Source organism: Streptomyces sp. V3I7 (assembly GCF_030817495.1).
GTDB lineage: Bacteria > Actinomycetota > Actinomycetes > Streptomycetales > Streptomycetaceae > Streptomyces.
The window spans coordinates 5,392,916-5,506,680 of the sequence record NZ_JAUSZK010000001.1; the positions used below are offsets into that span (position 1 = coordinate 5,392,916).

Here is a 113,765-nt window from a genome sequence, read left to right on the forward strand (position 1 = left end):
CCGCGCTCGGTGTAGAGGCACCGCTCCGTGAGCAGAGTGGCTCGCTGCAGCGCGGTGGCCGGGGTGTCCGGGCGGAGGAGGGTGGCCGCGTCGACCCAGCAGGCCCGCGAGCGCAACCGCCATACCGCGGTCTGGAGTGGATCGTCACTTGCGGTCGTTCCGTTTCCAGACATGGCGGAATGCGCCACGTTGCCCTCCCCGAGCGCGCCGTCGAGCTGTTGAGTGGTGGCGGCATTCCAGCACCAATCGCGGCGCCCGGCCAAGGGGGTGGGTGAAGGATTTCACAAAGTCCTGGGCCGCGGAGGCCGTTCGGGCACCCGCGTACCTCAGCTCATGCGCAGGGCCAGGAAGAAGTCGAGCTTGTCCTCCAGGCGCGAGAGATCACGGCCCGTCAACTGCTCGATCCTGCCCACCCGGTAGCGCAGCGTGTTGACGTGCAGGTGGAGACGGGTGGCGCAGCGGGTCCAGGAGCCGTCGCAGTCCAGGAACGCCTCCAGCGTCGGGATCAGCTCGGCGCGGTGACGGCGGTCGTACTCCCGCAGCGGGTCCAGCAGACGGGCCGTGAAGGCCCGGCGGACATCGTCCGGCACGAACGGTAGCAGCAGGACGTGCGAGGCCAGCTCCTGGTGGCCCGCGGCGCTCACCCGGCCCGGACGCGCCGCCGCGACCCGGCGGGCGTGCCGCGCCTCCTCCAGCGCGCCGCGCAGCCCCTCCGCCGAGTGCACGGCCGCGCTGACGCCGATCGTCAGCCGGCCGTCCTCGCCCAGACCGGCTGACAGCGGGTCCCGTACGGTCGCCAGGAGCGCGTCGGCGAGGATCTCGGCCTCGGCGCCGCCGTGCTCTGCGGCGACGGCGGCGAGCGGGACCAGGGCCACCGCCTCGTCGCCGATGTGGGCCACGGCGATGCGGTCGGAGGGCTCGGGCCCGGTCGCGAGCGGGTCGACCAGGATCTCCTCCAGCAGCGACCGGGCGACCGGGGCGCCGTCCCCGTCCTTGGCGGACAGGCCGGTGTCCGGCCGGGCGCCCGACTCGACGCGGGCGACGACCACCTGCCAGTGCGGGGCGGTCCCGAGCCCGGGCAGCAGCACCGGCGCGGCGACCCGCAGCCGGGCCGCGATCTCGGCGGGCGGCGCGGCCGCCTGCACCAGCTCCAGCACCTCCTGCGCGAGCCGGCGCCGTACCGTGCGCGCCGCGTCCCGCCGGTCCCGCTCCACCGCGATCAGCTGGGTGACGCCCTGGAGCAGGTCGAGGCGCTCCTCCGGCCACTCGCCCGCGTCCGCCTCGACTGCCAGCAGCCAGTCCGACAGCGCCGCCGTGCCCGTGGCCTCGGCCTCCGCCGGGCCGCGGCGTATCGGGAACAGCGAGTACGCCGTCCCGTCCAGCACCACGCGGTACGGCCCGCGCCGGCCCGTGCGGGCGGCCGCGAGGTGCTCGGCGGCCAGCCGGGCGCACGTCTCGGCGGACAGCGCCGGGGCCGCGGCCTTGGGGCCCGCGATCAGCCGGCCGGTGGGGGCGAGCACCCAGGCGCGCAGGTCCAGGTCGGTGCCGAGCAGGTCCAGGACCACGTCCGGACCGCCGCCCGCCGGTCCCGCGGTCATCATCCGCCGGTGCCGGTCGACCACGGCCGCGAGGTCCCCGGCCCGCTCGCCGGACACCTGACGTACGACGTGCTCGGTGATCGACGCGAACGCGACCGACTCGTCCACGGCGAACAGCGGCAGCCGGTGCCGGGCGCAGGCCACGACCAGGTCGTCCGGCACGCCCGCGAGCTCGGCCTCACCGGCGGCGAGCGCGGCCACCCCGTTCTGCACCAGGATCTGCACGAACCGCTCGGAGTCGGTGGCGCCCTGCCGCCACGCCAGCCCCGTGAGCACCAGCTCACCGCCCGAGAGGTAGCGGCTGGGATCGCGCAGGTCGGTCGTCATCACGCCCCGCACGGTCCGGTCCAGCTCGTCCTCGCCGCCGAGCAGCCGCAGGCCCAGCGCGTCGGTGTCCAGCAGTGCGCGCAGCCGCATTCTCGTCGCCGCCGTTCTTTGTCTCGAAATCTACGATGGATCGTGGTGGTCGTGGTGAGAGCCACGAGAGGAGCGCGGCGACCGGTGCGCGAGGCGCACGCGTCGATGGCCAGGCTGTTTCCTGTGTTTCCACGGGAGAACGATGAGGCTTCCGATAACCTCCGTTCATACGAATCTACAAGATGCCCGCCCTGGCCAGCCAACTCCTTCATGGTTTCGGTGACTGACCCCGTCGGAGCACGTGGCGGTGTACTGAGGCCACTCCGCGTCAACAGCACATGAGCGAGCCGCGCCCGTCCCCACGGATCGGCTCGATCCGGACGACCTCGAACATCAAGAAGAGAGCCGGTCATGGACTTCCTACGCCCCGCCAGCTGGGAGGACGCGCTCGCCGCGAAGGCCGAGCACCCCACCGCCGTGCCGATCGCGGGCGGTACCGACGTGATGGTCGAGATCAACTTCGACCACCGCCGTCCCGAGTACCTCCTCGACCTCAACCGCGTCGGCGACCTGTATGAGTGGGACACCGACGTGGAGACGGTCCGGCTCGGCGCCTCCGTCCCGTACACCCGGATCATGGAGCACCTGCGCACCGAGCTGCCGGGCCTCGCCCTCGCCTCGCACACCGTCGCCTCCCCGCAGATCCGCAACCGCGGCAGCGTCGGGGGCAACCTCGGCACCGCCTCCCCGGCCGGCGACGCCCACCCCGCCCTGCTCGCGGCCGGCGCCGAGGTCGAGGCCGCGTCGGTGCGCGGCACCCGGCTGATCCCGATCGACGACTTCTTCACGGGGGTGAAGCGCAACGCGCTCGCCCCCGACGAGCTGATCCGCGCCGTCCGCATCAAGAAGGCCGACGGGCCGCAGCAGTTCTCCAAGGTGGGCACCCGCAACGCCATGGTCATCGCCGTCTGCGCCTTCGGCCTCGCCCTGCACCCCGCCACCCGCAGCGTCCGTACCGGCATCGGCTCGGCCGCCCCGACCCCCGTCCGGGCCAGGGCCGCCGAGGACTTCCTGGCGGCGGCGCTCGACGAGGGCGGCTGCTGGAACAACGGCAAGCCTCTCGCCCTGTCGGCCGTCAAGCAGTTCGCCGAGCTGTGCTCCGGCGCCTGCAACCCCATTGACGACGTCCGCGGAACCGCGGACTACCGTCGCCACGCGATCGGCGTCCTGGCCCGTCGGACGCTCACCTGGACCTGGGAGTCGTACCGCGACGCCCGCCGCACCTCGGAGGGAGTCGCCTGATGCGTGTGCACTTCACCGTCAACGGACGGCCGCAGGAGGCCGACGACGTCTGGGAGGGCGAGAGCCTGCTCTACGTCCTGCGCGAGCGCCTCGGCCTGCCCGGCTCCAAGAACGCCTGCGAACAGGGCGAGTGCGGCTCCTGCACCGTCCGCCTGGACGGCGTCCCGGTGTGCGCCTGCCTGGTCGCCGCCGGCCAGGTCGAGGGCCGCGAGGTCGTCACCGTCGAGGGCCTCGCGGAGTACGCGCGGCAGCGGTCCTGCGATACGAGCGCACGCGGTACGTCGCTGGAGGACGCCCAGCGATGGCAGCCCACCGGCGACGGTGCCGAACTCGCCCCGGTCCAGCAGGCGTTCATCGACGCCGGCGCCGTCCAGTGCGGCTTCTGCACCCCCGGGCTGCTGGTCGCCGCCGACGAGCTGCTGGAGCACCACCCGAACCCGACGGACGCTGACATCCGCGAGGCCCTGTCGGGCAACCTGTGCCGCTGCACCGGCTACGAGAAGATCATGGACGCGGTCCGGCTGGCGGCCGCCCGGCAGTCCGAGGGGGTGTGAGCATGCCCAACGGCGCTCCCACGAAGCTGACACAGGGCTCGCGGACCGCAGGTGGCATCGGCGAGTCCACGCACCGTCCCGACGGCACCCTCAAGGTCACCGGCGAGTTCGCGTACGCGTCCGACATGTGGCACGAGGACATGCTCTGGGGCCACATCCTGCGCTCCCCCCTCGCCCACGCCGAGATCGTCTCCCTCGACACGGGCGAGGCCCTCGCGATGCCCGGCGTGTACGCCGTGCTGACGTACGACGACCTGCCGACCGACGTGAGGCACTACGGACTGGAGATCCAGGACACCCCCGTCCTGGCCCGCGGCAAGGTGCGCCACCACGGCGAGCCGGTCGCGATCGTCGCCGCCGACCACCCCGAGACCGCCCGGCGCGCAGCCGCCAAGATCCGGGTGGAGTACCGCGAACTGCCCGTCGTCACCGACGAGTTCTCCGCGACCTCCCCGGACGCCCCTCTGATCCACGAGCACCGCACCGATCACCACGCCGCCCACGTCCCGCACCCCAACATCGTCCACCGCCAGCCGATCATCCGCGGCGACGTGACGGAGGCCGCGAGGCGGGCCGACGTGATCGTGCGCGGCGAGTACCACTTCGGCATGCAGGACCAGGCCTTCCTCGGACCGGAGTCCGGCCTCGCCGTGCCCGAGGAGGACGGCGGCGTCCACCTCTACATCGCCACCCAGTGGCTGCACGCCGACCTGCGCCAGATCGCCCCCGTGCTCGGTCTGCCCGAGGACAAGGTCCGTATGACCCTCTCCGGGGTCGGCGGCGCGTTCGGCGGGCGCGAGGACCTGTCGATGCAGATCCACGCCTGCCTGCTGGCCCTGCGCACCGGCAAACCCGTCAAGATCGTCTACAACCGCTTCGAGTCCTTCTTCGGTCACGTCCACCGCCACCCGGCCAAGCTGGTCTACGAGCACGGCGCGACCAGCGACGGCAGGCTCACCCACGTCAAGGCCCGCATCGTCCTGGACGGCGGCGCGTACGCCTCCTCCAGCCCGGCCGTCGTCGGCAACGCCGCCTCCCTCGGCGTCGGCCCGTACGTCGTCGACGACGTCGACATCGAGGCCCTCGCCCTCTACACCAACAACCCGCCCTGCGGCGCCATGCGCGGCTTCGGCGCGGTCCAGGCGTGCTTCGCCTACGAGGCACAGATGGACAAGGTCGCCCGCGAACTCGGCATGGACCCCGTGGAGTTCCGCCGGCGCAACGCCATGGAGCAGGGCTCCCTCATGCCGACCGGCCAGCGCGTCGACTCACCCGCGCCGGTCGCCGAACTCCTGCGCCGCGTCAAGGCGTTGCCGATGCCGCCCGAGCGTCAGTGGGAGAGCAGCGAGGGCGCGGACGTACGCCAGCTGCCCGGCGGACTGTCCAACACCACGCACGGGGAAGGCGTCGTGCGGGGCGTGGGCTACGCGGTCGGCATCAAGAACGTCGGCTTCTCCGAGGGCTTCGACGACTACTCCACCGCCCGCGTCCGCATCGAGGTCATCGCGGGCGAGCCCGTCGCCGCCGTGCACACGGCGATGGCCGAGGTCGGCCAGGGCGGCGTCACCGTCCACGCCCAGATCGCCCGCACCGAGCTCGGCGTCGCCCAGGTGACCATTCACCCCGCCAACACCCGGGTGGGCAGCGCCGGTTCGACCTCCGCCTCCCGGCAGACGTACGTCACCGGCGGCGCCGTGAAGCACGCCTGCGAGCTGGTGCGCGAGCAGGTGCTGGAGATGGGGCGGCGCAAGTTCGGTACGTACCACCCGGCTTGGGCCACCGCCGAGCTGCTGCTGGAGGGCGGCAAGGTCGTCACCGACGGCGGCGAGGTGCTCGCCGAGCTGGTGGACGTCCTTGGCGGAGACGCGGTCGAGGCCGAACAGGAGTGGCGGCACCGGCCCACCGAGGCCTTCGACCGCCACACCGGACAGGGCAACGGTCACGTCCAGTACAGCTTCGCCGCACACCGCGCCGTCGTCGAGGTCGACACCGAACTCGGCCTGGTCAAGGTCGTCGAGCTGGCCTGCGCCCAGGACGTCGGCAAGGCGCTCAACCCGCTGTCCGTCATCGGCCAGATCCAGGGCGGCACGACCCAGGGCCTGGGCATCGCCGTCATGGAGGAGATCCTCGTCGACCCGACGACGGCGAAGGTGCGCAACCCCTCCTTCACCGACTACCTCATCCCCACCATCCTCGACACCCCCTCCATCCCCGTCGACCTGCTCGAACTCGCCGACCACCACGCCCCGTACGGACTGCGCGGAGTCGGCGAGGCCCCCACCCTGTCGTCCACCCCGGCCGTCCTCGCGGCGATCCGTGACGCGACCGGGCTCGACATCGACAGGACCCCGGTGCGCCCCGAGCACCTGACGGGCACGGCCTGATGCTGGACATCGCCGAGGAGTTGCACCACTGGACCGAGCAGGGCCGTGACTTCGCCGTGGCCACCGTGGTGGCCGTCGACGGCAGCGCGCCGCGTGGCGCGGGCGCCGCCCTCGCGGTGGACGCCGACGGCACGGCGATCGGCTCCGTCTCCGGCGGATGCGTCGAGGGCGCCGTCTACGACCTGTGCCGCCAGGCGCTGGCCGATGGCGGATGCGTCCTGGAGCGCTTCGGCTACAGCGACGACGACGCCTTCGCCGTCGGTCTGACCTGCGGCGGCACCATCGACGTCCTCGTCGTGCCGGTACGGTCCGCCGACCGCGAACGCCCGGTGCTCGCCGCCGCGCTGGCCGCCGCCGCGCACGGGGAGGCAGCGGCCCTGGCCCGGATCGTCTCCGGACCCGCGGACCTGCGGGGCCGCGCCATGCTGGTCCGCCCCGGCGGCGCGTACGAGGGCGGCCTCGGCGCCCACCCGGAACTGGACCGCACCGTCGCCGCCGAGGCGGCCGCCTTCCTGGACGCCGGCCGCACCGGCACCCTGGAGATCGGCGAACAGGGCTCACGCTGCGGCGCCCCCCTCACCCTCCTCGTCGAGTCGTCCGTGCCGCCGCCCCGGATGATCGTCTTCGGCGCCGTCGACTTCGCGTCGGCACTCGTCCGGATCGGCGCCTTCCTCGGCTACCGCGTCACGGTGTGCGACGCGCGCCCGGTGTTCGCCACGCGGGCCCGCTTCCCGGAGGCCGCCGAGGTCGTCGTCGACTGGCCGCACCGGTACCTGGAGGGGACCGACGTCGACGCCCGCACCGCCTTGTGCGTCCTCACCCACGACGCCAAGTTCGACGTCCCCCTGCTACGCCTCGCGCTGCGCCTGCCGGTCGCGTACGTCGGCGCGCTCGGCTCCCGCCGCACGCACCTGGACCGTCTGCGGCGCCTGCGCGAAGCGGGCGTGACGGAAGGGGAGTTGGCGCGGCTGAGGTCACCCATCGGCCTGGATCTGGGCGCCCGCACCCCCGAGGAGACGGCCCTGTCCATCGCCTCGGAGATCGTCGCCGAGCGGCGCGGCGGCAGCGGGGTGTCCCTCGCCGGGGCGCACACGCCGATCCATCACGACACCGCGGTGGTCCGGCCGTCGGTGGCGTCGCCGCTCTGAGCGGCCGGGCGGCACACCGGGGGCTGGTCGGGCCAGGGGAACGCGTAGTCCGGGGCACCGTCCCGGCTCACCCGGACGAAGCGCAGCAGCTCGCGCGCGATGCCCGCGTTGCCCATCGCCCACCCGGTCTCCGGTTCGAGGCCGCTCGGGGTGGCCCGGTGCTCGACGTTGGACCAGCGTGCGCCGTCGGCGTCCCGGGTGGCGCGGGCGGCGAGGTCCGCGACGAGCAGCCGGGCGAACTCCGGGTCGTCGCCCTGCTCGGCCAGCCGGTCGCAGGCCAGCGCCAGGACGCCCGCCGTACCGCAGCAGCGGCCGTTGTTGTCCCAGAAGCCGGGGCGCAGCCGGCGCGGCACGCCGGAGCCGGTCACGGTGTGCCAGCAGCGGTCGGCGAGGACCGCCCAGACGGGGTCGCCGAGGAGGTCCCGGAACTGCCGGAACACCTGGGCGTCCCCCGCCGGGCCGTGGCACCAGCCGTAGTTGTGGCGGGCGACGACGTCGGGCCGGTGCGCCGGGTCGGAGTGCGCGACCAGGAAGCCGTCGGGACCGGCCTCGTCGCGCGCGACGACGTCCGCGACGGCGGACCGCGCCAGGTCGACCAGGTCCGCCCGCCCGGCCGCCGCGCCGACCGTGGCCAGCGCGTACGCGACCCCGAGCGTGCCGTGCGAGACGTGGTGCATGCGCCCGGTAACCCCGGGCCGGTACTCCCACTGGACCCCGTGCGCCGTCGCCTCGGCCGTGCGCGCGTAGGGCTCCAGCGCACGGACGGCGAGGCCGGCGTCGCCGAGGGCCAGCGCGCCGAGGCCGATCCCGGCGTTGCCGCCCATCAGCTCGAACAGCTCGCCCCACCGCGTCCCGTCGAACCCCGCCCGTACTCCCGCCAGCGCGCGGTCCGCCGCCGTACCGGCCGCCGCGTCGCCCAGCTTCTCGTGCACGGACCGCAGTACGAGGGCCATGCCGGTACGGCCGAAGTACAGCGAGTCGTCCTCGCAGCCGTCGACCGCCGCCGCAAGACCCCGCGCCGCCCGCACGGCGAGGTCCGCGTACGCGTCGTCGCCGAAGTGCCGCCACGCCTCCAGGAGGACCGGTACGACACCCGCCGTACCGTTGTAGAGCATGGGTTCGAGTTCCTCGTCGGAGGGCCTGACGGCCCAGCCGATCCCGCCGTCCCCGTCCTCCCGCGCGACCGTCACCAGCCACTGCAGCGCCTCGGCCGCCAGCGCCTCGCCCTCGTCCACGGTCCGCTCATCCGCTGTCGTCATGCGCCCACTCTGGCACGGCGCGAACTCAAGTGCGGCTGATCAAAGCCTAGTTCGAGGACGGGCGGGCGGCCGTCGTCACGGCGTGCGCAGCAGCCTGTTCAGTTCCCGCCCGAACACCGAGCGCGCCGCGGCCCCCACCAGCGGATCGAAGAGGCCCGGCAGCATGCGGACACGCAGATCCTCGCGCCACACCACGCGCGCCCGGCCGCCCGGCCCCGTTCCCACCTCCAGCTCGGCCGAACCCAGCACGATCCGGCCACGCTTGACCAGCCGGACCAGGCCCGGCTCGCCGCCCTTGGGCGGCCGCCACACGGTGACCTCCATCGGGTCGTCGAAGCCGAGCGGCCCGAGACCGGTGCGGGCCACGAAGACGGTGCCCACCCGGGTCGGCGGGTCCGTGACCACAAAGGCCCGGGTCAGCGGGACGGACTCGGCGTGCCGCTCCCACCGCGTGAGGCGGCGCCACGCCTCGTCGACCGGGAGCGGGACCGTCCGTTCGAGTTGGAAGTTCACCACAGGGGGATCTTAGGGAAACGGATGGCGGAACCGGCCACGTCACAGGCAGGGAACTTCTGGGATTTCCTCGGCTACGCCTTGTGAGCGGAGCAGGACGGCGCGGGTTCGGCACGTCGGCGTATCACCATGGAAGGACCGGCGTATCACCATGGAAGGGAGAGGACCGACCTCCGCCGGGAAGTGAGGACCCATGCGCTTCCGCAACCGGACAGAAGCCGGACGGGAACTGGCCGCCCTGCTGCGCGGCGAGCAGGACAAGGGCGGTCTGCCCGACCCCCTCGTCCTCGCGCTGCCCCGCGGCGGCGTCGCCGTCGCCGCCGAGGTCGCACGGGAGCTGGCGGCACCGCTCGACGTGCTGCTCGTCCGCAAGATCGGCGCCCCGCACCACCAGGAGTTCGGCGTCGGCGCGATCGCCGGGGACGACCCTCCGCTGTACGACCTGGAGTCGCTGGCCCTGCTCGGCCTCAGCGAGGAGTCCCTCGCCCCCGCGGTCGAACGCGAGCGCAAGGAGCTGCACCGCCGCGAGCAGCGCTACCGCCGGGACCGTCCGCCGCCCGCCCTCGAGGGCCGCACCGTGATCGTCGTCGACGACGGGCTCGCCACCGGCGCCACCGCCCGCGCCGCCCTGCGCCACGTACGCCGCAGGGCCCCCGCCCGTCTCGTCCTGGCCGTCCCCGTCGGCGCACCGGAGTCGCTCGCCGTGCTGAGCGGCGAGGCCGACGACGTGGTCTGCCTGTACGCGCCGCACTCCTTCAGCGCGGTCGGCCAGTGGTACGACGACTTCGGGCAGCTCACGGACGACGAGGTGCTGGCGGCGCTCCACGGGCCCTGACCTCCGCGAGGGCGCGGGAGGTCCGAGGGCATTGGAAAGGGAGGCGTTGCGGGCTGCTCGTGGTGGCTCGCAACGCCCCCCTGGTCTGTGGCCTGAAGGGTGCTCAGGAGTGGTGCGTCGTGCTCGTCGCCGTACGTCGTTACGACTTGACCTGGGTGGTGACGAGGTCCGAGAAGCGGGTCAGCCGGGTGTACACACCCGGGTGACCCGCTTCCGCGCACCCTTCCCCCCAGGAAGTGATCCCTGCCAGGACGCCCCCGATGAGCAGGGGACCGCCGCTGTCGCCCTGGCAGGTGTCCACGCCGCCGGACGGAAATCCGGCGCACACCATGTCGGTCCGGACGAAGTCCGAACCGTAAGAGTCGCTGCAGCTGGAGTCGGACACGAGCGGCACGGTCGCGGTCCGCAGCTGGTTGGAGGAGCCGCCGTTCTCCGAGGTGGTGCCCCAGCCGAGGATGCGGGCCGTGGTGCCGGCCGGGTACACACCCGACTGCGCGGAGGAGACGTACGACGCCGGGCTGTACGGCATCGACGTCGACAGGGTCAGCACGGCCACGTCGTCGCCCTGGGCGGCGTCCTGGTAGTCCGGGTCGACCCAGATCCTGCTGACCTTGCTGACGGTGCCGTTGGTGCCGTTGAGGTAGGTCCGGCCACCGACCACCCGGACGCTGCCGGTGGACTCGCCGGCCATGCAGTGCGCGGCCGTGACGACCTTGCGGGCCGCCACCAGGGTGCCGCCGCAGAACTGGCCGCCGGCGGCGTCCGTGATCTGCATCATGAACGGGTACGCGGTGGTCGTGGTCTTCGTGCCGCCGACGATGGGCAGGGGAGCGGCGACCGCCGAGGGGGCGGCGATCAGCGCGGTCGTGGCCGCGGCAGCGGCCGCCACGAGCGTGGCGGCAACCTGTCTGGCACGGGTGAGCCCGAACATGAGTCTCCTCAGTGGGGTGGCCGGTGGGGGTCGCACGGGTGGGGGGTGGTGCGGGGAGGCACCGGCCCCATGTGCCCGGGCGAGCGGCACGCCCTCAAGCTAGGACTCGGCGCCCCCTCCTCCCAATGAGGGAACCCCCTAGGGGGAGCAGGGCAGGGAAAACCCTCGGTCCGGGTCAGTAAAGCGGCCGTGCTCTCACTTCGTGCGGCGCCCCGCCGCCAATCGGACGATATCCACCCGCGAGCGGATGCCCAGCTTCCGGTAGACCCGGGTCAGCGTCGCCTCGACCGTCTTGACGCTGATGAACAGGCGGGCGGCTATCTCGCGGTTGGTCGCGCCCTCCATGATGAGCGCGGCGACCTGACGCTCCATCGAGGCGAGCCCCTCCAGGCCGTCGACGCCGTCGAGCCCGTCCGAACCCTCGTGCCCGCCGCGCGCCGCCGGTCCGCCCTGCCCGGCACGCCCGCCGTGCCCCTCCGGTGTCGCGGCGGTGGTGTGCGGCTCCGGCGCGGGTGCCGCGGCGGCCTCCTCCACCTGGCGCAGCCAGGTCAGCGCGCGGCACCGGCGGAACAGCCGGGTGGCCTCGTCGTACGCCGACCTGCCCTCGCGCTGCGACTCCGAGCCGCCCGCGTCCGGGAGCCCCGCCCCCGGGTGCCCCGAGCGCAGCGACGCCAGGGCGAAGGCCGCCCGCGCCTCCTCCAGGCCGTAGCCAAGACCGGCGAGGCGGTCCCGGGCCGACACCAACTGGGCGACGGCCGCCTCGTGTTCGCCCCGGGCCGCGCGCACCAGGGCCTCGGCCCGGTCCAGGACGGCGAGCACGCTCTGCCGGCCGAGCCGCAGCGCCTGCTCGCGGGCGCCGTCGATGACGTCCTGCGCCTCGTCCGCCTCGCCGATCCGCACCAGCGCCTCGGCGAGGTCGCCGTGCCAGCGGCCGCGTGCCGGGTCGGTGATGCCGAGCCCCTGCTCCAGGTCGCGCACCCGGCGCAGCGCGCGCGCCGCTCCCGCCGGGTCCCCGGCCACCAACTGGGCGTACCCCAGGGCGGCCAGAGCGCGCGACAGATACATCTGGTCGCCGTCCTCCTCGGCGTGCTCCACCGCCTCCCGGGCCAGCGACAGGGCCCGGTCGACGCTGCCGCCGGAGGCCTCGGCGAGCGAGGCGAACACCGCGGAGGCCGTCTCGCCTATGCCGGAGTCGCGGGCCAGCCGCAGGCTCTCCCGCGACACCTCCAGCGCCCGGCCGCAGTGCCCGGCCTGGAGCTCGGTCTCGGTGAGCCCGCGCAGGAAATGCATCTCGCTCTCCACCGAACCGCGCCGCCGTACCTCGCGCAGCAGCGCGGTGACCGTCGCCCGCGCCTCGGCCAGCCGGTCGTCCATGACCAGCCAGCGGAACCGGGCACTGCCCCCGCCGTTGTGATGGCAGGCCACCCGCGCGTCCTGAGGCTCCTTCAGCGCGCGCTTGATGGTCTCGGGGGCGTCCGGATGACCCATCAGGGTCTCCGCCTGGGCCTGGAAGGACAGCGACATGAGCTCGGTGTGCCGGTCGCCGCCGCGCGCCGCCAGCTCCGCCGCGTGCGCGGCCGCCTCGCGGGCCTCGGCGAAGTCGCCCGCCATGAGCAGCGCCCGCCAGGCCAGCTGGTAGTGGACCAGCGCGAGCAGCCCGGGGTCGTCGCCCGCGTCGGCCAGGGCCTGCGGGAAGACGGCGTCGACCTCCGAGAGGGTGTGACCCGCCGCGTCGATCACGATCATCCAGGCCCGGACCCGGTCCGCGGGCGCGGTGGCCCGGGTCAGCACCTCGCGGGCGATGTCCCGGGCGAGGTCCATCTCACCGGCGGTGGCCGCGTCCTCCGCCGCCTGCAGGCGGCGCACGTCGGCGTCGGGCAGCGTGCCGGTGGGGGTGTGCCGGGCCGCGAGCAGGCCGAGCTGCGCGGCCACGGACGGGGCCCCGCGGTCCCGGGCCTGCGCGGCCGCCTCGGCCAGCTTGGCGGCGACGTCCGGGTCGGTGCCGGTCGCGGCGAGGGCGAGATGGCGGGCCCGCTCGATCGGGTCGGAGGCCGCGGTGGACAGCGCGGCGTGCGCGGCGCGCCGCTCGTGTGCGGGCGCCTCCGCGTACAGCGCGGCCGAGATGAGCGGGTGCGCGAACCGTACGGCGGGACCGGCGACGGTGTCGAGATCGGTGGCCAGCAGCCCCAGTTCGGCCGCCTGGGCGCACTCGGCCTCGGCGTTCTCCCGGCCGGCCGCGAGCAGCAGCGCGGGCGTCGGCCGGGCACCGGCACTGGCCACCAGCAGGGTGCGGCGGGCCTGCACCGACAGCATGTCCAGCCGGCTCAGGACCAGGGCGCGCAGCGAGGTCGGCACCGGAAGCGGATCGCCCGGGCTCGGCGGGGCCGGGTTCTCGGACAGGGCGCGGCCCAGCTCCAGGGCGAAGAGCGGGTTCCCGCCACTGGTGCGGTGGATCTCGCGGACCGTGGAGCGCGGCAGGTCGGTGTGGCCGCGTTGGTCCAGCAGCGCGGCGGTCTGGGCACGGGAGAGGGGGCCGAGCCGGACGGCGCGGGTGTCCGGCGGCGACGCGCGCAGATGGCGGTCGTCGTACTCCTGCCCCTCGGTCCGTACGGCGCACAGCAGCTGCACCGGGGTGCCGCCCAGCCGGCGCGCGGCGAAGCCGAGCAGCTCCGCGCTGGCCGGATCCAGCCACTGGAGGTCGTCGGCGACGACCAGCACGGTGCCGTGGGAGGCGAGCGCGCGCAGCGCGGACAGCACCGCGAGGCGCAGGGCCAGGCCGTCGCGCTGGAGGGTCGACTCGCCACGGCCGGTGAGCGCCGACTCCAGGGCGGTGCGCTGGGCCGCGGGCAGCCGCGCGGAGACCTGGTCGAGGACCAGGCCGAGCAGGTCGGCGAGTGCGAGGAACGGCAGGTGCGATTCGGACTCGGTGGCCGAGCAGCGCAACACGGTGCGGGCGGCTCCGGCATATTCCGCCGCCAGCGCCCGCAGGACCGTCGATTTCCCTATTCCGGCGGGACCGTGGAGCAGCACGCTGCCGCCCGAGGCGAGCTGCTCACGCGCGGCCGCGAGGGGCTCCTGCTGGCCGATGACCAGGTCGGGACGGCATCTCGCAGGCTCCTGGAAGTCCCGTCGCACGGTCACCGCTCCCCTCCTGTGTCGTGTTCGGGCCAAATTCTAGGCAACGATGCCGGGAATTCGGACGCGCGAAGTGGTGAGGGAAATAACAGCCGCCGTAAAGGGGCATTTTCGGGCCATTCCCAGGTCGGCCAGCCGGCCCTCGCCGCCGACGTCCTCAAGGTGTCAAGATCAGGGGGCATTGCTTTTCGCGCGCGGATCGTGGCCTGATAGTGACGGCACCTCGCATGTACAGGACCTGTCACGCACGGCACCTCATGTATGGGAGTAGGGGAGAGCGATGCGCGTCCCGATGACGATCACGGACTTCCTGGACCGGGCCGAGCTCGGGTTCAGGGACGGCCCCGGCGTGATCGACGAGCCGAACCAGCCCGCACCCCCGGTCCCGGACTCGACGTACGGAAGACTCGGCGAGCGCGTGCGGGCCTGGCAGGCCGGTCTCGACGCGCTGGGCGTCGGGGAGGGCGAGCGGGTGGCGGTGGTCAGCCACAACTCGGCCCGTCTGCTGGAGCTGCTGTTCGCGGTGCCGATGAGCGGCCGGATCGCCGTTCCGGTCAACTTCCGCCTCAGGGCGGAGGAGATCGAGTACGTCGTGCGGCAGAGCGGCGCGTCGGTGCTGCTCTTCGACCCCGAACTGCGGGACGTGGTCGCGAACGTCAGGACCCGGCACCGGTTCATGCTCGGCGAGGAGACCGAGACCCAGCTCATGCGCTTCGGGGTGGAACCCCGCCCCTGGTCGAACCCCGACGAGGACGCCACCGCGACCATCAACTACACCTCCGGAACCACCGCCCGCCCCAAGGGAGTTCAGCTCACCCACCGCAACATCTGGGTGAACGGCCTGACCTTCGGCCTGCACACGCGGGCCTGGGAGCAGGACGTCTACATGCACACCCTGCCCATGTTCCACTGCAACGGCTGGGGTATGCCCTTCGTGATGGCCGGACTCGGCGTCAAGCAGGTCGTGCTGCGCAAGGTGGACGGCGCGGAGATCCTGCGCCGGGTGGACGAGCACGGGGTCACGCTGATGTGCGGCGCGCCCGCGGTGTGGAACGCGGTGCTCGACGCGGCGGCGGGCTGGGACGGCGCGATCCCCGGCCGGGACCGGGTACGGATCGTGTGCGCGGGCGCGCCGCCGCCGAGCCGGATGATCCAGCGCGTCGAGGAGGAACTGGGCTGGGAGTTCACCCAGATCTACGGCCTCACCGAGACCTCCCCGGTGCTCACCTTCAACCGCGCCCGCCCCCAGGACGCGAAGCTTCCGGCCGAGGAGCGGGCGCGCAAGCTGTCCCGCGCGGGCCTCCCGGCGCTGGGTGTGAAGCTCCAGGTGGCCGACTCGGGCGAGGTCCTGGCCCGCTCGAACGTGGTCCTCGACGGCTACTGGGAGAAGCCGGAGGAGACGGCGGCCGCCCTGGAGAACGGCTGGTTCCACACCGGCGACGGCGGACTTCTCGACGAGACCGACGGGCACCTGACGATCTCGGACCGCAAGAAGGACGTCATCATCACCGGCGGCGAGAACGTCTCGTCGATCGAGGTGGAGGACACCGTCTTCAGCCACCCCGCGGTCGCGGAGGTCGCGGTCATCGGCGTGCCCGACACCAAGTGGGGCGAGACCATCAAGGCGCTGGTGGTCCGCGCCCCCGGCGGCGAGGTGACCGAGGCCGAGATCATCGCCTACTGCAAGCAGCGGATGGCCGGCTACAAGGCGCCCACGAGCGTGGAGTTCCGCGACGCCATCCCGCGCACGGCCACCGGCAAGATCCAGAAGTTCAAGCTCCGCGAACCGTACTGGACGGACCGGGACCGCAAGGTCAACTGACCGCCGCCGAAGGGTCGACGGAGGCGGGACGCGCAGGTCACACTGATCGCCGTCCTTCACACGGCCCGTGGGAGTTGGTGTCATGGAAGCTTTGGTGCCGGAACCGTCCCGGTCGGCCTCGCGGTCCTACACGCACGGGACAAGCGAGACGGTCCTGCTCGGTGACACCATCGGGGTCAACCTGGACCGGGCGGTGGCGAGTTGGCCGGATCGCGAGGCCCTGGTCGACGTCCCGTCCGGTCGCCGCTGGACCTACGCCCGGTTCGCGGCGGACGTCGACGAGCTGGCCGGTGCGCTGCTGGCGAGCGGCGTGGCCAAGGGCGACCGGGTCGGTATCTGGGCGGTCAACTGCGCCGAGTGGGTGCTGGTCCAGTACGCCACCGCCCGCATCGGCGCGATCATGGTGAACATCAACCCGGCGTACCGCACGCACGAGGTCGAGTACGTCCTCAACCAGGCAGGGATCTCCCTGCTGTTCGCCTCCGTCAGCCACAAGACCAGCGACTACCGGGCGATGGTCGAGCAGGTGCGCGGCGCCTGCCCGCAGTTGCGCGAGACCGTCCACATCGGCGACCCGGGCTGGGAGGACTTCGTCCGGCGCGCCGGGAGCGTCAACGGTCTGCGGGAGCAACTGGACGCGCGCGCGGCCGAGTTGTCCTGCGACGACCCCATCAACATCCAGTACACCTCGGGGACGACCGGCTTCCCGAAGGGGGCCACCCTCTCCCACCACAACATCCTCAACAACGGCTATTTCGTGGGCGAGTCGATCGCCTACACCGAGCAGGACCGGGTCTGCATCCCGGTGCCGTTCTACCACTGCTTCGGCATGGTGATGGGAAACCTGGCGGCCACCTCGCACGGCGCGTGCATGGTCATCCCGGCGCCGTCCTTCGACCCGAGGGCGACCCTGGAGGCCGTACGCCAGGAGCGCTGCACCTCGCTGTACGGCGTCCCGACCATGTTCATCGCGGAGTTGAACCTCCCGGACTTCGCGACGTACGACCTCTCCACCCTGCGCACCGGCATCATGGCGGGCTCGCCCTGTCCGGTCGAGGTGATGAAGCGGGTGGTCGCCGAGATGAACATGGCCGAGGTCTCCATCTGCTACGGCATGACCGAGACCTCGCCGGTGTCCCTCCAGACGCGGATCGAGGACGACCTGGAGCACCGCACGGCCACCGTCGGCCGTGTGCTCCCGCACCTCGAGGTCAAGATCGTCGACCCGGTCAGCGGCGTCACCCAACCCCGGGGCGAAGCGGGCGAGTTGTGCACCCGCGGCTACAGCGTGATGCTCGGCTACTGGAACGAGCCGGAGAAGACCGCCGAGGCCATCGACCCCGGCCGCTGGATGCACACCGGCGACCTGGCGGTGATGCGCGAGGACGGGTACGTCGAGATCGTCGGCCGCATCAAGGACATGATCATCCGAGGCGGCGAGAACATCTACCCGCGCGAGGTCGAGGAGTTCCTCTACACCCACCCGAAGATCCGGGACGTCCAGGTCGTCGGGGTGCCGCACGAGGTGTACGGCGAGGAGGTCCTGGCCTGTGTGATCCCCTGCGACCCGGCCGAACCGCTGACGCTGGGGGAGCTGCGCGAGTACTGCCAGGGCCGCCTCGCGCACTACAAGGTGCCGAGCCGCCTGCGGATCCTCGACTCCTTCCCGATGACCGTCTCCGGAAAGGTCCGCAAGGTCGAACTCCGGGAGAAGTACGCCGAGTAGACCCGACGACGCCCCGCCCGCGCCCCGCCCGCACCCCGCCTCAGGCTCCCGTCGCGGCCAGGTCGTGGGCGAGGGCGTTCACCGGCTGCGGGGTGCCCGTGAGGTCCAGCACGAACAGCGGGACGCCGAGGGCGTCGGCCCGGACGCGGGCCTCCTCGGCGTACCCGGCGAGGGAGAAGTAGACGCAGCCCGCCGACTCCGACATGGCCGTCAGCCACAGACACTCCACGTCCCGCGGCGAGGCCGGCCGGACCGACGGGTCGACCTGCGCCAGCAGCCCGCGCGCGGCGAGGCCGATCCCGGACGGCTGCGGCTGGTCGGCCCGGCGTATGTCCCGGTAGCCGAGCCACCGCAGATACAGCGCGGCGGCGGTGACGGCGTCGCGGGCGGTGCGGATGGTGATGGGCCGGAAGGGGGGCCGAGGACCGGTGCCGGAGACCGCGGGCGAGGCGGGACGGCTGACCGCGTCCGGGGCGTCGGACGGGGGCTGGGGGGTGGCAGAGGGGCGGTCGGCGGGGTCGGAACCGCCGGACGGGTCCGAGGCCGAGGCCGGGTGGTCACCGGTCGCCGGGGGTGCGGGGGAGGCGGTCTGTGCGGACGGGGTGGCGTCCGTACACGGTTCGCGTGACGAATCCGCCCCCGCGTCCGGATCCGCCGGCGTCGCCGGTCCGGTGACCGGGATGCGCAGGACCGTTCCGCACGGGCAGCCCAGCTCCGGGTGCGGCCACTGGGTCCGGCGTCCGCAGGACGTACAGCGGACGGTGACCCACTCCTCCTCCCAGGCCCGCTGGACCACTCGCGCCGGTGCGGACGACCGGTCAAGCGCCGGGGCGACCGGGGCGCCGCACGCACACGGGTACTCCGGCGCGGTGTAGACGTGCTCGCGACGGCAGGCCGGACAGCGCACGGGCACGCTCTCGTGCATGGCCCTCTCCATCGCGTTGTGTCGGGGCACGGTTCCCATCCTTCTCCCGCGCCGTACCGTGTGTCCGCCTCTTGAACACTGCGGCCGCGGCGGAGGCGGCGGTCACAGCTCAAGGTCCTCCGACAGCCCCGGCCACTCGTCCGGGCCCCCGCCCTGCCACTCGATCAGGTCGCTCTCCTCGACCTCGACCCGGTCCAGGTCGGCCATGCGCAGGATCTCGACCACGTCGTCGAGGTGCGAGGCCAGCCCGAGCGTCACGTTGCCCCTGGTGACCCGGCGGGAGCCGTCCAGAGCGGGGGGATGCACCACGATGTGCGGGAACTCCGTCGGTGGATATGTCATGCCTTCAGGCTCCTGCGCGGTGCATGCGCCCGCACCTCGGCGGCCGACGGCCGTCACAGGGCGTCCAGCTTGCTCACCTTCCAGCCGCCCGGGGTGCGCGTCAGCGTCATCCGTACCCGGTTCAGATCCAGGCGGGGCCCCGACACCTGGGTGCTCCTCGTGGTCTGGTTGACGAACAGCAGGACGACGACCTTCTCCGGTGCGGCCGACACGACCGACACGGCCGGGGCTCCGCCGTCCGCCGGCGCCGCCACCGTCGCCTTCACCACCCCGTGGTACTTCTTCGCGGTCGGCTCGACGACCGTCCTCGTCGTCTTCCCGTACTCGTCGCGGAAGGACCCGGTCAGCAGAGCCCGTGCACGGGGGAAGTCCCGGTCCAGATGCCGGTAGTCGTACGACAGCACGACCGGCGCCGCCTTCCGGGCGGCGGTCAGTGCCTCCTCCCGCGCCTGGTCCGTGCGCCGGCTCTGCTCGTAGCGCCACCCGAGCACGGCGACCGCGGCCAGGCCGGCCAGGAGCAGCACGCCCAGCACCGCGGTACCGAGGTACCGTCCCGGCCATCGTGCGGGGCCGCTCTCCGCCGCACCGGACTCCACTGCGGGGGCGTCGGACGTCAGCACGGGCTCCGGCGGGTCGTCCCGGCCGGCCAGGGGTTCGCTCATCACGGTGGGACCGGATCCGTCCGCTCGCCGGTCCTTCGGCTCGTCCTCGGGCCGGTCCACGGTCGGGTTCGGGTTCGGGCGCTCCGGTCGCCCGGCGCGCTTGGCCGCGGCGCGGGCGGCCGCCGGGATCGTCCGGCGGGCAGGGGAACCGGCGCCGCGTATGCGGGGGGTCGGGTTGGGCACGGTCGTTCTCCTCACTGGTGGGTCAGCCCACGAACTCGACGTCGGACGTGAGCCAGCGGCCGTCCACGCGCACCAGACCGAGCTGGAGCCGGTACGTGCGCGCCTGCCCCTGCGGCGCCGCGGTGTTGGTCACCTTGCTGTCGGCGACGACCAGAACGCGGGCCGTGCGCTCGTCGGAGCGCACGATGCCCGCCTCGAGGACCTGCCCCTCGGACACCGACTTGTTCTTCGCGACCAGCTTGGTCAACTCCGCGGTCTGCGCGGCGAACTGCTTCTTGAAGGTGCCGGTGGCCCCCTTCAGCACGTTGCCGCTGTCCCGGCCGTAGTGCCGGTAGTCGAGCGAGGTGAAGTTCAGCGCGGACTGCCGGGCCGCCGCCAGGATGTCCTGGCGGCGCTGCTCCGCCGCACGCTGGTCGGACACGCGCAGGCCGAGCCAGACGGCCGGCACGGTCACCAGGACGGTCGCGAGGACCAGCCCCGCCGTCAGCATCCGTATGCGCCGTTCGTTCATGCCATCGGTCCAACGAGCAGCCATTGCCACGACTCCTTTCCGAACACGGTCTGTTCGCCGCCCGTCGAGCCGATCGCGACGGGCGTGCCGTCCGGGCCCGCCGCCGTTCCGGTCTCCGGGTCGTACGGCGTGACGTACGCGGCCCGGTCGGCGCCGGACGAACCGGTCCGCGCGCCCGGGGCGTTCTGCGCACCGCGGACCGACGAGGCGCTGCCCCGCGGCAACGTGCAGCGCGCGTCGGTGTTCGCCGGGCGGCTGCTGGTGTCGGCGGGGTCACGGCGCCGCGTCCCGTAGCCCTGGGTGCAGGGCGGCGGATCGGCGACGTTCACGGCCAGCCCGAAGTGGGCCGTGCCGTCGGGGGAGACGGTGTCGGTGCCCGCCACGATGAGCGGCAGGGTGACCAGGGACTGCCGTACGCCGGGCAGCCTCGCCACGGTGATCTGGCCGCCGCTGATCAGATTGCCCAGCAGGACCGGCAGGTCCGGCCGGGTGGACCTCAGCAGGGAGTCGAGCTGCTGGCCGGCGGGCGTGGCGTTGTCGATCAGCCGCCGCAGGTCCGGGTCGCTCGACTTCATCTGCGCGGAGAGGTCGGCCAGGTCGTGCGAGAACGACTTGATGGCCGAGCCCTTGTCGGACTGTGTCTTGAGCACCGTCCGCGAGTCCTCGATCAACGAGACCGTCTCGGGCAGGGACTGGGACGCCGACTCGACCAGCGTGTTGCCGGAGTCCACCAGACGGCCCAGGTTCGGCCCGGTGCCCGCGAAGGCGTCGCCCAACTCGTCGACGGTGGTCCGCAGATCGTCCTTCTTGACCGACTTCACCAGCCGGTCGAGGCTGAGGACCAGGTCGGTGACCGGCACCGGTGTCCGCGTACGGCTGCGCGGGATCGGGCTGCCGTTCATCAGATACGGCCCGCCGGAGCGCCGCGGCTGCAGATCGACGTACTGCTCACCCACCGCCGACCGGTTGGCGACCACCGCCAGCGTGTCGGCCGGGATCCGCGGCGCGTCGTCGTCGATCTCCAGGGGGATCGACACCCCGGTACCGGACAGCCGCAGTTCGCCGACGCGGCCCACCGGGACCCCGCGGTAGGTGACCTCGGCGCCGGGGAAGACGCCCCCGGAGTCGGCGAAGTCCGCGCGCACGGTGTAGCCGCCGCCCAGGACGTCGTCCGCCAGCCCCGTGTACGCGACGCCCACGTACGACACCCCGATGGCGGTGACGGCCGCGAAGGCGAGCAACTGGGCCTTGACCATGCGTGAGATCACGGCAGCATCCCCTTCAGCATGAGCTCGGCGAGGCCGGCGTCGACTCCTCGCGGCAGGCGCCGGGAGCCGTCCCCCGTGCCGTAGGCCGCCGTGCACACCGGTGGGCACAGCGGGCCGCCGCTGTGGCCGGGCGCGGGGGGCTTGTCGGGCACGCTCGGGATGTCCGGAAGGGGCGGGGTGGATGGCAGCGGCACGGGGGTGGGCACCTTCGGCAGCCCGGGAAGATCCGGCACGTCCGGGGTCCCGGGCTTGTCGGAGCCTCCCCCGCTCGGCTTGTCGGCGAGGTTGCCGTAGATGCCCGCCAGATCGAGGTCGGCCGTGATCTTCAGGTTGACGTAGTCACCCTTGACGGCGTCGGTGACGTTCCGCGGGAACGGGTAAGTCGTCAGGATCTCCAGAGAGTTGGGCAGGTCGGCGCCCGCCTTGTTCAGCTGCCGCAGGATGGGCCTCAGCTTCTCGAGGTCGGCGACCGTGTCGTCCCGCGAGGCGTTCACGACGCGGGTGCCGGTCCTGCCGAGCTTCGACAGGGAGGTGAGCATCTTCGTCAGGTCGCGGCGCTGGTCGGCGAGCGTCTTCAGGGCGGGCGGCATGGTGTCGACGGCCTGGGCGATCGTCGTCTTCTCGTCCTTGAGCCGCCTGGACAGCCGGTCGATGCCCTTCAGCGCGCGGACGATGTCCGCGCGCTGCTGGTCGAGGCCGCCGAGGAACGTGTCGAGCTGCTTCAGCAGGGACCTGACCCGGTCCTCGCGTCCGTCGAGGGCCTTGTTCAGCTCGACGGTGATCGTCTTGAGCTGGGCGACCCCGCCGCCGTTGAGCAGCGCGGACAGGGCGGCGAGCACCTCCTCGACGTCCGGGTTGCGGCCGCTGCGGGACAGCGGGATGCGGTCGCCGTCACGCAGCCGCCCCACGGGCGCCACTGAGGTCGGCGCGGACAGCGCGACGTACTTCTCGCCGAGCATGCTGGTCTGCCGCAGCCCGGCGGTCGCGTTGCCGGGCAGCTTCACCGAGTCGGCGATCCGCAGCCGCACGCGCGCGTGCCAGCCGACCAGCTCCACCTTCTCGACCGCTCCCACGGTGACGTTGTCGACCTTGACCGCGGACTGCGGGACCAGGTCCATGACGTCCCGGAAGTCGACCGTGACGTGGTAGGCACGGCCGTCCGAAGCGGCGCCCCCGGGGAGCGGAACGTCGTACCAGCCGTTGAACTCGCAGCCGGTCAGCAGCAGCGAACCGACCGCCGTCCAGGCGGCCATCCGGGCCGTGCGCGGCACGCTCATACCCCGGCCCCCAGAATTCCGCCGAGGGTCTTGTCGACCGTGCCCGTCGCCGCCGGGGCCGTCGGCACCTTCGGCAGGGAGGCGAAGAGTTTCCTCAGCTCGGCGCAGTCGGGGTTCTTGCCGCCCTCGTCGCCGGTCGTCCTCAGCAGCGAGCACAGCAGGGACGCCGGATCCTGCGGCAGCTGCGCGTTGTTGCGGGTGTCGAGCGTGCCGGAGGAGGGGTTGTAGGTGTTGTACAGGTTCGACAGGCCGGTGGGCGCGACGTCCAACAGCTCCTCCAGTGCGGCCCGTTGGGTGACGAGGACCTTGGTGACCTTGCTGAGGCCGTGGACGTCCGAGGCCAGCGCCTTCTTGTTGTGCTTCACGAAGTCGGCGACGTCGCCGAGCGCCTGGGCGAGGTACTTGAGCGCCGCCGCGAGGTCCTTGCGCTCCCCGGCGAGCTGGTCCGCCACGTCGGCGAGGTTGCCGTTGAACGAGCGCACGCTCTTGTCGTCCGCCGCCAGCGCGGCCGTGAACACCTGCAGGTTGCGCACGGTGCCGAACAGGTCGCGCCGGCCGTCGGAGAGCGTGGTGACCGCCTGAGAGAGGTCCGCCACCGACTGGTTGAGGTTCTTGCCCTGGCCCTGGAGGTTGTCCGCGCTCACCCCGAGCAGCCGAGCCAGCGCGCCGTCCTTGTTCGCGCCGCTCGGACCGAGCGCCTCGGACGTGGTGTGCAGGCTGTCGAAGACCCGGTCCAGCTCGACGGGGACGGCCGTACGCGACTCCGGGATGACGGCGCCGTCCCGCAGCACCGGTCCCTTGCGGTACACCGGCAGCAGTTGCAGGTAACGGTCGCTGACCACCGAGGAGTTGACAATGGCGGCCTGCGCGTCCGCGGGGACCTCGCGCCCGTGGTCGTACTCCAGCTCCACCCGCACCCGGCGCCCCTGAGGCGTGATCTTCTTGACCTCGCCGATGCGCACACCGAGCACGCGGACGTCCGAGCCGGGGTAGAGGCCGACGGAGCGCGGGAAGTACGCCGTGACGCGGACGGGCTCGGGGTGCGGCCACAGCACGACGGCGAGCGTGGCGACGACCGCGAGCGCGGTGAGCAGCGCGAGGGCCTTGACGCGCCGGACGGTCGCTGTTCTGCGTGCAGTCATCGTGAGCCTCCCGTGCGCGGTACGGCCGGGGCGGGGACGACGAGGTTCTGCACGTAGGTGTCGAACCAGCGGCCGTTGCCCAGGGTGTTGCTGAAGAGCCGCACGTAGGGCGCGAGCATTCGGACGCTGCGGTCGAGGCTCGCCTGGTTGCGTTCCAGCATCTTTACGAAGGCGTTCAGGTTCTTGAGGGCCGGTCCGATCTGCGCCCGGTTGTCCTCGACGAGACCGGAGAGCTGGATGCCCAGGAGGGCGGAGCTCTTGAGGAGTTGGTGGATCGCTTCGCGCCGCCTGCTGATCTCCCTCAGCAGGGCGTCGCCGTCCTTCACCAGCGCGGAGAAGTCCTTGGTGTGCCCGGCCAGCGTGCCAGTGACGCCGTTGGCGTGGTCGAGCAGCTCCTGCAGCGCCTTGTCGCGGGAGGCGACGGTCCTGGAGATGCGCGACAGCCCCTTGATCGACGCCCGCACCTCCGCGGGGGAGTCCTGGAAGGTGACGGAGATCGTGTCCAGCGCCTTCGCGAGCCGGTCCGTGTCGACCTTCTCGCTGGTGGTCGTCAGGTCACTGAAGGCCTGCACGACGTCGTACGCCGACACCGTCCGCCGCAGCGGGATCTGGCTGCCCGCCTTCAACTGGCCGGGGCCCTTGGGGTACAGCGCGAGGTACTTCTGACCGAGGATGGTCTTGACCCGGATCGCCGCGCCGGTCTCGGTGCCGAAGGCCGGGTCGTCCTTCACCTTGAAGCTCACCTTGACGTGGTCGCCGTCCAGGTCGACGTCCTCCACCTTGCCGACCTTGACCCCGGCGATCCGCACCTCGTCGCCCGCCTTGAGGCCGCCCGCCTCCGAGAAGGCAGCGCTGTACCTGTCGCCACCGCCGATCACCGGGAGGCTGTCGGCGTTGAACGCGGCCAGGGCCAGCAGCGCGAGCACGGTGAGACCGACGATGCCGACCACGACGGGATTGCGCTCGCGGAACGGCTTGAGCCGGGGGCGGCGCAACGGGATCCTCGGCAGCTTCGGCGGCAGGATCCGTACCTTCACCAGCGGATCGGGTCGGCGAGGCCTGCGCTTGGGCAGTTTCGGCAGCTTGGACAGCTTCGGCACCCCGGGCAGCTTCGGCGGCAGGATCCGTACCTTCACCAACGGCTCGGGGCCGTGGCGTCGCCGTACGACGCGCAGGCTCATCCGCCGCACCTCGCCCGTGCCACGTGCATCTCCGGAGAGATCACCTGTTTCGTCCTCGGCAGCACGATCCGGCCGTCGAAGTCGCAGAGGTAGAAGTTGAACCAGGAGCCGTAGGACGCCGTCCCGGTCAACTTGTCGAGCTTGTTCGGCAGCCGCTTCAGGACGCCCTCCACGGTCGTCTGGTGGTTGTTCAGCGTTCCGGTCAGTTCGGTCAGGCCGGCGATGTCGTCCTTCAGCGGTGGACGCGCGTCCCGCAGCAGCCCCGAGGTGGCCCCGCTGAGGTCGGCGATGTTCACCAGGGACTCGCCGATGGGCTTGCGGTCGGCGGACAGCCCGGAGATCACCCGCCGCAGCTGTTCGATCAACTCCGAGAAACGGGCGCCGCGTTGGTCGAGCGTCTGCAGCACGGTGTTGAGGTTGTCGATCACCGAGCCGATCAGCTTGTCGCGGTCGGCGAGGGTCGTGGTGAGCGACGCCGTGTGCGCGAGCAGGCTGTTCACCGTTCCGCCCTCGCCCTGAAGGGTCCTGATGATCTCGGTGGCGAGCTGGTTGACGTCGCTCGGGCTCAACGCGGCGAACAGCGGCTTGAAGCCGTTCAGCAGCGCGTTGAGGTCCAGCGCCGGCCGGGTCCGCGCCAGCGGGATGGTGCCGCCCGGCCGCAGCCGGGTGCCGTCGCCCACGCCCTCGGTCAGCGCGACGTACCGCTGGCCGACCAGGTTGCGGTAGCGCACGACCGCGTTCGTGCTCCTGCGCAGCGGACGGTCCGCGGTGACCGTGAAGGTGACCTCGGCCAGCGTCCGGTGCCGGATGCGGATGTCCTCGACCTCGCCGACCCGCACCCCGGCCACCCGGATGTCGTCGCCCTGCTCCAGCCCCGTCACGTCGCTGAACACCGCGTGGTACGTGTCCTTCGGCGCGAAGGAGATGTTGACGATGGTCGCGGCGAGCAGCGTCGTCGCCGCGATCGTCACCAGCGCGAAGAGGCTGAACTTGACCAGCGGCGCGGCGGCCTGCCGGGCTCCTGTGGTCCTCATGCGACGCTCACCGCCGTTCCCCGGGCGAGCGGCCCGAACAGCAGGGTCGCCACCGGCGGCACCCGGTCCGCCAAGACGCCCATCGCGGGGGCCACGAGCGAGCCGACGGCCCGCTGCTCGGCCTTGGTGGCGGACACCTGGTCACCTGCGGGGAGCGTGCCGCCCGCACCACTGCCGGACGTACCGTCGTCGAGCTTGGGCTTCGGTACGGGCACCGGCGGATGGCGGAGGCAGAACGGCCCCGAGTGCTCCCCGTACCGAGGCTCCTCCCCGGGGTGGTAGGCCCGCTGAGTCCGTACGGCCTCGAGCGTGATGTGCATCTCGCCGCCCTGGAACACCTTCTCCCCCGCCTGCTCCTGGTGCACCAGGCCCGCGAACAGGCACGGGTACTCGGGGGAGTAGCGGGCGAACAGCTCCAGCGTCGGGCGGGAGACCCGGCCGAGGGTGATCAGCCGGTCGCCGTTGTCGTCGAGGAAGTCGCGCCCCGTGTCCGCGGCCGTCGCGGTCGTGCGCAGCGCCGAGGCCAGCTGCTCCCGCTTCTCGACGAGCGTGCGGCTGGTGGTGACGGTGTTGCGCAGGATACGCATGAGATCGGGCGCGGCGTCGCCGTACACCTCGGCGACGTCCGCGAAGCGTGCGATGTCCTCCTTCAGGGACGGCAGATGCGGGTTGAGCCGGCGCAGATAGGCGTCGACCCGGGCGAGGTTGTCGCCGATCCGGTCGCCGCGGCCCTCCAGCGCGGTGGCGAACGCCGAGAGGGTGGCGTTGAGTTCACCCGGTTTCACGGTACGGAGCAGTGGCAGCAGGTCGTTCATCAGCTGCTGCACCTCGATGCCGACCTTCGTACGGTCCTGGGTGATGACGTCTCCCGCGCGGATGGCCCGGTCGGTGGAGTGGGCAGGCGCCACGAGGTCGACGTACTTCTCCCCGAACAGCGTCTTGGGCAGCAGCCGGGCGTGCACGTCCGCCGGGATGAAGCGGACCTGGTCCGGGTCGAGCGCGAGGTCGAGCGTGGCCTTGCGGCCGTCGGCGCGCACCGCGCGCACCTCGCCCACCAGCAGCCCGCGCAGCTTGACGTCGGCACGCGGATCGAGCTGGTTGCCGAGGCTGCCGGCCTCCAGGGTGATGCGTACGACCGAGGTGAACGTCTGCTGGTAGACGGCCACGGCGAGGGACAGCAGCAGCGCCAGCACGACGAGGAAGACGACGCCGTACAGTCGCAGTCGGAGCACTCTCACCGGCATCAACCCGCTATCCGTACGGTCGTGTTGGCGCCCCAGATCGCGAGGCTCAGGAAGAAGTCGAGGACGTTGACGGCGACGATCGAGGTCCGCACGGCGCGCCCCACCGCCACCCCGACGCCCGCCGGACCGCCGCTCGCGTAGTAGCCGTAGTGGCAGTGCACGAGGATGATCAGGACGGCGAAGACGATCACCTTGCCGAAGGACCAGAACACGTCGACCGGCGGCAGGTACTGGTGGAAGTAGTGGTCGTAGGTGCCCGCCGACTGGCCGTAGTACTGGGTGGTGATGGTGCGGGCGGCGAGGTACGAGGACAGCAGCCCGATGACGTACAGCGGGATCACGGCGACGAAGCCCGCGATCATCCGGGTCGTCACCAGAAAGGGCAGCGAGGGGACGCCCATCACCTCCAGCGCGTCGGTCTCCTCACTGATCCGCATCGCGCCGAGCTGCGCGGTGAAGCCGGCGCCGACCGTCGCGGACAGGGCGAGCCCGGCCACCAGGGGCGCGATCTCCCGGGTGTTGAAGTACGCCGACAGGAACGCCACGAAGTTGGAGGTGCCGAGCTGGTTGAGGGCCGCGTAGCCCTGGAGGCCCACCTCGGTGCCGGTGAAGAACGACAGGAAGGCGATCACGCCGACCGTGCCGCCCACGACGGCGAGCGCGCCGCGGCCGAAGCTCACCTCGGCGAGCAGCCGCAGGACCTCCTTCTTGTAGCGGCGCAGGGTACGCCCCGTCCACGCCAGGGAGCGTCCGTAGAAGGCGAGTTGGGCGCCGAGATCTTCGAGAGAGCGCAGCGGGCGTTCGAAGAGTCGTCGAGGTCGCATCGGCTAACCCCTCTGCGGGACGACCTGGAAGTACACCGCGGTCATCACGAAGTTGGTCACGAACAGCAGCATGAAGGTGATCACCACTGACTGGTTGACGGCATCGCCCACGCCCTTCGGGCCGCCACTCGCGTTCAGCCCCTTGTACGAGGCCACGATCGCGGCGATCGCCCCGAACACCAGCGCCTTCAGCTCGGCGGCCCACAGGTCGGGCAGCTGGGCGAGGGTGGTGAAGGAGGCGAGGTAGGCGCCGGGTGTGCCGTTCTGGAGAATGACGTTGAAGAAGTAGCCGCCCGCCACGCCGACCACCGACACCAGGCCGTTGAGCAGGACGGCGACGACCATGGAGGCCAGCACGCGGGGCACGACGAGCCGGTGGATCGGGTCGATGCCGAGCACCTGCATCGCATCGATCTCGTCCCTGATCTTGCGTGCGCCGAGGTCCGCGCAGATCGCCGTGCCGCCCGCGCCCGCGATCAGCAGCGCGGTGACGATCGGCGACGCCTCCCGCAGCACCGCGAGGACCGAGGCCGCACCGGAGAAGGACTGGGCGCCCAACTGCCGAGTCAGGCTGCCGATCTGCAGCGCGATGACGGCCCCGAAGGGGATCGACACCAGGGCGGTGGGCAGGATGGTCACACTGGCGACGAACCAGGCCTGCTGGATGAACTCCCGAGCCTGGAAAGGCCGTCGGGGAAGGGTCCGCACGACGTCCAGTGCCATCGCGAACAGACGGCCCGAGTGCCTCAGCGCCCCGGTCGGCGACAGACTCATGCGTCCGCCACCTCCTTCCGGTGCAGCTCCGCCTCCCGTCTCGCGATCGCCTCCCAGCGGGGCGGGCGGGTGATGCCGGGGCCCGGGAGCAGGCGCGGTGTCATGTCGTTGCCGACGTGGCGGGCCTTGCGGTCCACGTCGCCGAGCCGCGCCAGCTCCTCTTCGACCTGGGCGGCGTCCTTCTCCTCGGCCATCCCGATCGGCCCCTGCATCCGGCCGTTCAGGAACTGCCGTACGACGGGCTCCTCGCTGCTCAGCAGCTTCTCGCGCGGGCCGAACATGACCAGCTCGCGGCGGAACAACAGTCCGATGTTGTCCGGCACTTGACGGGCCGAGGAGATGTCGTGCGTGACGATCAGGAAGGTCGCGTCGATCTGCGCGTTGAGGTCGACGATGAGCTGGTTGAGGTAGGCCACGCGCACCGGATCCAGGCCCGAGTCGGGCTCGTCGAAGAGGATGATCTCGGGGTCCAGCACCAGGGCCCGGGCGAGCCCCGCCCGCTTGCGCATGCCGCCGGATATCTCGCCGGGCAGCTTGTCCTCGGCGCCGATCAGTCCGACCATGTCCATCTTCTCCAGCACGATCCGCCGGATCTCGCTCTCGGACTTGCGGGTGTGCTCGCGCAGCGGGAAGGCGATGTTGTCGTACAGGTTCATCGAGCCGAACAGCGCGCCGTCCTGGAACAGCACGCCGAACAACTTCCGTACCTCGTACAGCTCGTGCTCACGCAGCTTCGTGATGTCCTGGCCCGCGATCTCGACCGAGCCGCGCTCCGGCTTCAGCAGTCCGACGAGCGTCTTGAGGAACACCGACTTGCCGGTACCCGAGGGGCCGAGCATGACCGAGACCTCACCGGCGGGCAGCGTCAGGGAGACGTCCTGCCAGATGACCTGGTGACCGAAGGACTTGGTCAGCCCTTCCACACAGATCTCGACACCCATCCGCTCCACCCTTCGCCCGTGCCGCCCGCGTCGCCCGTGCCGCTCGTGTCGCTCGTGGCGACCGTAGAGCAGCTTCGACATCTGCTCTACGGGGCGGGGCAGGGCGTCCGTCGCGACGATGGCCGGATTTTTTCTGAACGGGTTTACCCGGAGCCACGACGGCTTCGTCCCGTTCGGTTCAGGCCGACGCCGCCTCAGGGCAGGCGCGTCGACGGCGTGTCCGGCACCGGAGGGAGGGAGACGGACGGGACGGCGGGCGCGTTCGGGACGGACGGGACCGTCGGGAGCGGCGGATGGACCGGGAGGTCGGGCGCCCGGGGAACCGCGGGCGCCGTCGGCAGCTTCGGCAGCGGGGCCGACGGGAGGCCCGGGACGTCCGGGACGGGTGGCACCGACACGTCCGGCAGGGGCGGGACGGACAGCGGTACGAGGGATCCGTCCGGCGTCTTTGTCGTCGCCGCTGGCCCGGGGGCCGTCGACGCGGAGGGAGGGGGGCGGCCGGATTCCGGGGTTCTCAGCCGATCGGTGCCGTCGGTGCGGAGCGCCCGCGCGCTGTCGGACACGGCCGGCCGGGGCGGCGGGGTGTCCGTGGCACGGCCCTCGCCGAGCGCGTAGGGGAGCACGAATCCGGCCACCGTCAGGCTCACCGCCGTGGAGGCGACCGCCACCGCCTTCCCGGTGCCGCGCAGCCTGCCGCGTCCGATCAGGAACAGCGCGAGTCCGAGGGTCCCGGCCAGCGAGTCGCGCAGCGTCCGCCGGGCCCGCGCGAGGAGCGACTCGACGGTCCGGTAGCTCAGGCCCATCCGCACCGCGACCTGTCCGACGTCCAGATCCTCGGACTTCAGCCGCAGGGCCTCGGCCTGCCGGGCGGGCAGCTCCCCGCTCCGGACCGCCAGCCACCGGGCCTCCGCCCGGTCGCACACCGCCTCCTCCACGGGCACCGGGCCCGGTGAGTGGAGCGGGGGTCTGGCGCGTACCGCCGTCTCCCGATTGACCTGCCGGTACCGGTCGACGCACAGCCGCACGGTCACCGTCGTCAGCCAGGCGCCGAGGCGCTCCTCGTCGAGATCCGGGCGCTCCGCGGCGCGCAGCATCGCCTCGTGTACGGCGTCCTCGGCGTCCTCCAGGCTCATCGACCGGCGCCGGGCCACCTTGAGCAACTGCTCGCGGTGGCTCCACATGCGCTGCCAACGGTCGTCAGCGGCCGGTATGCCGGCGGGCCTTTCCCTCGCCATGTGGACCCCCTCGCGCTCACCTGCCGGTTCCATGCTTCGGCGGATGGCGAGATTACCGCCGGGTATCCACGGTTGTGGAGAGGGGGACACGCATCGTGTTCTACCCGTTGCCGGGCAGCGGCTCCGGGTCCGACAGCAGGTCACCCGTGGGAAGCGTGAGGCTCGGCTCGGGCACTGGGATCAGCGGCGCCTCCGTCTTCTCCGCGCCCGCCGGACGGGACGGGGCGGGGGCGCGTGAGGTGGGTGAGGCGGAAGAGGAGGGCCGGGAGGACGGCGTACGGGACGGTGCGGCGCCCGCTCCCCGGCCCGACGGCTTCGGCGAGGGCTTGGGGGTGCTCGGGCGCGACGGCTCCGGCCGGTCCGGGGCCCCGGCGGAACGGTCCGGCACCACGCGGTGCCCGGTCAGGTAGTACGCGTACCACGCCTTGACCGTCCGCAGATAGGCCACCGAGTGGTTGTAGCCGAGGATCGCCCGGTCCAGGTCGGCGGGGTCGGCGAGGTTCCTCGTCCCGCCCGGGCCCGTGCACAGGTAGCGGCCCGCGGCGAGCGACGCGTCGTAGACGTTGTTCGGGTCCGCGTACCCGTCGCCGTTGCCGTCCGCGCCCCAGCGGGCCCAGGTCGACGGGATGAACTGCATCGGGCCGACCGCGCGGTCGTACATCGCGTCCCCGTCGTACGCGCCGCCATCGGTGTCCCGGACGACGGCGAAGGCACCGCCGGTCAGCCGGGGCCCGAGGATCGGCCGCACGGTCGTACCGTCCCGGCTCACCCGGCCGCCCCACGCCTGCCCGGACTCCACCTGGCCGATCGCGGCCGTCAGTTGCCAGCGCAGCCCGCAGCCGGGCGCGGTACGGGCGAGTGCCGCCTCGGCGCGCCGGTAGGCCGCGAACACGGTCGCGGGCAGGGCGCCCCTCGTCACCGCCGGCACCGAGTCACGCTCCGGCGCGTGGCCGGTCCGCAGCGGCGGAAGCGCGGTGCGGTAGGGGGTGTCGCCGGACACGGTGGGACCGTGTTCGGCGAATGACGCCTTCCGCGGGGGCTCCGACGCCTGTGCCGGGACCACGCCCGGCGCCTGCGAGGCGGTCAGCGCGGCCATGGCCACCGCGGCGACCGCCGAGCCTCTGGCACCCCCGAGTGTCTGTCTGAGTACGCGACCTCTCACCTTGCGGCCCTCTCCCCGAACGGATCCCGTCCTCTGCTCTACGCGGACGGGCCGCGGGTCCGTCGCCGCGAGCGGGTGGAAGTTCCGGGAGTCGGGGGCGCACGTATGTCCGCTAGGGTCTCGCTAAGGTCTCAGCGAGTGGTCAAGGCGGTCCGGTGCCGACGACCCCGGCCCATGGGGGCACAGTGCGATTGAGAGTCGAGTTCACCACCGAGCCCTTCGACCTCGACCAGGCGCCCGCGCACGCGCTGGCCGCCCGCGAGGTCATCGAGGCGGCCGGCCTGGACGCCGTGGACATCGGTCCCTTCGGCAACACCGCGGACGGCGACGCCGACGCCGTCCTCACCGCCGTCGACGCCGTGCTGCGCCGGTCCCTGGAGGCGGGCGCCACCCGGATCTCGCTCCAGGTCAACGTCATCGGCGCGGACGGGGAGGAGCAGTGAGCGACGACACCGGCGACGAGCCGTTCATCGCCGCCGTCACACCGCTGGTCGACGCGATGGGCGGCGTGCTGCTCCCGCCGGGGGAGGCCGGCCCCGACGACGTCGTGCTCTCCTGGCAGGGCGCCGACGTCGTCGCCGTACGCCTGCCGCAGCTCGCGGAGTCCCTCGACCACCTGCTCGCCGCCATGGAGCGCACACAGGGCAGGCCGCTCGCCGAACTCGACCGCAAGGCCAAGCAGGAGGTCGTACGGACCCTGGAGTCGCGCGGCGCCTTCTCCGTACGGCACGGCGTGGAGACGGTGGCCCGCGCCCTCGGCGTCAGCCGGTTCACCATCTACAACTACCTCAACTACGCGAGCGAGCAACGGGCAAGGGCGGGCGGGGGAGACGAGCGCCGGCCTCGGTAAGGCCGTGGGATGTCCTCCTCGGATGTCCTCGTCAGATCTCCTCCTCCAAGCGGATGGCGGCCTTGAGGTCGTCATGAGCCTTGCCCGGCGCGCCCTCCTGGACTTCGAGCATGGCGGCGGCGATGGCGTCCAGCTTGCGCTGGATCGCGCGCTCGGCCCGCAACTCCGAGTTCTTCAGCAGCGCGAGCAGCAGCAGCGTCACCGCCGTCATGCAGTCCCCGGCCAGCACCTGCCAGCCCGGATCCAGCTCGAGAGCGTGCACGACCACCACGCCCGCGACCATCGCCAGGCAGAGCAGGAAGAAGACCGGCGAACTGGTGAACGTCGACGCCCCTTCCGCGAACCGCTCGAACGCGGATCGTTGCTCGCCGCCGCGGTCCGCGGGATGCCGGATCATCATCGGGCGGCCACGCCTGACCGTCCCCGCCCGTCGCCGTCCCCGAGGACGTCCGCGACGACCCGCAGGTCGGCGACGAGACCGTCGTACACCGCCTCGCGGTCGTCGGCGCGCAGGACGGCGGAGGGATGGATGGTCGCCACCAGCCCGCCGATCCCCTCGTCGCCGCCGTCGAGGCCGGGCCAGGGCAGGAGAGTGCCGCGCTGCTCTGCGACCCGGAACCGCGGGCCGAGCAGGGCCTTGCCCGCCGTGGCGCCCAGGGCGACGACCACCTCCGGTGACACCACGCTCAGTTCGGCCACCAGCCACGGCCTGCACGCCGTCATCTCCCGCAGGTTCGGGGCCTTGTGCATACGGCGCTTGCGGCCCTCGGGGATCGTGAACTTGAAGTGCTTGACCGCGTTGGTGACATACGCGCGGCCCGGATCGATGCCGGCGTCGGAGAGGGCGCGGTCCAGCACCCTCCCCGCCGGGCCCACGAACGGCCTGCCCTGCCGGTCCTCCTGGTCGCCGGGCTGCTCTCCGAGGAGCAGCACCCGGGCGTCCGCGTCCCCCTCGCCGAACACCGTCTGGGTCGCGTCCTGGTAGAGGGGACACCCGTGGCACTCCGCGGCCGCCTTCCGCAGGCCGGGCAGCCGCGCCCGGCGCCCGGGGAGGAAGGGCGTGGCGTCGTAACCCTGTCCGTCGTGCACAACGCGTCCTTTCCGTACTCCCGCCAGGTGAAGTCGCCTCACGGGGGTACTCGCAGAGGTGAGGGAGGACCTGAATTCGGAGGAACTCCCGGAAACGACGTGATGGGGAGACGCGATGACCACCACTGAAACGCTTGTCGCCATTATCGTCCCCATCGTGGTTCTTCTGCTGCTGATCGCGGCGGGAATATGGCTCTTCACGCGCCGTCGCCGCCATCTGCAGCAGCGTTTCGGGCCCGAGTACGAGCGGGCCGTGAAATCCGGGGAAGGCAAGCGCTCGGCCGAGCGTGAGTTGCACTCCCGGGAGAAGCGGCACCGGGATCTCGACATCAGGGAGCTGCCCGAGGAGGACCGCGAGCGGTACGCCGCGGAGTGGCGGACGACTCAGGAACGCTTCGTGGACCAGCCGGGGCAGAGCGTCGACGACGCGGACCGTCTGGTCACCCGGGTCATGAAGGACCGCGGATATCCCACGGAGGATTTCGACCAGCAGCTCAAGGACCTTTCCGTCGAACACGCACGCACGCTGGAGCATTACCGCGACGCCCACGACATCAGTGTCCGCAGCGAACACGGCGAGGCGACCACCGAGGAGTTGCGTGGCGCGATGGTGCATTACCGCTCCCTTTTCAAGGAGCTGCTCGGCGCCTGAGAAAAGACAGGCGGGAAAAGGACATGGGGACGATCGGTCATGGCAGAGAACGACACCAACCGCACCGCACCGAACACCGACCCGAGGGAGAAGGGCGACCTGACGACCGAGGACCTGGCCCGCCCGGAGCACCGCCCGGAGCAGCGCTCGGACCACCGCCCGGACCGTCCGGACCAGCATCCGGACCGCCGCCCGGACGAGGGCGTCGAGCCGGAGCGGTCCCGCGCCGCCTACCCCGGCGAGGCCGTGTCCGTGCCGAAGAAGGGCACGGAGGAACCCGACGCCGACGAGGCCGAGGAGACCGAGGTGACCGAGACCGTCGAGACGAGCGGGGAACCGCTCATCGCCGGTGAGGAGGCCGAGTCGTTCCGCACGCGCTGGGAATCGGTCCAGGGCACCTTCGTCGACGACCCGAAGGACGCCGTCCGTGAGGCGGACGCCCTGGTCGCCGAGGTGATCCAGTCCCTCGCCGCGACGTTCGCCGACCACAAGAAGGAGCTCGAGGCCCAGTGGAGCCGCGGTGAGCCCGTCGAGACCGAGGGGCTGCGCATGGCGCTCCAGCAGTACCGGACCTTCTTCAACCAACTGCTCCACGCCTGACGTCCGTGGGGCGTGCCTGTAATACGTACCTCACCCTGGTAGGACCCCGGGCAGGACCAGCGCGGCGAGAAGCGTCGTGCCCAGCGCCAGCCAGGCCACGTAGTCGCCGATGTGCCCGGAGTGGACACGGCGCAGCGGCTTCGTCCAGGCGCCCGGCCGCGCCGGCACGGGCCGCAGGACGGACCAGGCCGCCAGGGCGGCGGCGAGCGCGGTCGACAGCAGGCCGAGCAGCACGCCGTGCACGGACCAGTGGGGCGGCGCGGTGGACGGGGTGTCCAGCGCCTCGTCCACCGCGTGCCCGACGGCCACCGCCACACCCGGCACCACACCGACGGCGAGCGAAGCGGCGAGCAGGGCCGCGGGCACGGCCAGCATGGAGTCGGGGACGCGTCCCAGCAGGCCCTGCGTCTCAGGCTCCTCCTCCTCGCCCTTCGTCTCGTACGACGGCTCCTCGGTGGGCCGTGCCCCGAGACCGCCGAACACCCGCGCCGCCACCCGTAGTACGGCCCCGCCGGTCACCGCCGACACGGCGACGAACAGGACGGTGAGCGCCGTACCGCCGGCCTCCTCGGTGACCGCCTTGCCGAGCCCCGAGCCGAACGGGGGCAGCCCGGTGAGGGCCAGGCCGCCGGTCACGAAGAGCGCGGCGACGAGCGGGAGTCGGCGGGCGCGGCCGTGCAGTTCGTGCTCGTCGATGCTGCCGTAGCGGTCGAGCAGGATGCCCCCGCAGGCGAACAGCGCCGCCTTCACGCCCGCGTGCCCGAGGACGTACAGGGCCGCGCCCGTCGTCGATTCCGGGGTCAGCAGGCCGACGCCGGTCAGGAACAGCCCGGTGTGCGCGACCGTCGAGTAGGCGAGCAGCCGTTTCACATGGCGCTGGAGCCAGCACATGACGGCGCCGGCGAGCGCGGTGAGCACGCCCAGGGCCACCAGGGCGCGGCGGGCGTCGGGGGCCGGGATACCGCCGGAGCCGGAGAAGACGAACCAGTAGACGCGGCCGACGCCGTACACGCCCAGTTCCACCATCACGCCCGACAGCAGCATGCACACCGGCGTGGGCGCGACCGCGTGCGCGTCGGGCAGCCAGAAGTGGAAGGGCACGGCGGCCGCCTTGACCAGGAGCCCGGTGAGGACCAGCACGAAGGCGGCGAGGACCAGCGCGTCGGGGCCGCCCTGCTCGTCGAGACGCCGCCCGATGGCCCGCATACCCAGCTCGCCGGTGCGGGCGTACAGCAGGGTGATGCCGGTCAGGAGGAAGTAGGCGCCGAGGGAGTTGACGACGCCGAAGGTGAGCGCGCCCTGGACGGCCTTGGGGTCCTCGACGCGGTAGCCGGTGAGGGCGTAGGCGACGACGCTCATCAGCTCGAAGAAGACGAAGGCGTTGAAGAGGTCGCCGGTGAGGACGAAGCCGGTCATGCCCGCCTGGAACAGCAGCACCAGGGCCGGGAACGCGCCCGCCTGCCGCTCGGGCGGCTCCGCGAAGTACCGCCAGGAGTACACGAGTACGGCCACGACGAGCAGCGACACCAGCGCCGCGAGCCCGAGCGCGAGGGGGCCCGCGCGCAGGACGATGCCGACGCTCGGGCCGCCGTCCACCGGCGTCCAGCCGCCGACCCACTCGACGTCGGGCACCGGACGGCTCAGCAGCAGCCACACGACGAGCCCCGTCGTGGCCGCGGCGACCGCACCGCCCACGGCCTCGGCGACCGGCCGGGGCACCCGGCGACCGACGGCGACGAGCAGGGCCGCCCCCATCAGCGGGACGGCCACGACCAGCGGCAGCAGACGGTTCATCCCGTTCATCCCCGCAGCCCGGAGAGTTCGTCCGGGACCACGGTGCCGTGCCGTTTGGACACCTGGATCACCAGCGCCAGCAGCAGCGCGGTGACCGTGGCGCCGACCACGACATCGGTGAGGCAGAGCGCCTGCACGACCGGATCGACCAACGGGCGCGAGCCGGGCCGCAGATCGGAGTGCACCGGCGCCGTGCCGCCCCGGCGGTAGCCGACGGCGAGCAGCAGTACGTAGGTGGAGGCCTGGCAGACCGCCAGGCAGCCGACGGCGTGGATCAGGTTGCGGCTGGTGGCGAGGCCGAGGCAACCGACGAGCAGGAGCCAGGCGGCCACCAGGTAGGGCAGGACGGACATCGGGTGTCGTTCACCTCCGTGCGGACGCGTGCGGCGCGTACGTCCGTGTCGCTCGTGCCTTCTTGTCGCTCATACCTTCGTGTTCCCGGAGCCGTTCCCGGAGTTGTTGGTGGAGCCGCCGTCGATGCCGTCCTTCCCGGACTCCATCTCGACGGCCTGGTCGAGGAAGCGGGCGAGCAGCACGATCACCGCACCGGCCACCTCCATGCCGATCGCCGCGTTCAGCAGCGGCACCGTGCCGCCCGAGGCCAGCGTGTTGAAGGTGCCGTACGGAAGGAATTCGGCGAGGAACGCGGCGCCGGCGAGCAGTCCCGCGACCCCGATCACCAGGTACGCGGCCTCACCCACGGCGTCCACGACCTCGTAGATCCCCACCGGGCGGATGCGTTCCAGTGCGCGGTAGTCGACGGCGATGTACAGCAGGTGCAGGGCCGTCGCCGCGACGACGCCGCCCTGGAAGCCGCCGCCCGGGCTGAGCTGGCCGTGCGCGATCACGTAGAGGCCGATCACGAGCGTCACGGGCAGCGCGAGGAGCGCGTAGCGGCACACCGACCGGCTGACCCGCACCGCAGCGGGCTCGACCTCCCGTTCGTCGCGGGTCTGGCGCAGCAGTACGACGGTGCCGAGCACCGCCCCGAACAGGATGCTCTCCTCGCCGAGCGTGTCGAAGGCGCGCTGGTCGAAGTTGACCGAGGCGACGACGTTCGCGGTATGCCGGGCGAGCGAGGCGTGCACGGCGCGGTCGCCGTACGGGTGCACGAGGCCGCCGAAGCCGGGCAGCCGGGCGGCCGCGGCGGCCAGCAGGGCGGCGAGGCCGAGCAGGCCCACGGCCAGGACGCACGCACGCAGCCGGTGGCTCACCCGTCCCGCCTCCCGTCCTTCTCGCGGTCTTCGGCGCGGTCCTCGTCGCGGCCGCGTCTGCGCACCTTGCGTGCCGTGAGCAGGATCAGCAGCGGGGTCAGCGCGGAGCCGACGGCCAGCTGCGACAGGGCCACGTCGGGGGCCTGGAGCACGGTGAACAGCACGGCGAGGGTGAGTCCGAGCAGGGACAGCATCAGCGCCTGGCGCACGGGGTCGTCCGTCGCGACGGCGGCCGTGGCCGCGGCGGCGACGAGCAGCAGGCTCACCGCGACGAGGACGTCATCCATGCTCGGGCTCCTCCGGCTCCTTCTGTTTCTCCGGCTCCTTCGGCTGCCGGCCGCCGAGCGCGCGCGAGGCGACCACATTGCCCGTGATCAACAGCGCCCCGACGACCAGGAGTTTGGCCATCGCCCGGCCCGGCCCGGTCACCACGCACAGGGGGATGACGACCAGCACGGTGAGGGCGACGGCCGCGAGGACGCCACCGCGTGTGCGGGGCGGGTCGCGTTCCAGGTCGGCGGCCAGCAGGCGTGCGTACACGAGCGTCCCGGCGGGGCCGAGCACGGCGAGGACCAGCGCCAGGTCGACGTACGACGTGCGGCCGTACCCCTGGGCCAGCAGCAGGAAGACCAGGCACACGACGAGGGTGGCCGTGTTCTGGGCGACGACCCGGCGGCGCAGCGGACCGGTCGCGACGCCGCGGACCGCGGGCCCGAGGCCCACCACCAGCAGGAAGAGCGCCGCCACCGACCACGGCCAGGAGGTCACCGGTCGACCACCGCCCGCCGGGCGGCCCCGGCCGCGAGCGCCCCGAGGGCGGCCACCGAGCCGCCGACCAGCAGTTCCAGCCCGTCGACGCGGCTGATCAGCACCAGCCACAGCGCCCAGAGCGCGGCCCACCAGGCGAGGAACTCGGCGACCGCGCCGGCCTTCGCCCTCACCCCGGCCTCCTCCACCGCACGACGGTCCGACCCGACGGTCCAATACGTCCGACATGAAACCACCCGGCGCCGCCGCCCCACCAGCGCCACGCGAGGCCCGCGGGCCGGGGCACGAGGGCATCCACCGCACCCCAAATCTTCAACAAACTGTTGACGCTGTGGCGCGGAGGGCGTTAGCTGGCGGCAGCCCGTCGGCACGACGGCGGGTCCGCCCACGCAGCAGCCGAGACCACCGCACAGCACAGGCAACGCCGTTCACGACACGGCCGTTCGCGGCCACGGAGGCGTCCGTGACGTCGACTTCACCGCCGCCGGGCCTGGCCCGGTTCAACGCCCTCGAGGAGCCCGCGGCCCTGGCCGTGCTCCTCCAGACGTGCGCCTCGGCCGCCTGGGCCCGGCGCCTGCTCGCCGCCCGCCCCTACGCCACCACCGGCGCCCTCTGCGCCGCCGGTGACGCCGCCATGGCCGAGCTGACCGCCGAGGACCTGGCCGAGGCGATGGCCGGGCACCCGCCGATCGGCCGCCCCACGCCGGGCGATCCGGCGTCGGCGCGCGAGCAGCGGGGCATGGCCGGTGCGTCCGAGGAGCTCAAGGCGGAGATGCTGGAACTGAACCTGGCCTACCAGGAGAAGTTCGGCCACGTCTTCCTGATCTGCGCCACCGGCCGCACCGCCGAGCAGATGCGCGACGCGGCCCGGGAGCGGCTCGGCAACGCGCCGGAGCGGGAACGCGAGGTCGTGCGCACCGAGCTGGGCAGGATCAACCGCATCCGCCTCGCCCGACTCGCCGAAGAGGACGCCCCCGCCATGACCGACCCGACCGGTACCACCGCCTCGGTCTCCACCCACATCCTGGACACCTCGGTCGGCCGTCCCGCCGAGGGCGTCGGCGTACGGCTGTCCGCACGGAGCGGCCGGAGCGCGGACTGGCGGCCGGCCGGCGGCTCCGCGACCGACGCCGACGGACGGTGCAAGGACCTTCCGGCTCTGCCCGCCGGGACCACGCACGCCCGGCTCGACTTCGCCGTCGAGCCGTACCTGGAGCAGCGGGAACCCGGTCCGGACAGCACCGCGGGGGCGTTCTTCCCCGAGGTGGCGGTCACCTTCGCCGTCGAGGCCGGGGAGCACTACCACGTACCGCTGCTGCTGAACCCGTTCGGCTACTCCGTATACCGAGGGAGCTAGCGCATATGCCCACCCTGGGACAGAACCAGTACGGCAAGGCCGAGTGCCGCGTCGTCAGGATCACGCGGAACGGCGCCACCCACCGCATCAAGGATCTCAACGTCTCCGTGTCGCTGAGCGGCGCCATGGACGAGGTCCACTACTCCGGCGCCAACGCCACCGTCCTGCCGACCGACACCACCAAGAACACGGTGTACGCGTTCGCCAAGGAGCACGGCATCGACTCCGCCGAGCAGTTCGGCATCCACCTCGCCCGCCACTTCGTCGCCTCGCAGGAGCCGATACACCGGGCGCGGGTCCGCATCGAGGAGTACGCCTGGGAGCGGATCGCGACCTGCGAGGGCGAGCCGGCCCCGCACTCCTTCGTCCGCAAGGGCCAGGAGACCCGGCTCGCGCAGGTCACCTACGACGGCTCCGCCTGGGAGGTCGTGTCGGGGCTGGCCGACCTGGTGGTCCTGAACTCGACCGACTCCGAGTTCCGGGGCTACGTCAAGGACAAGTACACGACGCTCCCGGAGGCGTACGACCGCGTCCTCGCCACCGAGGTCACCGCCCGCTGGCGGCTGAACTGGACCGACGACGCGCAGCCGGCGCCCGACTGGGACGCCTCCTACGCGCGGGCCCGCGCGGACCTGCTCCAGGCCTTCGCCGAGACGTACTCCCTCTCCCTCCAGCAGACGCTGTACCGGATGGGCTCCCGGATCATCGAGCGGCAGGACGACATCGACGAGGTCCGCCTCTCCCTGCCGAACAAGCACCACTTCCTCGTCGACCTCGAACCCTTCGGGCTGAAGAACGACAACGAGGTGTACGTCGCCGCCGACCGGCCCTACGGCCTGATCGAGGCCACCGTCCTGCGCGACGGCTGCGAGGCGCGCATCCCGGTGGACCTCACCAACCTCTGACCACCCCAGGGACGACCAAGGACGGACCATGGCAGCCACGGCCACGGCAGCAGCCCAGCGCATCGTCATCGAGCACTGCGCGATCGCGACGGTCGACGCGGACGACACGGAGTACGCGAGCGGGTACGTCGTCATCGCGGGCAACCGCATCGAGGCGCTCGGCGAGGGCAGGGCCCCCGAGGGCCTGGAGAACGTCGTACGCCGCATCGACGCGACCGGGCACCTGGTGACTCCCGGCCTGATCAACACCCACCACCACTTCTACCAGTGGCTCACCCGGGGCCTGGCCACCGACCACAACCTGTTCGACTGGCTGGTCGCGCTCTACCCGACGTGGGCGCGCATCGACGAGCCGATGGTGCACACGGCCGCGCGGGGCTCCCTGGCGATGATGGCCCGCGGCGGCGTCACCACCGCCATGGACCACCACTACGTCTACCCGCGGGGCACCGGCGACCTCTCCGGCGCCGTCATCCGCGCCGCCCGCGAGCTGGGCGTCCGCTTCACCCTCGCCCGCGGCTCGATGGACCGCGGCGAGAAGGACGGCGGCCTCCCGCCGGACTTCGCCGTCGAGTCCCTGGAGGACGCGCTCGCCGCGACCGAGGAGACCGTACGGCGGCACCACGACCCCTCGTTCGACGCGATGACCCAGGTCGCCGTCGCCCCCTGCTCGCCGTTCTCGGTCTCGACCGAACTGATGCGGCAGAGCGCTGAGTTGGCGCGCCGACTCGGCGTACGGCTGCACACGCACGGCTCGGAGACGGTCGAGGAGGAAGAGTTCTGCCACGAGCTGTTCGGCATGGGCCCGACCGACTACTTCGCCTCGACGGGCTGGCTCGGCGAGGACGTGTGGATGGCGCACTGCGTCCACATGAACGACTCCGACATCGCCGCCTTCGCCCGGACCGGGACCGGCGTCGCCCACTGCCCCTCCTCCAACGCCCGCCTGGCCGCCGGGATCGCCCGCGTCCCCGACATGCTGGCGGCGGGCGTCCCGGTGGGCCTCGGCGTGGACGGAACGGCGTCCAACGAGTCCGGCGAACTCCACACCGAACTGCGCAACGCCCTGCTCATCAACCGCCTGGGCACCCACCGCGAGGCCGCCCTGAACGCCCGCCAGGCGCTGCGCCTGGGGACGTACGGCGGCGCCCAAGTCCTGGGCCGGGCCGGGGAGACCGGCTCGCTGGAGCCGGGCAAGCTCGCCGACCTCGTTCTGTGGAACCTCGACACGCTCGCCCACGCCTCGATCGCCGACCCGGTGGCCGCCCTCGTCCTCGGCGCGGCGGCACCGGTCACGGCCTCCTTCGTCAACGGCCGCCAGATCGTGGAGAACGGGCGTCTGCTGCACGCCGACGAGGATGAGATCGCCCGCGCCACGCGGGAGGAGGCGCGGCGGCTGGCGCGGGTCGCCGCGGGTGAGGGGTGAGGGGTGAGCGGGGCGGCGGCAGGCGGGCGGGGCTAGGAGCCGGAACCGGGCTCGGGCTTCTCCGGTTCGGGCTCGGGGTGGGGCTCGGGGTCCTCCGGGTTGCCCTGGTGAGCCTTGTGAGGGCCGCTGTCCGGGGCCGGTCCGATACGGATCCGGAACTTGCCGGCGAACCTGCGGTGTCCCGCGATGACCGCGTGCTCGATGGCCTCCGCGCCCTTGTCCTCGCGCACGATCAGCGGGTCCCGCCGCAGGTCGCGCATCAGGGCCCAGCACAGGCCCACCATCACCAGGGTGAACGGGGCGGCGACGAGGATCGTCAGATTCTGCAGGCCGGTGAGCGCGTCACCCGCACCGCCGCCGATCAGCAGCATGATGGCCGCCACCGCGCCGGTGAGCACGCCCCAGAAGATGACGGCGGGCTTGGTCGGCTCGATCGAGCCACGCTGCGAGAGGGTGCCCATCACGATCGAAGCGGCGTCGGCGCCGGAGACGAAGAAGATCGCGACGAGGATCATCACCAGCAGGCTCGTCGCGGTGGCGACCGGGTACTGCTGGAGCACGCCGAACAGCTGCCCCTCCTGGGTGGTCACGCCCGCCAGCCGCCCCTCCTCGTCCAGGCGCATCGCCGTACCGCCGAAGATGGCGAACCAGACCAGGCTGACCGCGCTCGGCACCAGGATCACGCCGCCCACGAACTGCCGGATGGTGCGGCCGCGGCTGATCCGGGCGATGAACATGCCGACGAACGGCGTCCACGAGATCCACCACGCCCAGTAGAAGACCGTCCAGTTGGACAGCCAGTCGGCGACGCCCTTGCCGCTCGACGCCTCAGTACGCCCGGCCAGCTGCGGCAGGTCGTTGAGGAACGCGGCGACCGAGGTCGGGATCAGGTCGAGGATGAGGATCGTCGGGCCCGCCACGAACACGAAGACGGCGAGAATCAGCGCCAGCACCATGTTGATGTTGGACAGCCACTGGATGCCCTTCTCCACGCCGGACACGGCGGACAGCACGAACGCCGCGGTCAGCACGGCGATGACGACGACGAGCAGGCCCGTACCGACGGTGCCCAGCCAGCCCAGCACCCGGATGCCGCTGCTGATCTGCAGCGTGCCGAGGCCGAGGGACGCGGCGGAGCCGAACAGCGTGGCGAAGATGGCCAGGATGTCGATGACCCGGCCGCCCCATCCCTCGGTGCGCCGCCTGCCCAGCAGCGGCTCGAACACCGAACTGATCAGCTGGCGTCTGCCGCGCCGGAAGGTGCTGTACGCGATGGCGAGGCCCACGACGGCGTAGATGGCCCAGGGGTGCAGCGTCCAGTGGAAGAGGGTGGTGGCCATGGCGGTCTCCATGGCCTGGGCCGCGTCGGCCGGGTCGGTGCCGGGCGGGGGATTCCTGAAGTGGGCCAGCGGCTCGCTGACCCCGAAGAACATCAGCCCGATGCCCATGCCGGCGCTGAACATCATGGCGATCCAGGACACGGTCCGGAACTCCGGCGCCTCGCCCTCGGCCCCGAGCGTGATCTTGCCGTAGCGGCTGATCGCGAGCCACAGGGCGAAGACCACGAAGGCGGACGCGGCCAGGACGAAGGCCCAGCCGGCGTTGTGCATCAGCCCGCGCAGGAGCGCGTTGGACACGTCCTTCAGAGACTGGGTGGCCAGTGCGCCCCAGATGATGAAGGCGAGCGTCGCCGCGGCCGTGACGCCGAAGACGACGACGTCGGTCTCCGGGCGCCGCGTCTCGTGCGGGCTGCCCGGCAGGTGCCTGACCACGACGTCGTCGGCGCCACCGCCCTCGTCCTTCCCTTTGTCCGGCACGTGTCGCCCCTTTCGCGCAGGGAAGCCTGATCTATCCGATCTTGCTACGCCTTACCGGGGCTCTTGCAGAAGGCCCCGGCGTTCACGCCGGGATGAATGCATCTCAAGGCTGCTCTGACGTGCACCTTAGAGCCGGCGTTTTTGCTGCTCAATGTACTGGCGGACGATCGTCAACGGTGCTCCGCCGCATGATGCGGTGAAGTACGAGGGCGACCACAGGTGTCCGTGCGTGATGGCGCGGTTGACCTGGCCGGTGAACTCCTGCCGTATCCGGCGGGCGGAGACGCCTTTGAGGCTGTTGACCAGCTTGGAGACGGCGACCTTGGGCGGGTAGTGGACCAGGAGGTGTACGTGGTCGCGTTCGCCGTTGAACTCCTTCAGCTCCGCCTCGAAGTCCTCGCAGACCTTGCGCATGATCTCTTCGCAGCGTGTCAGCATCTCGTCGTTGAACACCCCGCGCCGGTACTTCGTCACGAAGACCAAGTGCACATGCATCGCCGAAACGACGTGTCTGCCCCGCCTGTAGTCGTTCTGCCCCTCCATGAGACCAATCGTATTAGGATCTTGGCTGTGCAGCTCCGCTACAACTACCGGGCCTATCCGGACGGCACCCAGCGCCGTGCGCTGGCGCAGGCGTTCGGGTGCGCCCGCGTGGTGTGGAACGACTGCCTGCGCGACCGCAAGGAGGCGCACGCGGCGGGGCTGCCGTACGTGAAGTCGGCCGAACTGTCCCGGCTTCGCATCACCCAGGCCAAGCGCACGGAGGAACGGGCCTGGCTCGCGGATGTGTCGGCGGTCGTCCTGCAGCAGTCTCTGCGGGACCTGGACACCGCCTACAAGAACTTCTTCGACTCGGTCAAGGGCAAGCGGCAGGGCCGCAAGGTCGGCCCTCCCCGCTACAAGTCGAAGAAGGACACCCGGCAGTCGCTCCGCCTCAACACCAACGCCTTCTCCCTGAAGGACGACGGCACGGTGTACGTGGCCAAGGTCGGTGATCTCAAGGTCAAGTGGTCCCGCCGGCTTCCGGCCGCGCCCACGTCTCTGACCGTCACCAAGGACAGCTCGGGCCGGTACTTCCTCAGCTTCGTCGTGGACACCGAGCTGGACATCCTGCCTGAGCTGGAGACCGACGCCGGTATCGACCTCGGTCTGTCCGCCTTCGCCGTCCTGTCCGACGGCAGGAAGATCGACAGCCCGCGCTTCCTGCGCCGGGCGGAGAAGAAACTCAAGCGCCTTCAGCGGGAGCTGTCCCGCAAGGCCAAGGGATCGAAGAACCGGGCCAAGGCCCGCATCAAGGTCGCACGCCAGCACGCCAGGGTGGCCAGCCGGCGCCGGGACTGGCACCACAAGGCATCCACACAGATCATTCGCGACAACCAAGCGGTGTACGTGGAGGACCTCGCGGTGTCCGGCCTGGCCCGTACTCGGCTCGCCAAGTCCGTGCACGACGCGGGATGGTCCGCGTTCGTCGGCATGCTGGAGTACAAGGCGACTCTGCACGGCCGCACCTTCGCCAAGGTGGGCCGGGCCTTCCCGTCCTCTCAGGTCTGCTCGGCCTGCGGATTCCGCGACGGACCCAAGCCCCTGTACGTCCGGAAGTGGACGTGCAGGGCATGTGGCACCGTGCACGACCGCGACCACAACGCAGCCCGCAATGTCCTCTTCGAGGGACGTCGTATCGTCGCCGCCGGACGGGCGGAGACGCTAAACGCCTGTGGAGCGCCGGTAAGACGGGCACCCGTGCCCGCACAGCGCGGTGAAGCAGGAAGCCCCCGGAAGGGTCAGACGACCCAGGCCGGAATCCCCGGCCGTTAGGCCAGGGAGCACGTCAACACGCGCCCGTTCCGTACCCTCGCCGCCTCGCGCGGCAGGGGCTCGCCGGGAGGGACGTTCGACCGGTCCCGGCGATGTCGGCACTGAGCGCGGCGGCCACCAGAGAGACCACCAGGATCAGCGACCACGTGAGGACATGAACCGAACGCGGGTAGCTCGCAAGCGAGTAGCCGTCCCCGGTCAGAAGGCCGACGGCCAGCGCCGCGAGGGGCACCCCCGTGACGGCCCCCGCGAGAAGCCCCCGAAGCACCGGCCGCGCGATCACCCGACAGGGCGCGACGGCCAGCACGACCCCGATGAGGACCCCCAGCACGACACCCCCGGCCATGCTCCCGGCAACGCCCCACGTCCCCAAGGAGATCAGCGCCCACACGGTTCCCCACCGCCCACCGCGCATGAAGACGAGCGCCCCCACGAGGCACAAACCCCCACCGACCCCCGCCGGCCACACCCCGATCCGCACCCCCACACCGACGCCCCGACGAACGACCGCCCGCACTGTCATACGCGCCCTCTCCTGCGAGTAGATGTCGGGACCTTACTGCGCAGCGCCACCGCGGCGAGCGCCCCTGCTCCCACCGCGAGCCCAGTGCCCACCAGGAATGCCAGCCGGTACCCCGCCGCCGTGGCAGTGACCAGTCCCGCGCCCTGGCGGAGCAGGCCATGGGTGCGGGTCGCCGCGAGCGTCGACAGCACCGCCAGCCCCAGGGAACCGCCCACCACCTGAGTGGTGTTGAACAGGCCGGAGGCCAGTCCCGCGTCCTCGTCCCGCGCCCCCGACATGGCGAGCCCGGTCAGCGCGGGCATCGCTGCCGCGAAACCGGCGGAGAGCAGGAGAAGCGGCGGAAGGACGTCCTCGACGTACGAACCGTCTGCGGGGGCCCGGCTCAGCAGGGCCATGCCCGCGATGATCAGTGCCAGCCCGGCCAGCAGCACCCGATAGGCGCCGAACCAGCCGATGGTTCGCGCCGAAAGCCCCAGCATCAGCAGTCCGATCGTGACCGGCGCCGGCAGGAACGCCATACCGGTTGCCAACTCGCCGAAACCCAGTACTCGTTGTACGTACAGCGCGCCGATGAACTGGAAGCCGTACATCGTCCCGATCATCAGGATCTGGACCGCGTTGGCGCTGGTCAGCAGCCGGGAGCGGAACAGTCGCAGGCGCAACAGCGGGCGTGCCGCGCATGCCTGGCGGATGGTGAACGCTGCGAACAGGGCGAGAGCGAGGCCCGCGAGGAGCAGGGTGGCGGTCAGGTCGCGGCTGCCGGAACCGACGATGACGTACACGGTCAGCATCAGGGCGCCCGTGATGAGTGCCGCCCCCGGGAAGTCGGCCCCTTTGCCGAGCCCGGCGCCGCTCTCCGGCGCGAGTACACGCATCGCGGCCAGCCAGGCAGCGATGCCGATCGGCAGGTTGATCAGGAAGATCCAGTGCCAGCTCAGGGTCTGGGTCAGCGCGCCGCCGAGGAAGGTGCCGAGCGCTCCCCCAGCCGCGCCCACCGCGCTGAACACCGCGATGGCGCGCGCCTGCTCATGCGGCTCAGGGAAGAGGGAGACCAGCATGCCGAGCACCACGGCCGACGCCGTCGCCCCTCCCGCACCCTGCACGGCCCGTGCGGCGATCAGGACGGTCTGGCTGGTGGCGAGCCCTGCCAGCACCGAGGCGGCGGTGAACACGGCGAGTCCGGCGGTGAACATCCGCTTGCGGCCCACCAGGTCCCCGAGCCGCCCGGCCAGAAGGAGCAGCCCGCCGAACGGGACCAGATAGGCGTTGACCACCCAGGCGAGGCCCGGCCCGCTGAATCCCAGGTCGGTCTGGATGGCGGGCATTGCCACGGTGACGATGTTGCCGTCCAGGATGGTCATCAGTGTCCCCGCACACAGGACGACGAGGGACGCCCAGCGGGAGTACGTTCGAGACGGCGTCACGCGTGCCGGTGACTCGGCTGTGATCGACATGACCTCTTGGCCTCCGCATGCAAGCACGATAAGGAACCGAGCGTGCCCTTGGTGCACGTCTTGTAACGGGGCTCATCATGGGTGACCATGGGCAGGACGGTAAGGAGGCAGTTCGATGTCCCAGAGGAACACGGGTGTTTCCACCCAGGTCGTGAACGCCCACGCGTGCCCGGTCCGCGAAGTTCTTGACAGGGTCGCCGGAAAATGGAGCGTCCAGATTCTCGTCGCGGCCGCCCACGGCCCGATCCGGTTCACCGAGTTGGAGCGCAGCATCGAGGGCATCAGCCGTCGCATGCTGACGCTCACCCTGCGCAACCTCGAACGCGACGGACTCGTGACGCGCACGGTGTACCCGACGGTGCCGCCAAAGGTCGAGTACGAACTGACGTCGGTGGCATATGAGTTGCACGAAACCCTGCAACGCCTGACGGACTGGGCGGAGCGCAACCGTCTGCACATCGCCGAGGCACGCGCCGCCTACGACGCCGAGCACCGACCGGAGTTGCTCGGCGCGCAGGCGGCGCGGTGACGGCTAGTGCCCTGACCGCATAGACACCTCACGTTGCTACGCCGTCAAGCGGGGCGAACGTCGCGTTCGATTGTCGGGCTTGGCAGGTTGTCCTGGTTGTGCCGGAAGGTCCCAGCAACAAGACGCTTCCCGGCTGCCTCAAGGCCTGCGAAGATCATGAGTGTGACTGCAGCAGACCCTCATCCCCTCTCCGCGCTGGAAGAACCCGCCCTGGCTGTGCGGGAAGAGCGGGATGGTCTGCTGGCCGTGGCGGGCAGGCGCGGATATGACGTCCCGGTCCCGGTAGCGGTCTATGACACGTCCGATCTGAGCTGCCGCGTCCTCGTTCACTCGCGCTTCCCTGTGCATGCGATGGCCTTCCATCCCGCGCTCCCACTTCTGGCAGTCGGCACCGGCCGATACGACGGCGGCTACTTCTTCGAGGGGGAACTGCTGCTCCTGCATCTCAAGACCAGCGAAACCCGATCGCTCATCGAGCACGAGATCGGCCGGCAGGTCCTGGAGCTGGAGTGGGTTGACGAACAAGCCCTACGGATCCTGATGGCCCCGCCCGACGACTGGCAGGACAAACAGGCCCGTGTAGAGGGGCACGTCGCGGTAGTCCACCGAGACGACTGGGCTGCCGTTTCAGCCCGGTCACTCACCGGCCGCGATCTGGCTGGCCCGAGGATGCCGGCACCACGTCCCGACGGCCGCGAGGTAGCCCGCCAGATGCTCGCTGAAGTCAGCGCGGCCTGGCGAGTTCAGTGCGCCGATCACTCAGCGGAACTGTGATGGCATCAGGCCGCTTCGGCGAGCTCGATGGGGAACGCCGTTTGCTCGTCGAACAACTTGCGGCGCTGGAGGCAGTGGCAGAGCTGGCCGATCATGCGGTTGAACAGGTTGCGCTGAGCGGCGGCGTGCCAGTCGCCGATCTCGCGGCGGCGCCGGTAGTGGGCGTCGGCTCCGGGTGAGTGGCGAAGGGCGGCGAAGGCCCAGAGGTAGCCGGCATGGTTGAGCCGGTCGTTCTTCACCCATCGGCGGGTGATCGACGACTTCTTCCCCGAGGCCCTGGTGATTGGCGAGGAGCCGGCGTACGCCTTCAGGCCACGGGCGTCGGCGAAGCGGGTGCGGTCGTCCCCCATCCCAGCCAGGATCCGGGCGGCGAGCTGGATGCCGAGGCCGGGGAAGCTCAGCAAGATCTCGGCGTCCGGGTGCTGAGGGAACGTCTCCTCCACTGCCTCAGCGAGCTGGTCGGCGGCGGTGCAGGCGGCTTCCAGATGGATGAGGAGGGCGAGCATCTGCTTGCCGAGCGCGTCCTCGATCAGCGGCAGTTGGTGGGCCCACTCAGCGCGGAAGACGTCGCGGAGGCGGTCGGCCTCCGCCTCGATGCCGCGTTTGCGGCCGGCCCGCTTGAGTGCGGCCTGGAGTTGTGTCCGGGTCAGCCGTGCGGCTCGTGAAGGGGTCGGGGCGGCCTTGAGGAGTTCACGGGCCTCTGGGCGGTATAGGCCGTTGGCCCATACGGCGAAGGCGTCCAGGGCGGCCGGGTAGTACTCGCGCAGCAGTGAGCGGAGCTGGTTGGCGATCTGCTGCCGGTTCCACAGAGCGTCCTGCTGGGCGCGGGCCAGGACGCCGATGGCACGACCGAGGTCGCTGTCGTCGGGCAGGGGCCGGTGGGCGTGCATGTCGGTGCGCAGGATGTTCGCCAGGACGAGGGCGTCGCCGGGGTCGGACTTCTTGCGCGAGACGGAGTGGCGGTCACGGTCGCGGGCGGCCGCCATCGGGTTGATCGCGAACACCTTCCGCGTCCCGGTCCGCAGCACGGCAACGAGTGGGCCCCGGGATGTCTCGATCGCCACCGGGATCGGGTTCTCCTCGGTGTCGCCGTACTCGGCAAGCAGCTCCAGCAGGACTTTGTAGCCGGCCGCGTCGTCGGTGATGTGCCGCTTGGCCACTAACGTGCCGGTGTCGTCGACCAGGGCGACGTCGTGGGTACGTTCTGCCCAGTCGATTCCGCAGTAGATCAAGGTGTTCCCTCCCCTATGTGCCGGGTGTTTGCGCTGGTCACGAGCGCATGCGGGCCACGCGAGCGACCTAATCCCAGGCCTCGACCGCAGCAGGGTCGGGCCGACACCTCACTAGCCGTTCGTGGCACCAGCGCACCCCACGGGCCCCGGTCTGCGCGGGAGCTCGAATGGCTCGGGCGTATCAAGGGGTCACCGCGTGGCGGGCTCGCACCACCAACACCAACGAGTGATCAAGTGGCTGGTGTTGACGTTCGGCGGCGCCGGGCGGCATCAGGTCTCAGCCTGGGTCTCGCGGACCGTGCAGGCTTCAGATGTCCGTCCGGCCCCGGCGGGCGCCCACACCCCTGCTGCGTGGTGGCGGCCACGAAGACGTCGAACAGCGCTCGCTCTGGGTCGAGGCATCATGGCCGGGGACCTCAGTAGGCGTCCGCCCCGCGTCCACGCAACCGCCACCACACCGAGCACTGGGGCCGCGCGCCGCTCTATGCGGAGGTCTCAGCAGACCCGGTTCGCCGGAGGCGTCGCAGCCCAGTACTCGAACATCCCGAGAAGCTTCTGCTCCATCGGGACGCCCTTAGATACGGATTAGGTTCGCCGTGTTGGTGGTCGTGGCGGTTGGATGTGGGGTGACGTCCGATCCGACCGCTGGAGGCGCGGTGGCCGAGCCTGTCCGAGTGCGCAGACTGACCGACCAGGAGGGGCAGCGGCTGCAGCAGATGGTGCGCCGGGGCACCACCAGTTCGGTGCGCTATCGGCGCGCGATGATGCTGCTCGCCTCGGCCGGCGGGAACCGCGTGCCGGTGATCGCACAGCTGGTGCAGGCGGACGAGGACACCGTCCGGGATGTCATCCACCGGTTCAACGAGATCGGCCTGGCCTGCCTGGACCCCAGGTGGGCGGGAGGCCGTCCCCGCCAACTCAGCACTGACGAAGAGGACTTCGTCGTCCAGACAGGGTCACCCGTCGGGGCATGCGCTCAGGCCGATGCCTCACGGCAGGTGCGGCGTACACACAACCCGGTGAACCTTCCCGGTCAAAGCACTAGAGGCCGAACAGGCTGAGGTCCGCGGCCAGTTCCTTGAACGTCTCGCGTGGTTCCGCGACCAGTTTGCGCTGGGCGAGGTCCAGGAGGCCGGCGGTCGCGGTGACCTCGGCGGCCACGGTGCCGTCCGTCTTGCGGATGACCTGACGGATGCGGAACGTCTTGCCGCCGCCCCACTCGAACTCGCAGGTCACGTCGACCTCGTCGCCCGCGACCAGTTCACGCCGGTAACGGATCGTGGTCTCCAGCGCTACGGGGCCCACGCCCTTGCCGATGAGCTGGGCCTGGGTGACGCCGGCTGCCTGCAGCAGGCACCAGCGGGCGTGCTCGGCGTAGTTGATGTACACGCTCTGGTTGAGGTGGCCCTGCACATCGGTCTCATAGCCGCGGACGGTGACCCGGACGGAAAACGGCTCGCTCACTGCTTCCCCTTCGTACGTTCGTACGTTCGTTGTCCAGCCCACCGATCTTGGCATGTCCCTTTACGTCCGGCGGGGGGAAGCGAGCAGATAGCGCGTTCTCGTGCGGGGCTCGGTGTACTCGCCAGGCTGCCAGCCCGCGGTGTGCAGAGTGGCGGCGCAGGCTTTCAGGGTCTCGGCGTCGGGGGCGTACACCGCGACCGCTTCCGGTTGCGGGGTGGCCCGTACGCGGTAGCCGTCGGAGTCCGCGCCCGCCGGGCGATGGCCGGCCGCCTCCAACGCGAGCGCGGCGGCCTGGATCAGGTGCGTGCGCTCCCAGGCGCAGGGGCGGTCCGTGGCGCCGTTCGGGTTGGTCATCCGGCGCAGCTCCAGCAGGCCCTGCCATGCACTGTGCACCTCGCGGGCGCGGGACGGGGTGCCGGTCGGCTCGTTCTCGTCGCCCACGCGGGCCGTGAAGATCCCGGTCGCGGAGGGCCCGGGGGTGGCCGGGCCAGGGGTGGCTTCTGTCGGCTCCGGGGGCTGGTCCCGTGCGCGCTGGCCCGCCGGGGTCAGGAAGTGGTCGTGCGGCGGGCGCGGGTGACGGAAGGCGAGGCCGTGTCTCACCAGCGCCGCGAGCTGCGCCTCCGTACCGCTGCGCAGTCGTCCGGACACCGGGTCCGCGGCGTCGATGATGCGCCGCTGTGCGGCGGTCGGCGGTCGTGTCACAGCGCACTCCTCCCCAGTGAGCGGTCATGAGCGATCCGTCATGAGTGATCAGTCATCCGCAGCGTACGACCGGGCTCTGACAGTCGGCCCGGGCCGCCGCCCGGGCGCCCGCGCCGCAGGGTGCCACGTCGTGCCTGGGTAGGGTGTCCGGGACACGCATCGTGAACCGGAAACAAGGAGCAGACGTGAGCGAGCCGGCGTCCATCGCCCTGCAGCGGGAGATCGCCCGGGATCTCCAGGTCGCCGAGACCTTCGAGGCCGAGCGGGAGATCGAGCGGCGGGTGGCCTTCCTCGCCGCACTGCTGACCTCCACCGCTCTTCGGTCCCTCGTGCTGGGCATCAGCGGCGGCGTCGACTCCACCACCACCGGCCGGCTCTGCCAGCTCGCCGTCGAGCGGGCGCGCGCCGCCGGGCACGAGGCGCGGTTCTACGCGATGCGGCTGCCCTACGGCGTCCAGGCCGACGAGCGGGACGCCCAGCTCGCGCTCTCCTTCATCCGGCCCGACGAGACGCTGACCGTGGACGTCAAGCCCGCGAGCGACGCAGCCCTCGAGACCGTACTGGCCGGCGGCGTGAGCTTCCGCGACGCCCACCACCAGGACTTCGTGCACGGCAACATCAAGGCCCGGCAGCGCATGATCGCGCAGTACGCGGTGGCCGGCGCCCACGACGGCCTCGTCGTCGGCACCGACCACGCCGCCGAGGCGGTCTCCGGCTTCTTCACCAAGTTCGGCGACGGCGCCGCCGACGTCGTCCCGCTGACCGGCCTGACCAAGCGCCGGGTGCGTGCCGTCGCGGATGCGCTGGGCGCCCCGGCCGAGCTGGTGTGGAAGACGCCGACGGCCGACCTGGAGACCCTCGCCCCGGGCAAGGCCGACGAGGACGCGCTCGGTGTCACGTACGACGACATCGACGACTTCCTGGAGGGCAAGCCGGTCGACGAGCGCGCCTTCGAGACGATCGTCCGCCGCTACCGCCTCACGGAGCACAAGCGTCAGTTGCCGATCGCTCCCTAGCCGACCCGACCTGGGTCAGCCGAGGTGCCGGGCGAAGAACCGCAGCGTGCTGTCCATCTCGTGCGCCGGGAGCTCCCCGTGCCTGCCGGGATGGGCGTGCAGTGCCTTCTCGGTCGAGGCCAGCGCGTCGAACAGTGCCAGGCACTCGGCGCGCGGCACCCGCTCGTCGTCCCACTGCACCAGGAACTCCACCGGGACGGTGATCCCCGCGGCCGCCTCCGCCGAGGCCGACGCGCCGCCCAGCCCTAGCACCGCCGCGCGGACCCGGGGCTCGGCGGCGACGAACGGCACGCCGAGCCCGCAGCCGAGCGAGACGCCCCAGTAGCCCACCGGTCCCGTGCCGACGTGGTCGAGCCGCTGGACCGCGCCCAGGACCGCCCGCCATTCCGGGACGGTCTGCCGTGCCACGAGCGCCTGGAAGTCGGCGATGAGCGGGGCCAGTTCGTCTCCCGCCTCCACGCGCGCCTGGTTCTCGGTCGCGAGGCGGTCGTACTCTTCGACCCGCGGCCGGTCGCCATGGGCGGGCACGTCGACCGCCACCACCGCGTAGCCGGACTCCGTCACGAAGCGGTGCGCACGGGCCACGATCTCGGGCGCCTTCTTGTGCCGGCCGCCCCCGTGCCCCAGCAGGATCAGCGGACGCGGACCGGTGCCACCCTCGGGCGTCCACAACACGCCGGGTATCGCGTCGAGTTCATCGGTCGCGTCGAGGGTGAAGAGCTGTTCGTTGACGCCGTCGGACGACGTCTGGGAGGTGAAGCGCATAGCGTTCCAGGCCTTTCGGGATGCCTTCTGCGGGCACTCCCCGGGCCATGCGAAGGAGGGAGTCCCGATCTGTCATCGCGTTGATCGGTCTCACCTCCTCGGCTCGCTGCGGCGCACGGCGACGCGCAACGTATCACGGTGCGCTTCACCCCCTGACGGTGCCCTTCACCCCTGACAACGCCTCAGCGGATCACTGCCGGTATCCGCTCAGGAAGCGACCGATCCGGCCGATCGCCGCCTCCAGGTCGTCCGCGTACGGCAGCGTGAGGATGCGGAAGTGGTCCGGCGTCGGCCAGTTGAAGCCCGTGCCCTGGACCACCTGGATCTTCTCCCGCAGCAGCAGGTCGAGGACGAACTTCTCGTCGTCGTGGATCGGGTGCACCTTGGGGTCGATGCGCGGGAAGGCGTACAGCGCGCCCTTCGGCTTCACGCACGACACCCCGGGGATCTCGTTGAGCTTCTCCCAGGCCACGTCCCGCTGTTCGCGCAACCGGCCGCCGGGCGCGGTGAGTTCGTGGATGGACTGACGGCCGCCGAGCGCGGCCTGGATGGCGTACTGCGCGGGCGCGTTGGGGCACAGGCGCATGGAGGCCAGCATGGTGAGGCCCTCCAGGTAGTTGCGCGCGTGCTGCTTCGGGCCCGTGACGACCAGCCAGCCGGAGCGGAAACCCGCCACGCGGTACGTCTTCGACAGCCCGCAGAAGGTGAGGACGACCAGGTCGGGGGCGAGTGCGGCGGCCGAGTGGTGCACCGCGTCGTCGTACAGGATCTGGTCGTAGATCTCGTCGGCGAAGACCATCAGGCCGTGGCGGCGGGCCAGATCGAGGATGCCCTCCACCACCTCCTTCGGATAGACCGCGCCCGTGGGGTTGTTGGGGTTGATGATGACCACGGCCTTGGTACGGTCCGTGATCTTCGACGCCATGTCCGCCAAGTCCGGGTACCAGTCGGACTGTTCGTCGCAGAGGTAGTGGACCGCCGTGCCACCTGCGAGAGTCGTGACGGCGGTCCAGAGCGGGAAGTCCGGTGCCGGGATGAGGATTTCGTCGCCGTCCTCCACCAGCGCCTGTACGGCCATCGACACCAGCTCGGACACGCCGTTGCCGAGGAACACGTCGTCGACGCCGACCTCCAGGCCCCGCTCCTGGTAGCGCTGGGCCACGGCGCGGCGGGCGGAGAGGATGCCGCGCGAGTCGGTGTAGCCGTGCGCCCGAGGAAGCATGCGGATCATGTCCTGGAGGACCTCCTCCGGCGCCTCGAATCCGAACGCGGCCGGGTTGCCCGTGTTCAGGCGCAGCACGCTGTGCCCCGCCGCCTCCAGCGCATCGGCGTGCTCGATCACCGGGCCGCGGATCTCGTAACAGACCTCGCTGAGCTTGTTCGACTGCCGGAACTCCATGCGCCCCTCCAGGATCGAGTGTTACTTGGTTTTACCAAGTAGGAGCTTGGAAAGTCCAACAACATGTCTAGACTGCGTCGCATGTCGCCTCGCCGAAGCTACGACCAGTACTGCTCCGCCGCCCGCGCTCTCGACCTGGTCGGCGACCGCTGGACCCTGCTGATCGTCCGTGAACTGCTCGCCGGCCCCCGCCGCTACACCGACCTGCACGCGGATCTGCCCGGCGTGAGCACCGACGTCCTCGCCTCCCGGCTCAAGGACATGGAACGGGACGGCCTGACGACCCGTCGGCGACTGCCTCCGCCGGGCGCGGCCTACGTCTACGAACTCACCCCGCGAGGAAGAGGGTTGCTGCCCGTGCTCCAGACGCTGGGGGAGTGGGGGCAGGCCGCCCTCGGCGACCGGCGGCCCACCGACGCCGTACGCGCACACTGGTTCGCGCTGCCGCTGCTGCGGGAGCTGGATGGGGCGGGTGTCGTCGAAGTCCGGCTGGACGAGGGCCAGTTCCATCTGCACGTCGGCGCCGAGGACGGCCCGGTGTACGGCGACGGGCCCGCCCCCGTCGAACCCGATGCCCGGCTCGTCCTGGACGCCGACACGTGCGCGGCCGTCGGCCGGGGTGAGGTGCGACTGCGGGACGCGGTACGGGCCGGGCGGGTCACGGTCACCGGCGACGGCCCGCTGGCCAAGGCGCTCCGGGAGGTGTGAGGGAACGAGTGAGGCCCGCCAACAGAGCGGTGGCGGGCCTCAGTTTGCTCATGCGTTCTGCCGGGTCGGTCAGACGTTCGGCGGTGTGTACGACGGGCGGCTCGAGCCGCGCGTCAGCGTGTAGCCGCCGATGCCGGCCAGCGCGGCCAGGGCGGCGCCGATCGCCGTCCACACCCAGCGGTCGGTCCACCAGCCCGAGGACCAGCCGTCGTCGGGCTCGATCGCGGACAGGACGGCCGGCTTTCCGATGTCACCGCGAGACGAGCCCGAAGTGTCCTCGTGCGACGGGGACTTGGCCGCGATGCCGGGGACGAGGGGCTTGGCCAGGGAGCCGTCCACCGCGGCCGCGCCGCCCATGTCGACGGAGTCGGCCCTGACCTCGGCGTGCACCGGCAGGCCCAGGTCGGCGGTGGCCAGGTTCAGGGCCGTCAGGCGGACGTAGTACGTGCCGGGCAGCGGGTCGTCGGCCCACGGCTCGGACCATGCGCGCACCGTGCGCAGGACGCAGGTCAGCTCGACGGACGGACTGCCCTGGGGGGAGGTGCGGGTCTGGGCGCCGTACTGGCAGGCCTGGCGGCGGCGCAGACCGTCGTACACGTCGAGCTGCCAGGTCTCGTCCGTGTGCGAGGCGGGCAGCTTCACCGTCGCGTGGACGGTCGGGCGCTGGCCGGTGTCGGCCGGGAACGACCAGTACAGGTAGTCGCCGGAGGAGGCGTCCGCCGTGGCGGTCTGGCCCTGGTCGATCTCGGTGGCCGTACGGAAGGACGTGCCCGCCCGCGTGGGGGCTTGTGTGCCCTCCGAAGCGCTGGGCGAGGGGGAGGAGCCGGCCGCCGCGGGGGCCGCGGCCAGGCCGAGCGTCAGCAGAGCGACGCTCAACGTGCGGGTGAATCGCATCAGTTGGTCCTCCAGACCGCGACACGCCAGCGCGACAGCCAGCCCCACAGCAGACCCACGACGAAGCCGGTCAGCACCAGCAGGCCGAGCAGCCACCAGCCGCGGCCGAGGCCGAAGGAGGCGACGTCGCTCGCGTTGCTCGGGCCGTCCACGACGTCCACGGTCAGTTCCAGCGGCATGCCCGGCGTCGTCTTCACCCCGGAGGCCGCAGAGAGGGAGTTGGTGACCTGGAGGCAGACCGTCTCCGCCGGGGGCGTGCCCGTCCCGGAGTCCATGTCGTCGTCGCTCTCCGGCTTCGGGTAGCGCAGGCCGGTCGAGATGACGTCGGTGCGGCCGTTGCCCGCCGACTCGCCGCGCACGATCTCACGGCCGTGCGTCGTGACCGCCCGCAGCAGCACCCCGTAGTCGGGGTTCACGGCGCGGTCCGCCGCGACGCTCACCGAAGCGCGCAGCTCCTGGCCGGGGTTGACGTCCACCCGGTACCAGCGCTGCTGACCGAACTCCTCGCGGTCCGTGAACAGACCGGACTTGAGGGCGGGGGCGTCGGTGCACTGGTCCGCGCCCTTCGTCGCCACCGGCGTCACCACGGGATCCGCCGCCCGGTCCACCAACTGGTTGACCCGATCGGTGAGTTCGGCGGCGTGCTCGACGGAGGTGTACGTGCCGCCGGTCGCCTCGGCGATGCAACTGAGTTGCCGGCGCAGCTTCGTGTTCGGCACCAGGCCGAGCGTGTCGATGGTGAGCCCGATCCCCTTCGAGGCGATGGCGCGCGCCACCTCGCACGGGTCCAGCGGCTGGCAGGTGTCCTCGCCGTCGCTGATCAGCACGATGCGCTTGGAGCCCGTGCCGCCCTTGAGGTCGTCGGCGGCCTTGAGCAGCGCGGGCCCGATCGGGGTCCAGCCGGTCGGCGCGAGCGTCGCCACCGCCGTCTTGGCGTCGGTGCGGTTCAGCGGGCCGACCGGGTAGAGCGCGGCGGTGTCCTTGCAGCCCGTCCTGCGGTCGTCGCCGGGGTAGTTGGCGCCCAGGGTGCGGATGCCCAGCTGGACTTCCTCGGGCGTGGCGTCCAGCACCTCGTTGAAGGCCTGCTTCGCCGCTGACATCCGGGACTGGCCGTCGATGTCCCGCGCGCGCATCGAACCGCTGACGTCGAGGACGAGGTCCACCTTGGGCGCGCGGGCCGACATCTCGTCGGCGTCCGCTCCCGAGGGAAACGCGATCCCTGCGGTCAAGGCGGCGAGCAGGGCGCATATCCCCGCTGCCACCCGTTGTCTTCTGATCATCGGCGGATCTTAGTGATCAGAGGTGTCGGGCTCCAAAACGAGCGGGTCGGCAAGGGGGTTGGGGAGGGTGGCCCACAGGTCGCCGGGGGTCTCGGGCGACAGCCGCATCAGCGTCAGCGCCTTCGTCGGCAGCGGCTCGGTGCGCAGGGCCGTCAGGTCGGCGGTGGCCGGCAGGTCGCGTACGGCCGTCTCCAGCGCCGCGCCGAGCGCCGGTCCGGAACCCGCCGTCGCGGCCAGGGCGCCCGCCACCAGGGAGCCGAACAATTTGCGGCGCAGGGTGGTTACGTCGTCCGTGATCAGCCGGCCGGTCAGGTTCGGCGGGGTGAGACCGTGACGGGCCAGCCGGGCCGGGCTGATGCGGATGTCGGCGAGGTCGCGGTAGACCAGACGCAGCGGCGCGCCCGACGCGGACAGCACCACGAGGAGATTCTGGCCGTGCGCCTCCAGCGCCACGCCCAGGTCCAGCAGCCGCATCCCCACCGTGAGCGCAAGCCGCGCGAAGTCGGCCAGCCAGGCAGGGGAGTTGGGCAGGCCGGTGGTCGCGAGGGCGGCCACGGGAAGCACCCGCTCGCCCGGCGGCGCGTACACCTCGGGCGACTCGCGCAGCATCGCGGCCAGGTCCGGGGAGCCCGCCGCGACCGCGCCCAGGGTGCGGGTCACGTGCAGGAGCCCGTCCGTGCGGGCCGCCAGCTCCTCCGCGAAGGCCGACAGGGTCGCGGCAGCGCCGATCGAGTACGTCGAGATGTCACGGACGGAGGACGTCAGCCGGGCGCTGAGCGCGGTCTTGACGTGGGCGCCCTGCGAGCCGTCCGGGCCGGTGGGGAGCGCGAGGGTGCGCAGGGACATCAGCGGGTGCGCGGGCAGAGCACGCCGGTCAGTGGTCGGCCCGAGCTTGAGCACGTGCTCCGCCTGCCACGGGTGCACCGGGACCAACAGCCGTTCCCCGTCCCGCAGTTCCTCCGGCCACGCCCCCGTCACCAGGCACTCCTCCGCGCGGACCGGGGCCGTACCCAGCTCCACCACCGGCCGGTGCTCGGGGCCGTACGCGAGCTGCTCCGCCACCGAGAAGCCGGGCCGGGAGCGGCAGTTGGGGTGGTACGGATGCCCGTCGACCACCCGCTGCTCCCACTCCCAGTCCCGCTCCGGCCACGCCTCCGCCTGCTCCGGCCGCCCGGCCCGCGACAGCGCCAGCGACGCGACGCTGTGACCGAGCTCGGCCGCGAAGCCCGCCGCGTGCGGCACCGCCAGGTCCGTCATCAGGCGCACCGGATCGTCGTACGCCATCCCGTCCAGCCGTACGACGGTCACGTACTCGCCGGTCGCGTACGGATCCGCGCGCGGCCCGTGCAGCGACCGGCCGTCGGTCAGGCGCAGGGCCAGGCCGTCCGCCGCGGGTACCCGGCGGCCGATCCAGGGCAGCGGCTCGTGCGCCAGCGCCCGCCACAGGCGGGTCAGCACGGCCGCCCGCGCCCCGGGCAGCTCGGCCGCGTATCTCGGGACGAGGCCGGACCGGACCTCCGCCAGCTCGGCGGCGACCTGGGCCTCGGCGGTCGGGGGGCGGTGCGCACGATGCACGGGCAAACTCCTCGGTAGGGGATCGGGTACGGGGATGGGCACGACGGCCACGGCCGCCTCGTCCGCCACATCTATCAGGTGCGAAAGACATACTGATCACGATCGGACCGTGTGGACACAAGGGAACGAATGGATCGCGTGGACCTCATCCTCCCCGGCGACGACGTCGCGGCGCGCGCGGACGCGTACGCCGTCGCGCCGCTGCTCAACTGCCTGATCCGGGAGGTGGCCGAACCGCTCCCCGCCGACGGGGAGGGCGACCGGCGCGTGTACCGGCTGCCCGGCGGCGGCCGGCTGCTGCGCGTACGCGACGGCCGGCGCCCCGCCGCCCCCGAGGTGTGCGTGGACGGCGCCTGGCACCGCGTCGGCCACACCGAACTGGTGAAACTGGTCGCCGACGAGTTGCGCAGACACACCGGGCTGTCCAACGGCGATCTGCCCACCGAGATGACCGACAGCCGGGACGCGGTCGCCGCGCTGCTCACCGCCCGCGCGCGGGCGACGGCGCCCGGTGACCCCTACCTGCGCTCGGAGCAGTCCCTCCTCACCGGCCACCCGTACCACCCCGCCCCCAAGGCGCGCGGCGGCGGACCGGCCGCCGGCTGGCTGCCGTACGCCCCCGAGGCGCACGCCCGCTTCCCGCTGGTGCTGCTCGGCGTGCGCGCGGACGAGGCCGTCGAGGAGGGCGACACCTCCGCACTGGACGCGCTCGGCGCGGCCCCGCCCGGCTACCGGCTGCTGCCCGCCCACCCCTGGCAGCTCGACCTCGCCGCCCGCGACCTCGCCCCAGCCTTCGCCGACGGCCGCCTGGTCCGGCTGGGCACGACCACCTGCGACGTCTGGCCGACGGCGGCGGTCCGCACCGTGTACGAGCCCCGGCGCGACCTGTTCCTGAAGTTCAGCCTCGATGTGCGGATCACCAACGACATCCGCCGGCTGTGGCACCACGACCTGCGCAGACTGCCCCGTACCGACGCGGCCGCGACCCGCGCCTTCGCCGCGTCCAAGGGACCCGCCGCCTGGCTCGGCGACCGCGGCTACCGCACCGCCTCCTTCGCCTTCGAGGAGCTGGCCGTCCTCGTCCGCGACGGACTGCGCGGCCATCTGCTGCCCGGCGCCACCCCGCTGCTCGCGGCCGGGCTGGCAGAGGGCTTCGACGGCAGCCCGCTCGCCGCCGCCCGCGACCCGGAGACCTGGTGGGAGGCGTATCTGCGCCAGGTCGTCCCGCCGGTGCTCGGCGCGTTCGCGGACCACGACGTCGTCCTGGAGGCACACCTGCAGAACACCCTGGTCGCCGTCGACGCGGACGGCACCCCCGTACAGGCCCTGTTCCGCGACGCGGAGGGCGTCAAACTGCTGCCCGACGTCTCCCGCGCCGCAGGCTGGGAACGGCTGGTGTACTGCCTGGTCGTCAACCACCTCACCGAGATCGCCGCCGCCCTCGCCGAGCACCACCCCGGCCTCGACCCCTGGCCCGCCGCCCGCCGCGAGCTCGCCCGCCACGACCTCCCCGAGATCGCCGAGCTGCTCACGGCACCGACCCTCCCCGGCAAAACGAATCTGCTGCTGCGCTGGACCGGCGCCGACGGGGCCGCCGCCCGCTATCTGCCGCTGCCGAACCCGCTGGCCAGCGCCTGACCGGAGGACTGGCATACGCTGGCCGGGTGCTGCGCGATGTGACCGCTGTCCGATACGTGACCCCGCTGCGGACCGGCGGGTCCGTCCCCGGCGTCGTCGAGGCCGACGACCTGGGGACGTACGTCGTGAAGTTCAGCGGCTCCGCGCAGGGCCGCAAGGCGCTGGTCGCCGAGGTGATCGTGGGCGAGCTCGCGCGGGCGCTCGGCCTGCGCTTCCCCGAACTCGTCCTGGTGCACTTCGACCCGGCCATCGCCCGGGACGAGCCGCACCAGGAGGTACGGGAACTCCTCGACGCCAGCCACGGCGTCAACCTCGGCATGGACTTCCTGCCGGGCGCGAAGGACCTCACCCCCGAGCTCGCCAGGATGTTCCCGGTGGATCCGCTGGAGGCGGGCCGGATCGTCTGGCTGGACGCCCTCACCGTGAACGTCGACCGCACGGTGCACAGTTCCAACCTCATGGTCTGGCCCACGTTCGGCATCGCGCCGCCGCGCCTGTGGCTCATCGACCACGGTGCCGCCCTCGTCTTCCACCACCGCTGGGGCGGCGCGGATCCGGCCAAGGCGTACGACTTCCGCCACCACGCCCTCGGCCCCTACGCGCCCGACGTGCGCGCCGCCGACGCCGAGCTGGCGCCCCGCGTCACCGAGGATCTGCTGCGCGGCATCATGGCGGAGGTCCCGGACGCCTGGCTCACCGACGAACCGGGCTTCAGCACGCCGGATGAGGTCCGGGACGCGTACGTCGACTACCTCGTCGCGCGCGTGAAGGCGTCCGCGCAGTGGCTGCCCACCGACTTTCCGACCCGCGAGGAACTCGCCGCCGAGGAGTCCGCCCGCGCCCGCCGCACCGAACAGGGCCGCCCCGACTGGCTCAAGCGCGTTCCCGACCTGCACGGGAAGCCTGCGGCGGAGCAGGACTGGTCGGTGCACCTGGGGTGAGGCGGGCGGTCTCCTCGGCCTCTGTGAGCTAACCCTTGAGCTGCCGGTACGCCGGAAGGGTCAGGAAGTCCACGTAGTCCTCGTCCAACGCCACCCGCAGCAGCAGGTCGTGCGCCTCCTGCCAGTGGCCGGCCGCGAAGGCCTCCTCCCCGATCTCCTCGCGGATGGCGGCCAGTTCCTCCGCCGCCACCCTGCGGGCCAGTTCGGGCGTGACCTTCTGGCCGTCCTCGAACTCGACGCCCGCGTTGATCCACTGCCAGATCTGCGACCGGGAGATCTCGGCGGTGGCCGCGTCCTCCATCAGGTTGAAGATGGCGACCGCGCCGAGCCCGCGCAGCCACGCCTCGATGTAACGGATGCCGACCTGAACGGCGTTGACCAGACCGGCGTACGTTGGCCGGGCGTCCAGTGAGTCGACCGCGATCAGGTCGGCCGCCTCGACGTGGACGTCCTCGCGCAGCCGGTCCTTCTGGTGCGGCCTGTTGCCGAGGACCCGGTCGAAGGACTCCATGGCGAGCGGGACCAGGTCGGGGTGGGCGACCCAGGAGCCGTCGAAACCGTCGTCCGCCTCACGGTCCTTGTCCGCCTTGACCTTCTCGAAGGCGACCTTGTTGACCTCCTCGTCGCGGCGCGACGGGATGAACGCCGCCATGCCGCCGATCGCGTGCGCCCCGCGCTTGTGGCAGGTGCGGACGAGGAGTTCGGTGTACGCCCGCATGAACGGGGCCGTCATCGTCACCGCGTTGCGGTCCGGGAGCACGAACTTCGCCCCGCCGTCACGGAAGTTCTTGACGATGGAGAACAGGTAGTCCCAGCGGCCGGCGTTCAACCCCGAGGCGTGGTCGCGGAGTTCGTAGAGGATCTCGTCCATCTCGTAGGCCGCGGTGATCGTCTCGATCAGGACGGTGGCGCGGATGGCGCCCTGCGGGATGCCGACGTAGTCCTGCGCGAAGACGAACACGTCGTTCCAGAGGCGGGCCTCCAGATGCGACTCCGTCTTGGGGAGGTAGAAGTACGGCCCCTTGCCGAGGTCGAGCAGCCGTTGGGCGTTGTGGAAGAAGTAGAGGCCGAAGTCGACCAGGGCGCCCGGGACCGGCCGGCCGTCGGCGTCCAGGAGGTGCCGATCGTCCAGGTGCCAGCCGCGCGGGCGCATGACGACCGTGGCGAGCTCCTCGTCGGCCTTGAGGGCGTACGACTTGCCGGAGGCCGCGTCGGTGAAGTCGATACGGCGGTGGTAGGCGTCGCTCATGTTGAGCTGGCCCTGGACGACGTTCTCCCAGGTGGGCGCGGAGGCGTCCTCGAAGTCGGCCAGCCAGACCCGGGCCCCCGAGTTGAGGGCGTTGATGGTCATCTTGCGGTCGGTGGGGCCGGTGATCTCCACCCGGCGGTCGTTCAGGGCGGCGGGGGCCGGAGCCACCCGCCAGGAGTCGTCAGCGCGGATCGCGGCGGTCTCCGGGAGGAAGTCGAGCGTGGAGGTGCGGGCGATCTCGGCACGGCGGTCCGCGCGGCGGGCGAGGAGTTCGTCGCGGCGCGGCGTGAACCGCCGGTGCAGTTCGGCCACGAAGGCGAGCGCCGCGTCGGAGAGGACCTCCTCCTGTCGCGGCAGCGGCTCGGCGTCGACGAGGGCCAGCGGAGACGGCGCTGGTGCGGACATGAGCTGTCACTTCCTTCAGCGGTGGCGGCACCGGGTGCGGTGGATAGTAGTTTCCTCATCGTGGAACCTCAATGGACGGCCGACGCATGGCCCCCTCACTCCAGGTGGATCAGATCTGCCTCCGTGTCGATGTCGTAGGGCCGCGCCACGTCGCCGCACTCGACGAGCGTCAACGCCCGCGCGTGCGCCCGCAGATAGTCGCGGGCGCCGCGGTCGCCGGTCGCGCTCGCGGCGACGCCCGCCCAGTGCGCGGCGCCGACGAGCACGGGATGCCCTCGTACGCCGTCGTACGCCGCCGAGGCGAGGGACGTCTCGTCCCGGTAGGCGGCGAGGACGCGGGCCGCGGCTTCCGCCCCGATACCGGGCTGGTCGACCAGCGAGACCAACGCCGCCGGAGCGCCCGTACGGGCGAGGGAGGCGAGGCCCGCGCGCAGCGAGGAGCCCATGCCCTCGGCCCAGCCGGGGTTGTCCACGAGCACGCAGCCTGTCAGGTCGGCCCGCTCCCGCACGGCGTCCGCCCCGGCCCCGAGGACCACGTGGACGCGGTCGCAGCCGGCGGCGCGCAGCACCCCGACCGCGTACTCCACCAGGGGGCGCCCGCGGTGTTCGAGCAGCGCCTTGGGGCGTCCGCCCAGCCGCCGGCCGCCGCCCGCGGCGAGCAGCAGCCCGGCGGGCCGGCCGCGGTCGTCCGTCATGGGTTCCTGCGTCATGGGTTACTGCATACCCGGCGTGGCGCGCGGCTGCTGGGCGGCCAGGGCTGATTTTCGGCCCGCGCGGTGGCGTACCCCGTGCCGGTTGGCGTTTACTGGCCCGCGTCCCCGGGCGCCCGACCAGCGCCGTGGGGGCCGGCCGGGCGCGCGAGGGGTGCGCCGGCCTGTGGTGAACGTGCGAGGGGGAGGGCTGTTGCAGAGTTTGGGGCAGAGGGCAGTGATCGGTGGCGACGAGGACCCGAGAGTGGCGGAACTGCGAACCGCCGTGTCCCGGTTGCGCCGTGAACTCGCCGCCCATCCGGCCGAGTTCCCGGACCGCGGGATCGCCGAGGACGAACTGGCGGTCCTGGCCGCCATGACGTCCGGCGGCCCACCCGAGATTCCGCGGTTGCGCAGCTCGCTGCTGCTGATCGCGGGCGCGATCGGGTCGGTCAGCGCGCTGACGCGGGGACTGACGGACGTACGGAACGCGGTGGACCTGTTCGGTGGCCCACCGGCCGGCTGAGCCCGGTGTGACGGCGACGACGGCGGCGAGTCCGGTGCGAATCAGCTAATCAGGTACCTGTCCCGGTCAGCGTCCGGGACAGGTCCGCCGCCACCTGCCGCAGCACCGGCACCATCCGCTGCGTCGCCACCTCGGTGAGGCGGCCGGCCGGGCCGGAGACGGAGAGGGCGGCCGCGGTGGGGGAGCCGGGCACCGACACCGCGAGGCAGCGCACGCCGAGTTCCTGCTCGTTGTCGTCGACGGCGTACCCCCGCCGGCGCACCTCCTCCAGCGCCGCCAGGAAGCCCTCCGGTGTGGTGATCGTCCGCTCCGTCGCGGCCGGCATGCCGGTGCGGGAGAGCAGCGTGCGCACCTCGTCGTCGGGGAGATGGGCGAGGAGCGCCTTGCCGACGCCCGTGGAGTGCGGCAGGACGCGGCGGCCGACCTCGGTGAACATCCGCATCGAGTGCTTGGACGGCACCTGCGCCACGTACACGACCTCGTCGCCGTCCAGCAGCGCCATGTTGGCCGTCTCACCGGTCTCCTCGACGAGCCGGGCCAGGCAGGGGCGCGCCCAGGCGCCGACCAGCCGGGAGGCGGACTCGCCGAGCCGGATCAGCCGGGGGCCGAGGGCGTAACGGCGGTTGGGCTGCTGGCGGACGTAACCGCTGGCCACCAGCGTGCGCATCAGCCGGTGGATGGTCGGCAGCGGCAGCCCGCTGCTCGCCGACAGCTCGCTCAGGCCGACCTCGCCGCCCGCGTCCGCCATCCGCTCCAGCAGGTCGAAGGCGCGCTCCAGGGACTGGACCCCGCCGCCGGCGGACTTGGCGGAGCCGGCTGGGCCGGTGCTGGAGGTGGACACGAGGCGTTCCTTCCGGGACGGACGGGACGTACAAGGGCAGGCTGAAACCCTAATTCCGCCTTGCGGAAGCGTCCAGGGCGGGCCCGCCCAGGGCCGTCGGCGGGTACGGCCTTGACGGTCTGCGGGGCGCAGACAAGACTCCTTCAACAGAACGTTGAACAGCCTCGGAAGGAAGCAGTCCGCCCCTTAAGAAGGATGCAGTCCGTGCCCGAAGGAGGGTCCCGGTGCCCGACGCCGAACTGGTGCTGCGCTCGCGGCGCGTCGTCACCCCGGAGGGGGTGCGCCCCGCCGCGGTCGCCGTCGCCGGCGGGCGGATCACCGCCGTCCTGCCGTACGACGCCGACGTACCGCCCGGGGCCCGGCTGGAGGAGCTCGGCGACGACGCACTGCTGCCCGGCCTGGTCGACACCCACGTGCACGTCAACGACCCCGGCCGCACCGAGTGGGAGGGCTTCTGGACCGCCACGCGCGCGGCGGCCGCCGGGGGCGTCACCACGCTCGTCGACATGCCGCTCAACTCCCTCCCGCCGACCACGACGGTCGACCATCTGCGGACGAAGCAGAAGACTGCCGCCGACAAGGCGCACGTCGACGTCGGCTTCTGGGGCGGCGCGCTGCCCGGCAACGTCGGCGACCTGCGCCCGCTGCACGACGCCGGAGTCTTCGGCTTCAAGGCGTTCCTGTCCCCGTCCGGCGTGGACGAGTTCCCGCACCTCGACGCCTCCCAACTCGGCGTCTCCCTCGCCGAGATCGCCGGTTTCGACGGGCTGCTGATCGCGCACGCCGAGGATCCGCACCACCTCGCCACCGCCCCGAGCCGGGGCGGCCCCCGCTACGCCGACTTCCTCGCCTCCCGCCCGCGCGGCGCCGAGAACAGCGCCGTCGCCGAGCTGATCGCGCAGGCAGGGCGCCTCGACGCGCGCGTGCACGTCCTGCACCTGTCGTCGAGCGACGCGCTGCCGCTGATCGCCGCCGCGAAGGCCGACGGCGTCCGCGTCACCGTCGAGACCTGCCCGCACTACCTCACCCTCACCGCCGAGGAAGTCCCCGATGGCGCGAGCGAGTTCAAGTGCTGCCCGCCCATCCGCGAGGCCGCCAACCAGGACCTGCTGTGGCAGGCGCTGGCCGACGGCACGATCGACTGCGTCGTCACCGACCACTCGCCCTGCACCGCCGACCTGAAGACGGCCGACTTCGCCACCGCCTGGGGCGGCATCGCGGGCCTGCAACTGAGCCTGCCGGCCGTGTGGACCGGCGCCCGCGCGCGCGGGTACGGCCTTCAGGACGTCGTCCGCTGGATGTGCGCGCGCACGGCCGGCCTGGTCGGGCTGGAACACAAGGGCGCCATCGAGGCGGGCCGGGACGCCGACTTCGCGGTCCTCGCGCCCGAGGCGGCCTTCACCGTGGACCCCGCGCACCTCCAGCACCGCAACCGCGTCACGGCGTACGCCGGAAAGACCCTGTACGGCGTCGTGCGCTCCACCTGGCTGCGGGGCCAACGCGTCATGGCGGACGGCGAGTTCAGCGCGCCGCGCGGCCAACTGCTCACGCGCACCCCCGACAGCGGCCGACCCCGGAAGGAACCCTGATCACCGTGACGGAGCAGTTCCCCTCGGCCCGTTTCACCGGCGACGCTCAGCCCTACGCGGGCGGCGACCCGTACGCGGACTACCGCACCGCCGCTTACCCCTTCACCCACCACGCCGACCTCGCCGACCGGCGGCTCGGTGCCGCCGTGATCGCCGCGGGCGACGAGTTCTTCGCCCCGCGCGAGAACCTGCTGGTGCCCGGCCGGGCCGAGTTCGACCCCGCGCACTTCGGCCACAAGGGCAAGGTCATGGACGGCTGGGAGACCCGGCGCCGGCGCGGCGCGGACGCCGAACACCCCTGGCCCGCCCCCGAGGACCACGACTGGGCGCTGATCCGCCTCGGCGCGCCCGGGATCGTCCGGGGCGTCGTCGTCGACACCGCCCACTTCCGCGGCAACTACCCGCAGGCGGTCTCGATCGAGGGCGCCTGCGTGCCCGGCACCCCGTCCCCCGGGGAACTGTTCGGCGACGACGTGAAGTGGACCACCCTCCTGCCGCGCACCCCGGTCGGCGGCCACGCGGCGAACGGCTTCACCGTCACCGCCGAACAGCGCTTCACCCACCTGCGCCTCAACCAGCACCCCGACGGCGGCATCGCGCGCCTGCGCGCGCACGGCGAGGTGGTCCCCGACCCCGCGTGGCTCGCGGTCCTCGGCTCCTTCGACGTCGTCGCCCTGGAGAACGGCGGCCTGGTCGAGGAGGCCTCGAACCTCTTCTACTCACCCGCCACCCACACCATCCTGCCGGGCCGCTCCCGCACGATGGACGAGGGCTGGGAGACGCGCCGCCGCCGCGACCGGGGCCACGACTGGATCCGCTACCGGCTCACCGGCCGGTCCGAGATCCGTGCGATCGGCATCGACACCGCCTGCCTGAAGGGCAACAGCGCCGGCTGGGCGTCGGTCTCCGTGCGGGACGGGGCGGGGGAGTGGCGCGAGATCCTTCCGCGCACCCGGCTCCAGCCCGACACCGACCACCGCTTCGTGCTCCCGGAACCGGCCGTCGGCACCCACGCGCGCATCGACATCCACCCGGACGGGGGCATCTCCCGGCTGCGCCTGTTCGGCTCCCTGACGGAGGACGGCGCGGCCCGCCTGGCCGCCCGCCACCAGGAGCTCGGCGGCTGACGCCCGCACGGACCACCGATGAGTTGCGGGCGCCGGAGCGGTCTGAGGTGATGACACCAGATCGCACCCGCAGGAAGCAGGCACCCGCCATGGGCAAGCTCGTCTCGACCATCTTCGTCACCCTCGACGGCGTCTACCAGGCCCCGGGCGGCCCCCAGGAGGACACCCGCGGCGGCTTCACCCACGGCGGCTGGAGCTTCCCGTACAGCGACGAGGACTTCGGGGGGTTCGTCACCGAGGTCTTCGGCCGCTCGGGCGCCTACCTGCTCGGCCGCCGTACGTACGACATCTTCGCGGGCTACTGGCCCAAGGTGACCGACCCCGACAACCCGGTCGCCGCCCAGCTCAACGCGCTCCCGAAGTACGTCGTCTCCTCGACCCTCACCGAGCCCGGCTGGTCCGGCACCACCGTCGTCCGCGGGGACCTCGCCAAGGAGGTCACCGCGCTCAAGGAGCGGACCGACGGCGAGCTCCAGATCCACGGCAGCGGCGCCCTGGTCCGCTCGCTGCTGAACCTCGGCCTCATCGACACCCTCCACCTGCTGACCTTCCCGGTCGTCCTGGGCAGCGGCCTGCGCCTGTTCGAGGAGGGCGCCGTCCCCACCGCCTTCCGCCACACCGGCGGCAGCGTCACCGGCAAGGGCGTGTCCATCCAGACGTACGACGTCCTGGGCCGCCCCGAGTACGGCTCCTTCGAACTCCCCGAGGAGGCCTAGCCGTTCACGGTCTTCCCGCTCAGGCCGCCTCCCGTGCCCCAGGGGCCGGGAGGCGGCCTCGCGTCCGCCCGCGCGTTCCAGCCATGCGCGGTACGCCGGTGCCTGGAAGGCCGTCTCGAACGCGGCGCGCTGACCTCCTCCCCGTCCGCCGGTTCGGTGCGAGAGGGCCGGACACCCGGCCCCCTCCCGTCTCACGTCAGCGATCCGAAAGAAGCCGTCGTGGCCCCCGGGATCTCCGCCAGGCGTACCGGGCGGCGTTCGCGGCGCGAGATTTCGCAGGCTTCGGCGGCGCGGAGGGCCTGGAGGGCTTCGCGGCCGTCGCAGGGGTTGGGGCGTTCGGCGTGCAGGAGCTCGACGAAGGCGCGGAGTTCGGCCTCGTAGGCGGGGGCGAAGCGTTCCAGGAAGCCGGTCCACGGCTGGTCCGCGGCCGGCGGGCCGCTGGGCTCGGTGGAGGCGAGCGGGGTGCGGTCGTCCAGGCCCACCACGACCGTGTCCCGTTCGCCGGCCAGCTCCATGCGCACGTCGTAGCCCGCGCCGTTCGTCCGGGTCGCGCTCACCGTCGCCAGCGTGCCGTCGTCCAGGGTGAGGACGGCCGCGGCCGTGTCGATGTCACCGGCCTCGCGGAACATCGTGTGACCGGCGTCGGACCCGACGGCGTACACGTCGACGATCTCTCGGCCCGTCACCCAGCGCAGCACGTCGAAGTCGTGGATCAGCGTGTCCCGGAACAGCCCGCCGGACAGCGGCAGCCAGTCCGCCGGGGGAGGGGACTGGTCGCAGGTCAGCGCCCGTACCGTGTGCAGCCGGCCGAGCCGCCCGGAGCGTACGGCCTCGCGGGCGCCCAGGTAGCCCGCGTCGAAGCGCCGCTGGAACCCCATCTGGAGAATGGTGCCGGCCGCTTCGACCTCGGCGAGCGCCTGGAGCGTGCCCGGAAGGTCCAGGGCGATGGGCTTCTCGCAGAACACCGGGAGCCCGGAGCGCGCCGCCCGGGCGATCAGTTCCGCGTGCGCCGACGTCGACGTGGTGATGACCACGGCGTCCACGCCCCACTTGAAGATCTCGTCCACTCCCGGTGCCGCCGTCTCTCCCAGACGGTTGGCGAGGGCCTGGGCCCGCGCCGGATCCGCGTCCGTGAGGATCAGGGATCCGACCTCGCGATGGCGGCTGAGCGTGTTGGCGTGCACGGCGCCGAGACGGCCCGTTCCGATGACCCCGATGCGCATGGGAACAAAGTGGTGGGCCACCCCCCGTGCTGTCAATCAGCATGTCCGGACAACCGGACTACACGACTTCCCGTCGTCCGGGCACGGAGCTACCCTCGGCCTCGTGCCCAAACCAGACGTGAACCCGACCCACTCGCTCGATCTGAGCGTGGACCGGAGTTCACCCGTGCCGCTGTACTTCCAGCTCTCCCAGCAGCTGGAGTCGGCGGTCGAACACGGCGACCTGGCCCCCGGCAGCCTGCTGGGCAACGAGATCGAACTCGCCGCGCGGCTGGGGCTGTCCCGGCCCACCGTCCGGCAGGCCATCCAGACCCTCGTCGACAAGGGGCTCCTCGTCCGCCGCCGCGGCGTCGGCACCCAGGTCGTGCACAGCCACGTCAAGCGCCCCCTGGAGCTCAGCAGCCTCTACGACGACCTGGAGGCGGCGGGCCAGCGCCCCGCGACCACGGTCCTCGTCAACACCGTCGTCCCGGCCTCCGCCGAGGTCGCCACCGCGCTCGCGGTCGCCGAGGGCAGCGAGGTCCACCGCGTCGAGCGGCTGCGGCTGGCGCACGGCGAGCCGATGGCGTACCTCATCAACCACCTGCCGCCCGGGCTGGTCGAACTGGACACCGCGCAGCTGGAGGCGACCGGCCTGTACCGGCTGATGCGCGCCGCCGGGATCACCCTGCACAGCGCCCGCCAGTCCATCGGCGCCCGCGGCGCCACGGCCAGGGAGGCGGAGCGGCTCGCCGAGGCCGAGGGCGCCCCGCTGCTCACCATGCGGCGCACCACCTTCGACGACACCGGACGCGCCGTCGAGCTGGGCGAGCACGTCTACCGCCCGGCGCGCTACTCCTTCGACTTCCAGCTCCTCGTACGGCCCTGAGCGTCCGGTCAGCCCGCTGAGCGCGGCCTCTGTGCGCCCGGTCGACCGTACGTTTCGTTCGTCAGGATGTCCGGACAATATGACCGACGAACCCGCCCCGGGTGCGGCATATGCCACCCCTGTGTCCGACAATGGGATGTTCGGGACTGCTGAGTCGATCACCAGACCCCTGCGTACGTCAGAGCACAGCAAGAAGGGCACGGCCTCGTGACACGGTTTCGAACCTGGGTTGGCATCGCGGTGACGGGGGCGCTGAGCCTGGCCTGTCTGTCGCTCTCCGGGTGCAGCAGCACGGGCGGCAAGCGGGCCGAGGACGCCCGCAAGGCCGCAGTCGCCCAGGGGAAGGCGGCCGTGACCACGCCGCGCTGGACGTTCGCGATGATCACGCACTCCGGGGACGGCGACACCTTCTGGGACATCGTGCAGAGCGGAGCCGAGGACGCCGCCCGCAAGGACAACATCAACTTCCTCTACTCGCACGACGACGAGGCCCAGCAGCAGGCGCAGCTCGTGGACGCCGCCGTCGACAAGAAGGTCGACGGCATCATCGTCTCCCTCGCCAAGCCCGACGCCATGAAGGCGGCCGTCGCCCGCGCCGAGAAGGCCGGCATCCCGGTGATCACGGTGAACTCCGGCTCCGCCGAGTCCAAGGCCTTCGGCGCGCTCACGCACGTCGGCCAGGACGAGACCATCGCCGGCGAGGCCGTCGGCGAGGAGCTGAACAAGCGCGGCAGGAAGAAGGCGATCTGCGTCCTGCACGAGCAGGGCAACGTCGGTCACGAGCAGCGCTGCGCGGGCGTGAGGAAGACCTTCGACGGCATGGTGGAGAACCTCTACGTCAACGGCACCAGCATGCCCGACGTGCAGTCCGCCGTCGGCGCCAAGCTCCAGACCGACAAGTCCGTCGACGCCGTCGTCACGCTCGGCGCGCCCTACGCCGACACCGCGGTGAAGGCGAAGAACGACGCGGGCAGCAAGGCCGAGGTCGACACCTTCGACCTCAACGCCAAGGTCGTCTCCGAGCTGAAGGACGGCACCCTCGGCTTCGCCGTCGACCAGCAGCCGTACCTCCAGGGCTACCAGGCGGTCGACCTGCTGTGGCTGTACAAGTACAACCACGATGTCCTCGGCGGCGGCCGGCCGGTGCTCACCGGCCCGCAGATCATCACCAAGGACCAGGCGCCCGCGCTGGAGTCGTTGACGCAGCGGGGCACCCGATGAGCGCCGCCCCCGCCCCCGCCTCCACCGACACCGCGTCCCCGGCCGCCACCGACGAGCGGCTGACGAAGGCGTCCTGGCTGCGCAAGCTGCTGGGCCGTCCCGAGCTGGGCTCGATCGTCGGCGCCATCGCGGTCTTCGCCTTCTTCGCCTTCGCCGCCGGCAGCTTCCTGCACCCGGCGAGCCTGAGCACCGTCCTGTACGCGTCCTCGACGATCGGCATCATGGCGGTCCCGGTCGCGCTGCTGATGATCGGCGGCGAGGTCGACCTGTCCTCGGGTGTGCTGGTGACGTCGTCGGCGCTGATCTCGTCGATGTTCAGCTACCAGATGACGGCGAACGTCTGGGTGGGCGTAGGCGTCTCGCTCCTGACCACCCTCGCGATCGGCGCCTTCAACGGCTTCGTGGTCACCCGCACCAAGCTGCCCAGCTTCATCATCACGCTGGGCACCTTCCTGATCCTGACCGGCCTGAACCTCGGCCTGACCAAGCTGATCGACGGCACCGTCTCCACCAAGTCGATCGCCGACATGGAGGGCTTCCCGACGGCCCATGACGTCTTCGCCTCGACCCTCACCGTCGGCGGCGTCGACTTCAAGATCACCATCCTGTGGTGGCTCGCCCTGGTCGCCCTCGGCTCCTGGATCCTGCTGCGCACGCGCGCGGGCAACTGGATCTTCGCCGTCGGCGGCAACGAGGACGCGGCCCGCGCGGTCGGCGTCCCGGTCGCGAGGACCAAGATCGGCCTGTACATGGGCGTGGCGCTCGGCGCCTGGATCTCCGGCCAGCACCTGCTCTTCTCGTACGACGTCGTCCAGTCCGGCGAGGGCGTCGGCAACGAGCTGATCTACATCATCGCGGCCGTCATCGGCGGCTGCCTGATGACCGGCGGGTACGGCAGCGCGGTCGGCTCGGCGATCGGCGCGCTGATCTTCGGCATGACCAGCAAGGGCATCGTCTTCGCCGAGTGGAACCCCGACTGGTTCAAGTTCTTCCTCGGAGCGATGCTGCTCCTCGCGACCCTGCTCAACGCCTGGGTCCGTAAACGCGCGGAGGCGACGAAGTGACGGACGAGACCATGCGGCGTACGGCGCTCGTCGAGCTGTCCGACGTCAGCAAGCACTACGGCAATGTGCGCGCCCTCGAAGGTGTCTCCCTGGAGGTCAACGCGGGCGAGATCACCTGCGTCCTGGGCGACAACGGCGCGGGCAAGTCGACCCTGATCAAGATGATCGCCGGACTGCACCAGCACGACGGCGGCACCCTGCGCATCGAGGGCGAGGAGACCCGGCTCGGCTCCCCGCGCGAGGCCCTGGACCGCGGCATCGCCACGGTCTACCAGGACCTCGCGGTCGTGCCGCTCATGCCGGTGTGGCGCAACTTCTTCCTCGGCTCCGAGCCCCGCAAGGGTTTCGGCCCCTTCAAGCGCATGGACGTCGACTTCATGCGCCGCACCGCCCGCGCCGAACTGCTGCGCATGGGCATCGACCTGCGCGACGTGGACCAGCCCATCGGCACCCTGTCCGGCGGCGAGCGCCAGTGCGTGGCCATCGCGCGCGCGGTGTACTTCGGCGCGAAGGTCCTGGTGCTGGACGAGCCGACGGCGGCCCTCGGCGTGAAGCAGTCCGGTGTGGTCCTGAAATATGTGGCGGCGGCACGTGACCAGGGTCTGGGTGTTGTTCTCATCACCCACAACCCGCACCACGCGTACCTGGTCGGCGATCGTTTCGTGCTGCTGAAGCGCGGTGCCATGGTGGGCAGCCACACCCGTGACGCGATCACGCTGGAGGAGCTGACACGCCAGATGGCAGGCGGGAACGACCTCGACGATCTCCGCCACGAACTCCAGCGCGGCTGACCTCTCGACGAGCCCCGCGACCGGCCACCGGGTGCCCCGCGCCCGGTGGCCGACGCACGCTCCCCGTCGCTCACGCGTACCCCGCCCACGCGCGCGGTGAGGCAGAATCGGGCCTGATGAGCACCTACGGCAACTTCAGCGCCCCCATCGGCTCCCGGCGCGCCACCGCCCTGCGGACCGTGGGCACCCGGGAACGCCGCTCCCACCTGACGGCGCCCCGCGTACCCACGGTGGGCATCGACATCGGCGGCACCAAGGTCATGGCCGGTGTCGTCGACGCCGACGGCAACATCCTGGAGAAGGTCCGCGCGGAGACCCCGGACAAGTCGAAGAGCCCCCAGGTCGTCGAGGACACCATCGTCGAGCTGGTCCTGGACCTGTCCGACCGGCACGACGTGCACGCGGTCGGCATCGGCGCGGCCGGCTGGGTCGACGCCGACCGCAACCGCGTGCTGTTCGCGCCCCACCTGTCGTGGCGCAACGAGCCGCTGCGCGACCGCATCTCCGCCCGCCTGTCGGTGCCGGTGCTCGTCGACAACGACGCCAACACCGCAGCCTGGGCCGAGTGGCGCTTCGGCGCCGGCCGCGGCGAGGATCACCTCGTCATGATCACGCTCGGCACCGGCATCGGCGGCGCGATCCTGGAGGACGGCCAGGTCAAGCGCGGCAAGTTCGGCGTCGCGGGCGAGTTCGGCCATATGCAGGTCGTGCCCGGCGGCCACCGCTGCCCGTGCGGCAACCGCGGCTGCTGGGAGCAGTACAGCTCCGGCAACGCGCTCGTCCGCGAGGCCAAGGAGCTGGCCGCCGCCGACTCCCCGGTGGCGTACGGGATCATCGAGCACGTCAAGGGCAACATCGGCGACATCAGCGGCCCGATGATCACCGAGCTGGCCCGCGAGGGCGACGCGATGTGCATCGAGCTGCTCCAGGACATCGGCCAGTGGCTCGGCGTCGGCATCGCCAACCTGGCGGCCGCGCTCGACCCCTCCTGCTTCGTGATCGGCGGCGGCGTCTCGGCCGCCGACGACCTGCTCATCGGCCCCGCGCGCGACGCCTTCAAGCGCCACCTCACCGGCCGCGGCTACCGCCCCGAGGCCCGCATCACCCGCGCCCAGCTCGGCCCCGAGGCCGGTATGGTCGGCGCCGCCGACCTCGCCCGCCTGGTCGCCCGCCGCTTCCGGCGCGCCAAGCGGCGCCGGGTCGAGCGGTACGAACGCTACGAGCGGTACGCCGAGTCCCGCCGCACCCAGGACACCGCATGACCACCACCCTGCCCCGCCAGGCCACCGCCCCGGACGAACCGACCCGGCCCCCGGAGAGCCGCGGCCACATGATCCGCCGCAGGGCCCTCACCCTGCTGACCATCGTGCTGCTCATCGGCGTCCCGGCCGGCTACCTGGTGATCTCCGCCAACCAGAGCCGCGCCAGCGGCAGGGACAAGGAGGCGAAGTACTCGGCGACCGGCCTCACCGCGGGCTGGCCGTCCAGGGTCCAGCGCCGCCTGTACCAGGTGAACGTGCCCATCCCGGCCGATCCCATCGCCTACTACGAGACGAACAACTGGAAGACCAGCCGTCTCTACGTCCAGTTCCGCACCAACCCCGCCGGACTGGACACGTTCCTCGAGGCGACGGGCGTCGACCGGGACGACCTGAAGAAGGGCGAGCTGAGCATCGGCGCCCGCGACCGCGAGGTCACCGGCTGGGACTTCCGCGGCCTCGGCCCCTGGTACGGCTTCGTGCGCAAGCGGAAGAACCCGGCGCCCACCCTGGACGTGGTCGTGAACCTGTCCGACCCGAAGTCCCCGACCGTGTACGTCGTCTCCCGCACGATCCCCTGACGGGTCGGCCGGACCGGTCCGACCGGCTCAGGGCGGCCGCCGGGGCCGATTGTCAGACCCCGCCCGTACAGTCGAAGACGTCTGATCCGACACACGGGCGGGAGGTGGCAGAACGTATGAGCGGTACGGCCGTGGTGGCCGCGCGCACGGGGGGAGCCCGGGCGAACCGGGAAGCGCGGGAACGGGCCCCGCTGCACCTGCCCGCCGTCTATCTGCCCGCACCCCTCCCGCGCGACGGCCGGATCGCCTTCTGGGACCCCGACGGCGACGCGCTGCCCACCGGCGCGGGCGACGAGCTGACCGTCGTACGACCGCACGGCGCGGGCGTACGACGACGGACCGTCCCCGCACTGACCCTGCCGCTCGACGAGGCCCTGCCGCTGCTCGTGCGCGCCCGGCACGACCCGGCCGCCCACCCGGCCACCGCCTGCTGGGGCGCCGCCGCCCTGCACGCACTGCGGCTCGCCGCCCGCGGCCGGCTGCTGCCCGGCCTCACCCCGAGCGGACACGACGCCTGGCGCGCCGGACCCCTGGAACCCGACGACATCGCCCACCTGCGCGCGGTGGCCGCCGCCCTGCCCGCCGAGGGCCACGCCGTGCCGCTGGAGGGCCCCGGCCCACTGCGGCTGCCCGAACCGGAAGCACTGGTGCGCTCCTTCCTGGACGCGGTCGCCGACACCCTGCCGCGCACCCCGGCCGCGCCGTACGCCTCCGGCCGCCCCTTCGCCGCGCGCGGGGCCCAGGCACTGCCCGACGCCCACGACTGGGCGGCGGAGGTCGCCGCGGGGATGGACGCGGGCGTGCGTATCTCGCTGCGCCTGGACCTCTCCGCGTACGAGCTCTTCGACGGCGGCGACGGCGCCCCGCGCGCGGGCGCCGCGATCGTCCAGGTGCACAGCCTCGCCGACCCCACTCTGGTGTGCGACGCGGCCGCCCTGTGGGCGGGGGAGACCGGCTCGGCGTTCGGGCCCCGCGCGCGCGTGGACGCCGCCCTCGCCGTACGCCGCGCCGCCCGCGTGTGGGCGCCGCTGGAGCGGCTGGCCGACCAGGACGTGCCCGACGTGCTGGCCCTGTCCGAGGAGGAAGTCGGCGACCTGCTCGGCGTGGCGGCCACCCGGCTCGCCGCGGCCGGGGTCGCCGTGCACTGGCCCCGGGACCTGGCGCAGGACCTCACCGCGACGGCCGTGGTCCGGACCGCGCCGGGCTCGGCGACCGACGGCACCGGCTTCTTCGAGAGCGAGGAACTGCTCCAGTTCCGCTGGCAGTTGGCGCTCGGCGGCGACCCGCTCAGCGACACCGAGATGGACGAGCTGGCCGAGGCCCACCGTCCCGTCGTCCGGCTGCGCGACCAGTGGGTCCTCGTCGACCCCGCGCTGGTCCGCAAGGCCCGCAAGCGCGAACTCGGTCTGCTCGACCCGGTCGACGCGCTGTCCGCCGCGCTCACCGGCACCGCCGAGGTGGACGGCGAGACCGTCGAGGCGGTGCCGACCGGTGCACTGGCCACCCTGCGCGACCGCCTCACCGCCGGCCTCAGGCCCGCCGATCCCCCGCCCGGCCTCAATGCCACCCTCCGCGACTACCAACTGCGCGGACTGGCCTGGCTCGACCTCATGACCTCCCTCGGCCTGGGCGGCTGCCTCGCCGACGACATGGGCCTCGGCAAGACGATCACCGTCATCGCCCTGCACCTGAAGCGGGCGCGCACCGAGCCGACCCTGGTGGTCTGCCCCGCCTCCCTGCTCGGCAACTGGCAGCGGGAGATCACCCGGTTCGCCCCCGGCGTGCCCGTGCGCCGCTTCCACGGCCCGGACCGCACCCTGGACGGCCTGGAGGGCGGCTTCGTCCTCACCACGTACGGCACCATGCGCTCGACGGCGGCGCACCTCGCCGAGCAGCCCTGGGGCATGGTCGTCGCCGACGAGGCGCAGCACGTCAAGAACCCGTACTCGGCGACCGCCAAGGCGCTGCGCACGATCCCGTCCCCCGCGCGCGTGGCCCTCACCGGCACCCCGGTCGAGAACAACCTCTCCGAACTGTGGGCCCTGCTCGACTGGACCACCCCCGGACTCCTCGGCCCCCTGAAGTCCTTCCGCGCCCGGCACGCGCGCGCGGTGGAGAACGGAGAGGACGAGGAGGCGGTGGCCCGACTGGCCGCCCTGGTACGCCCGTTCCTCCTGCGCCGCCGGAAGTCAGACCCCGGCATCGTCCCCGAGCTGCCCCCGAAGACCGAGACGGACCACCCGGTCCCGCTCACCCGCGAACAGGCCGCCCTGTACGAGGCGGTGGTCCGCGAGTCGATGCAGACCATCGAGACAGCGGAGGGCATCGCCCGCCGCGGCCTGGTGCTCAAGCTGCTCGGCGCGCTCAAGCAGATCTGCGACCACCCCGCGCTGTACCTGAAGGAGGACGGCCCCACCCGCCACCTCTCCGCCCGCTCCGGAAAACTCGCCCTCCTCGACGAGCTGCTGGACACCGTCCTGTCCGAGGACGGCTCCGCCCTCGTCTTCACGCAGTACGTCGGCATGGCCCGCCTCATCACCGCCCACCTGGCCACCCGCGCGGTCCCCGTGGAACTGCTGCACGGCGGCACGCCGGTCCCGGAGCGCGAGCAGATGGTGGACCGCTTCCAGGACGGGCAGACCCCGGTCCTGGTCCTGTCCCTGAAGGCCGCCGGCACGGGCCTGAACCTCACGCGAGCGAGCCACGTCGTCCACTTCGACCGCTGGTGGAACCCGGCCGTCGAGGAACAGGCCACCGACCGCGCCTACCGGATCGGCCAGACCCAGCCCGTCCAGGTCCACCGCCTGGTCACCGAGGGCACCGTAGAGGACCGCATCGCCGAGATGCTGGCCGCCAAGCGCGCCCTGGCCGACGCCATCCTCGGCTCCGGCGAGTCGGCCCTCACCGAACTGACGGACCGCGAGCTGTCCGACCTGGTCTCGCTGCGGAGGACACCATGACCGCCGCGGAAAACCGCCCGGGAGCCGCCGCCCGAGCAGCCCTGCGCGCAGCTCGACAGCGGGCGGAGGGAACCGGGGAGCAGACCGAGGGCACGACTCAGAGCGCGGGGGATGCGCCGGAGGCACCGTCCGAGGACACGGAGAAGGGCGCTCCCGCAGCGCCCCAGGTACCGTCGACCGAGGAGTCGCGGCCCGGCGACGTGGCGCGGGCGGCGTTGCGGCTGGCCGTGGCCGAGGGAGGTCGTGCCGAGGCGGACTCGGTTGACCTGTGCGGCGGTTCGGCGGGTGATGCGGACGGCGAGGTGGTCGTACCTGCGCGGCCGGCTGTGAGCGAGACCGGTGAGCAGGCGCCCCGGGGCGTGGCCCATGGCCGGCCGGAGACGCCTGCGGCTGACGAGCCGAGGCCTGGGCACGTGGCTCGGGCGGCGCTTCGGCCGGCCGTGGCCGAGGGAGGCGCTGCCGGGGCCGAGACGCTTGCTGCCGGTGAGCCCAGGCCTGGCGACGTTGCCCGCGCGGCGTTGCGGCAGGCCGTGTCCGGGCGGCGGCGTGGTGGGGACGACGCCGAGGACGCCGAGTCGGTCGTGACGGGGGAGGAAGCAGCCGCTTCCGATGAACGAGCCGTACCGCCGCCGCACACCGCCCCTGCCGCCGACTCCGGTACCCGCCCAGGTGACGCCGCCCGCGAGGCGCTGCGAGCCGCGCGCAAGGAGGCGTCGAGGGTTGCGGCGGAGGCTCCTCGGCTACGACGGTCTGCCGGGCCCCGGCAGCAGCAGACCGCGCCGCCGAGCGGCGCCGGTACGACGGCCAGTGGCGTCGACAAGGGCCAAGTCGCTCGTGACATACGGACGTTCCTCGCCACCGCCTTCCGGATGCCGCCGATGACGGACGCCCCGGAGGGGGAGCAGCCGGAGGCCGACGCTCCGGCGACGCCCCCCACACCCGCCGCCGCAACCGTCCCCGCCCCCACCATGGCCGCCCCCACCATGGCCACTCCTCACCGCGACGGCGAACTCCGCCGTACCTTCCCGGCCTTCCCGCCCCGCGGCTCTGCGGGCGAGGGCTTCGCCGAGAGCTGGTGGGGGAACGCCTGGGTGGCCGCGCTGGAGGAGGGTGCGCTGGACGTCAAGCGGCTGGCGCGCGGGCGCGGGTACGCGGAGCGGGGGCACGTGGACGCGATCACCGTGACGCCGGGGCTCGTCCTGGCGTACGTCCAGGGCAGCCGTCCGCGCCCGTACCGCGTGCAGGTGCGGCTGCGTACGTTCGGCGAGGCGGACTGGGAGCGCTTCCTGGGCGCGGCCGCCGGACGGCCCGGCGACATCGCCGCGCTGCTCGACAAGGAGCTGCCGCAGTCCCTGGCCGACTGCGGCGCACCCCTGCTGCCCGGCCCCGGCGAGCTGGAACCCCGGTGCAGTTGCCCCGACTCCGGGCACCCCTGCAAGCACGCCGCCGCCCTCTGCTACCAGACGGCACGGCTGCTCGACGCCGACCCCTTCGTGCTGTTCCTGCTGCGCGGCCGGGGCGAACGCGACCTGCTCGACGCGCTGTCCCGCCGCAACGCCGCCGCGGCCGCCCGCGCCGCGCGGGAGAGCCGGTCGGCCGCCCTGCCCGGCGTACGGGCGTCCGAGGCGCTCGCCGCGCGTGAACGACCGCCGCTGCTGCCCGGGCCGTTGCCAGTTCCCGCGCATCCGGAGCAGCCCCCGGTCTATCCGGCCGTGCCCGGCGGCCCGGACGCCTTCGCCCTGGACCAGCTGGCGACGGACGCGGCCGCCCGCGCCCACGCCCTGCTGGGCACCGGACGCGACCCGGTCGGCGGACTCACCCTGTGGCAGGACGCGGTACGCCTCGCCGCCGCCCGCCCCGGCTCCGGCCTGACCGCCGCCACCCGCGCGCTGTACTCCTCGCTGGCCACCGCCACCGACCGCACCCCGGCCGAGCTGGCGCGCGCGGTCGCCGCCTGGCGGCAGGGCGGCGCCGAGGGGCTCGCCGTCCTGGAGGAACCCTGGGACCCGCCCGCCGGCCGCTTCGACCGCGCCCGCCCGCTCCTCCTCGCCGCCGACCTGCCCGCGTTCCGCCCCTGGCACAACCACCTCACCCACCCCCGCGGCCATCTCCAACTCCGCTTCGGCCGCGACGGGTTGTGGTACGCGTACGAATCGGAGCCGGGCCACGACGACTGGTGGCCCCGCGGCACACCGGACTGGGACCCGGTGGGCGCGCTGACGGGTCTGGGCATAGCGGACGACACATGAGCCGACGCGCGAACCGGTGACAGGAACGTCGACGACGTAGCCGTTCTCATCGAGGTCTCTTCACCGCACCGGAAGAGCCGACCGACCGCACAGTGACAGGTTCTGGTCAAAGACTTCTCCAAGCGCCGGACGCCCACTTCCTCTCATGGTCGGGTCACTTCCGACGGCTTGTCGATGCCCGTTTGGGAGGACCTGGTGCCCGCACCAACCCGTAGAAGACGATGGCTCACGATCTGTGCCATCACCACATCCGCCGGACTCCTCGCGATACCCGCGAGCGCCGCGCCCGGCGGAGACAGCAGCCCCTTCGGGGTTCGCGCACTCAAGCGACTCGCCGCTGAGCGCGAGCAGTCGGTGGGTGCGGTGAGCCCCAACCTGAAAGCGGAGGAAGGCGACGACGGCAACGAGGCCGACGAGATCGCGGAGGGCGCGGACCAGTACGCCGAGGCCCGCACCTCGCCCGGTGTCGTCGCCCCCGGCGCGTACGGCGCCGCCTGGACCAACCTGACCAACCTGCCTAGCACAGGGGGCAGTTGGAGCAACGTCACCGACCTTCCGTACAACTCCGACGACTCCCGTTACCGCGACATCGACTCCAACTCCAGCGGCGGCTCGGGCAACGTGACCGGCCGCATGGCCGCGATGGCAGCCGATGGCGACGGGTACGTGTACGCGGGCAGCGCCGGCGGCGGCGTATGGCGGTCCGGGCGAGGCGGCGGGCACTGGCAGCCCATCAGCGACAAGCTGCCCTCGCAGTCCACCGGCGCGCTCGCGCTCGACGGCGCCGGGCGGCTGTGGCTGGGCACCGGCGAGGCGACCACCAACGCCGACGCCTACCTCGGCAGCGGCGTCTACGTCCTGTCCGACCCGCATGACGGCACGTTCTCCACTCGCAGCCGGGTCGGCGGCGACGAGCTGGAGTCCACCACCATTCACGAGCTGCGTTTCGGCGGCGACACGGTGTGGGCCGCGACCAGCAAGGGCGTGTGGAGCCACTCCACCAAGACCCTGAAGGGCGCCTGGAAGCTGGAGTACGCGCCCAACCCCGCATATCTGCCGGGCGGTTCGAAGGCCGGCGCGCCCAACGCGGCGTACAAGAACATCGCCAATGACATCGCGATCGACCCCAAGGATCCCAACAAGGTCGTTCTCGCCGTCGGTTGGCGCAGCGGTGACGACTACAACGGCTTCTTCACCAAAGTGAACGGCACCTGGACGCGGATCACCAGCGGCCTGGGCGACCTGCCGGCCGACGCGGACAACGTCGGCAACGTCACCTTCGCCCGCTCCTCCGACGGCTCCCGTTACTACGCCATCGACCAGTCGCCCGACCAGTTGAACACCAACCCGGACAGCGGTCTGGAGGGCATCTACGTCTCCAAGTCCGGCTCTCCCGTCGGCCCTTGGACGAAGATCGCCGACTACAAGGGGCTGGCCGCCGACAACTCGGCGCTGACCTTCCCTGGTTACATGCCCGGCGTACAGGCTTGGTACAACCAGTTCCTGACCGTCGACCCGGCGAACGCGGAGCACGTCTACGCGGGCCTCGAGGAGGTCTACGAGACCAAGGACGGCGGCAGCAACTGGTCGACCGTCGGCCCGTACTGGAACTTCGGCTTCGCCTGCTGGAGCATCGACCCGGCCAAGCAGAGCGGCGACTGCGAACAGACCACCCACTCCGACCAGCACGGCGTGGCGATCGGCCGTTACCGCGGCAAGAACTTCGTGTACGTCGGCAACGACGGCGGCGTCTACAGGCGTCCGGTCAACGGCTCCCAGGATTCCTCCGGCCACGCCACCATACGACTGGACCTCCCTCAACGACGGCACCATCGACACCCTCCAGTACTACTCGGTGGGCGTCGGCAAGGACCTCGACCACGGCGGGGTCTCCGTCACCGGCGGCCTCCAGGACAACGGCCAGTCCATACTGCGCGGCAACGACAAGGTGATGGGCTCCAACTTCGGCGGCGACGGCGGTGACACCCTCACCGACCCGGCCAACGGCTGCGACATCGCCGAGGAGTACGTCTACCTCGCCATCCAGGTGACTCAGAACTGCGCGGTGAACGATGGCAGTTGGATCACCGACGCGAGCAAGGCCACCTCGTACAACGTCGCCCCGGCCGACAACGCCACCGGCGAGGCCCGCTTCATCGCCCCGCTCGCGGCCGACGCGAAGGACAGCAGCACCTGGGTCGCGGGCGGCCGCCACGTGTGGGTGCAGACCCACGGTTACGCCATCCGCAGCGGCGACGAGTGGAAGAGTGTCCACGACCTCGGCGCCGGCCGCACCGCGACCGCCGTCGCGGCCGTGGGAGGGAAGGTGTACGCGGCCTGGTGCGGCCCCTGCAACAACCAGGGCTTCGCCCGCGGCATCTCGGTGGGCAACGCCGACGGCACCGGCTGGCACGACATCAACCTGCCCGCGACAGGGGCGGACGGGGCCGTGCCCAACCGCTACCTCAGCGGCTTCGCCACCGACCCGAAGAACGCCGACCACGTCTTCCTGGCGGTCAACGGCTTCTCGCGGCACTGGACCGAAGGCCCCGGCGCCGGCGTCGGCCACGTCTTCGAGTCCACCGATGGCGGCACCACCTGGAACGACATCTCGGCGAACCTCCCCGACGTGCCGGCCAACTCGGCGGTCGTCACGCCGAACGGCGGCCTCGCCGTCGCCACCGACCTCGGCGTCGTCTACCGCGCACCGGGCCACGTCAAGTGGCAGCGCGTCGGGTCGCTCCCGGCCGTCGCCGTGCTCCAGCTGAAGCTGAGCCCCGACGGAAGCACGCTGTACGCGGCCACCCACGGCCGCGGCATCTACACCATCGGGGTGCGCGACTGCGACTGACCCCGGCAGCGGGACAGAGCGGTGATCTCGGCTTTCGGGGTCACCGCTTCGTCGTGTACGGCACCACGCCCACGTCGAGGGTGAAGGCGGCCTTCGCCGCGCCCGCCACGTCCGGCGCCTTGGCGAGCGCGGTGACCTTGGCCGTGCCGCCTCGGGTGCCGGCGCAGCGCAGCGAGGCACGAGCGGTCCCGTCCTGCTCCACCTGCCAACCGGAGACCACGACCAACCCCGGCGCGGAGCTCTGGACGGCCGTCCACCGCTTGTCGTCCGTACGAGCCTCCAGGACGAGGGAGATCACCGTCCCCGGCCGGACGCACACCCGCTGCTCGACCGCGCCCCTGGCGGCGACGGTGATGTCGGTGTGACCGGCGGCGCAGCCTGCGGAGGCGGAGGCGGAGGCCGTCCCCGTGCTGCCGCCGCTGCCTCCGCAGGCGGTCAGAAGGCAGGAGACGGAGACCAGGACGGTGCCGAGCCAAGCCCAGGATCCTCGACTGCGACCGCAGACCTCCCTCACCATGACCACCCCCTCATGCGACTGGACGGCACTGCGACGTACCCGACCGTAGCCCGGTTCCCGCCGGGACGGAGGGCGTCGGAGTTCCGCATGCTCGTTCAGAGATCCGGATGCTTCGTCGCCACGTGGTAGTACCCCGAGTGGAACACCAGAGGGGCCCCGCCGTCGGCCTCGTACTCCTCGACCTCACCGAGGAAGATGATGTGGTCGCCGGCGTCGAGGCGCTGGACGGTGCGGCACTGGAAGCGGGCGACCGCACCGTCCAGGAGAGGGGTGCCGGCGATACCGGGAGTGATGGGCGTACCGCGGAACTTGTCGTCGGCCGGGGTGGCGAACTGGCGGGAGAGGTGGTGCTGGTCGGCGGCCAGTACGTGGACGGCGAAGTGCGAGGCGTCGGTGAAGTCCGGGAGGCTCGGGCTGTTCTTGCCGGGGCACCACAGGACGAGGGGCGGATCCAAGGAGACGGAGGTGAAGGAGTTGGCGGTCATACCGACGTTGCGGCCGTCGGGGGCGCGGGCCGTCACCACGGTCACGCCGGTGGCGTACTGGCCCAGCGCTCGGCGCAGTTCGCGGCCGTCGAAGCGGACGGCGTGCTGGGCGCGCTTCTCGGCGAGGAAGCGGTGTGCCTCGGCCTCCTCGAACCACCAGCGGTAGAGGGTGCGGGGGTCGTCGAATCCGGCGGCGAGGGCGCCGGCGACCGAGGGGATCTCGGCCGCCGCCGTCAGGATGTCGCGGTGGTGGGGACTCAGGTCGGTGAGGAGGGAGTTGGTCCAGCCGACGGCCCATTGAGCCCAGCCGCGCCAGAAGCTGTCGAAGGTGCGCTGCATCCACTGCGGTGTGAACTCGGCGGTGCCGTGCCGGAGGATGCTTTCGAGGTAGTGGGTCGCGGCCTGGGCCGCGTTGTTCGAACCCTGGCCGGTGATGGGGTCGTTGAGGACGACGGCGTCGGCCATGCCCAGGACGTGCCGGCCGGAGGCCAGGCGCGCGACGGGGTGCCGGACGGTCGGCGTGAGCCTGCCGCGCAGAACGCCACCCTGGTCGGTGAGTTGGGCGTGCCGGCAGCGGTCGTACTCGTCGGGGAAGAACCGGTGGAGGATTTCCAGTGAGCGGGTGAGGTGGCCTTCCGGCGTACGGATGTCGTCCCAGCAGTCCATCGGACCGCCGGGAACGCCCTCGAAGACCATGATGTCGCAGGGCCCGGTTGTGGTGAGGGCGGGGAAGGTGAAGTACTCGCCGACGCCGGGGACCATGCGGTAGTGGACGGCGGCCTCCCCCTCCCGCGGTGCCGTACCCGTGACGTACGTCAGAGCCAGCGCACGGCGCGGCCGGTCGTACGGGGAGAGCTCGGAGTCGCGCGGGAAGAGCCGGCTCAGCTCGCCCTTGCCCGTGGAGACCACGACGAGATCGTGCGTACGGGCGTACCACTCGAGGTCCTCGACGCCCGCCTCGTGCAGCACGATCTCGCCGTGGCCACCGGCCGCGAACTGCTCTATCCAGGCAGCACACTTGACCCGCTGGTCGACGGAGTGGGCGGGCCCTTCCAGCGGCGCGCGCCAGGAGACGTCCGGAGTGCCGTGCGGACCGATGAGAGAGAACGCGATGCCGGAGATTTCCGGGGCCCGCTCCTCCCAGTGGTGCAGCCCGAGTTCGCGCTCGCTCTGCAGCGCGGTGTCGAACATGCACTGGCTGGACATGACCGGGCCGCGACGTATCTCGTCGGGGCCGCGGTCGGTGACCAGGGTGACGTCATAGCCGTGCGCCTGGAGTCCCAGGGCGAGTTGAGCACCCGCCTGCCCGGCGCCGATCACCGCGATCCTTCTCATGTCCTGCTGTCCCGCTCTCGTTACGTACCTGTCGCTGCCGTGCCGTCAGGGCCCGTCGGTGGCTACTCCCGGCTGCCGCTCAGGCGCTGACCTCGGTCAGGTAGTTCTTCGCGGCGACCGGGTCCATGAACCAGTGGAAGAAGTCGCGCGGGTCGTCGAAGCCGTTGACGAAGCGGGCGGCGATACGGGAGTTGACGCTCGCCGCGCCGAAGAGCTCCAGGACGTGCTGCGGCGGGGCGCCGAGCATCGCGTTGGTCCAGGTCGTGGCGGACTGCGCGTTGTCCCAGAAGCGGCCGAAGGCCAGCTCCATGAACGCGGCGTCGTACGGGCGCTCGCCGTGGTCCAGGATGGTGGCGAGGTAGGAGGCCGCGCACTTCGAGGCGTTGTTCGAACCCTGGCCGGTGATCGGGTCGTTGAGGACGACGACATCGGCGAGGCCGAGCACCTGTGCGCCGGAGGGCAGCGTGGCGACGGGCTTGCGGACGGTCGGCGCGAAGCGGCCCGCGAGGGTGCCGCCTGCGTCGGTGAGCGCGATGTCGGTGCAGCGCTCGGCCTCCCACGGGACGTACGTCCGCAGCAGCTCCTGGAACTTCGCCAGCAGCTGGTCGGGGGTGAGCCCGTCGAAGCAGTCGAGCGGGCCACCCGGGATGCCCTCGAAGAACATGATGTCGCAGGGGCCGCTGGTGGTGAGGCTGGGCATGGTGAAGTACTCGCCCACACCGGGGATGACGTTGAAGCTGACGCCGGGGCGGTCGGGCAGCGGCGCCATGCCGGTGACGTACGCCAGGGCCAGCGCGCGCTGCGGAGCGTCGTACGGCGAACGCTCGGCGTCCCGCTGGAACAGCCCGGCGATCTCGCCCTTGCCGGCCGCGACGATCACCAGGTCGGACTCGGCGGCATAGCGCTCCAGGTCCTCGATGCCGGCCTCGTGGATGAGCAGACGGCCGCCGCGGCGCGCGAACTCACCCATCCAGAGCGGCATTTTGACACGCTGGTCGATGGAGCGGGCGGTGGCCTCGAGGCGGGCGCCGAAGGAGAGCGCCCGGCCGCCCTGTCCGTCGGCGATGTTCACACCGAGCCCGGCGATCGCCGGACAGGCGTCGCCCCAGAAGTCGAGGCCGAGGTTGCGTTCGTGGGCCAGCGCGGTGCCGAACATGGCCTGGCTGGACATGACCCGGCCCTCGCGGATCTGGTCTCCGGTGCGGTTGGACACGATGGTGACGTCGTAACCGCGGTCGACCAGACCGATACCGAGCTGGAGGCCGGCCTGACCGGCTCCGACGATGGTGATCTTGCGCATGAGGGGGGACCTCCGGGGGTAGGGGTTATGCGGCTTTGAGCGGTGCGGTGTCGTGCAGTGCCGTCGGGTCACCCGTAGGACCGGGGGATGGGTCCCGGGTCACCCGGCCGGCAAATGGGGGCGGGCCCGGCCGACTCGGTGGGACGGGGCGGCAGGGGCAAGGGCGCGGCGACGTGCGGGGGTACGGCCTTGGCGGCCTTTTCCGCGCCGGTCGCGGAGCACGCGCAACGTGCCTGCGACGGGCTGTCCGCTGGGCGTGGCTCCGCTCCCGTGACGAGCGCGGTCCGGCCCGGCACTCCCTGCATCGTTGATCCCCTGGTTCCTTCTCCGAGGCGGTCGGGCATCAACCTTGGTATGGAAAGATCATCTTTGCTATCCGGATCACGCGGGTTGCTGTCCTGATCGCGCATCTCGGCGGTGGAGGTTCACATGTCCGCTGAAGAGCTCCCCCTCGCAAACCACGAGCGGTTCCACACAGCGGACATCTGGGAGGCGCGGGCCGAGGTCGGCCGCGCCTTCTGTCCGCATGAGCTGCGCATCACGCAGCGCTCGGCGACGCTCGACGCCCGACTGCACGGCGCACCCTTCGACCAGACGGGCCTGTACTACCTCGATTACGGAACGGAAGTCCGGATCACGCCGGGCGACCTGGAGAGCTTCTTCCTGGTCCAGATCCCGCTCGCCGGTTACGCCGAAATCACCTGCGGCCGCGAGGAGATCATCTCCTCCCCCGAACTCGCTTCCGTCCCCTCTCCGACCGGAAAGCTGGACATGCGCTGGAGCGGGGGCAATCCGCAGCTGATCGTGTGGTTCGACCGGTCGTCCCTGGAATCGCACCTGGGAAGTCTGCTCGGCCGCACCGTGCGCCGCCCGATCTTCTTCTCGCTCGGCATGGATCTCACCACACCGGGCGCGCTCTCCTGGCTCAACATCGTCGATCTCATGCGCCGGGAGGCGGAGGGGTCCGGCGGCATGACAAGCCAGCCCATCGTGACGAAACAGCTTGAATCACTCCTCATGACGCAGCTGTTGATGGCCCAGCCCCACAACTACACGCCGGCGCTGCTCGGCGAGCAGCCGCGCGTCGCACCGCCCACGGTCCGCCGCGCCATGGAGATCATCGAGGGGCACGCCGCCGAGCCGCTCACGGTCGCCGAGATCGCGGAATGCGTCGGCGTCGGCGTACGGGCCCTCCAGGAAGGCTTCCGCCGGCACCTCGACACGACACCGCTCGCGTACCTGCGCGAGGTCCGCCTGGACCGCGTACGCAAGGAACTCCTGGCCTCCGACCCGGGTGCCACCACTGTCACCGCCGTCGCCTCCCGCTGGGGCTTCTTCCACCCAGGCCGCTTCTCCCTCGCGTACCGCCACCAGTTCGGGGAGTCGCCTTCGCAGACGTTGCGGTCATGAGGAGACACTCGGTCGTGGCTGGGGTCGGACCGTCACCCGCTCACTCGGCCCCATCGACGGAGCGGATGACCACGTCCACGTCGTCCGTCCCGGGCGCGAGGAACCGGAGCAGGTGGATGCCCTCCTCCGTCAGTTCGCCGCGCACCGCTGCGGACAGCGCGCTGAACGGCGTGATCACGAGCTCGGTGCGCCTGCGTCGGCGTTCGACGCGCCAGCGGCCGCGTACGAATCCGTCCACGAGGATCGTCCCGGGTACAAGGCCGTTCTTCGTGGTGATCCGCTTGTGGTCGTCGCTGCTGATGATGCGGGAGCGGTCGGCATGGGACAGTACGGCGTTGTCGAACTCGGCGAGCAGACGTACGGGACTGCCGGCGTCCGGGCCGGGACGGGGCGCGTCGGGCAGGTCGAACAGTTCGTTGCCCGCCTCGTCGGTGAACCTGACCAGTTCCCCCGCCTGGGCCTGGACGACCTCGCGCAGGTGGGTCAGCCCGCACCAGGCCTGGACATCGGCGACCGTGGCCGGCCCGAAGGCCGCGAGGTAGCGGCGCACGAGCGAGGTGAGCGACGGCCCGGAATGCAAGGGGGCGCCTATCCACGTCTCGGCCGTGGCGTACGTCGGCTGACCCGAGCGACCCCACAGCCCCCGTGGCGGAATCTGGACCATGGGGACCACAGCGCGCGCGGCCCGGGACAGCAGCGCGCTGTCCGCGTCGGGCCACCTCTCACTGAGGAGCACGCCCAGCTGACCGGCGCTGCGCGGCTCCTCGTCGAGCAGCGCGTGGCAGTAGTCGGCCAGTTCACCGGGCTCGACGCCCTTGAGGCGACGCCAGCCCTGGGACCCCACGCCGCGGTCGAGACAGGGCTGGAGAGTCGGCCGTAGACGGAGGCAGTCGGCGGCGCTGACCATGTGGACGGTGCTGCGCATCAGGATGGTCCGTACGACGGCCCTGTCGAGCAGGAGCTGTGACAGGTCGTCCGGGACGAAGTCCTGGGTGCGTGACCACAGCCCCACGTACGGCGGATGGGGGGCCTGCGCCTGGAGGCCGACCAGGTGCTCGATCACGTCCAACGGCTTGCGCGGCACCCGCTCCAGGAGCAGTTGCCGGGCCAGGAACGACCGGTTCAGCGCTCGCCTGGTCAGGACCTCGGGACGTCGTGTGTGAGTGATGGCCATCGTGGACTGCCAGCCTTTCGGGATCCTGTGCGTAAGCCCGGTTCCTGCCCGGCCGGCCGAGACCGGCGTTGTCGGCAGTGCCGGCAGTATCGCGCTCCGAGAGGCAAGAGCCACCGGGTTCCCCCGGTCATGTCAGATTTCGTGATACGTGAGAAGGTCTGAGGCGTGAGTGAGACACCGCCGAACACCCTGCAATACCGCTTTGACGGGCCAAAAGACGCCCCTGTTCTGATCTTGGGACCTTCGCTGGGTACCACATGGCACATGTGGGACCGTCAGGTGCCCGAACTGGTCAAGCAGTGGCGCGTCCTGCGGTTCGACCTGCCGGGCCATGGCGGCGCCCCGGCCCATCCGGCCGGTTCGGTCGCCGAGTTGGCCACCCGGCTGATCGCCACCCTCGACGGACTCGGCGTGCAGCGCTTCGGCTACGCGGGCTGCGCGCTCGGCGGCGCGGTCGGCATGGAGCTCGCCCTGCGCCGCCCGGAGCGGGTCGCCTCGCTCGCGCTGGTCGCCGCTTCCCCCCGCTTCGGCACGCCGGACGAGTTCCGCCAGCGCGGCGTGATCGTGCGGACCAACGGGCTCGACCCGATCGCCCGGACCTCGCCCGAGCGCTGGTTCACCAGCGGCTTCTCGGCCGCGCAGCCCGCGATCACCGAGTGGGCCGTGCAGATGGTGCGCACCACCGACCCGGGTTGCTACATCGCCTCCTGCGAGGCACTGGCCGGCTTCGACGTACGGGCCGAGCTCGGCCGTATCGGCGTACCGACCCTGGTGCTCGTCGGCTCGGAGGACAAGGTGACCGGACCGGCGGAGGCCCGCACCCTGGTCGCCGGGATACCGGACGCCCGGCTCGCGGTCGTCCCCGGCGCCTCACACCTCGTTCCGGTCGAGCAGCCCGCCGCCGTCACCGACCTGCTGGTCCGTCACTTCTCCACCGCCTGGCAGCCCGCCTACGACCCGGCCACCGGCCAGATGGCCATCCAGGGGCCCCCGGTGAAGCCGGTGCTGGGCGCCGCGTCGCCGGCCGCTGCGCCACCGGCCGCCCCGCCCGTGCCGCCGCACGTCCCCTCGCAGTCCGCGCCCATCGCCGAGATCGCCCCGGCTCAGCCCGACCGGCGCACCGACACGTACGACGCGGGGCTCAAGATCCGCCGCGAGGTGCTCGGCGACGCGCACGTCGACCGGGCGCTCGCGCAGGCCGACGACTTCTCCGAGGACTTCCAGGAGCTCGTCACCCGCTATGCCTGGGGCGAGATCTGGGGCCGGTCGGGCCTCGACCGCCGTTCCCGCAGCTGCGTCACGCTCGCCATCATGGTCGCGGGCGGCCACCTGGACGAGCTGTCCTTCCATATTCGGGCGGCGCTGCGCAACGGCCTGGCCCCGGAGGAGATCAAGGAAGTGCTGCTCCAGACCGCCGTCTACTGCGGTGTTCCGGCGGCGAACAGCGCGTTCAAGGTCGCCCAGCAGGTCATCCGCGAGGAGACCACGCCGGAGGAGTGAGCGGGGGCGCCGGGACGCGGGCGGCGGAGGGCAGGAGACGCGGGCGCCGGAGGGCAGGATGGGCGCCATGAAGCTCACGAAGAAGTCCCACGCCTGCGTCCGCCTCGAGAAGGACGGGCGCGTGCTCGTCCTCGACCCGGGCGGCTTCTGCGAGGAGGACGCGGCCGTCGGCGCGGACGCGATCCTGATCACGCACGAGCACGCGGACCATTTCGACGAGGGGCGGCTGCGCGCCGCCATGGACGCCAACCCGGCCGCGGAGATCTGGACGCTGCGCGCGGTCGCGGAGCGGATCGCGGTCGCCTTCCCGGGCCGCGTCCACACCGTCGGCCACGGCGACACCTTCACCGCCGCCGGCTTCGACGTCCAGGTCCACGGCGAGCTGCACGCCGTGATCCACCCGGACATCCCGCGCATCACCAACGTCGGCTACCTGATCGACGGCGGGCGCGTCTTCCACCCCGGCGACGCCCTCACCGTCCCCGACCACCCGGTCGAGACGCTGATGCTCCCGGTGATGGCGCCCTGGAGCAAGATCTCCGAGGTGATCGACTACGTCCGCGAGGTCCGCCCGCAGCGTGCCTACGACATCCACGACGCCCTCCTCGCCGACCTCGCCCGCCCGATCTACGACCACCAGATCGGCGCCCTGGGCGGCGCGGAGCACCTGCGGCTGACGCCGGGTTCGTCCGCCGACGTGTGAGCGCGAACGGGGGCGGGACCGGGGCCGGGACAGGGCGGGAGGGCGTTGTCAGTGCCGCCCGGTAGGTTGTGAGTCATGCGCATCGCGACCTGGAACGTGAACTCGATCACCGCCCGCCTTCCGAGGCTGCTGGCCTGGCTGGAGAGCGCGGGCCCCGACGTCCTGTGCCTCCAGGAGGCCAAGGTCGCCGAGGCCCAGTTCCCGGTCGACCAGCTGCGCGAGCTGGGTTACGAGGCGGCGGTGCACGCGACCGGCCGGTGGAACGGCGTGGCGGTGCTCTCCCGCGTCGGCGTGGAGGACGTCGTCAAGGGCCTGCCCGGCGACCCCGGTTACGACGGCGTCCAGGAGCCTCGCGCGATCTCCGCGACCTGCGGCCCGGTCCGCGTCTGGTCGGTGTACGTGCCCAACGGCCGCGAGGTCGGCCACCCGCACTACGCGTACAAGCTCCAGTGGTTCGAGGCCCTGAAGGCGGCCGTCGCGGGCGACGCGGCGGGCGACCGCCCCTTCGCCGTCCTCGGCGACTACAACGTGGCGCCGAGCGACGACGACGTCTACGACGTGGCCGCCTTCGAGGGCGCCACTCATGTCACCCCCGCCGAGCGCGCCGCGCTGGCCTCCCTGCGCGAGGCGGGCCTGTCCGACGTCGTCCCGCGCCCGCTCAAGTACGACCAGCCGTTTACGTACTGGGACTACCGCCAGCTCTGCTTCCCCAAGAACCGCGGCATGCGCATCGACCTGGTGTACGGCAACGGACCGTTCGCCAAGGCCGTCCAGGACGCCTACGTCGACCGCGAGGAGCGCAAGGGCAAGGGCGCCTCGGACCACGCCCCGGTCGTGGTCGACCTGGAGGTCTGAGAAGCCGCGCCCGCGCGCGACACCCGTGTCCGCCCTGTGGTGCCGACGGCCGTTCCGGTGACACGCTGGGCGTATGAACATCCCCTTCCTGGGCAATCGGCGCAAGAAGAGGGGTGAGGCGGCGCTGTCCGCCGACCCCGAGGGTGTCGCCGCTCTGCTGTCCGAGTGCGAGCTGCTCCGCTCCCAGGCGGAGATGGCCGGAGTCCCGCTCGACGACTCCGCGGCCTCGCTGGAGGCCCTCGACCAGCTGCTGCCGCGCTGGCGCGACGACGAGGAGTCGCTGCAGTGGCTCGGCAACGACGCCGGACTGTATCTGGGCACGGTCATCGTGCGCACCGTCCCCGGCGCCGTCTGGGAGGTCTGGCCCGGCGGCCGGCCCGTCGTACGGCTCGCCTCCGGGCGCGAGGTGGACGTCGTCGCGTTCGGCCAGGAATGGGCCGCCAGCGGCGCGCCAGAGCTCTCGCAGCTGTACGCGGAGGTCGCCGAGACCTGAGGACTCGTTCGGTGAAACGTCTCTCCGCTCGGAAAAAAAGCCTCCCCGCGGCTTAAATACGGCTAATGCCCGGAAAGTGCGTGTCGGGTATTAACTCCACTCTTGTCTGGATAGTTTGCGGCAGTTGCGGCAACCACGACACAGCTGAGAGTGAGTAGGGCTGCGAATGGCCGTCGATCCTCTGATCGAACTGCGGGACGTCAACAAGTACTACGGGGACCTGCATGTCCTTCAGGACATCGATCTCACCGTGGGCAAGGGGGAGGTGGTCGTGGTCGTCGGACCGTCGGGGTCCGGCAAGTCGACGCTGTGCAGGGCGATCAACCGGCTGGAGACCATCGAGTCCGGCACGATCAGGCTCGAGGGGCAGCCGTTGCCCGAGGAGGGCAAGTCCCTCGCGAGGCTCCGCGCCGAGGTCGGCATGGTCTTCCAGTCCTTCAACCTCTTCGCCCACAAGACCGTCCTGGAGAACGTGTCCCTGGCCCAGGTCAAGGTGCGCGGGCGCACGAAGGCTGAGGCCGACCGGCGCTCGCGTGAACTCCTCGAGCGCGTCGGCCTGCTGACGCAAGCCGACAAGTACCCGGCGCAGCTCTCCGGCGGCCAGCAGCAGCGCGTGGCCATCGCCCGCGCCCTCGCCATGGAGCCCAAGGCCCTGCTGTTCGACGAGCCGACCTCGGCCCTCGACCCGGAGATGATCAACGAGGTCCTGGAGGTGATGCGCCAGCTCGCCCGCGAGGGCATGACCATGGTCGTCGTCACCCACGAGATGGGCTTCGCGCGCGCCTCCGCCAACCGTGTCGTCTTCATGGACGCGGGCCGCATCGTCGAGGACCGCACCCCGGAGGAGTTCTTCACCAACCCGCGCAGCGAGCGCGCCAGGGACTTCCTCTCTAAGATCCTCAAGCACTGAGCGGGGGAGCGCGACCCATGTTCCGTACCACACGTGTGCCCCTCGTCCGGGCCGTTCTGGCCGCCCTGCTGGCGCTGCTGGCCGTCGCCTGCGGCAAGGAGGGCAGTCCGCCCGTCAAGGGCCCCGCGGAGAACAAGCTTCCGCACTACCAGGTGGACCGGGGCTTCCAGCTGCCCGAGTCCAGGATCTGGACGCGGGCCAAGAAGCGCGGCTACCTGCGCGTCGGGGTCAAGGAGGACCAGCCGTACCTCGGCGAGCGGGACCCGGCGACCGGCACCTACTCCGGCTTCGACATCGAGATCGCCAGGATGATGGCCGCCTCGCTCGGGTTCGAGCCGAAGACCATCCGCTTCAGGACCATCGCCTCCGCCAACCGCGAAACCGCCCTGCAGAACGGCCAGATCGACTTCTACGTCGGCACCTACACCATCAACGACAAGCGCAAGAGGCTCGTCGGCTTCGCCGGCCCGTACTACCTGGCCGGCCAGTCGCTGCTCGTGCGCAAGGACGAGGACGACATCCACGGGCCCGAGGACCTCGCCGGCAAACGCGTCTGCTCGGCGGCCGGTTCGACACCGTACCAGCGCATCAAGGCCGACTTCCCCAAGGCGGTCCTGGTCGCCTACGACACCTACTCGGTGTGCGTCGACAACCTGCTCACCTACCAGGTGGACGCCGTCACCACCGACGACGCGATCCTCATCGGCTACGCGGCCAAGGTCCCCGAAGAGCTGAAGGTGGTCGGCAAGCCCTTCTCCGAGGAGCCGTACGGCATCGGCGTCCCGCGGGGCGACAACGCCCTGCGCCTGGCGCTCGACGACGCGCTGGAGGCAGGCGAGAAGAACGGCGACTGGAAGCGGGCCTACGACGCGACGCTCGGCCTGTCCGGTGTGCCCGCGCCGAAACCGCCCGCCATCGACCGCTACCCGGCGAGCTGAGCGAGGACGGCATGAACGTACTGATCGACAACTTCCCCCTCTACCTCCGGGGTTTCCTCGGCACGCTCGAACTCACCGTCTACGCCTCACTGCTGGCGCTCGTCCTCGGCTTCGTCATGGCGTCCTTCCGGGTCGCGCCCGTCGCCTCCCTGCGCGCGTTCGGCACGGTCTGGGTCGCCGTCCTGCGCAACACCCCGCTCACGCTGCTGTTCTTCGCCGTGCTGCTGGGCCTGCCACGGTTCGGCATCGTGCTGCCCTTCGAGGTGTTCGCGGTGCTCGCCCTCGGCTGCTACACCTCGGCGTTCATCTGCGAGGTGCTCCGCTCCGGCATCAACACCGTGCCCAAGGGCCAGGGCGAGGCGGCCCGGAGCCTCGGCATGAACTTCTCCCAGGTGCTCGCCCTGGTCGTGCTGCCGCAGGCCTTCCGCTCCGTCATCCCGCCGGTCGGCTCGACCCTCATCGCGCTCGCCAAGAACTCGGCCATCGCGGGCGCGTTCAGCGTCACCGAACTGCTCGGCACGTACAAGGTGCTCAGTGAGCTCGGCTACAACATCATCTGGACGTTCGTCTGGATCGCCGTCGGCTACCTCGTCATCACCCTCGCCATCAGTGCCCTGTTCAACCTGCTGGAGAGGAAGTGGGGGATCGCCCGATGACCGACGTCACCGCGCTCTACGACATCCCGGGGCCGAAAACCCGGCACCGGCACGCCCTGTACGGGGTCCTGGCCACGGCCGCCATCCTGGGCATCCTCGCCTGGATCCTCTATCTCCTCTTCGCCACCGACCAGTTCACCGCCACCAAGTGGACGCCCTTCACGTACGAGGGCATCCAGGAACTGCTGCTGCGAGGCCTCGGCAACACCCTCAAGGCCTTCGGGATCGCGGCCGTCCTCTCCCTCGCCCTCGGCGGCGCGCTGGCCGTCGGCCGGCTCTCGGAGCACCGGGTGGTGCGCTGGCTGGCCACGCTCCTCGTCGAGTTCTTCCGCGCGATGCCCGTCCTGGTGATGATCTTCTTCATCTTCGTGGCGCTCAAGGTGCAGCCGCTGCCCGCGCTGGTGGCCGGACTCACCCTCTACAACGGCTCCGTGCTCGCCGAGGTGTTCCGCTCCGGCATCAACGCCGTCTCCCGCGGCCAGAAGGAGGCCGCCTACGCGCTCGGGATGCGCAAGACGCAGGTCATGACGCATGTCCTCGTCCCGCAGGCCCTCCGGGCCATGCTGCCCGCCATCATCAGCCAGTTGGTGGTCGCGCTGAAGGACACCTCGCTCGGCTACCTCATCACCTACGAGGAGTTTCTCCACGCCGGGAAACTCATCGCCTCCAACCTCGACTACGATTTGCCCTTCATCCCCGTAGTCATGGTGATCTCACCGATCTACATCGGGATGTGCATGCTGCTCTCCTGGTTCGCCGGCTGGGTGTCCCGGTGGGAGCAGCGCAGTCCCAAGACGAAGGCCGCGGAAGTCGCCCCGGCCGAACCAGGAGGGACACTGCTGCCGGGTGGGGTACCCCCCACGGGCCCCAACGCGTAGGGGCCCCGGCAGCTCACAGGGCCAGGCCCGGCCGGCGGCAGCCGGAGATCACTGCTCGCGCAGGGGAACGGACACGTACGACGGGTCGTTCGCCGGCGAGGAGAAGGTCAGCTGCGCGCCGGGCGGGTTGTGCTCGACGTAGAGCGGGTCCACCGTGTCGACGACCAGGGCGAGCCGGTGGCCGGCCGGCACGTCGTAGGCCGTGGAGAACAGCTCCAGGTCGACGGCGAACGGCTGACCGGGCGTCCGGCCGTGCCAGGTGTACGGCGCGTGCGTGACCAGCTTGCCGAGGCCGAGCGGGCCCACGTCGTACAGGTACGCGACGAGGGTACCGCTCTCCTTGGCCGGGGTGAGCGTCGTGTGCAGCCGCGCGGTGCCGCGCACCTGCTGGACGGCGTCGTACTTCTCCGACTGCCACACCGCGGCCCACCACCGCGGCAGCAGCGGGATGGAGGCCATCGGCGGCAGCTTGGCCACCTGGTCGAGGAGGCCGGACAGCAGGACGACGCCGCCGTCCGCGCCCGAGTCGACGTTCGCGTGGATGGTGGCGGAGCCCGCGAGGGAGATCTTCCGCCGGGTCGCCGCGGCCGACTTCCAGTCCGGATAGCCCTCGTAGCCGCCCGACGTACGGGCCTTGAGCTGCACCGGCTGCTCGCGGTCGATGCCGTTGTCGGCGCCCTTGAGGTAGTGGTCGAACCAGCGGCCCGTGTCCGTCCACACGTCGTTGGGCACGCCGAACAGGCCCGGGATCTCGGCGGTCGCGTGGTCGCCGGGGCGCAGCTCCAGTCGCTTGGGGCCGGTCAGCTTCTCGTAGAAGTCGGCGTACTGGTTGACCGGGAAGACGCTGTCGCCCCAGGCGTTGGCGAGCAGCACCGCGGCGCCGTTCCGGTTGAGCCGGTCGACCGAGGCCGCGACGGAGCGCTTGCGCCCCCAGTCCAGGAGCTCCTGCTCCTTGGACAGGTCGGAGGCGTAGAAGTCGTGGAAGACGCGCCGGACTTCGGCGCTCTCGCGGCCGGTGACCCGTCCGGCGCCGTCGAGCAGGGCCGCCGCCTGGACGTGCTGCGTACGGCCCGAGTAGATGGAGCCGGTCAGATCCGCCCAGCCGCTGAGCGAGGCGACCGCCTTGATCCGCCGGTCGTGCGCGGCCGCGAGAAGGCTGATCCCGGCGCCGTAGGAGACACCCCCGATGCCGATGCGCTGAGGATCGGCGGGGGTGTGAGCGAGCGCCCAGTTGATCACCTTGGAGGCGTCGGCCACGTCCGGCGGGCCCGCCACCTCGATCTCGCCGCCGGACTGCCAGAACCCCCGGACGTTGTACGTCAGCACGACGTAACCGGACCGGGCGAGCCGCTTGGCCTGGACGAGGTACTCGGCCTGCGGCAGCCCCCAGCTCGTGGGCAGCACGATCAGGGGGTACGCGCCGGAGGCGCTCGCACCCGCGGGAGTGACGACGTTGGCCTTGAGGACCGTGCCGCCGTCACCGGTGATGTCGACGAAGCGTACGGACGGGGAGCCGCTGTCGGCCCGGGCGGCCGGGGCCGCGCCGAGGGCCGCTGCGGCGAGCAGGACCGCCGACACCGCTCCGACGGCGGACGTGCGCAAGGTGCCGCGACCGTGTCCCACGGGCCCACTCCTCCATCGTCCCGGGCCCACTCCTCATGCGTCCCGGCGCGAGGCGAACGACGGTAGCCGGTGCTCCATATCTCAAGTAACCCGTCGGTAAGTTACGTACGGGTAAAGATTGTTGAGGCGTACGGAACCTACGGTCGGTGTGAGGTGGGGGGCTTGTCCTCGGCGGGCAGGGGTGCCTGGGCGGCCCGCGTCACATCCGCCACGAGTTCGACGACATCCGGCCCGTACGCCTGCGAGTTGACCACCTTCAGCAGCAGGACGAAGGAGCCGCCCCCGTGCTTGCGGGCCAACCGCTCGTGGTTGCGGGCGAGATAGCGGGTCGCGGCCTGGTTGGTGATCGCGCGCTGCCCGCAGAACAGGAACACCGGACGGCTCTGCCCGCCGGCCGTGAGCCGGGCCAGCAGGACGTACTCCGTGACACCCGGGTCCATGCGGTAGTGCTCGGCGCCGATCCGGAAGGCGGCCCGGTCCGGCCCCGGTTCGGAGTCGGCGTTCACGTGTACTCCGGGGAGCATCGCGGTCATGTGGGCCTTCATCCGCCGGTTGGAGGCGGGCCCGCCGACGCAGAACTCGGTGCGCTCGCCGAAGCCCTGCTGGGCCATGTCCTGTGTGACCATCCGCAGATGCGCACCGCACTCCTTGATGAGCGCGGACAGTTCCAGCAGCGCGAACACGTCGAAGCGGTGCACCGCCGGCTCCGAGGTGGCCGGGTCGCGGTTGACGACGAGCAGCGACTCCGAGTTCTCCGGCAGTCCGAAGAATGCCTGCTTGCGGCGGAGCCTGCGCCGCCACAGGTAGGTGCGGGCGAGCCAGCCCAGCGAGGCACTGATGCCGGCCGCTATGACGCCCAGGACGATGTTGCGCACGTCGTCATTCATGTGCGCGCATGCTAGTGGGCCAACGGCGAGCGTACGCACCGGTGTTCGACTTACGGTGGAGGGAGGACCGGGCCGGACGCGGTCTGTCGTGGCCCCGGCAATGTGGTTACGCTGCGCGGACGGTCCTGCACTGGAGGTGCGCATGAGACGCCCCGCGTCGCGGAATCTGGCGGTCCTGGCGGTCACGGCCGCGCTGGTGTCGGTGGGGGCGGCGGCCCCGCCCGAGGCCGCACCGGCGGAGAACGCGCCGGCGAAGGTCCCGGTCGCCGTCGGATACGGCGGCGCCGTCGCCAGCGTCGACGTGGACGCCTCCGCCGCCGGCATCGAGGTGCTGCGCGAGGGCGGCAACGCGGTGGACGCCGCCGTCGCCACGGCCGCCGCGCTCGGCGTCACGGAGCCGTACTCCTCCGGCATCGGAGGGGGCGGCTACTTCGTCTACTACGACGCCCGCACCCGCAGCGTGCACACCATCGACGGGCGCGAGACGGCCCCGCTCACCGCCGACTCCGGTCTGTTCCTGGAGAACGGCAAGCCGATCCGCTTCGCCGACGCCGTCACCAGCGGACTGGGCGTGGGCACGCCGGGCACGCCCGCCACCTGGCAGACGGCACTGGACCAGTGGGGGAGCGCCGGGCTGGGCACGGTCCTCGCGCCCGCCGAGCGGCTCGCCCGCGACGGCTTCACCGTCGACGACACCTTCCGCGCGCAGACCGCCTCGAACGAGGCCCGCTTCCGCAACTTCCCCGACACCGCGAAGCTGTTCCTGCCGAACGGGCAGCTCCCCGTCGTCGGCTCCACCTTCAAGAACCCCGACCTGGCCCGCACGTACGCCGAGTTGGGCAGGAAGGGTGTCGGTCTCGTCTACCGGGGCGACCTCGGCAAGGAGGTCGTCGCCACGGTCAACAAGCCGCCGGTCGACCCGTTCTCGGGCTGGAACGCCCGCCCCGGCAAGCTGTCCGAGCGGGACCTCGCGGCCTACCGCGCCCGGCTCCAGGCGCCCACGAAGACGTCGTACCGCGGCCTGAACGTCTACTCGATCGCGCCCTCCTCCTCGGGCGGCACGACGGTCGGCGAGGCGCTCAACATCCTTGGACACACCGACCTTTCGAAGGCGAGCCAGGCGCAGTACCTGCACCACTTCATCGAGGCGAGCCGCATCGCGTTCGCCGACCGCGGGCGCTGGGTCGGCGACCCCGCCTTCGAGGACGTACCGACGCGGCAGCTGCTGTCCCAGAAGTACGCCGACTCGCGCGCCTGCCTCGTCAAGGACGACGCGGTGCTCACCAGCCCGCTGGCGCCGGGCGACCCGCGCCGTCCGGCGGCCTGCTCCACCGGGGGCACGGCGGCGCCGACGACGTACGAGGGCGAGAACACCACGCACCTCACGGTCGCCGACAAGTGGGGCAACGTCGTCTCCTACACGCTCACCATCGAGCAGACCGGAGGCAGCGGAATCACGGTCCCCGGCCGCGGCTTCCTGCTCAACAACGAGCTGACGGACTTCTCCTTCGCCCCGGCCAACCCGGCCGTCCACGACCCGAACCTGCCCGGCCCCGGCAAGCGGCCGCGCTCGTCGATCTCACCCACGATCGTGCTCGACCGGCACAACCGGCCCGTCGTGGCCGTCGGTTCGCCCGGCGGCGCGACCATCATCACCACCGTGCTGCAGACCCTCACCGGGTTCCTCGACCGGCACCTGCCCCTGGTCGACGCGATCGCGGCGCCCCGCGCCAGCCAGCGCAACGCCGCCCGGACCGAACTCGAACCCGGGCTGTACGACAGCGACACGAGAGCCGCGCTGGAGTCCCTCGGGCACTCCTTCTCGCTCAACCCCGAGATCGGCGCGGCGACCGGCGTGCAGCGGCTGCCGGACGGCAGATGGCTGGCGGCCGCCGAGAAGGTACGACGGGGCGGCGGCTCGGCGCAGGTCGTGCACCCGGCGCCGTAACGGACCACCGGCGCCCGTCGATTCGTCGGTTCGTCGGTTCAGGAGGCGGGTGGCGCGCTCGCCCGGCCCGATGCGGCCTGGGCGCGCTGCCCGTCCGCCTCGTCCGGCGTCCGGAACACGAGGTGCCCATCCGCCTCGTCCACCGTCACCGTGCCGCCCTCCGCGACCCGGCCGTCGATCAGCAGCCGCGACAGCCGGTTGTCGACCTCGCGCTGGATCGTGCGGCGCAGCGGCCGGGCACCGTACTCGGGCTGGTGCCCGCGCTCGGCGAGCCAGCCGACGGCCGCGTCCGTGAAGTCGACCGTGACACCCTGGGCGCGCATGAGCTGGCGGGTCGCGTTCAGCAGCAGGTCGGTGATCCGCCGCAGCTGCTCGGGAGTGAGCCGGCGGAAGACGACCGTCTCGTCGATGCGGTTGAGGAACTCGGGCCGGAAGTGCTCGCGCAGCGGCCGCAGGATGCGCTCACGCCGCGCCTCCTCGTCCGCCTCCGCGCCACCGGGCCCGAACCCGATCCCGGAACCGCTGCGGGCGATGGCCTCGGAGCCGAGGTTGCTGGTCATCACGATGACCGTGTTGCTGAAGTCCACCGTGCGGCCCTGCGAGTCGGTCAGCCGACCGTCGTCGAGGACCTGGAGCAGGATGTTGAAGACGTCCGGGTGCGCCTTCTCCACCTCGTCGAGGAGCAGCAGCGAGTAGGGGTTGCGCCGCACCACCTCGGTGAGCTGGCCGGCCTCCTCGTGGCCGACGTATCCGGGCGGGGCGCCGACCAGCCGGGAGACGGTGTGCCGCTCCTGGTACTCGCTCATGTCGAGGCGGACCATCCGGTCCTCGCTGCCGAACAGCGCCTCGGCGAGCGCGCGGGCCAGCTCGGTCTTCCCGACGCCGGTCGGGCCGAGGAACATGAAGCTGCCGATCGGCCGGTCGGGACTGGAGAGCCCGGCCCGCGAACGCAGCACCGCCTCCGCGACCACCTCGACCGCCTCCTCCTGGCCGACGACCCGCTGGTGCAGGTGGTCCTCCAGGCCCAGCAGCCGCTCCTTCTCCTCCTGGGTGAGGCTGCTGACGGGGATGCCGGTCAGCCGGGACACCACCTCGGCGATGGCCTCGGCCGTCACCTCAAGGTTCTGCCCCTCGTCGGCCGCCTCGGTGCCGCTCGTCTCCTCCTCGATGCGCCGCTTCAGCTCGGTGACGCGGTCGCGCAGCTGCGTGGCCTGCTCGTACTGCTCGTCCGCGACCGCCTGGTCCTTGTCCCGGGTCAGCTGCTCCAGCTCGCGCTCCATGGCGCGGACGTCCGTGCCCTTCGTCCGGGCGCCCAGCCGCACCCGCGCGCCCGCCTGGTCGATCAGGTCGATCGCCTTGTCCGGCAGCCGGCGGTCGGGCAGATAGCGGTCCGACAGCTCGACGGCGGCGACCAGGGCCTCGTCGGTGTAGCGGACCTGGTGGTGGGCCTCGTAGCGGTCGCGCAGCCCGCGCAGGATTCCGATCGCGTCCTCGGCCGTCGGCTCGGGCACCGTGATCGGCTGGAAGCGGCGGGCCAGCGCCGCGTCCTTCTCGATCCGGCGGTACTCCTCCAGCGTCGTCGCGCCCACGATGTGCAGCTCGCCGCGGGCCAGGGCGGGCTTGAGGATGTTGCCCGCGTCCATCGAGCCGCCCTCGCCGCCGCCTCCCGCGCCGACGACCGTGTGCAGCTCGTCGATGAAGACGATCAGCTGACCCGGGTACGACCGGATCTCGGTCATGATGTTGTTCAGGCGCTCCTCGAAGTCGCCCCGGAAGCGGGTGCCCGCGACCACACTCGTCAGGTCCAGGGCGACGACCCTGCCGCCGATGAGGATGTCCGGCACGTCCCCGTCGGCGATCTGCTGGGCCAGCCCCTCGACGATCGCGGTCTTGCCCACGCCCGCCTCGCCGATGAGCACGGGGTTGTTCTTGCCGCGCCGGGAGAGCACCTCGATGGTCTGCTCGATCTCCGAGTCCCGTCCGATGACGGGGTCGATCCGCCCCTGCTGGGCCAGCTCGGTCAGATCGCGGCTGTACTTGTCCAGGGTCGGCGTCGGTGACTGCTGCTTGCGCTCGACGCCCACGGACGTACGGGACCGGTCGCCCTCGCGGGACTCGGGCGGCAGGTTGCGGGCCGCGAACCGGACCGCGCCCAGGATGTGTCCGGCGGCCGAGTCCGGGTTCGCGGCCAGCGCGCTGAGCACGTGCTCGGGACCGATGTACCCGGCACCGCTCGTCCGGGCCATCTCGTGCGCGTCGAGCAGCGCGCGCTTGACGGCCGGGGTGAGGTTCAGCGAGGTCGGCGGGGGCACCTCGCCCGGCGGGAACCGGACCGGACCGGAGCGCTGGTCGATCTCGGTGGCGAGGTTGTCCGGGTTCGCGCCCGCGCGGCTGAGGAGCCCGCGGGTGGGCTCGGCCGCGAGGGCCGCGCGCAGGAGGTGCTGCGTGTCCAGGTCCCGGCTGCCGTGCTCGGCGGCGTACTGGGCGGCGCCGCGCACGAGTTCCTTGGCCGGGTTGCTCAGCAGGCGGCCGATGTCGATCGGGCGGTGGCCAGGGTGCGGGCCGGCTCCGCCGAAGTAGCGGGCGAGAAACTCACCGAAGGGGTCCTGGCCGTAGCCTTCCGGCCCCGGCCCCGTGAAGCCGCTGGTCATGGCGTTCCGTTCCGTTGGCCCGTGCGTTGTCGCTCACGCTGGTGTCAGCACCTTTTTCACACCTTGGCATGTTTGGGGGCGGGGGGCATTTTGGGGCCTACGGGGTGGGGGCCTGTTGTCGTACGGCGGCTGCGGGGTGTGTCGGGTTGGGCGCGCAGTTCCCCGTGCCCCTTTAGGTGGGCCGGCGTGCCGTGAGGATCCGGGGGCCGGAGTTGGTGATGGCCACGGTGTGTTCCACGTGGGCCGCTCGGGAGGCGTCGTTGGTGCGGAGGGTCCAGCCGTCGGGGGCCTCGTGGTAGCCGTCCTTGCCGCCGGCGATCAGCATGGGTTCGATGGCCAGGACCATGCCGTGGCGCAGGGGAAGGCCGCGGCCCCGGCGGCCCTCGTTCGGGACCTCGGGGTCCTCGTGCATCCGGCGGCCCACCCCGTGCCCGCCGAAGCCGGCGGGGATGCCGTAACCGGCCCTGCGGCACACCGAGCCGACGGCGTGGGCGATGTCGCCGACGCGGTTGCCGACCACCGCCGCCTCGATCCCCGCCGCCAGCGCCCGCTCGGCGGTCTCGATCAGCGTCACGTCCGCCGGGCGCGGCCTGCCCACGACGAAGCTGATCGCCGAGTCGCCGGCCCAGCCGTCGAGCGTGGCGCCGCAGTCGACGGAGAGCAGGTCGCCGTCGCGCAGGCGGTAGTCGGTCGGGATGCCGTGCACGATCGCGTCGTTGACGGAGGCGCAGATGACGGCCGGGAAGGGTGTCGGCGCGAAGGAGGGGCGGTAGCCGAGGAAGGGAGAGGACGCCCCCGCCTCGCGGAGCACCCCACGCGCCACCTCGTCCAGTTCCAGCAGGGTCACACCGACGTCCGCGGCCTTGCGTACGGCCGTCAGGGCCCGTCCGACGACCTGGCCCGCCGCCTCCATCGCGTCGATCGACGCGTCCGTCTTCAGCTCTACCATGCCAATTACTATACCGGTATTAGAATGGGGGCATGGTGCGCACCCCCCTCACCCCCGAAGAGCACGAGCGCGGCGAACGCCTCGGCCGGCTGCTGCGCGAGGCGCGCGGCAGCCGCAGCATGGCGGACGTGGCGGCCGAGGCGGGCGTCTCCGCCGAGACGCTCCGCAAGATCGAGACCGGCCGGGCGCCGACCCCGGCCTTCTTCACCGTCGTCGCGCTCGGCCGGGCCCTGGGGCTCTCGATGGACGAACTGGCCGAGCGCTGTGCGCTCGTGGAGGTCTGAGGCGTACGTCGCAAACTCCCCGTAGCCACCCCGTGACACAGGTGGTGTTTGTTACGGTCGGGTGCTCCGGCCCGACGGGAGTCGAGTGATGTCTCTGGACCAGCTTCCGCCCCGGATGCGGGAGTTCGCGAACTACCTGGACGGGCTCCTGGCGCGCCTGGACCCGCGGGGCGGCGGCTGGTGCGCGGTGTTCTGGCAGCGCGACCCGGACGGCATGCAGGCCTGTCTCGACGGGCGGGAGGTCCCGCCCTGGGACGTGATGGACGCGCTCCTTCAGGACCTCGCCGCGCTGTACGGCCCCGACACCGCCGGAGCGGAGCGTGAGCGCGCCCGGCTCCTGCACGCGGCCGCGCTGGCCGCGTACGACGCCCAGCCCGGCGCCCGGGCCGCCCTCGGTGAGCACCTCGACGCGATGCTGCGCGAGCAGCGCTACGCCGCCGAGCGCCAGTCGGAACTGGGCCGGGCGCTCACCTCGGCCGCCACCTCGGAGCAGGCCCGCACCCTCCATCTCGACCTGTCCTGGGCCCGCGACGACCACCAGCGGGCGACCGCCCGGTGCCTCGAACTGCGCGAGCGCATCGCCGACTTGGAGCGGCGAGCGGCCGGGTCCTCCGGGGGTGACGCGCGAGCCTCCGTGCCCCCGGCATCCGAGGCCACTTCGCCGGCCAAGCAGCGCAAGCGCCGCCGGGGGAGTGCCCGGTTCGGGGGACTGGCCGAGGACGACACCGCGGCCGGGTCCGGGGACGTACCCCTGAAGTCCGCACCGCAGGGGCCGGCCGACGGGAGTGCCTCGCGCGGGGTCCGGTACGCCGGTGCGGGCGACGGGGGAGAGCCGGCGCCGGCGTCGCGGCCGGACGCCGAGGCGCAGCTCGTGGTGGCCGGCGCCGTCGCGACGCTGCTGCGGCTGCGGGGCGAGGGGCGCAGCGGTGAGGCGCACGCGCTGCTCGCCGAGGCCGCCCACTGGCCCGCCGGGCGGCTTCCGCTGCTCGCCGCCGAGCTGGAGCGGGCCGCGCTCGGCGCCGACTGGTCGACGCTGCTGTGGGAGACCGCCTCGCTGCCCGTCGACGGCCTGGTGGCCGCGGCGGACGCGCTGGTCGAGGCCGGGCGCACAGACGACGGTCAGCAGATCCTGCGGCACGGGGTGGCGCGGCCCGCCGCCGAGATCGGTGAGGCCGTGCTCGGGCTGGAGGCCGAGGGGCGCCGGCGCGAGGTGCGGGTCCTGCTGGACGCGTACGTCCGGGTCCGCACCCCCGAGGACGCGGCCAGCAGCGCGGCCCCCGACCCCGCGTGCCTCGTCCCCCTGCTGCTGGAAGCCGCGCAGGGAGTCTCGGACGAGCGCCGCTGGGACCTCGTGCACGCCCTGCGGGTGGCGGGCTTCGCTGTCTGACGCGTACGCCCGGGCCGTACGCCCGAGGTTCCGGCCCGCAGCGCGGCGGGCACGGACACCTCCCAGCGCACGCCCGCGCTCGACGGCGCCTATGCGGTCCCGGACCCCGCGTGCCTCGTCCCCCTGCTGCTGGAAGCCGCGCAGGGAGTCTCGGACGAGCGCCGCTGGGACCTCGTGCACGCCCTGCGGGCGGGCTTCGCCGCCTGACCGATTTGCGGGGGTGAGTCCCGGCGCGGGGCCCGTGGAGGGGGTGGTTCACTCGATCGAGTGGCTCGGCGTCCTTCCCGGCGGGGATTTTGCCCTCTACGGTCTGCGTACACGCGCGTAGACGCTCTGACGTCCCGTCGAAGGAGCAGCTCATGGCCAATGTCGTACGTGCCGCTCTGGTCCAGGCCACCTGGACCGGCGACACCGAGTCCATGGTGGCGAAACACGAGGAGTACGCCCGCGAGGCGGCCCGCCAGGGCGCGAAGATCATCGGGTTTCAGGAAGTCTTCAACGCACCCTATTTCTGCCAGGTCCAGGAGCCCGAGCACTACCGCTGGGCGGAACCGGTGCCGGACGGCCCGACCGTGCGCCGGATGCAGGAACTCGCCCGTGAGACCGGCATGGTGATCGTCGTCCCGGTCTTCGAGGTCGAGCAGTCCGGCTTCTACTACAACACCGCCGCCGTCATCGACGCCGACGGCACCTATCTCGGCAAGTACCGCAAGCACCACATCCCGCAGGTCAAGGGCTTCTGGGAGAAGTACTACTTCAAGCCGGGCAACGCCGGCTGGCCCGTCTTCGACACCGCGGTCGGCCGGGTGGGCGTCTACATCTGCTACGACCGGCACTTCCCCGAGGGCTGGCGCCAACTGGGCATCAACGGCGCCCAGTTGGTTTTCAATCCGTCGGCCACCTCACGCGGCCTGTCCGCGTACCTGTGGCAGCTGGAGCAGCCCGCGGCCGCCGTCGCCAACGAGTACTTCGTCGCCGCCATCAACCGGGTGGGGCAGGAGGAGTACGGCGACAACGACTTCTACGGCACCAGCTACTTCGTCGACCCGCGCGGCCAGCTGGTCGGCGAGCCCGCCAGCGACAAGACCGAGGAACTCGTCGTCCGCGACCTCGACTTCGACCTGATCGACGAGGTGCGCCAGCAGTGGGCCTTCTACCGGGACCGCCGTCCCGACGCCTACGACGGGCTGGTGCAGCCGTGAACGACCTCTACGACCGCCACCGCGGCGTGCTGCCGGACTGGCTCGCGCTCTACTACGAGGACCCGCTGGAGATCACCCACGGCGAGGGCCGCCACGTCTGGGACGCGCGCGGCAACCGCTACCTCGACTTCTTCGGCGGCATCCTCACCACGATGACCGCGCACGCCCTGCCCGAGGTGACCAAGGCCGTCAGCGAGCAGGCCGGGCGCGTCCTGCACACGTCCACGCTGTACCTCAACCGGCCCATGGTCGAACTGGCCGAGCGCATCGCCCGGTTGAGCGGCATCCCCGACGCCCGCGTCTTCTTCACCACCTCCGGCACCGAGGCCAACGACACCGCCCTGCTGCTCGCGACCACCTACCGGCAGAGCAACACCGTGCTGGCGATGCGCAACAGCTACCACGGCCGCTCCTTCGGCGCTGTCGGCATCACCGGCAACCGCGGCTGGTCCCCGACCTCGCTGTCCCCGCTCCAGACGCTGTACGTGCACGGCGGCGTACGCACCCGCGGACCGTACGCCGAACTGGACGACGCCGACTTCATCGAGGCCTGCGTGGACGACCTCGAGGACCTGCTCGGCCAGACCCGTCCGCCGGCGGCCCTGATCGCCGAACCGGTCCAGGGCGTCGGGGGGTTCACCGCACCGCCCGACGGGCTGTACGCGGCCTTCCGCGAGGTGCTCGCCGACCGCGGCATCCTGTGGATCTCGGACGAGGTGCAGACCGGCTGGGGCCGCACCGGCGACCACTTCTGGGGCTGGCAGGCGCACGGGCGCAGCGGTCCGCCGGACATCCTCACCTTCGCCAAGGGCATCGGCAACGGCATGTCCGTCGGCGGTGTCGTCGCCCGCGCCGACATCATGAACTGCCTGGACGCCAACAGCATCTCGACGTTCGGCGGCACCCAGATCACCATGGCGGCGGGCCTGGCGAACCTGACGTACCTGCTGGAGCACGACCTCCAGGGCAACGCCCGGCGCGTCGGCGGGCTGCTCATCGAGCGGCTGCGGTCGGTCGCCGCGCGGCTGCCCGGCGTACGGGAGGTGCGCGGGCGCGGGTTGATGATCGGCGTCGAGCTGGTGAAGCCCGGCACCGACGAGGCCGACCCGCAGGCGGCAGCCGCCGTGCTGGAGGCGGCCCGCGCGGGCGGGCTGCTCATCGGCAAGGGCGGCGGGCACAACACCAGCGTGCTGCGCATCGCACCGCCCCTGACCCTGACCGTCGCGGAGGCGGAGGAGGGCGCCGCGATCCTCGAACGCGCCCTGCGGAGCGTGCAGTAGCTGAGGCGGACGGCACGGTACGCGTCCCGGCAGCTCCTCAAAGGCCCCTACACCGAAAGGCGTTCGGGTCCGCCGGACGCGTGCCGTGCGCCGACCGCACCCTGACCGGCCCTGACCGTCGTCCCGTAGCAAGGAGAGACAGCATGAGCCGTACCGTCATCCGCGGTGGCCTCGTCATCACCGCGTCCGACGAGATCCACGCCGACGTCCTGATCGAGGACGGCCGGATCGCCGCCCTCGCGGCCTCCGGCACCCCGGCCGCCGAGACCTTCACCGCCGACCGCGTCATCGACGCCACCGGCAAGTACGTCATCCCGGGCGGCGTGGACGCCCACACCCACATGGAGCTGCCGTTCGGCGGCACCTTCGCCTCCGACACCTTCGAGACCGGCACCCGGGCCGCCGCCTGGGGCGGCACGACCACGATCATCGACTTCGCCGTGCAGAACGTCGGCCACACCCTGCGCGAGGGCCTGGACGCCTGGCACGCCAAGGCCGAGGGCAACTGCGCGATCGACTACGGCTTCCACATGATCGTCTCCGACGTGAACGAGGACACGCTCAAGGAGATGGACCTGCTGGTGGAGGAAGGAGTCACCTCCTTCAAGCAGTTCATGGCCTACCCGGGGGTGTTCTACTCCGACGACGGACAGATCCTGCGCGCCATGCAGCGCTCCGCCGAGAACGGCGGCCTGATCATGATGCACGCGGAGAACGGCATCGCGATCGACGTCCTGGTCGAGCAGGCACTCGCGCGCGGCGAGAGGGACCCCCGCTACCACGGCGAGGTCCGCAAGGCCCTGCTGGAGGCCGAGGCCACCCACCGCGCCATCAAGCTCGCCCAGGTCGCCGGCGCCCCGCTCTACGTCGTGCACGTCTCGGCGACGGAGGCGGTCGCGGAGCTGGCCCGCGCGCGCGACGAGGGACACCCCGTCTTCGGCGAGACCTGCCCGCAGTACCTGTTCCTGTCCACCGACAACCTCGCCGAGCCGGACTTCGAGGGCGCCAAGTACGTGTGCAGCACGCCCCTTCGGCCCAAGGAGCACCAGGCGGCGCTGTGGCGGGGCCTGCGCACCAACGACCTCCAGGTCGTCTCCACCGACCACTGCCCCTTCTGCTTCGTGGGCCAGAAGGAGCTCGGCCGCGGCGACTTCTCCAAGATCCCCAACGGGCTGCCGGGCGTCGAGAACCGCATGGACCTGCTCCACCAGGCCGTCGTCGACGGACACATCTCGCGGCGCCGCTGGATCGAGATCGCCTGTGCCTCCCCGGCCCGTATGTTCGGCCTGTACCCGACGAAGGGCACCATCGCCCCGGGCGCCGACGCCGACGTCGTCATCTACGACCCGCACGCCGAGCAGATCATGTCCGCCGAGACCCACCACATGAACGTCGACTACTCGGCGTACGAGGGCAGGCGCACCACCGGCCGCGTCGAGACCGTGCTCTCGCGCGGCGAACCGGTCATCACCGAGCGGGAGTTCACCGGACGCGCCGGACACGGCGTCTACACCCCGCGCTCCACCTGCCAGTACCTGGACTAGTACCTGAACTAGGAGTGGTGCCCATGGACTTCGGACTCGTCCTGCAGACCGACCCGCCCGCCTCCCGCGTCGTCAGCCTGATGCAGCGGGCCGAGTGCAACGGCTTCACCCACGGCTGGACCTTCGACTCCGCCGTGCTGTGGCAGGAGCCGTTCGTCATCTACAGCCAGATCCTCGCCAACACCTCGACCCTCAAGGTCGGGCCCATGGTCACCAACCCGGGCACCCGCACCTGGGAGGTCACCGCCTCCACCTTCGCCACCCTCAACGACATGTTCGGCAACCGCACCGTCTGCGGCATCGGCCGCGGCGACTCCGCGATGCGCGTCGCGGGCCGCAAGCCCAACACCCTGGCCCGGATCAGCGAGGCGATGAAGGTCATCCGGGCGCTCGGCCGCGGCGAGGAGGCCGACCTCGGCGGCACCAAGATCCGGTTCCCCTGGGTCGGGCCGGGCGCCGAACTCCCCGTCTGGATGGCCGCGTACGGCCCCAAGGCCCTGAGGATGACCGGTGAGGAGGCCGACGGGTTCATCCTCCAGCTGGCCGACCCGTACCTCACCGAGTACATGATCAAGGCGGTGCGCGACGCGGCCGTCGCCGCCGGCCGCGACCCCGCCGAGGTGACGATCTGCGTCGCCGCCCCGGCGTACGTCACCGAGGACGACTCGCCCGAGGCGCTCGCCCACGCCCGCGACCAGTGCCGGTGGTTCGGCGGCATGGTCGGCAACCACGTCGCCGACCTGGTCGCCAAGTACGGCGAGCACTCCGCCCAGGTCCCGGGCGAACTCACCGAGTACATCAAGGCCCGCCAGGGCTACGACTACTCGCACCACGGACGCAGCGGCAACCCGGACACCGCGTTCGTGCCCGACGAGATCGTGGACCGCTTCTGCCTCATCGGCCCGCCCGAGCGGCACATCGAGAAGCTGAACGCGCTGCGCGAGCTGGGCGTCGACCAGTTCGCCGTCTACGACATGCACGACGCGCAGGAGGCGACCATCGACGCCTACGGCACGACGGTCATCCCGACGGTCAACGGCTGACCCCGACCTCGTCACCCCCTCGGCTCCACCCGCACGGCCTCTCCCTCCCTTCTCCCCGATTGGCCTGCCCATGACCGACACCGCACCCTCGGCCATACCGCCGACCTCCCAAGTCACTCTCGCCGACGGCCGGGTCGAGATCACACCCGGTGCC

General features: G+C 71.9%; 102 protein-coding genes and 2 pseudogenes (2 of these 104 running past the window's edge). 52 read left to right on the top strand and 52 right to left on the bottom strand.

Annotation, left to right across the window (positions count from 1 at the left end; genetic code table 11):
* Both QFZ74_RS25070 and QFZ74_RS25075 read right to left on the bottom strand, forming a co-directional pair.
* Positions 1 to 173: the beginning of a hypothetical protein gene (locus QFZ74_RS25070; RefSeq protein WP_307623085.1), read on the bottom strand. Its footprint begins 589 nt before the window's first position; the window shows 173 of its 762 coding nt (coding positions 1-173); it begins with the start codon at positions 171 to 173; the stop codon falls past the left edge of the window.
* A gap of 153 nt (positions 174 to 326) precedes the next feature.
* On the bottom strand, positions 327 to 2,015 hold the full coding sequence (locus tag QFZ74_RS25075; protein ID WP_307623086.1) for a PucR family transcriptional regulator: 1,689 nt from the start codon (positions 2,013 to 2,015) through the stop codon (positions 327 to 329).
* A 351-nt stretch (positions 2,016 to 2,366) separates the two neighbouring features.
* On the opposite strand from QFZ74_RS25075, the gene QFZ74_RS25080 reads away from it, so the two are divergent.
* Genes QFZ74_RS25080 through QFZ74_RS25095 form a run of 4 tightly spaced genes read left to right on the top strand, consistent with a single transcriptional unit; the run spans position 2,367 to position 7,343 of the window.
* Positions 2,367 to 3,257 (top strand): xanthine dehydrogenase family protein subunit M, encoded by an 891-nt coding sequence (locus tag QFZ74_RS25080; RefSeq protein ID WP_307623087.1) that lies wholly within the window; start codon positions 2,367 to 2,369, stop codon positions 3,255 to 3,257.
* Complete coding sequence (locus QFZ74_RS25085) at positions 3,257 to 3,811, top strand: (2Fe-2S)-binding protein (protein WP_307623088.1); 555 nt, start codon at positions 3,257 to 3,259, stop codon at positions 3,809 to 3,811. Before QFZ74_RS25080 ends, QFZ74_RS25085 begins: the two co-directional genes overlap by 1 nt.
* Before the next feature lie 2 nt (positions 3,812 to 3,813).
* Positions 3,814 to 6,195, top strand: coding sequence for a xanthine dehydrogenase family protein molybdopterin-binding subunit (locus QFZ74_RS25090; RefSeq protein ID WP_307623089.1), 2,382 nt, complete (start codon positions 3,814 to 3,816; stop codon positions 6,193 to 6,195).
* Positions 6,195 to 7,343, top strand: coding sequence for an XdhC family protein (locus QFZ74_RS25095; protein ID WP_307623090.1), 1,149 nt, complete (start codon positions 6,195 to 6,197; stop codon positions 7,341 to 7,343). Before QFZ74_RS25090 ends, QFZ74_RS25095 begins: the two co-directional genes overlap by 1 nt.
* On the opposite strand, the gene QFZ74_RS25100 is transcribed toward QFZ74_RS25095, so the two are convergent.
* Entirely contained in the window at positions 7,298 to 8,602 is a 1,305-nt protein-coding gene (locus QFZ74_RS25100; RefSeq protein WP_307623091.1) for a lanthionine synthetase LanC family protein, read from the bottom strand. The genes QFZ74_RS25095 and QFZ74_RS25100 overlap by 46 nt on opposite strands.
* A 75-nt stretch (positions 8,603 to 8,677) precedes the next feature.
* The gene (locus tag QFZ74_RS25105) at positions 8,678 to 9,118 is read right to left on the bottom strand and encodes an SRPBCC family protein (protein WP_307623092.1); all 441 of its coding nucleotides are present in this window, start codon (positions 9,116 to 9,118) and stop codon (positions 8,678 to 8,680) included.
* A gap of 190 nt (positions 9,119 to 9,308) precedes the next feature.
* Here QFZ74_RS25105 and QFZ74_RS25110 point away from each other — a divergent pair, with 190 nt between their 5' ends.
* Positions 9,309 to 9,950: a phosphoribosyltransferase gene (locus QFZ74_RS25110; protein WP_307623093.1), complete on the top strand. Its 642-nt coding sequence runs from the start codon at positions 9,309 to 9,311 to the stop codon at positions 9,948 to 9,950.
* Between the two features lie 139 nt (positions 9,951 to 10,089).
* On the opposite strand, the gene QFZ74_RS25115 is transcribed toward QFZ74_RS25110, so the two are convergent.
* Together QFZ74_RS25115 and QFZ74_RS25120 are read right to left on the bottom strand one after the other, a co-directional pair.
* The gene (locus QFZ74_RS25115; RefSeq protein WP_307623094.1) at positions 10,090 to 10,881 is read right to left on the bottom strand and encodes a trypsin-like serine protease; all 792 of its coding nucleotides are present in this window, start codon (positions 10,879 to 10,881) and stop codon (positions 10,090 to 10,092) included.
* A 195-nt stretch (positions 10,882 to 11,076) separates the two neighbouring features.
* The gene (locus QFZ74_RS25120; RefSeq protein ID WP_307623095.1) at positions 11,077 to 14,022 is read right to left on the bottom strand and encodes a LuxR family transcriptional regulator; all 2,946 of its coding nucleotides are present in this window, start codon (positions 14,020 to 14,022) and stop codon (positions 11,077 to 11,079) included.
* Positions 14,023 to 14,296: 274 nt separating this feature from the next.
* Between QFZ74_RS25120 and QFZ74_RS25125 the strand changes: the two genes are divergently transcribed.
* Positions 14,297 to 15,838 carry an AMP-binding protein gene (locus tag QFZ74_RS25125; RefSeq protein WP_307623096.1) on the top strand — a complete coding sequence of 514 codons (1,542 nt, stop codon included), beginning with the start codon at positions 14,297 to 14,299 and terminating at the stop codon, positions 15,836 to 15,838.
* A 94-nt stretch (positions 15,839 to 15,932) separates the two neighbouring features.
* A complete protein-coding gene (locus QFZ74_RS25130) occupies positions 15,933 to 17,564 on the top strand; it encodes an AMP-binding protein (protein WP_307623097.1) in 1,632 nt (543 codons plus the stop codon).
* Positions 17,565 to 17,604: 40 nt separating this feature from the next.
* Here the strand turns inward: QFZ74_RS25130 and QFZ74_RS25135 are convergent, their stop codons facing one another.
* The 15 genes from QFZ74_RS25135 to QFZ74_RS25205 form a co-directional block, all read right to left on the bottom strand.
* Entirely contained in the window at positions 17,605 to 18,489 is an 885-nt protein-coding gene (locus QFZ74_RS25135) for a hypothetical protein (RefSeq protein WP_307623098.1), read from the bottom strand.
* A gap of 102 nt (positions 18,490 to 18,591) precedes the next feature.
* On the bottom strand, positions 18,592 to 18,831 hold the full coding sequence (locus QFZ74_RS25140) for a hypothetical protein (RefSeq protein WP_307623099.1): 240 nt from the start codon (positions 18,829 to 18,831) through the stop codon (positions 18,592 to 18,594).
* Positions 18,832 to 18,884: 53 nt separating this feature from the next.
* Positions 18,885 to 19,676: a hypothetical protein gene (locus QFZ74_RS25145; protein WP_307623100.1), complete on the bottom strand. Its 792-nt coding sequence runs from the start codon at positions 19,674 to 19,676 to the stop codon at positions 18,885 to 18,887.
* A gap of 22 nt (positions 19,677 to 19,698) precedes the next feature.
* Positions 19,699 to 20,187: a hypothetical protein gene (locus QFZ74_RS25150; RefSeq protein ID WP_307623101.1), complete on the bottom strand. Its 489-nt coding sequence runs from the start codon at positions 20,185 to 20,187 to the stop codon at positions 19,699 to 19,701.
* On the bottom strand, positions 20,184 to 21,455 hold the full coding sequence (locus tag QFZ74_RS25155) for an MCE family protein (RefSeq protein WP_307623102.1): 1,272 nt from the start codon (positions 21,453 to 21,455) through the stop codon (positions 20,184 to 20,186). Before QFZ74_RS25155 ends, QFZ74_RS25150 begins: the two co-directional genes overlap by 4 nt.
* Entirely contained in the window at positions 21,452 to 22,732 is a 1,281-nt protein-coding gene (locus QFZ74_RS25160; RefSeq protein WP_307623103.1) for an MCE family protein, read from the bottom strand. Before QFZ74_RS25160 ends, QFZ74_RS25155 begins: the two co-directional genes overlap by 4 nt.
* On the bottom strand, positions 22,729 to 23,874 hold the full coding sequence (locus tag QFZ74_RS25165; RefSeq protein ID WP_307623104.1) for an MCE family protein: 1,146 nt from the start codon (positions 23,872 to 23,874) through the stop codon (positions 22,729 to 22,731). Before QFZ74_RS25165 ends, QFZ74_RS25160 begins: the two co-directional genes overlap by 4 nt.
* Complete coding sequence (locus QFZ74_RS25170) at positions 23,871 to 25,055, bottom strand: MCE family protein (protein WP_307623105.1); 1,185 nt, start codon at positions 25,053 to 25,055, stop codon at positions 23,871 to 23,873. The genes QFZ74_RS25165 and QFZ74_RS25170 overlap by 4 nt, the downstream gene beginning before the upstream one ends.
* The gene (locus tag QFZ74_RS25175) at positions 25,052 to 26,089 is read right to left on the bottom strand and encodes an MCE family protein (protein WP_307623106.1); all 1,038 of its coding nucleotides are present in this window, start codon (positions 26,087 to 26,089) and stop codon (positions 25,052 to 25,054) included. Before QFZ74_RS25175 ends, QFZ74_RS25170 begins: the two co-directional genes overlap by 4 nt.
* Positions 26,086 to 27,333 (bottom strand): MCE family protein, encoded by a 1,248-nt coding sequence (locus tag QFZ74_RS25180; RefSeq protein ID WP_307623107.1) that lies wholly within the window; start codon positions 27,331 to 27,333, stop codon positions 26,086 to 26,088. Before QFZ74_RS25180 ends, QFZ74_RS25175 begins: the two co-directional genes overlap by 4 nt.
* A complete protein-coding gene (locus tag QFZ74_RS25185; RefSeq protein ID WP_307623108.1) occupies positions 27,333 to 28,157 on the bottom strand; it encodes an ABC transporter permease in 825 nt (274 codons plus the stop codon). The genes QFZ74_RS25180 and QFZ74_RS25185 overlap by 1 nt, the downstream gene beginning before the upstream one ends.
* A gap of 3 nt (positions 28,158 to 28,160) precedes the next feature.
* Positions 28,161 to 28,931 (bottom strand): ABC transporter permease, encoded by a 771-nt coding sequence (locus QFZ74_RS25190; protein ID WP_307623109.1) that lies wholly within the window; start codon positions 28,929 to 28,931, stop codon positions 28,161 to 28,163.
* Entirely contained in the window at positions 28,928 to 29,872 is a 945-nt protein-coding gene (locus QFZ74_RS25195; RefSeq protein WP_307623110.1) for an ABC transporter ATP-binding protein, read from the bottom strand. The genes QFZ74_RS25190 and QFZ74_RS25195 overlap by 4 nt, the downstream gene beginning before the upstream one ends.
* 194 nt (positions 29,873 to 30,066) lie before the next feature.
* Positions 30,067 to 31,107 carry an RNA polymerase sigma factor gene (locus tag QFZ74_RS25200; RefSeq protein WP_307623112.1) on the bottom strand — a complete coding sequence of 347 codons (1,041 nt, stop codon included), beginning with the start codon at positions 31,105 to 31,107 and terminating at the stop codon, positions 30,067 to 30,069.
* Positions 31,108 to 31,207: 100 nt separating this feature from the next.
* Positions 31,208 to 32,203 (bottom strand): lytic transglycosylase domain-containing protein, encoded by a 996-nt coding sequence (locus tag QFZ74_RS25205; RefSeq protein WP_307623113.1) that lies wholly within the window; start codon positions 32,201 to 32,203, stop codon positions 31,208 to 31,210.
* Between the two features lie 251 nt (positions 32,204 to 32,454).
* On the opposite strand from QFZ74_RS25205, the gene QFZ74_RS25210 reads away from it, so the two are divergent.
* Together QFZ74_RS25210 and QFZ74_RS25215 are read left to right on the top strand one after the other, a co-directional pair.
* Positions 32,455 to 32,712 carry a hypothetical protein gene (locus QFZ74_RS25210; protein WP_307623114.1) on the top strand — a complete coding sequence of 86 codons (258 nt, stop codon included), beginning with the start codon at positions 32,455 to 32,457 and terminating at the stop codon, positions 32,710 to 32,712.
* 56 nt (positions 32,713 to 32,768) lie between these two features.
* Positions 32,769 to 33,119 carry a helix-turn-helix domain-containing protein gene (locus tag QFZ74_RS25215; RefSeq protein WP_307624268.1) on the top strand — a complete coding sequence of 117 codons (351 nt, stop codon included), beginning with the start codon at positions 32,769 to 32,771 and terminating at the stop codon, positions 33,117 to 33,119.
* 31 nt (positions 33,120 to 33,150) lie between these two features.
* Here the strand turns inward: QFZ74_RS25215 and QFZ74_RS25220 are convergent, their stop codons facing one another.
* Positions 33,151 to 33,519: a low affinity iron permease family protein gene (locus tag QFZ74_RS25220; RefSeq protein ID WP_307623115.1), complete on the bottom strand. Its 369-nt coding sequence runs from the start codon at positions 33,517 to 33,519 to the stop codon at positions 33,151 to 33,153.
* Positions 33,516 to 34,208, bottom strand: a complete 693-nt coding sequence (locus QFZ74_RS25225) for a UdgX family uracil-DNA binding protein (RefSeq protein WP_307623116.1) — start codon at positions 34,206 to 34,208, stop codon at positions 33,516 to 33,518. Before QFZ74_RS25225 ends, QFZ74_RS25220 begins: the two co-directional genes overlap by 4 nt.
* Before the next feature lie 115 nt (positions 34,209 to 34,323).
* Between QFZ74_RS25225 and QFZ74_RS25230 the strand changes: the two genes are divergently transcribed.
* Together QFZ74_RS25230 and QFZ74_RS25235 are read left to right on the top strand one after the other, a co-directional pair.
* Positions 34,324 to 34,860: a hypothetical protein gene (locus QFZ74_RS25230; RefSeq protein WP_307623117.1), complete on the top strand. Its 537-nt coding sequence runs from the start codon at positions 34,324 to 34,326 to the stop codon at positions 34,858 to 34,860.
* A 39-nt stretch (positions 34,861 to 34,899) separates the two neighbouring features.
* Positions 34,900 to 35,460, top strand: coding sequence for a hypothetical protein (locus QFZ74_RS25235; RefSeq protein WP_307623118.1), 561 nt, complete (start codon positions 34,900 to 34,902; stop codon positions 35,458 to 35,460).
* Positions 35,461 to 35,490: 30 nt separating this feature from the next.
* Here the strand turns inward: QFZ74_RS25235 and QFZ74_RS25240 are convergent, their stop codons facing one another.
* The 6 genes from QFZ74_RS25240 to QFZ74_RS25265 form a co-directional block, all read right to left on the bottom strand.
* Entirely contained in the window at positions 35,491 to 37,254 is a 1,764-nt protein-coding gene (locus QFZ74_RS25240; RefSeq protein WP_307623119.1) for a complex I subunit 5 family protein, read from the bottom strand.
* A 5-nt stretch (positions 37,255 to 37,259) separates the two neighbouring features.
* Entirely contained in the window at positions 37,260 to 37,607 is a 348-nt protein-coding gene (locus QFZ74_RS25245) for a sodium:proton antiporter (protein ID WP_307623120.1), read from the bottom strand.
* Between the two features lie 69 nt (positions 37,608 to 37,676).
* Positions 37,677 to 38,468 (bottom strand): MnhB domain-containing protein, encoded by a 792-nt coding sequence (locus QFZ74_RS25250; RefSeq protein WP_307623121.1) that lies wholly within the window; start codon positions 38,466 to 38,468, stop codon positions 37,677 to 37,679.
* Complete coding sequence (locus QFZ74_RS25255) at positions 38,465 to 38,755, bottom strand: DUF4040 domain-containing protein (protein ID WP_307623122.1); 291 nt, start codon at positions 38,753 to 38,755, stop codon at positions 38,465 to 38,467. Before QFZ74_RS25255 ends, QFZ74_RS25250 begins: the two co-directional genes overlap by 4 nt.
* Entirely contained in the window at positions 38,748 to 39,236 is a 489-nt protein-coding gene (locus QFZ74_RS25260) for an MrpF/PhaF family protein (RefSeq protein WP_307623123.1), read from the bottom strand. The genes QFZ74_RS25255 and QFZ74_RS25260 overlap by 8 nt, the downstream gene beginning before the upstream one ends.
* Positions 39,233 to 39,409, bottom strand: coding sequence for a hypothetical protein (locus QFZ74_RS25265; RefSeq protein WP_307623124.1), 177 nt, complete (start codon positions 39,407 to 39,409; stop codon positions 39,233 to 39,235). The genes QFZ74_RS25260 and QFZ74_RS25265 overlap by 4 nt, the downstream gene beginning before the upstream one ends.
* Positions 39,410 to 39,699: 290 nt before the next feature.
* Here QFZ74_RS25265 and uraD point away from each other — a divergent pair, with 290 nt between their 5' ends.
* From uraD to QFZ74_RS25280, 3 genes are read left to right on the top strand one after another with little or no spacing between them, the layout of a single operon-like run.
* Positions 39,700 to 40,593 carry a 2-oxo-4-hydroxy-4-carboxy-5-ureidoimidazoline decarboxylase gene (gene uraD / locus QFZ74_RS25270; RefSeq protein WP_307623125.1) on the top strand — a complete coding sequence of 298 codons (894 nt, stop codon included), beginning with the start codon at positions 39,700 to 39,702 and terminating at the stop codon, positions 40,591 to 40,593.
* Positions 40,594 to 40,598: 5 nt separating this feature from the next.
* On the top strand, positions 40,599 to 41,498 hold the full coding sequence (gene pucL, locus QFZ74_RS25275; protein WP_307623126.1) for a factor-independent urate hydroxylase: 900 nt from the start codon (positions 40,599 to 40,601) through the stop codon (positions 41,496 to 41,498).
* A 28-nt stretch (positions 41,499 to 41,526) separates the two neighbouring features.
* On the top strand, positions 41,527 to 42,924 hold the full coding sequence (locus QFZ74_RS25280; RefSeq protein WP_307623127.1) for an 8-oxoguanine deaminase: 1,398 nt from the start codon (positions 41,527 to 41,529) through the stop codon (positions 42,922 to 42,924).
* Positions 42,925 to 42,956: 32 nt separating this feature from the next.
* On the opposite strand, the gene QFZ74_RS25285 is transcribed toward QFZ74_RS25280, so the two are convergent.
* Together QFZ74_RS25285 and tnpA are read right to left on the bottom strand one after the other, a co-directional pair.
* A complete protein-coding gene (locus QFZ74_RS25285; RefSeq protein ID WP_373462433.1) occupies positions 42,957 to 44,741 on the bottom strand; it encodes a BCCT family transporter in 1,785 nt (594 codons plus the stop codon).
* Between the two features lie 126 nt (positions 44,742 to 44,867).
* Positions 44,868 to 45,284, bottom strand: a complete 417-nt coding sequence (gene tnpA, locus QFZ74_RS25290; protein ID WP_307623128.1) for an IS200/IS605 family transposase — start codon at positions 45,282 to 45,284, stop codon at positions 44,868 to 44,870.
* Positions 45,285 to 45,311: 27 nt separating this feature from the next.
* Here tnpA and QFZ74_RS25295 point away from each other — a divergent pair, with 27 nt between their 5' ends.
* Complete coding sequence (locus QFZ74_RS25295) at positions 45,312 to 46,556, top strand: RNA-guided endonuclease TnpB family protein (RefSeq protein ID WP_307623129.1); 1,245 nt, start codon at positions 45,312 to 45,314, stop codon at positions 46,554 to 46,556.
* A 519-nt stretch (positions 46,557 to 47,075) separates the two neighbouring features.
* On the opposite strand, the gene QFZ74_RS25300 is transcribed toward QFZ74_RS25295, so the two are convergent.
* Positions 47,076 to 48,533: an MFS transporter gene (locus QFZ74_RS25300; RefSeq protein WP_307623130.1), complete on the bottom strand. Its 1,458-nt coding sequence runs from the start codon at positions 48,531 to 48,533 to the stop codon at positions 47,076 to 47,078.
* Positions 48,534 to 48,648: 115 nt separating this feature from the next.
* On the opposite strand from QFZ74_RS25300, the gene QFZ74_RS25305 reads away from it, so the two are divergent.
* Together QFZ74_RS25305 and QFZ74_RS25310 are read left to right on the top strand one after the other, a co-directional pair.
* Positions 48,649 to 49,062, top strand: a complete 414-nt coding sequence (locus tag QFZ74_RS25305) for a helix-turn-helix domain-containing protein (RefSeq protein ID WP_307623131.1) — start codon at positions 48,649 to 48,651, stop codon at positions 49,060 to 49,062.
* Positions 49,063 to 49,224: 162 nt separating this feature from the next.
* Entirely contained in the window at positions 49,225 to 49,836 is a 612-nt protein-coding gene (locus QFZ74_RS25310; protein WP_307623132.1) for a hypothetical protein, read from the top strand.
* Positions 49,837 to 49,841: 5 nt separating this feature from the next.
* Here QFZ74_RS25310 and QFZ74_RS25315 read toward each other — a convergent pair whose 3' ends face one another.
* On the bottom strand, positions 49,842 to 51,068 hold the full coding sequence (locus QFZ74_RS25315; RefSeq protein ID WP_307623133.1) for an IS110 family transposase: 1,227 nt from the start codon (positions 51,066 to 51,068) through the stop codon (positions 49,842 to 49,844).
* A 656-nt stretch (positions 51,069 to 51,724) separates the two neighbouring features.
* Here QFZ74_RS25315 and QFZ74_RS25320 point away from each other — a divergent pair.
* Positions 51,725 to 52,027, top strand: a pseudogene (locus tag QFZ74_RS25320) (transposase); the annotation flags it as partial.
* 82 nt (positions 52,028 to 52,109) lie between these two features.
* Here the strand turns inward: QFZ74_RS25320 and QFZ74_RS25325 are convergent.
* Together QFZ74_RS25325 and QFZ74_RS25330 are read right to left on the bottom strand one after the other, a co-directional pair.
* Entirely contained in the window at positions 52,110 to 52,532 is a 423-nt protein-coding gene (locus QFZ74_RS25325) for a thioesterase family protein (protein ID WP_307623134.1), read from the bottom strand.
* A gap of 60 nt (positions 52,533 to 52,592) precedes the next feature.
* On the bottom strand, positions 52,593 to 53,234 hold the full coding sequence (locus QFZ74_RS25330; protein WP_307623135.1) for a hypothetical protein: 642 nt from the start codon (positions 53,232 to 53,234) through the stop codon (positions 52,593 to 52,595).
* Positions 53,235 to 53,419: 185 nt separating this feature from the next.
* Here QFZ74_RS25330 and nadE point away from each other — a divergent pair, with 185 nt between their 5' ends.
* Positions 53,420 to 54,250 carry an ammonia-dependent NAD(+) synthetase gene (gene nadE, locus QFZ74_RS25335; protein ID WP_307623136.1) on the top strand — a complete coding sequence of 277 codons (831 nt, stop codon included), beginning with the start codon at positions 53,420 to 53,422 and terminating at the stop codon, positions 54,248 to 54,250.
* Positions 54,251 to 54,265: 15 nt separating this feature from the next.
* Here the strand turns inward: nadE and QFZ74_RS25340 are convergent, their stop codons facing one another.
* The gene (locus tag QFZ74_RS25340) at positions 54,266 to 55,015 is read right to left on the bottom strand and encodes a dienelactone hydrolase family protein (protein ID WP_307623137.1); all 750 of its coding nucleotides are present in this window, start codon (positions 55,013 to 55,015) and stop codon (positions 54,266 to 54,268) included.
* Between the two features lie 190 nt (positions 55,016 to 55,205).
* The gene (locus QFZ74_RS25345) at positions 55,206 to 56,414 is read right to left on the bottom strand and encodes a pyridoxal phosphate-dependent aminotransferase (protein ID WP_307623138.1); all 1,209 of its coding nucleotides are present in this window, start codon (positions 56,412 to 56,414) and stop codon (positions 55,206 to 55,208) included.
* A gap of 81 nt (positions 56,415 to 56,495) precedes the next feature.
* On the opposite strand from QFZ74_RS25345, the gene QFZ74_RS25350 reads away from it, so the two are divergent.
* A complete protein-coding gene (locus QFZ74_RS25350) occupies positions 56,496 to 57,122 on the top strand; it encodes a winged helix-turn-helix transcriptional regulator (protein WP_307623139.1) in 627 nt (208 codons plus the stop codon).
* 69 nt (positions 57,123 to 57,191) lie between these two features.
* On the opposite strand, the gene QFZ74_RS25355 is transcribed toward QFZ74_RS25350, so the two are convergent.
* The 3 genes from QFZ74_RS25355 to QFZ74_RS25365 are packed head-to-tail and all read right to left on the bottom strand — an operon-like array spanning position 57,192 to position 60,871.
* Positions 57,192 to 58,016, bottom strand: a complete 825-nt coding sequence (locus QFZ74_RS25355; RefSeq protein WP_307623140.1) for a hypothetical protein — start codon at positions 58,014 to 58,016, stop codon at positions 57,192 to 57,194.
* Positions 58,016 to 59,296 carry a VWA domain-containing protein gene (locus QFZ74_RS25360; RefSeq protein ID WP_307623141.1) on the bottom strand — a complete coding sequence of 427 codons (1,281 nt, stop codon included), beginning with the start codon at positions 59,294 to 59,296 and terminating at the stop codon, positions 58,016 to 58,018. Before QFZ74_RS25360 ends, QFZ74_RS25355 begins: the two co-directional genes overlap by 1 nt.
* A 9-nt stretch (positions 59,297 to 59,305) precedes the next feature.
* Positions 59,306 to 60,871, bottom strand: a complete 1,566-nt coding sequence (locus QFZ74_RS25365; protein WP_307623142.1) for an IucA/IucC family protein — start codon at positions 60,869 to 60,871, stop codon at positions 59,306 to 59,308.
* Between the two features lie 129 nt (positions 60,872 to 61,000).
* Here QFZ74_RS25365 and QFZ74_RS25370 point away from each other — a divergent pair, with 129 nt between their 5' ends.
* Positions 61,001 to 62,509: an IucA/IucC family siderophore biosynthesis protein gene (locus QFZ74_RS25370; protein WP_307623143.1), complete on the top strand. Its 1,509-nt coding sequence runs from the start codon at positions 61,001 to 61,003 to the stop codon at positions 62,507 to 62,509.
* Between the two features lie 26 nt (positions 62,510 to 62,535).
* Positions 62,536 to 63,450 carry a HipA family kinase gene (locus QFZ74_RS25375; RefSeq protein ID WP_307623144.1) on the top strand — a complete coding sequence of 305 codons (915 nt, stop codon included), beginning with the start codon at positions 62,536 to 62,538 and terminating at the stop codon, positions 63,448 to 63,450.
* 28 nt (positions 63,451 to 63,478) lie between these two features.
* Here the strand turns inward: QFZ74_RS25375 and aceB are convergent, their stop codons facing one another.
* Together aceB and QFZ74_RS25385 are read right to left on the bottom strand one after the other, a co-directional pair.
* Entirely contained in the window at positions 63,479 to 65,104 is a 1,626-nt protein-coding gene (gene aceB, locus QFZ74_RS25380; RefSeq protein WP_307623145.1) for a malate synthase A, read from the bottom strand.
* Positions 65,105 to 65,199: 95 nt separating this feature from the next.
* The gene (locus tag QFZ74_RS25385) at positions 65,200 to 65,814 is read right to left on the bottom strand and encodes an NTP transferase domain-containing protein (RefSeq protein WP_373462434.1); all 615 of its coding nucleotides are present in this window, start codon (positions 65,812 to 65,814) and stop codon (positions 65,200 to 65,202) included.
* A 190-nt stretch (positions 65,815 to 66,004) separates the two neighbouring features.
* Here QFZ74_RS25385 and QFZ74_RS25390 point away from each other — a divergent pair, with 190 nt between their 5' ends.
* On the top strand, positions 66,005 to 66,319 hold the full coding sequence (locus QFZ74_RS25390) for a DUF5955 family protein (RefSeq protein ID WP_307624271.1): 315 nt from the start codon (positions 66,005 to 66,007) through the stop codon (positions 66,317 to 66,319).
* A 49-nt stretch (positions 66,320 to 66,368) separates the two neighbouring features.
* On the opposite strand, the gene QFZ74_RS25395 is transcribed toward QFZ74_RS25390, so the two are convergent.
* Entirely contained in the window at positions 66,369 to 67,160 is a 792-nt protein-coding gene (locus QFZ74_RS25395) for an IclR family transcriptional regulator (RefSeq protein WP_307623146.1), read from the bottom strand.
* Positions 67,161 to 67,384: 224 nt separating this feature from the next.
* Here QFZ74_RS25395 and allB point away from each other — a divergent pair, with 224 nt between their 5' ends.
* From allB to QFZ74_RS25410, 3 genes are all read left to right on the top strand, one after another.
* Positions 67,385 to 68,749 (top strand): allantoinase AllB, encoded by a 1,365-nt coding sequence (gene allB / locus QFZ74_RS25400; protein ID WP_307623147.1) that lies wholly within the window; start codon positions 67,385 to 67,387, stop codon positions 68,747 to 68,749.
* Entirely contained in the window at positions 68,746 to 69,876 is a 1,131-nt protein-coding gene (gene alc / locus QFZ74_RS25405) for an allantoicase (RefSeq protein ID WP_307624272.1), read from the top strand. Before allB ends, alc begins: the two co-directional genes overlap by 4 nt.
* A gap of 89 nt (positions 69,877 to 69,965) precedes the next feature.
* On the top strand, positions 69,966 to 70,592 hold the full coding sequence (locus QFZ74_RS25410; protein ID WP_307624273.1) for a dihydrofolate reductase family protein: 627 nt from the start codon (positions 69,966 to 69,968) through the stop codon (positions 70,590 to 70,592).
* A gap of 191 nt (positions 70,593 to 70,783) precedes the next feature.
* Here the strand turns inward: QFZ74_RS25410 and QFZ74_RS25415 are convergent, their stop codons facing one another.
* Positions 70,784 to 71,815 (bottom strand): Gfo/Idh/MocA family oxidoreductase, encoded by a 1,032-nt coding sequence (locus QFZ74_RS25415; protein ID WP_307623148.1) that lies wholly within the window; start codon positions 71,813 to 71,815, stop codon positions 70,784 to 70,786.
* 118 nt (positions 71,816 to 71,933) lie between these two features.
* On the opposite strand from QFZ74_RS25415, the gene QFZ74_RS25420 reads away from it, so the two are divergent.
* From QFZ74_RS25420 to QFZ74_RS25460, 9 genes and pseudogenes are all read left to right on the top strand, one after another.
* Positions 71,934 to 72,683, top strand: a complete 750-nt coding sequence (locus QFZ74_RS25420) for a GntR family transcriptional regulator (RefSeq protein WP_307624274.1) — start codon at positions 71,934 to 71,936, stop codon at positions 72,681 to 72,683.
* Positions 72,684 to 72,890: 207 nt separating this feature from the next.
* A complete protein-coding gene (locus QFZ74_RS25425) occupies positions 72,891 to 73,904 on the top strand; it encodes a sugar ABC transporter substrate-binding protein (RefSeq protein WP_307623149.1) in 1,014 nt (337 codons plus the stop codon).
* A complete protein-coding gene (locus QFZ74_RS25430; RefSeq protein WP_307623150.1) occupies positions 73,901 to 74,968 on the top strand; it encodes an ABC transporter permease in 1,068 nt (355 codons plus the stop codon). Before QFZ74_RS25425 ends, QFZ74_RS25430 begins: the two co-directional genes overlap by 4 nt.
* A gap of 11 nt (positions 74,969 to 74,979) precedes the next feature.
* Positions 74,980 to 75,759, top strand: coding sequence for an ATP-binding cassette domain-containing protein (locus tag QFZ74_RS25435; RefSeq protein ID WP_307624275.1), 780 nt, complete (start codon positions 74,980 to 74,982; stop codon positions 75,757 to 75,759).
* 116 nt (positions 75,760 to 75,875) lie between these two features.
* Positions 75,876 to 77,021 carry an ROK family glucokinase gene (locus QFZ74_RS25440; protein WP_307623151.1) on the top strand — a complete coding sequence of 382 codons (1,146 nt, stop codon included), beginning with the start codon at positions 75,876 to 75,878 and terminating at the stop codon, positions 77,019 to 77,021.
* Positions 77,018 to 77,599: a sugar kinase gene (locus QFZ74_RS25445; protein WP_307623152.1), complete on the top strand. Its 582-nt coding sequence runs from the start codon at positions 77,018 to 77,020 to the stop codon at positions 77,597 to 77,599. Before QFZ74_RS25440 ends, QFZ74_RS25445 begins: the two co-directional genes overlap by 4 nt.
* Positions 77,600 to 77,715: 116 nt before the next feature.
* Complete coding sequence (locus QFZ74_RS25450; protein ID WP_307623153.1) at positions 77,716 to 80,559, top strand: DEAD/DEAH box helicase; 2,844 nt, start codon at positions 77,716 to 77,718, stop codon at positions 80,557 to 80,559.
* A complete protein-coding gene (locus QFZ74_RS25455; protein ID WP_307623154.1) occupies positions 80,556 to 82,808 on the top strand; it encodes an SWIM zinc finger family protein in 2,253 nt (750 codons plus the stop codon). The genes QFZ74_RS25450 and QFZ74_RS25455 overlap by 4 nt, the downstream gene beginning before the upstream one ends.
* 174 nt (positions 82,809 to 82,982) lie before the next feature.
* Positions 82,983 to 85,659: pseudogene (locus QFZ74_RS25460) on the top strand (glycosyl hydrolase).
* A 40-nt stretch (positions 85,660 to 85,699) separates the two neighbouring features.
* Here QFZ74_RS25460 and QFZ74_RS25465 read toward each other — a convergent pair.
* The 3 genes from QFZ74_RS25465 to QFZ74_RS25475 all read right to left on the bottom strand — a co-directional run bounded on the left by QFZ74_RS25465 (position 85,700) and on the right by QFZ74_RS25475 (position 89,296).
* Positions 85,700 to 86,176 carry a hypothetical protein gene (locus QFZ74_RS25465; RefSeq protein WP_307623155.1) on the bottom strand — a complete coding sequence of 159 codons (477 nt, stop codon included), beginning with the start codon at positions 86,174 to 86,176 and terminating at the stop codon, positions 85,700 to 85,702.
* A gap of 95 nt (positions 86,177 to 86,271) precedes the next feature.
* A complete protein-coding gene (locus QFZ74_RS25470) occupies positions 86,272 to 87,996 on the bottom strand; it encodes a styrene monooxygenase/indole monooxygenase family protein (RefSeq protein ID WP_307623156.1) in 1,725 nt (574 codons plus the stop codon).
* A 79-nt stretch (positions 87,997 to 88,075) separates the two neighbouring features.
* Positions 88,076 to 89,296 carry a styrene monooxygenase/indole monooxygenase family protein gene (locus QFZ74_RS25475; RefSeq protein WP_307623157.1) on the bottom strand — a complete coding sequence of 407 codons (1,221 nt, stop codon included), beginning with the start codon at positions 89,294 to 89,296 and terminating at the stop codon, positions 88,076 to 88,078.
* 429 nt (positions 89,297 to 89,725) lie between these two features.
* On the opposite strand from QFZ74_RS25475, the gene QFZ74_RS25480 reads away from it, so the two are divergent.
* A complete protein-coding gene (locus QFZ74_RS25480) occupies positions 89,726 to 90,706 on the top strand; it encodes an AraC family transcriptional regulator (protein ID WP_307623158.1) in 981 nt (326 codons plus the stop codon).
* A gap of 40 nt (positions 90,707 to 90,746) precedes the next feature.
* Here the strand turns inward: QFZ74_RS25480 and QFZ74_RS25485 are convergent, their stop codons facing one another.
* Entirely contained in the window at positions 90,747 to 91,880 is a 1,134-nt protein-coding gene (locus tag QFZ74_RS25485) for a winged helix DNA-binding domain-containing protein (RefSeq protein WP_307623159.1), read from the bottom strand.
* 165 nt (positions 91,881 to 92,045) lie between these two features.
* Here QFZ74_RS25485 and pcaC point away from each other — a divergent pair, with 165 nt between their 5' ends.
* From pcaC to QFZ74_RS25525, 8 genes are all read left to right on the top strand, one after another.
* Entirely contained in the window at positions 92,046 to 93,380 is a 1,335-nt protein-coding gene (gene pcaC / locus QFZ74_RS25490) for a 4-carboxymuconolactone decarboxylase (protein WP_307623160.1), read from the top strand.
* Between the two features lie 67 nt (positions 93,381 to 93,447).
* Positions 93,448 to 94,083, top strand: coding sequence for an MBL fold metallo-hydrolase (locus tag QFZ74_RS25495; RefSeq protein WP_307623161.1), 636 nt, complete (start codon positions 93,448 to 93,450; stop codon positions 94,081 to 94,083).
* 75 nt (positions 94,084 to 94,158) lie between these two features.
* Positions 94,159 to 94,938, top strand: a complete 780-nt coding sequence (locus tag QFZ74_RS25500; protein WP_307623162.1) for an exodeoxyribonuclease III — start codon at positions 94,159 to 94,161, stop codon at positions 94,936 to 94,938.
* Between the two features lie 73 nt (positions 94,939 to 95,011).
* Positions 95,012 to 95,431, top strand: a complete 420-nt coding sequence (locus tag QFZ74_RS25505) for a DUF6278 family protein (protein WP_307623163.1) — start codon at positions 95,012 to 95,014, stop codon at positions 95,429 to 95,431.
* A 166-nt stretch (positions 95,432 to 95,597) separates the two neighbouring features.
* Positions 95,598 to 96,341, top strand: coding sequence for an amino acid ABC transporter ATP-binding protein (locus QFZ74_RS25510; protein ID WP_307623164.1), 744 nt, complete (start codon positions 95,598 to 95,600; stop codon positions 96,339 to 96,341).
* Between the two features lie 17 nt (positions 96,342 to 96,358).
* Positions 96,359 to 97,279, top strand: a complete 921-nt coding sequence (locus tag QFZ74_RS25515; protein ID WP_307623165.1) for a glutamate ABC transporter substrate-binding protein — start codon at positions 96,359 to 96,361, stop codon at positions 97,277 to 97,279.
* Between the two features lie 11 nt (positions 97,280 to 97,290).
* Positions 97,291 to 97,935, top strand: coding sequence for an amino acid ABC transporter permease (locus QFZ74_RS25520; protein ID WP_307623166.1), 645 nt, complete (start codon positions 97,291 to 97,293; stop codon positions 97,933 to 97,935).
* Positions 97,932 to 98,813 carry an amino acid ABC transporter permease gene (locus tag QFZ74_RS25525; protein ID WP_307623167.1) on the top strand — a complete coding sequence of 294 codons (882 nt, stop codon included), beginning with the start codon at positions 97,932 to 97,934 and terminating at the stop codon, positions 98,811 to 98,813. The genes QFZ74_RS25520 and QFZ74_RS25525 overlap by 4 nt, the downstream gene beginning before the upstream one ends.
* 48 nt (positions 98,814 to 98,861) lie before the next feature.
* Here QFZ74_RS25525 and QFZ74_RS25530 read toward each other — a convergent pair whose 3' ends face one another.
* Both QFZ74_RS25530 and QFZ74_RS25535 read right to left on the bottom strand, forming a co-directional pair.
* A complete protein-coding gene (locus tag QFZ74_RS25530) occupies positions 98,862 to 100,436 on the bottom strand; it encodes an alpha/beta fold hydrolase (RefSeq protein WP_307623168.1) in 1,575 nt (524 codons plus the stop codon).
* A 137-nt stretch (positions 100,437 to 100,573) separates the two neighbouring features.
* Positions 100,574 to 101,323, bottom strand: a complete 750-nt coding sequence (locus QFZ74_RS25535; protein ID WP_307623169.1) for a hypothetical protein — start codon at positions 101,321 to 101,323, stop codon at positions 100,574 to 100,576.
* 142 nt (positions 101,324 to 101,465) lie between these two features.
* Between QFZ74_RS25535 and ggt the strand changes: the two genes are divergently transcribed.
* Positions 101,466 to 103,271 (top strand): gamma-glutamyltransferase, encoded by a 1,806-nt coding sequence (gene ggt, locus QFZ74_RS25540; RefSeq protein WP_307623170.1) that lies wholly within the window; start codon positions 101,466 to 101,468, stop codon positions 103,269 to 103,271.
* Between the two features lie 38 nt (positions 103,272 to 103,309).
* On the opposite strand, the gene QFZ74_RS25545 is transcribed toward ggt, so the two are convergent.
* Entirely contained in the window at positions 103,310 to 105,922 is a 2,613-nt protein-coding gene (locus tag QFZ74_RS25545; protein ID WP_307623171.1) for an ATP-dependent Clp protease ATP-binding subunit, read from the bottom strand.
* Between the two features lie 172 nt (positions 105,923 to 106,094).
* Positions 106,095 to 106,871, bottom strand: a complete 777-nt coding sequence (gene map, locus QFZ74_RS25550) for a type I methionyl aminopeptidase (protein WP_307623172.1) — start codon at positions 106,869 to 106,871, stop codon at positions 106,095 to 106,097.
* A 32-nt stretch (positions 106,872 to 106,903) separates the two neighbouring features.
* Between map and QFZ74_RS25555 the strand changes: the two genes are divergently transcribed.
* The 7 genes from QFZ74_RS25555 to QFZ74_RS25585 form a co-directional block, all read left to right on the top strand.
* The gene (locus QFZ74_RS25555; protein ID WP_307623173.1) at positions 106,904 to 107,155 is read left to right on the top strand and encodes a helix-turn-helix domain-containing protein; all 252 of its coding nucleotides are present in this window, start codon (positions 106,904 to 106,906) and stop codon (positions 107,153 to 107,155) included.
* Positions 107,156 to 107,243: 88 nt separating this feature from the next.
* The gene (locus tag QFZ74_RS25560; RefSeq protein ID WP_307623174.1) at positions 107,244 to 108,542 is read left to right on the top strand and encodes a hypothetical protein; all 1,299 of its coding nucleotides are present in this window, start codon (positions 107,244 to 107,246) and stop codon (positions 108,540 to 108,542) included.
* A 359-nt stretch (positions 108,543 to 108,901) separates the two neighbouring features.
* Positions 108,902 to 109,744, top strand: a complete 843-nt coding sequence (locus tag QFZ74_RS25565) for a nitrilase-related carbon-nitrogen hydrolase (protein WP_307623175.1) — start codon at positions 108,902 to 108,904, stop codon at positions 109,742 to 109,744.
* Positions 109,741 to 111,024 carry an aspartate aminotransferase family protein gene (locus QFZ74_RS25570; protein ID WP_307623176.1) on the top strand — a complete coding sequence of 428 codons (1,284 nt, stop codon included), beginning with the start codon at positions 109,741 to 109,743 and terminating at the stop codon, positions 111,022 to 111,024. Before QFZ74_RS25565 ends, QFZ74_RS25570 begins: the two co-directional genes overlap by 4 nt.
* A 143-nt stretch (positions 111,025 to 111,167) precedes the next feature.
* A complete protein-coding gene (gene hydA, locus QFZ74_RS25575; protein WP_307623178.1) occupies positions 111,168 to 112,568 on the top strand; it encodes a dihydropyrimidinase in 1,401 nt (466 codons plus the stop codon).
* 23 nt (positions 112,569 to 112,591) lie between these two features.
* Positions 112,592 to 113,611 carry a TIGR03842 family LLM class F420-dependent oxidoreductase gene (locus QFZ74_RS25580; protein ID WP_307623179.1) on the top strand — a complete coding sequence of 340 codons (1,020 nt, stop codon included), beginning with the start codon at positions 112,592 to 112,594 and terminating at the stop codon, positions 113,609 to 113,611.
* 70 nt (positions 113,612 to 113,681) lie between these two features.
* Positions 113,682 to 113,765: the 5' end (the start) of an NCS1 family nucleobase:cation symporter-1 gene (locus QFZ74_RS25585; RefSeq protein WP_307623180.1), read on the top strand. It continues 1,449 nt past the right edge of the window; only the first 84 of its 1,533 coding nucleotides appear in the window; it begins with the start codon at positions 113,682 to 113,684; the stop codon falls past the right edge of the window.

Bases quoted from the DNA above. Each gene is read 5' to 3' on its own strand.
- QFZ74_RS25075 (WP_307623086.1), bottom strand. From the start codon at position 2,015: ATGCGGCTGCGCGCACTGCTGGACACCGACGCGCTGGGCCTGCGGCTG.
- QFZ74_RS25080 (WP_307623087.1), top strand. From the start codon at position 2,367: ATGGACTTCCTACGCCCCGCCAGCTGGGAGGACGCGCTCGCCGCGAAG.
- QFZ74_RS25085 (WP_307623088.1), top strand. From the start codon at position 3,257: ATGCGTGTGCACTTCACCGTCAACGGACGGCCGCAGGAGGCCGACGAC.
- QFZ74_RS25090 (WP_307623089.1), top strand. From the start codon at position 3,814: ATGCCCAACGGCGCTCCCACGAAGCTGACACAGGGCTCGCGGACCGCA.
- QFZ74_RS25095 (WP_307623090.1), top strand. From the start codon at position 6,195: ATGCTGGACATCGCCGAGGAGTTGCACCACTGGACCGAGCAGGGCCGT.
- QFZ74_RS25100 (WP_307623091.1), bottom strand. From the start codon at position 8,602: ATGACGACAGCGGATGAGCGGACCGTGGACGAGGGCGAGGCGCTGGCG.
- QFZ74_RS25110 (WP_307623093.1), top strand. From the start codon at position 9,309: ATGCGCTTCCGCAACCGGACAGAAGCCGGACGGGAACTGGCCGCCCTG.
- QFZ74_RS25115 (WP_307623094.1), bottom strand. From the start codon at position 10,881: ATGTTCGGGCTCACCCGTGCCAGACAGGTTGCCGCCACGCTCGTGGCG.
- QFZ74_RS25125 (WP_307623096.1), top strand. From the start codon at position 14,297: ATGCGCGTCCCGATGACGATCACGGACTTCCTGGACCGGGCCGAGCTC.
- QFZ74_RS25135 (WP_307623098.1), bottom strand. From the start codon at position 18,489: ATGCACGAGAGCGTGCCCGTGCGCTGTCCGGCCTGCCGTCGCGAGCAC.
- QFZ74_RS25140 (WP_307623099.1), bottom strand. From the start codon at position 18,831: ATGACATATCCACCGACGGAGTTCCCGCACATCGTGGTGCATCCCCCC.
- QFZ74_RS25150 (WP_307623101.1), bottom strand. From the start codon at position 20,187: ATGAACGAACGGCGCATACGGATGCTGACGGCGGGGCTGGTCCTCGCG.
- QFZ74_RS25160 (WP_307623103.1), bottom strand. From the start codon at position 22,732: ATGAGCGTGCCGCGCACGGCCCGGATGGCCGCCTGGACGGCGGTCGGT.
- QFZ74_RS25165 (WP_307623104.1), bottom strand. From the start codon at position 23,874: ATGACTGCACGCAGAACAGCGACCGTCCGGCGCGTCAAGGCCCTCGCG.
- QFZ74_RS25170 (WP_307623105.1), bottom strand. From the start codon at position 25,055: ATGAGCCTGCGCGTCGTACGGCGACGCCACGGCCCCGAGCCGTTGGTG.
- QFZ74_RS25175 (WP_307623106.1), bottom strand. From the start codon at position 26,089: ATGAGGACCACAGGAGCCCGGCAGGCCGCCGCGCCGCTGGTCAAGTTC.
- QFZ74_RS25180 (WP_307623107.1), bottom strand. From the start codon at position 27,333: ATGCCGGTGAGAGTGCTCCGACTGCGACTGTACGGCGTCGTCTTCCTC.
- QFZ74_RS25185 (WP_307623108.1), bottom strand. From the start codon at position 28,157: ATGCGACCTCGACGACTCTTCGAACGCCCGCTGCGCTCTCTCGAAGAT.
- QFZ74_RS25190 (WP_307623109.1), bottom strand. From the start codon at position 28,931: ATGAGTCTGTCGCCGACCGGGGCGCTGAGGCACTCGGGCCGTCTGTTC.
- QFZ74_RS25195 (WP_307623110.1), bottom strand. From the start codon at position 29,872: ATGGGTGTCGAGATCTGTGTGGAAGGGCTGACCAAGTCCTTCGGTCAC.
- QFZ74_RS25200 (WP_307623112.1), bottom strand. From the start codon at position 31,107: ATGGCGAGGGAAAGGCCCGCCGGCATACCGGCCGCTGACGACCGTTGG.
- QFZ74_RS25205 (WP_307623113.1), bottom strand. From the start codon at position 32,203: ATGGCCGCGCTGACCGCCTCGCAGGCGCCGGGCGTGGTCCCGGCACAG.
- QFZ74_RS25215 (WP_307624268.1), top strand. From the start codon at position 32,769: ATGGGCGGCGTGCTGCTCCCGCCGGGGGAGGCCGGCCCCGACGACGTC.
- QFZ74_RS25220 (WP_307623115.1), bottom strand. From the start codon at position 33,519: ATGATGATCCGGCATCCCGCGGACCGCGGCGGCGAGCAACGATCCGCG.
- QFZ74_RS25230 (WP_307623117.1), top strand. From the start codon at position 34,324: ATGACCACCACTGAAACGCTTGTCGCCATTATCGTCCCCATCGTGGTT.
- QFZ74_RS25235 (WP_307623118.1), top strand. From the start codon at position 34,900: ATGGCAGAGAACGACACCAACCGCACCGCACCGAACACCGACCCGAGG.
- QFZ74_RS25240 (WP_307623119.1), bottom strand. From the start codon at position 37,254: ATGAACCGTCTGCTGCCGCTGGTCGTGGCCGTCCCGCTGATGGGGGCG.
- QFZ74_RS25245 (WP_307623120.1), bottom strand. From the start codon at position 37,607: ATGTCCGTCCTGCCCTACCTGGTGGCCGCCTGGCTCCTGCTCGTCGGT.
- QFZ74_RS25255 (WP_307623122.1), bottom strand. From the start codon at position 38,755: ATGGATGACGTCCTCGTCGCGGTGAGCCTGCTGCTCGTCGCCGCCGCG.
- pucL (WP_307623126.1), top strand. From the start codon at position 40,599: ATGCCCACCCTGGGACAGAACCAGTACGGCAAGGCCGAGTGCCGCGTC.
- QFZ74_RS25280 (WP_307623127.1), top strand. From the start codon at position 41,527: ATGGCAGCCACGGCCACGGCAGCAGCCCAGCGCATCGTCATCGAGCAC.
- tnpA (WP_307623128.1), bottom strand. From the start codon at position 45,284: ATGGAGGGGCAGAACGACTACAGGCGGGGCAGACACGTCGTTTCGGCG.
- QFZ74_RS25300 (WP_307623130.1), bottom strand. From the start codon at position 48,533: ATGTCGATCACAGCCGAGTCACCGGCACGCGTGACGCCGTCTCGAACG.
- QFZ74_RS25305 (WP_307623131.1), top strand. From the start codon at position 48,649: ATGTCCCAGAGGAACACGGGTGTTTCCACCCAGGTCGTGAACGCCCAC.
- QFZ74_RS25340 (WP_307623137.1), bottom strand. From the start codon at position 55,015: ATGCGCTTCACCTCCCAGACGTCGTCCGACGGCGTCAACGAACAGCTC.
- QFZ74_RS25345 (WP_307623138.1), bottom strand. From the start codon at position 56,414: ATGGAGTTCCGGCAGTCGAACAAGCTCAGCGAGGTCTGTTACGAGATC.
- QFZ74_RS25350 (WP_307623139.1), top strand. From the start codon at position 56,496: ATGTCGCCTCGCCGAAGCTACGACCAGTACTGCTCCGCCGCCCGCGCT.
- QFZ74_RS25355 (WP_307623140.1), bottom strand. From the start codon at position 58,016: ATGCGATTCACCCGCACGTTGAGCGTCGCTCTGCTGACGCTCGGCCTG.
- QFZ74_RS25360 (WP_307623141.1), bottom strand. From the start codon at position 59,296: ATGATCAGAAGACAACGGGTGGCAGCGGGGATATGCGCCCTGCTCGCC.
- QFZ74_RS25370 (WP_307623143.1), top strand. From the start codon at position 61,001: ATGGATCGCGTGGACCTCATCCTCCCCGGCGACGACGTCGCGGCGCGC.
- aceB (WP_307623145.1), bottom strand. From the start codon at position 65,104: ATGTCCGCACCAGCGCCGTCTCCGCTGGCCCTCGTCGACGCCGAGCCG.
- QFZ74_RS25385 (WP_373462434.1), bottom strand. From the start codon at position 65,814: ATGACGCAGGAACCCATGACGGACGACCGCGGCCGGCCCGCCGGGCTG.
- QFZ74_RS25410 (WP_307624273.1), top strand. From the start codon at position 69,966: ATGGGCAAGCTCGTCTCGACCATCTTCGTCACCCTCGACGGCGTCTAC.
- QFZ74_RS25415 (WP_307623148.1), bottom strand. From the start codon at position 71,815: ATGCGCATCGGGGTCATCGGAACGGGCCGTCTCGGCGCCGTGCACGCC.
- QFZ74_RS25430 (WP_307623150.1), top strand. From the start codon at position 73,901: ATGAGCGCCGCCCCCGCCCCCGCCTCCACCGACACCGCGTCCCCGGCC.
- QFZ74_RS25435 (WP_307624275.1), top strand. From the start codon at position 74,980: ATGCGGCGTACGGCGCTCGTCGAGCTGTCCGACGTCAGCAAGCACTAC.
- QFZ74_RS25440 (WP_307623151.1), top strand. From the start codon at position 75,876: ATGAGCACCTACGGCAACTTCAGCGCCCCCATCGGCTCCCGGCGCGCC.
- QFZ74_RS25445 (WP_307623152.1), top strand. From the start codon at position 77,018: ATGACCACCACCCTGCCCCGCCAGGCCACCGCCCCGGACGAACCGACC.
- QFZ74_RS25450 (WP_307623153.1), top strand. From the start codon at position 77,716: ATGAGCGGTACGGCCGTGGTGGCCGCGCGCACGGGGGGAGCCCGGGCG.
- QFZ74_RS25455 (WP_307623154.1), top strand. From the start codon at position 80,556: ATGACCGCCGCGGAAAACCGCCCGGGAGCCGCCGCCCGAGCAGCCCTG.
- QFZ74_RS25465 (WP_307623155.1), bottom strand. From the start codon at position 86,176: ATGGTGAGGGAGGTCTGCGGTCGCAGTCGAGGATCCTGGGCTTGGCTC.
- QFZ74_RS25470 (WP_307623156.1), bottom strand. From the start codon at position 87,996: ATGAGAAGGATCGCGGTGATCGGCGCCGGGCAGGCGGGTGCTCAACTC.
- QFZ74_RS25475 (WP_307623157.1), bottom strand. From the start codon at position 89,296: ATGCGCAAGATCACCATCGTCGGAGCCGGTCAGGCCGGCCTCCAGCTC.
- QFZ74_RS25480 (WP_307623158.1), top strand. From the start codon at position 89,726: ATGTCCGCTGAAGAGCTCCCCCTCGCAAACCACGAGCGGTTCCACACA.
- QFZ74_RS25485 (WP_307623159.1), bottom strand. From the start codon at position 91,880: ATGGCCATCACTCACACACGACGTCCCGAGGTCCTGACCAGGCGAGCG.
- QFZ74_RS25495 (WP_307623161.1), top strand. From the start codon at position 93,448: ATGAAGCTCACGAAGAAGTCCCACGCCTGCGTCCGCCTCGAGAAGGAC.
- QFZ74_RS25500 (WP_307623162.1), top strand. From the start codon at position 94,159: ATGCGCATCGCGACCTGGAACGTGAACTCGATCACCGCCCGCCTTCCG.
- QFZ74_RS25505 (WP_307623163.1), top strand. From the start codon at position 95,012: ATGAACATCCCCTTCCTGGGCAATCGGCGCAAGAAGAGGGGTGAGGCG.
- QFZ74_RS25510 (WP_307623164.1), top strand. From the start codon at position 95,598: ATGGCCGTCGATCCTCTGATCGAACTGCGGGACGTCAACAAGTACTAC.
- QFZ74_RS25515 (WP_307623165.1), top strand. From the start codon at position 96,359: ATGTTCCGTACCACACGTGTGCCCCTCGTCCGGGCCGTTCTGGCCGCC.
- QFZ74_RS25520 (WP_307623166.1), top strand. From the start codon at position 97,291: ATGAACGTACTGATCGACAACTTCCCCCTCTACCTCCGGGGTTTCCTC.
- QFZ74_RS25525 (WP_307623167.1), top strand. From the start codon at position 97,932: ATGACCGACGTCACCGCGCTCTACGACATCCCGGGGCCGAAAACCCGG.
- QFZ74_RS25535 (WP_307623169.1), bottom strand. From the start codon at position 101,323: ATGAATGACGACGTGCGCAACATCGTCCTGGGCGTCATAGCGGCCGGC.
- ggt (WP_307623170.1), top strand. From the start codon at position 101,466: ATGAGACGCCCCGCGTCGCGGAATCTGGCGGTCCTGGCGGTCACGGCC.
- QFZ74_RS25545 (WP_307623171.1), bottom strand. From the start codon at position 105,922: ATGACCAGCGGCTTCACGGGGCCGGGGCCGGAAGGCTACGGCCAGGAC.
- map (WP_307623172.1), bottom strand. From the start codon at position 106,871: ATGGTAGAGCTGAAGACGGACGCGTCGATCGACGCGATGGAGGCGGCG.
- QFZ74_RS25555 (WP_307623173.1), top strand. From the start codon at position 106,904: ATGGTGCGCACCCCCCTCACCCCCGAAGAGCACGAGCGCGGCGAACGC.
- QFZ74_RS25560 (WP_307623174.1), top strand. From the start codon at position 107,244: ATGTCTCTGGACCAGCTTCCGCCCCGGATGCGGGAGTTCGCGAACTAC.
- QFZ74_RS25565 (WP_307623175.1), top strand. From the start codon at position 108,902: ATGGCCAATGTCGTACGTGCCGCTCTGGTCCAGGCCACCTGGACCGGC.
- hydA (WP_307623178.1), top strand. From the start codon at position 111,168: ATGAGCCGTACCGTCATCCGCGGTGGCCTCGTCATCACCGCGTCCGAC.
- QFZ74_RS25580 (WP_307623179.1), top strand. From the start codon at position 112,592: ATGGACTTCGGACTCGTCCTGCAGACCGACCCGCCCGCCTCCCGCGTC.